The 111,870-nt window shown below is 65.4% G+C and carries 117 protein-coding genes and 2 pseudogenes (2 of these 119 only partly in view); 30 read left to right on the top strand and 89 right to left on the bottom strand.

What is annotated here, in order from left to right; genetic code table 11:
- On the bottom strand, positions 1 to 553 hold the 5' portion of the coding sequence (locus V5B60_RS09765; protein WP_332346816.1) for a hypothetical protein. 44 nt of this gene lie to the left of the window's left edge; 553 of the gene's 597 nt are visible here — the first part of the coding sequence; it begins with the start codon at positions 551 to 553; its stop codon lies off the left edge, out of view.
- Complete coding sequence (locus V5B60_RS09760; protein WP_332346815.1) at positions 537 to 683, bottom strand: hypothetical protein; 147 nt, start codon at positions 681 to 683, stop codon at positions 537 to 539. Before V5B60_RS09760 ends, V5B60_RS09765 begins: the two co-directional genes overlap by 17 nt.
- Before the next feature lie 441 nt (positions 684 to 1,124).
- Between V5B60_RS09760 and V5B60_RS09755 the strand changes: the two genes are divergently transcribed.
- The 5 genes from V5B60_RS09755 to V5B60_RS09735 all read left to right on the top strand — a co-directional run bounded on the left by V5B60_RS09755 (position 1,125) and on the right by V5B60_RS09735 (position 5,797).
- Positions 1,125 to 2,078, top strand: coding sequence for an IS1595 family transposase (locus V5B60_RS09755; protein ID WP_332350517.1), 954 nt, complete (start codon positions 1,125 to 1,127; stop codon positions 2,076 to 2,078).
- Positions 2,079 to 2,097: 19 nt separating this feature from the next.
- Positions 2,098 to 3,075, top strand: a complete 978-nt coding sequence (locus V5B60_RS09750) for a hypothetical protein (RefSeq protein ID WP_332346814.1) — start codon at positions 2,098 to 2,100, stop codon at positions 3,073 to 3,075.
- 119 nt (positions 3,076 to 3,194) lie between these two features.
- Positions 3,195 to 3,653 carry a hypothetical protein gene (locus V5B60_RS09745; protein ID WP_332346813.1) on the top strand — a complete coding sequence of 153 codons (459 nt, stop codon included), beginning with the start codon at positions 3,195 to 3,197 and terminating at the stop codon, positions 3,651 to 3,653.
- Between the two features lie 388 nt (positions 3,654 to 4,041).
- Complete coding sequence (locus tag V5B60_RS09740) at positions 4,042 to 4,725, top strand: hypothetical protein (protein ID WP_332346812.1); 684 nt, start codon at positions 4,042 to 4,044, stop codon at positions 4,723 to 4,725.
- 190 nt (positions 4,726 to 4,915) lie between these two features.
- Positions 4,916 to 5,797, top strand: coding sequence for a hypothetical protein (locus V5B60_RS09735; RefSeq protein WP_332346811.1), 882 nt, complete (start codon positions 4,916 to 4,918; stop codon positions 5,795 to 5,797).
- Between the two features lie 281 nt (positions 5,798 to 6,078).
- On the opposite strand, the gene V5B60_RS09730 is transcribed toward V5B60_RS09735, so the two are convergent.
- The 4 genes from V5B60_RS09730 to V5B60_RS09715 all read right to left on the bottom strand — a co-directional run bounded on the left by V5B60_RS09730 (position 6,079) and on the right by V5B60_RS09715 (position 11,967).
- Positions 6,079 to 7,299, bottom strand: a complete 1,221-nt coding sequence (locus tag V5B60_RS09730; protein ID WP_332346425.1) for an IS110 family transposase — start codon at positions 7,297 to 7,299, stop codon at positions 6,079 to 6,081.
- 315 nt (positions 7,300 to 7,614) lie between these two features.
- On the bottom strand, positions 7,615 to 8,271 hold the full coding sequence (locus tag V5B60_RS09725) for a hypothetical protein (RefSeq protein WP_332346810.1): 657 nt from the start codon (positions 8,269 to 8,271) through the stop codon (positions 7,615 to 7,617).
- Complete coding sequence (locus tag V5B60_RS09720) at positions 8,264 to 9,061, bottom strand: sigma-70 family RNA polymerase sigma factor (RefSeq protein WP_332346809.1); 798 nt, start codon at positions 9,059 to 9,061, stop codon at positions 8,264 to 8,266. The genes V5B60_RS09725 and V5B60_RS09720 overlap by 8 nt, the downstream gene beginning before the upstream one ends.
- 299 nt (positions 9,062 to 9,360) lie before the next feature.
- Entirely contained in the window at positions 9,361 to 11,967 is a 2,607-nt protein-coding gene (locus V5B60_RS09715) for a bifunctional aconitate hydratase 2/2-methylisocitrate dehydratase (protein ID WP_332350515.1), read from the bottom strand.
- A gap of 149 nt (positions 11,968 to 12,116) precedes the next feature.
- Here V5B60_RS09715 and V5B60_RS09710 point away from each other — a divergent pair, with 149 nt between their 5' ends.
- The 6 genes from V5B60_RS09710 (at position 12,117) to lnt (ending at position 17,752) form a co-directional block, all read left to right on the top strand.
- Positions 12,117 to 12,473 carry a hypothetical protein gene (locus tag V5B60_RS09710; protein ID WP_332346808.1) on the top strand — a complete coding sequence of 119 codons (357 nt, stop codon included), beginning with the start codon at positions 12,117 to 12,119 and terminating at the stop codon, positions 12,471 to 12,473.
- A 15-nt stretch (positions 12,474 to 12,488) separates the two neighbouring features.
- Positions 12,489 to 13,835, top strand: coding sequence for a tRNA (N6-isopentenyl adenosine(37)-C2)-methylthiotransferase MiaB (miaB, locus tag V5B60_RS09705; protein WP_332346807.1), 1,347 nt, complete (start codon positions 12,489 to 12,491; stop codon positions 13,833 to 13,835).
- Positions 13,826 to 14,857 (top strand): PhoH family protein, encoded by a 1,032-nt coding sequence (locus V5B60_RS09700; protein ID WP_332346806.1) that lies wholly within the window; start codon positions 13,826 to 13,828, stop codon positions 14,855 to 14,857. Before miaB ends, V5B60_RS09700 begins: the two co-directional genes overlap by 10 nt.
- Positions 14,838 to 15,308, top strand: a complete 471-nt coding sequence (gene ybeY, locus V5B60_RS09695) for an rRNA maturation RNase YbeY (RefSeq protein ID WP_332346805.1) — start codon at positions 14,838 to 14,840, stop codon at positions 15,306 to 15,308. The genes V5B60_RS09700 and ybeY overlap by 20 nt, the downstream gene beginning before the upstream one ends.
- 73 nt (positions 15,309 to 15,381) lie before the next feature.
- The gene (locus tag V5B60_RS09690; RefSeq protein WP_332346804.1) at positions 15,382 to 16,227 is read left to right on the top strand and encodes an HlyC/CorC family transporter; all 846 of its coding nucleotides are present in this window, start codon (positions 15,382 to 15,384) and stop codon (positions 16,225 to 16,227) included.
- On the top strand, positions 16,187 to 17,752 hold the full coding sequence (gene lnt / locus V5B60_RS09685) for an apolipoprotein N-acyltransferase (protein WP_332346803.1): 1,566 nt from the start codon (positions 16,187 to 16,189) through the stop codon (positions 17,750 to 17,752). Before V5B60_RS09690 ends, lnt begins: the two co-directional genes overlap by 41 nt.
- A 183-nt stretch (positions 17,753 to 17,935) precedes the next feature.
- On the opposite strand, the gene V5B60_RS09680 is transcribed toward lnt, so the two are convergent.
- The 12 genes and pseudogenes from V5B60_RS09680 to V5B60_RS09625 all read right to left on the bottom strand — a co-directional run.
- On the bottom strand, positions 17,936 to 19,759 hold the full coding sequence (locus tag V5B60_RS09680) for a CorA family divalent cation transporter (protein ID WP_332346802.1): 1,824 nt from the start codon (positions 19,757 to 19,759) through the stop codon (positions 17,936 to 17,938).
- A 479-nt stretch (positions 19,760 to 20,238) separates the two neighbouring features.
- The gene (locus tag V5B60_RS09675) at positions 20,239 to 20,625 is read right to left on the bottom strand and encodes a type II toxin-antitoxin system VapC family toxin (RefSeq protein WP_332346801.1); all 387 of its coding nucleotides are present in this window, start codon (positions 20,623 to 20,625) and stop codon (positions 20,239 to 20,241) included.
- Positions 20,622 to 20,867, bottom strand: coding sequence for a type II toxin-antitoxin system Phd/YefM family antitoxin (locus V5B60_RS09670; RefSeq protein ID WP_332346800.1), 246 nt, complete (start codon positions 20,865 to 20,867; stop codon positions 20,622 to 20,624). The genes V5B60_RS09675 and V5B60_RS09670 overlap by 4 nt, the downstream gene beginning before the upstream one ends.
- 251 nt (positions 20,868 to 21,118) lie before the next feature.
- Complete coding sequence (locus tag V5B60_RS09665; RefSeq protein WP_332346799.1) at positions 21,119 to 21,355, bottom strand: DUF1841 family protein; 237 nt, start codon at positions 21,353 to 21,355, stop codon at positions 21,119 to 21,121.
- Between the two features lie 175 nt (positions 21,356 to 21,530).
- Positions 21,531 to 21,917, bottom strand: coding sequence for a type II toxin-antitoxin system VapC family toxin (locus V5B60_RS09660; protein ID WP_332346798.1), 387 nt, complete (start codon positions 21,915 to 21,917; stop codon positions 21,531 to 21,533).
- Positions 21,914 to 22,120: an AbrB/MazE/SpoVT family DNA-binding domain-containing protein gene (locus V5B60_RS09655; RefSeq protein WP_034942961.1), complete on the bottom strand. Its 207-nt coding sequence runs from the start codon at positions 22,118 to 22,120 to the stop codon at positions 21,914 to 21,916. The genes V5B60_RS09660 and V5B60_RS09655 overlap by 4 nt, the downstream gene beginning before the upstream one ends.
- Positions 22,121 to 22,427: 307 nt before the next feature.
- Complete coding sequence (locus V5B60_RS09650; RefSeq protein ID WP_332346797.1) at positions 22,428 to 23,792, bottom strand: serine hydrolase domain-containing protein; 1,365 nt, start codon at positions 23,790 to 23,792, stop codon at positions 22,428 to 22,430.
- A 198-nt stretch (positions 23,793 to 23,990) separates the two neighbouring features.
- The gene (locus V5B60_RS09645; protein WP_332346796.1) at positions 23,991 to 25,295 is read right to left on the bottom strand and encodes a type II toxin-antitoxin system HipA family toxin; all 1,305 of its coding nucleotides are present in this window, start codon (positions 25,293 to 25,295) and stop codon (positions 23,991 to 23,993) included.
- Positions 25,295 to 25,645, bottom strand: coding sequence for a helix-turn-helix domain-containing protein (locus V5B60_RS09640; RefSeq protein WP_332346795.1), 351 nt, complete (start codon positions 25,643 to 25,645; stop codon positions 25,295 to 25,297). The genes V5B60_RS09645 and V5B60_RS09640 overlap by 1 nt, the downstream gene beginning before the upstream one ends.
- Before the next feature lie 375 nt (positions 25,646 to 26,020).
- A pseudogene (locus V5B60_RS09635) lies at positions 26,021 to 26,447 on the bottom strand (DUF1841 family protein).
- Positions 26,428 to 26,736 carry an FIST C-terminal domain-containing protein gene (locus V5B60_RS09630; protein ID WP_332350513.1) on the bottom strand — a complete coding sequence of 103 codons (309 nt, stop codon included), beginning with the start codon at positions 26,734 to 26,736 and terminating at the stop codon, positions 26,428 to 26,430. Before V5B60_RS09630 ends, V5B60_RS09635 begins: the two are co-directional and overlap by 20 nt.
- Before the next feature lie 52 nt (positions 26,737 to 26,788).
- Positions 26,789 to 26,974 (bottom strand): annotated as a pseudogene (locus V5B60_RS09625) (endonuclease III); the annotation flags it as partial.
- Positions 26,975 to 27,034: 60 nt separating this feature from the next.
- Here V5B60_RS09625 and V5B60_RS09620 point away from each other — a divergent pair.
- Complete coding sequence (locus V5B60_RS09620) at positions 27,035 to 27,649, top strand: Uma2 family endonuclease (RefSeq protein WP_332350511.1); 615 nt, start codon at positions 27,035 to 27,037, stop codon at positions 27,647 to 27,649.
- A gap of 189 nt (positions 27,650 to 27,838) precedes the next feature.
- On the opposite strand, the gene V5B60_RS09615 is transcribed toward V5B60_RS09620, so the two are convergent.
- The 13 genes from V5B60_RS09615 to V5B60_RS09555 all read right to left on the bottom strand — a co-directional run bounded on the left by V5B60_RS09615 (position 27,839) and on the right by V5B60_RS09555 (position 38,025).
- Positions 27,839 to 28,267 carry a DUF1841 family protein gene (locus tag V5B60_RS09615; protein WP_332346794.1) on the bottom strand — a complete coding sequence of 143 codons (429 nt, stop codon included), beginning with the start codon at positions 28,265 to 28,267 and terminating at the stop codon, positions 27,839 to 27,841.
- On the bottom strand, positions 28,248 to 29,384 hold the full coding sequence (locus tag V5B60_RS09610; RefSeq protein ID WP_332346793.1) for an FIST C-terminal domain-containing protein: 1,137 nt from the start codon (positions 29,382 to 29,384) through the stop codon (positions 28,248 to 28,250). The genes V5B60_RS09615 and V5B60_RS09610 overlap by 20 nt, the downstream gene beginning before the upstream one ends.
- Complete coding sequence (gene nth, locus V5B60_RS09605; protein WP_332346792.1) at positions 29,381 to 30,067, bottom strand: endonuclease III; 687 nt, start codon at positions 30,065 to 30,067, stop codon at positions 29,381 to 29,383. Before nth ends, V5B60_RS09610 begins: the two co-directional genes overlap by 4 nt.
- Positions 30,060 to 30,758, bottom strand: a complete 699-nt coding sequence (locus V5B60_RS09600; protein WP_332346791.1) for an electron transport complex subunit E — start codon at positions 30,756 to 30,758, stop codon at positions 30,060 to 30,062. Before V5B60_RS09600 ends, nth begins: the two co-directional genes overlap by 8 nt.
- A complete protein-coding gene (gene rsxG / locus V5B60_RS09595) occupies positions 30,755 to 31,423 on the bottom strand; it encodes an electron transport complex subunit RsxG (RefSeq protein WP_332346790.1) in 669 nt (222 codons plus the stop codon). Before rsxG ends, V5B60_RS09600 begins: the two co-directional genes overlap by 4 nt.
- Positions 31,420 to 32,439 carry an RnfABCDGE type electron transport complex subunit D gene (locus V5B60_RS09590; protein WP_332346789.1) on the bottom strand — a complete coding sequence of 340 codons (1,020 nt, stop codon included), beginning with the start codon at positions 32,437 to 32,439 and terminating at the stop codon, positions 31,420 to 31,422. The genes rsxG and V5B60_RS09590 overlap by 4 nt, the downstream gene beginning before the upstream one ends.
- Positions 32,439 to 34,202, bottom strand: coding sequence for an electron transport complex subunit RsxC (rsxC, locus tag V5B60_RS09585; protein WP_332350509.1), 1,764 nt, complete (start codon positions 34,200 to 34,202; stop codon positions 32,439 to 32,441). The genes V5B60_RS09590 and rsxC overlap by 1 nt, the downstream gene beginning before the upstream one ends.
- A 10-nt stretch (positions 34,203 to 34,212) precedes the next feature.
- Positions 34,213 to 34,755, bottom strand: a complete 543-nt coding sequence (rsxB, locus tag V5B60_RS09580; protein WP_332346788.1) for an electron transport complex subunit RsxB — start codon at positions 34,753 to 34,755, stop codon at positions 34,213 to 34,215.
- The gene (gene rsxA / locus V5B60_RS09575) at positions 34,752 to 35,336 is read right to left on the bottom strand and encodes an electron transport complex subunit RsxA (protein WP_332350507.1); all 585 of its coding nucleotides are present in this window, start codon (positions 35,334 to 35,336) and stop codon (positions 34,752 to 34,754) included. The genes rsxB and rsxA overlap by 4 nt, the downstream gene beginning before the upstream one ends.
- Before the next feature lie 97 nt (positions 35,337 to 35,433).
- Positions 35,434 to 36,480: a quinone-dependent dihydroorotate dehydrogenase gene (locus tag V5B60_RS09570; RefSeq protein WP_332350505.1), complete on the bottom strand. Its 1,047-nt coding sequence runs from the start codon at positions 36,478 to 36,480 to the stop codon at positions 35,434 to 35,436.
- Positions 36,481 to 36,570: 90 nt separating this feature from the next.
- Positions 36,571 to 37,041 (bottom strand): DUF2846 domain-containing protein, encoded by a 471-nt coding sequence (locus V5B60_RS09565; RefSeq protein ID WP_332346787.1) that lies wholly within the window; start codon positions 37,039 to 37,041, stop codon positions 36,571 to 36,573.
- The gene (locus tag V5B60_RS09560) at positions 37,038 to 37,430 is read right to left on the bottom strand and encodes a hypothetical protein (RefSeq protein ID WP_332346786.1); all 393 of its coding nucleotides are present in this window, start codon (positions 37,428 to 37,430) and stop codon (positions 37,038 to 37,040) included. Before V5B60_RS09560 ends, V5B60_RS09565 begins: the two co-directional genes overlap by 4 nt.
- Positions 37,431 to 37,599: 169 nt before the next feature.
- Positions 37,600 to 38,025, bottom strand: coding sequence for a c-type cytochrome (locus tag V5B60_RS09555; protein ID WP_332346785.1), 426 nt, complete (start codon positions 38,023 to 38,025; stop codon positions 37,600 to 37,602).
- Between the two features lie 294 nt (positions 38,026 to 38,319).
- On the opposite strand from V5B60_RS09555, the gene V5B60_RS09550 reads away from it, so the two are divergent.
- Genes V5B60_RS09550 through V5B60_RS09540 form a run of 3 tightly spaced genes read left to right on the top strand, consistent with a single transcriptional unit; the run spans position 38,320 to position 40,492 of the window.
- Positions 38,320 to 39,144, top strand: coding sequence for a substrate-binding domain-containing protein (locus V5B60_RS09550; protein WP_332346784.1), 825 nt, complete (start codon positions 38,320 to 38,322; stop codon positions 39,142 to 39,144).
- 11 nt (positions 39,145 to 39,155) lie between these two features.
- Entirely contained in the window at positions 39,156 to 39,848 is a 693-nt protein-coding gene (locus V5B60_RS09545) for an ABC transporter permease (RefSeq protein WP_332346783.1), read from the top strand.
- Positions 39,845 to 40,492 (top strand): energy-coupling factor ABC transporter ATP-binding protein, encoded by a 648-nt coding sequence (locus V5B60_RS09540; RefSeq protein WP_332346782.1) that lies wholly within the window; start codon positions 39,845 to 39,847, stop codon positions 40,490 to 40,492. Before V5B60_RS09545 ends, V5B60_RS09540 begins: the two co-directional genes overlap by 4 nt.
- Positions 40,493 to 40,619: 127 nt before the next feature.
- Here the strand turns inward: V5B60_RS09540 and truB are convergent, their stop codons facing one another.
- The 12 genes from truB to V5B60_RS09480 form a co-directional block, all read right to left on the bottom strand.
- On the bottom strand, positions 40,620 to 41,576 hold the full coding sequence (gene truB / locus V5B60_RS09535) for a tRNA pseudouridine(55) synthase TruB (RefSeq protein WP_332346781.1): 957 nt from the start codon (positions 41,574 to 41,576) through the stop codon (positions 40,620 to 40,622).
- Positions 41,545 to 41,940: a 30S ribosome-binding factor RbfA gene (rbfA, locus tag V5B60_RS09530; protein ID WP_324600243.1), complete on the bottom strand. Its 396-nt coding sequence runs from the start codon at positions 41,938 to 41,940 to the stop codon at positions 41,545 to 41,547. The genes truB and rbfA overlap by 32 nt, the downstream gene beginning before the upstream one ends.
- The gene (gene infB / locus V5B60_RS09525) at positions 41,941 to 44,736 is read right to left on the bottom strand and encodes a translation initiation factor IF-2 (protein ID WP_332346780.1); all 2,796 of its coding nucleotides are present in this window, start codon (positions 44,734 to 44,736) and stop codon (positions 41,941 to 41,943) included.
- Positions 44,737 to 44,738: 2 nt separating this feature from the next.
- A complete protein-coding gene (nusA, locus tag V5B60_RS09520; protein ID WP_332346779.1) occupies positions 44,739 to 46,229 on the bottom strand; it encodes a transcription termination factor NusA in 1,491 nt (496 codons plus the stop codon).
- Positions 46,226 to 46,711: a ribosome maturation factor RimP gene (gene rimP, locus V5B60_RS09515; protein WP_332346778.1), complete on the bottom strand. Its 486-nt coding sequence runs from the start codon at positions 46,709 to 46,711 to the stop codon at positions 46,226 to 46,228. Before rimP ends, nusA begins: the two co-directional genes overlap by 4 nt.
- A gap of 139 nt (positions 46,712 to 46,850) precedes the next feature.
- A complete protein-coding gene (locus V5B60_RS09510) occupies positions 46,851 to 47,738 on the bottom strand; it encodes a pseudouridine synthase (protein ID WP_434735318.1) in 888 nt (295 codons plus the stop codon).
- A gap of 55 nt (positions 47,739 to 47,793) precedes the next feature.
- On the bottom strand, positions 47,794 to 48,402 hold the full coding sequence (scpB, locus tag V5B60_RS09505; protein ID WP_332346777.1) for an SMC-Scp complex subunit ScpB: 609 nt from the start codon (positions 48,400 to 48,402) through the stop codon (positions 47,794 to 47,796).
- Positions 48,380 to 49,255, bottom strand: a complete 876-nt coding sequence (locus tag V5B60_RS09500) for a segregation and condensation protein A (protein WP_434735317.1) — start codon at positions 49,253 to 49,255, stop codon at positions 48,380 to 48,382. The genes scpB and V5B60_RS09500 overlap by 23 nt, the downstream gene beginning before the upstream one ends.
- Complete coding sequence (locus V5B60_RS09495; RefSeq protein ID WP_332346776.1) at positions 49,252 to 50,454, bottom strand: tryptophan--tRNA ligase; 1,203 nt, start codon at positions 50,452 to 50,454, stop codon at positions 49,252 to 49,254. Before V5B60_RS09495 ends, V5B60_RS09500 begins: the two co-directional genes overlap by 4 nt.
- A 15-nt stretch (positions 50,455 to 50,469) precedes the next feature.
- Entirely contained in the window at positions 50,470 to 51,123 is a 654-nt protein-coding gene (locus tag V5B60_RS09490) for a site-2 protease family protein (protein ID WP_332346775.1), read from the bottom strand.
- Positions 51,124 to 51,133: 10 nt separating this feature from the next.
- Positions 51,134 to 51,760: an L-threonylcarbamoyladenylate synthase gene (locus tag V5B60_RS09485; protein WP_332346774.1), complete on the bottom strand. Its 627-nt coding sequence runs from the start codon at positions 51,758 to 51,760 to the stop codon at positions 51,134 to 51,136.
- 17 nt (positions 51,761 to 51,777) lie between these two features.
- On the bottom strand, positions 51,778 to 52,608 hold the full coding sequence (locus V5B60_RS09480; RefSeq protein WP_332346773.1) for a 3',5'-nucleoside bisphosphate phosphatase: 831 nt from the start codon (positions 52,606 to 52,608) through the stop codon (positions 51,778 to 51,780).
- A gap of 192 nt (positions 52,609 to 52,800) precedes the next feature.
- Here V5B60_RS09480 and V5B60_RS09475 point away from each other — a divergent pair, with 192 nt between their 5' ends.
- Positions 52,801 to 54,279 (top strand): aminoacyl-histidine dipeptidase, encoded by a 1,479-nt coding sequence (locus tag V5B60_RS09475; RefSeq protein WP_332346772.1) that lies wholly within the window; start codon positions 52,801 to 52,803, stop codon positions 54,277 to 54,279.
- 216 nt (positions 54,280 to 54,495) lie between these two features.
- On the opposite strand, the gene pssA is transcribed toward V5B60_RS09475, so the two are convergent.
- The 5 genes from pssA to V5B60_RS09450 form a co-directional block, all read right to left on the bottom strand.
- Entirely contained in the window at positions 54,496 to 55,851 is a 1,356-nt protein-coding gene (pssA, locus tag V5B60_RS09470) for a CDP-diacylglycerol--serine O-phosphatidyltransferase (protein WP_332346771.1), read from the bottom strand.
- Between the two features lie 125 nt (positions 55,852 to 55,976).
- Positions 55,977 to 56,165: a LiaI-LiaF-like domain-containing protein gene (locus V5B60_RS09465; protein ID WP_332346770.1), complete on the bottom strand. Its 189-nt coding sequence runs from the start codon at positions 56,163 to 56,165 to the stop codon at positions 55,977 to 55,979.
- A gap of 84 nt (positions 56,166 to 56,249) precedes the next feature.
- The gene (locus V5B60_RS09460) at positions 56,250 to 57,692 is read right to left on the bottom strand and encodes a bifunctional 2-methylcitrate dehydratase/aconitate hydratase (protein WP_332346769.1); all 1,443 of its coding nucleotides are present in this window, start codon (positions 57,690 to 57,692) and stop codon (positions 56,250 to 56,252) included.
- A 33-nt stretch (positions 57,693 to 57,725) separates the two neighbouring features.
- Entirely contained in the window at positions 57,726 to 58,883 is a 1,158-nt protein-coding gene (gene prpC / locus V5B60_RS09455) for a bifunctional 2-methylcitrate synthase/citrate synthase (RefSeq protein ID WP_332350501.1), read from the bottom strand.
- Between the two features lie 164 nt (positions 58,884 to 59,047).
- Positions 59,048 to 59,536 carry a septal ring lytic transglycosylase RlpA family protein gene (locus tag V5B60_RS09450; protein ID WP_332346768.1) on the bottom strand — a complete coding sequence of 163 codons (489 nt, stop codon included), beginning with the start codon at positions 59,534 to 59,536 and terminating at the stop codon, positions 59,048 to 59,050.
- Positions 59,537 to 59,770: 234 nt separating this feature from the next.
- Between V5B60_RS09450 and V5B60_RS09445 the strand changes: the two genes are divergently transcribed.
- On the top strand, positions 59,771 to 60,289 hold the full coding sequence (locus V5B60_RS09445) for a YqaA family protein (protein ID WP_332346767.1): 519 nt from the start codon (positions 59,771 to 59,773) through the stop codon (positions 60,287 to 60,289).
- Between the two features lie 174 nt (positions 60,290 to 60,463).
- Here V5B60_RS09445 and lipA read toward each other — a convergent pair whose 3' ends face one another.
- The 4 genes from lipA to V5B60_RS09425 form a co-directional block, all read right to left on the bottom strand.
- The gene (gene lipA / locus V5B60_RS09440; protein ID WP_332346766.1) at positions 60,464 to 61,444 is read right to left on the bottom strand and encodes a lipoyl synthase; all 981 of its coding nucleotides are present in this window, start codon (positions 61,442 to 61,444) and stop codon (positions 60,464 to 60,466) included.
- Positions 61,441 to 61,998, bottom strand: a complete 558-nt coding sequence (gene lipB / locus V5B60_RS09435; protein ID WP_434735370.1) for a lipoyl(octanoyl) transferase LipB — start codon at positions 61,996 to 61,998, stop codon at positions 61,441 to 61,443. The genes lipA and lipB overlap by 4 nt, the downstream gene beginning before the upstream one ends.
- A 95-nt stretch (positions 61,999 to 62,093) precedes the next feature.
- The gene (locus V5B60_RS09430; protein WP_332346764.1) at positions 62,094 to 62,363 is read right to left on the bottom strand and encodes a YbeD family protein; all 270 of its coding nucleotides are present in this window, start codon (positions 62,361 to 62,363) and stop codon (positions 62,094 to 62,096) included.
- A 48-nt stretch (positions 62,364 to 62,411) separates the two neighbouring features.
- Entirely contained in the window at positions 62,412 to 63,545 is a 1,134-nt protein-coding gene (locus V5B60_RS09425; protein WP_332346763.1) for a D-alanyl-D-alanine carboxypeptidase family protein, read from the bottom strand.
- A 194-nt stretch (positions 63,546 to 63,739) separates the two neighbouring features.
- Here V5B60_RS09425 and V5B60_RS09420 point away from each other — a divergent pair, with 194 nt between their 5' ends.
- Complete coding sequence (locus V5B60_RS09420; RefSeq protein WP_332346762.1) at positions 63,740 to 64,663, top strand: GAF domain-containing protein; 924 nt, start codon at positions 63,740 to 63,742, stop codon at positions 64,661 to 64,663.
- A gap of 3 nt (positions 64,664 to 64,666) precedes the next feature.
- On the opposite strand, the gene V5B60_RS09415 is transcribed toward V5B60_RS09420, so the two are convergent.
- From V5B60_RS09415 to V5B60_RS09390, 6 genes are all read right to left on the bottom strand, one after another.
- Positions 64,667 to 65,731 carry a septal ring lytic transglycosylase RlpA family protein gene (locus V5B60_RS09415; protein WP_332346761.1) on the bottom strand — a complete coding sequence of 355 codons (1,065 nt, stop codon included), beginning with the start codon at positions 65,729 to 65,731 and terminating at the stop codon, positions 64,667 to 64,669.
- Positions 65,728 to 66,831, bottom strand: a complete 1,104-nt coding sequence (gene rodA, locus V5B60_RS09410) for a rod shape-determining protein RodA (RefSeq protein ID WP_332346760.1) — start codon at positions 66,829 to 66,831, stop codon at positions 65,728 to 65,730. Before rodA ends, V5B60_RS09415 begins: the two co-directional genes overlap by 4 nt.
- A 3-nt stretch (positions 66,832 to 66,834) precedes the next feature.
- Positions 66,835 to 68,730 carry a penicillin-binding protein 2 gene (gene mrdA, locus V5B60_RS09405; RefSeq protein ID WP_332346759.1) on the bottom strand — a complete coding sequence of 632 codons (1,896 nt, stop codon included), beginning with the start codon at positions 68,728 to 68,730 and terminating at the stop codon, positions 66,835 to 66,837.
- Positions 68,731 to 68,811: 81 nt separating this feature from the next.
- Entirely contained in the window at positions 68,812 to 69,336 is a 525-nt protein-coding gene (gene mreD / locus V5B60_RS09400; protein ID WP_332346758.1) for a rod shape-determining protein MreD, read from the bottom strand.
- 4 nt (positions 69,337 to 69,340) lie between these two features.
- Positions 69,341 to 70,264 carry a rod shape-determining protein MreC gene (mreC, locus tag V5B60_RS09395; RefSeq protein WP_332346757.1) on the bottom strand — a complete coding sequence of 308 codons (924 nt, stop codon included), beginning with the start codon at positions 70,262 to 70,264 and terminating at the stop codon, positions 69,341 to 69,343.
- 48 nt (positions 70,265 to 70,312) lie between these two features.
- Positions 70,313 to 71,356 (bottom strand): rod shape-determining protein, encoded by a 1,044-nt coding sequence (locus tag V5B60_RS09390; protein ID WP_034937949.1) that lies wholly within the window; start codon positions 71,354 to 71,356, stop codon positions 70,313 to 70,315.
- 103 nt (positions 71,357 to 71,459) lie between these two features.
- Between V5B60_RS09390 and gatC the strand changes: the two genes are divergently transcribed.
- The 3 genes from gatC to gatB all read left to right on the top strand — a co-directional run bounded on the left by gatC (position 71,460) and on the right by gatB (position 74,786).
- Positions 71,460 to 71,756 (top strand): Asp-tRNA(Asn)/Glu-tRNA(Gln) amidotransferase subunit GatC, encoded by a 297-nt coding sequence (gene gatC, locus V5B60_RS09385; RefSeq protein ID WP_332350499.1) that lies wholly within the window; start codon positions 71,460 to 71,462, stop codon positions 71,754 to 71,756.
- A complete protein-coding gene (gene gatA, locus V5B60_RS09380; RefSeq protein ID WP_332346756.1) occupies positions 71,753 to 73,222 on the top strand; it encodes an Asp-tRNA(Asn)/Glu-tRNA(Gln) amidotransferase subunit GatA in 1,470 nt (489 codons plus the stop codon). Before gatC ends, gatA begins: the two co-directional genes overlap by 4 nt.
- Positions 73,223 to 73,331: 109 nt before the next feature.
- Entirely contained in the window at positions 73,332 to 74,786 is a 1,455-nt protein-coding gene (gene gatB, locus V5B60_RS09375; RefSeq protein WP_332346755.1) for an Asp-tRNA(Asn)/Glu-tRNA(Gln) amidotransferase subunit GatB, read from the top strand.
- A gap of 45 nt (positions 74,787 to 74,831) precedes the next feature.
- On the opposite strand, the gene V5B60_RS09370 is transcribed toward gatB, so the two are convergent.
- Both V5B60_RS09370 and pyrE read right to left on the bottom strand, forming a co-directional pair.
- Positions 74,832 to 75,458, bottom strand: coding sequence for a hypothetical protein (locus V5B60_RS09370; RefSeq protein WP_332346754.1), 627 nt, complete (start codon positions 75,456 to 75,458; stop codon positions 74,832 to 74,834).
- Positions 75,448 to 76,095 (bottom strand): orotate phosphoribosyltransferase, encoded by a 648-nt coding sequence (gene pyrE, locus V5B60_RS09365; protein ID WP_332346753.1) that lies wholly within the window; start codon positions 76,093 to 76,095, stop codon positions 75,448 to 75,450. Before pyrE ends, V5B60_RS09370 begins: the two co-directional genes overlap by 11 nt.
- A gap of 42 nt (positions 76,096 to 76,137) precedes the next feature.
- Here pyrE and V5B60_RS09360 point away from each other — a divergent pair, with 42 nt between their 5' ends.
- From V5B60_RS09360 to V5B60_RS09345, 4 genes are all read left to right on the top strand, one after another.
- A complete protein-coding gene (locus V5B60_RS09360) occupies positions 76,138 to 76,938 on the top strand; it encodes an exodeoxyribonuclease III (protein ID WP_332346752.1) in 801 nt (266 codons plus the stop codon).
- 95 nt (positions 76,939 to 77,033) lie between these two features.
- Positions 77,034 to 77,354, top strand: a complete 321-nt coding sequence (locus tag V5B60_RS09355; RefSeq protein WP_034894649.1) for a DUF883 family protein — start codon at positions 77,034 to 77,036, stop codon at positions 77,352 to 77,354.
- Between the two features lie 14 nt (positions 77,355 to 77,368).
- The gene (locus tag V5B60_RS09350; protein WP_332346751.1) at positions 77,369 to 77,779 is read left to right on the top strand and encodes a phage holin family protein; all 411 of its coding nucleotides are present in this window, start codon (positions 77,369 to 77,371) and stop codon (positions 77,777 to 77,779) included.
- Positions 77,760 to 78,080: a YqjK family protein gene (locus V5B60_RS09345; protein ID WP_332346750.1), complete on the top strand. Its 321-nt coding sequence runs from the start codon at positions 77,760 to 77,762 to the stop codon at positions 78,078 to 78,080. Before V5B60_RS09350 ends, V5B60_RS09345 begins: the two co-directional genes overlap by 20 nt.
- 75 nt (positions 78,081 to 78,155) lie before the next feature.
- Here V5B60_RS09345 and V5B60_RS09340 read toward each other — a convergent pair whose 3' ends face one another.
- From V5B60_RS09340 to dksA, 15 genes are all read right to left on the bottom strand, one after another.
- Positions 78,156 to 78,887 carry a uracil-DNA glycosylase family protein gene (locus V5B60_RS09340; protein WP_332346749.1) on the bottom strand — a complete coding sequence of 244 codons (732 nt, stop codon included), beginning with the start codon at positions 78,885 to 78,887 and terminating at the stop codon, positions 78,156 to 78,158.
- Positions 78,854 to 80,113, bottom strand: coding sequence for an AmpG family muropeptide MFS transporter (locus V5B60_RS09335; RefSeq protein WP_332350496.1), 1,260 nt, complete (start codon positions 80,111 to 80,113; stop codon positions 78,854 to 78,856). The genes V5B60_RS09340 and V5B60_RS09335 overlap by 34 nt, the downstream gene beginning before the upstream one ends.
- A 2-nt stretch (positions 80,114 to 80,115) precedes the next feature.
- The gene (gene metW, locus V5B60_RS09330; RefSeq protein WP_332346748.1) at positions 80,116 to 80,739 is read right to left on the bottom strand and encodes a methionine biosynthesis protein MetW; all 624 of its coding nucleotides are present in this window, start codon (positions 80,737 to 80,739) and stop codon (positions 80,116 to 80,118) included.
- Positions 80,736 to 81,863: a homoserine O-succinyltransferase MetX gene (gene metX / locus V5B60_RS09325; RefSeq protein ID WP_332346747.1), complete on the bottom strand. Its 1,128-nt coding sequence runs from the start codon at positions 81,861 to 81,863 to the stop codon at positions 80,736 to 80,738. The genes metW and metX overlap by 4 nt, the downstream gene beginning before the upstream one ends.
- Before the next feature lie 13 nt (positions 81,864 to 81,876).
- Entirely contained in the window at positions 81,877 to 83,619 is a 1,743-nt protein-coding gene (gene ptsP, locus V5B60_RS09320) for a phosphoenolpyruvate--protein phosphotransferase (protein ID WP_332346746.1), read from the bottom strand.
- Positions 83,620 to 83,626: 7 nt separating this feature from the next.
- Entirely contained in the window at positions 83,627 to 83,896 is a 270-nt protein-coding gene (locus tag V5B60_RS09315; RefSeq protein WP_332346745.1) for an HPr family phosphocarrier protein, read from the bottom strand.
- Positions 83,897 to 84,310, bottom strand: coding sequence for a PTS sugar transporter subunit IIA (locus V5B60_RS09310; protein ID WP_332346744.1), 414 nt, complete (start codon positions 84,308 to 84,310; stop codon positions 83,897 to 83,899).
- A 75-nt stretch (positions 84,311 to 84,385) separates the two neighbouring features.
- Complete coding sequence (locus V5B60_RS09305; protein ID WP_332346743.1) at positions 84,386 to 85,429, bottom strand: FAD:protein FMN transferase; 1,044 nt, start codon at positions 85,427 to 85,429, stop codon at positions 84,386 to 84,388.
- Positions 85,411 to 86,364, bottom strand: a complete 954-nt coding sequence (gene gshB / locus V5B60_RS09300) for a glutathione synthase (protein ID WP_332346742.1) — start codon at positions 86,362 to 86,364, stop codon at positions 85,411 to 85,413. Before gshB ends, V5B60_RS09305 begins: the two co-directional genes overlap by 19 nt.
- On the bottom strand, positions 86,355 to 87,665 hold the full coding sequence (gene gshA / locus V5B60_RS09295; RefSeq protein WP_332346741.1) for a glutamate--cysteine ligase: 1,311 nt from the start codon (positions 87,663 to 87,665) through the stop codon (positions 86,355 to 86,357). Before gshA ends, gshB begins: the two co-directional genes overlap by 10 nt.
- 50 nt (positions 87,666 to 87,715) lie before the next feature.
- On the bottom strand, positions 87,716 to 88,948 hold the full coding sequence (locus V5B60_RS09290) for a class I SAM-dependent methyltransferase (protein ID WP_332346740.1): 1,233 nt from the start codon (positions 88,946 to 88,948) through the stop codon (positions 87,716 to 87,718).
- Between the two features lie 85 nt (positions 88,949 to 89,033).
- Positions 89,034 to 89,450 (bottom strand): CreA family protein, encoded by a 417-nt coding sequence (locus V5B60_RS09285; protein WP_332350495.1) that lies wholly within the window; start codon positions 89,448 to 89,450, stop codon positions 89,034 to 89,036.
- A 103-nt stretch (positions 89,451 to 89,553) separates the two neighbouring features.
- Positions 89,554 to 91,896, bottom strand: coding sequence for a DNA topoisomerase IV subunit A (gene parC / locus V5B60_RS09280; RefSeq protein WP_332346739.1), 2,343 nt, complete (start codon positions 91,894 to 91,896; stop codon positions 89,554 to 89,556).
- Positions 91,897 to 91,921: 25 nt separating this feature from the next.
- Complete coding sequence (locus tag V5B60_RS09275; protein ID WP_332346738.1) at positions 91,922 to 93,871, bottom strand: DNA topoisomerase IV subunit B; 1,950 nt, start codon at positions 93,869 to 93,871, stop codon at positions 91,922 to 91,924.
- 335 nt (positions 93,872 to 94,206) lie between these two features.
- Positions 94,207 to 94,632: an RNA polymerase-binding protein DksA gene (dksA, locus tag V5B60_RS09270; protein WP_332346737.1), complete on the bottom strand. Its 426-nt coding sequence runs from the start codon at positions 94,630 to 94,632 to the stop codon at positions 94,207 to 94,209.
- A gap of 314 nt (positions 94,633 to 94,946) precedes the next feature.
- Here dksA and V5B60_RS09265 point away from each other — a divergent pair, with 314 nt between their 5' ends.
- The gene (locus V5B60_RS09265; RefSeq protein WP_332346736.1) at positions 94,947 to 95,906 is read left to right on the top strand and encodes a pyridoxal-phosphate dependent enzyme; all 960 of its coding nucleotides are present in this window, start codon (positions 94,947 to 94,949) and stop codon (positions 95,904 to 95,906) included.
- A 160-nt stretch (positions 95,907 to 96,066) separates the two neighbouring features.
- Here the strand turns inward: V5B60_RS09265 and V5B60_RS09260 are convergent, their stop codons facing one another.
- From V5B60_RS09260 to V5B60_RS09220, 9 genes are all read right to left on the bottom strand, one after another.
- The gene (locus tag V5B60_RS09260; RefSeq protein WP_332346735.1) at positions 96,067 to 96,687 is read right to left on the bottom strand and encodes a phosphatase PAP2-related protein; all 621 of its coding nucleotides are present in this window, start codon (positions 96,685 to 96,687) and stop codon (positions 96,067 to 96,069) included.
- 3 nt (positions 96,688 to 96,690) lie between these two features.
- Positions 96,691 to 97,419: a hypothetical protein gene (locus V5B60_RS09255; RefSeq protein WP_332346734.1), complete on the bottom strand. Its 729-nt coding sequence runs from the start codon at positions 97,417 to 97,419 to the stop codon at positions 96,691 to 96,693.
- 37 nt (positions 97,420 to 97,456) lie between these two features.
- Positions 97,457 to 99,439: an acyl CoA:acetate/3-ketoacid CoA transferase gene (locus V5B60_RS09250; protein ID WP_434735369.1), complete on the bottom strand. Its 1,983-nt coding sequence runs from the start codon at positions 99,437 to 99,439 to the stop codon at positions 97,457 to 97,459.
- 244 nt (positions 99,440 to 99,683) lie between these two features.
- Complete coding sequence (locus V5B60_RS09245; protein WP_332346732.1) at positions 99,684 to 100,805, bottom strand: alkene reductase; 1,122 nt, start codon at positions 100,803 to 100,805, stop codon at positions 99,684 to 99,686.
- A gap of 525 nt (positions 100,806 to 101,330) precedes the next feature.
- Positions 101,331 to 101,765 carry an SH3 domain-containing protein gene (locus V5B60_RS09240; RefSeq protein WP_332346731.1) on the bottom strand — a complete coding sequence of 145 codons (435 nt, stop codon included), beginning with the start codon at positions 101,763 to 101,765 and terminating at the stop codon, positions 101,331 to 101,333.
- Positions 101,766 to 101,768: 3 nt separating this feature from the next.
- On the bottom strand, positions 101,769 to 102,236 hold the full coding sequence (gene secB, locus V5B60_RS09235) for a protein-export chaperone SecB (protein WP_332346730.1): 468 nt from the start codon (positions 102,234 to 102,236) through the stop codon (positions 101,769 to 101,771).
- 54 nt (positions 102,237 to 102,290) lie between these two features.
- A complete protein-coding gene (gene grxC / locus V5B60_RS09230; protein ID WP_034937880.1) occupies positions 102,291 to 102,566 on the bottom strand; it encodes a glutaredoxin 3 in 276 nt (91 codons plus the stop codon).
- Complete coding sequence (locus tag V5B60_RS09225; RefSeq protein WP_332346729.1) at positions 102,563 to 102,982, bottom strand: rhodanese-like domain-containing protein; 420 nt, start codon at positions 102,980 to 102,982, stop codon at positions 102,563 to 102,565. Before V5B60_RS09225 ends, grxC begins: the two co-directional genes overlap by 4 nt.
- An 85-nt stretch (positions 102,983 to 103,067) precedes the next feature.
- Entirely contained in the window at positions 103,068 to 103,376 is a 309-nt protein-coding gene (locus V5B60_RS09220) for an ArsR/SmtB family transcription factor (RefSeq protein WP_034937875.1), read from the bottom strand.
- A 150-nt stretch (positions 103,377 to 103,526) separates the two neighbouring features.
- Between V5B60_RS09220 and V5B60_RS09215 the strand changes: the two genes are divergently transcribed.
- From V5B60_RS09215 to V5B60_RS09200, 4 genes are all read left to right on the top strand, one after another.
- Positions 103,527 to 105,026, top strand: coding sequence for a murein hydrolase activator EnvC family protein (locus V5B60_RS09215; protein ID WP_332346728.1), 1,500 nt, complete (start codon positions 103,527 to 103,529; stop codon positions 105,024 to 105,026).
- A 146-nt stretch (positions 105,027 to 105,172) separates the two neighbouring features.
- The gene (locus V5B60_RS09210; RefSeq protein WP_332346727.1) at positions 105,173 to 106,585 is read left to right on the top strand and encodes a S41 family peptidase; all 1,413 of its coding nucleotides are present in this window, start codon (positions 105,173 to 105,175) and stop codon (positions 106,583 to 106,585) included.
- A gap of 22 nt (positions 106,586 to 106,607) precedes the next feature.
- Positions 106,608 to 107,027 (top strand): hypothetical protein, encoded by a 420-nt coding sequence (locus tag V5B60_RS09205; RefSeq protein WP_332346726.1) that lies wholly within the window; start codon positions 106,608 to 106,610, stop codon positions 107,025 to 107,027.
- 10 nt (positions 107,028 to 107,037) lie between these two features.
- The gene (locus V5B60_RS09200; protein WP_332346725.1) at positions 107,038 to 107,796 is read left to right on the top strand and encodes a HesA/MoeB/ThiF family protein; all 759 of its coding nucleotides are present in this window, start codon (positions 107,038 to 107,040) and stop codon (positions 107,794 to 107,796) included.
- On the opposite strand, the gene ribD is transcribed toward V5B60_RS09200, so the two are convergent.
- The 5 genes from ribD to V5B60_RS09175 all read right to left on the bottom strand — a co-directional run.
- The gene (ribD, locus tag V5B60_RS09195) at positions 107,789 to 108,862 is read right to left on the bottom strand and encodes a bifunctional diaminohydroxyphosphoribosylaminopyrimidine deaminase/5-amino-6-(5-phosphoribosylamino)uracil reductase RibD (protein ID WP_332346724.1); all 1,074 of its coding nucleotides are present in this window, start codon (positions 108,860 to 108,862) and stop codon (positions 107,789 to 107,791) included. The two genes, V5B60_RS09200 and ribD, sit on opposite strands and share 8 nt — an antisense overlap.
- 35 nt (positions 108,863 to 108,897) lie before the next feature.
- Positions 108,898 to 109,368 (bottom strand): transcriptional regulator NrdR, encoded by a 471-nt coding sequence (nrdR, locus tag V5B60_RS09190; protein WP_332346723.1) that lies wholly within the window; start codon positions 109,366 to 109,368, stop codon positions 108,898 to 108,900.
- A 5-nt stretch (positions 109,369 to 109,373) separates the two neighbouring features.
- Entirely contained in the window at positions 109,374 to 110,624 is a 1,251-nt protein-coding gene (gene glyA / locus V5B60_RS09185; RefSeq protein ID WP_332346722.1) for a serine hydroxymethyltransferase, read from the bottom strand.
- A gap of 158 nt (positions 110,625 to 110,782) precedes the next feature.
- On the bottom strand, positions 110,783 to 111,088 hold the full coding sequence (locus tag V5B60_RS09180) for a DUF4212 domain-containing protein (RefSeq protein WP_434735316.1): 306 nt from the start codon (positions 111,086 to 111,088) through the stop codon (positions 110,783 to 110,785).
- A 36-nt stretch (positions 111,089 to 111,124) separates the two neighbouring features.
- A protein-coding gene (locus V5B60_RS09175; RefSeq protein WP_332346721.1) for a sodium:solute symporter family protein crosses the window boundary here: on the bottom strand, positions 111,125 to 111,870 show its final stretch. Its footprint extends 1,291 nt past the window's final position; 746 of the gene's 2,037 nt are visible here — the last part of the coding sequence; its start codon lies off the right edge, out of view — the gene reads right to left on this strand; it ends in the stop codon at positions 111,125 to 111,127.

Genomic DNA, 111,870 nt, shown 5'->3' with positions numbered 1-111,870 from the left:
ACTCCTCGCGGAGCAGTGCCTGCTGCTTGTGCGCTACCTCGAGCCAACGCTCCTTGCCGCCCGCCAGCCTCGTCAGGAGATGTTCTCCGCGGCAGAACTCGGCAAGGGGCGATTGGTAGAAGGATAAGATGCGTTCGGGAGGCTGCGGCGTCTCGTAATGGTATGAGCCAAGCGGGACACCGTTCTTGTCGTGGCGGCGGATGCTGATCAGACGCGTCTCCCCACGCCAACAATCGATGTCCTCGGTCGTGATCTCAGTGGCTGCCAGGTCGTCGGCATCCGGCAGCCGATCGACTCGCAGGTGAATGCGCGGTAGCCCATCGTAGCCACGGCTACCGGTCAGCGCGACGTATACTCGCTTGTCTCTGTGCGCGTCGAGTTGGATCCAACGACCGGTTGCCTGCGCGTCCAGTGTTCGGCTATCAGGAACAGCCATCCGGTCTGCCGCGTCGGTGTGGGCTATCAAAAGCATCCCCGCGAGAAGCCCCGCAACTACCCTGCCTGGCGACGATCTGCCCAGGGCGCGTGGCTGGTGGTCAATATTCATCAGCAATCACTCTCCAATTCCGGAAATTCGGGTTGACGATAGCCACCCGCGCGATGCGGATGGCCTTCGCGACCGCGCCCGGCCCCATCTCCAGCACGCCCAGGGGTCGCCGAGACATGGTCATGGCGGCGACCATCGGTTGTGCCAGGCCGTGACGGAGCGCTCGCAAGTGGTAGACGGCTTGCCTCGACGGATGTCAGGTTCAGGCGTAAAGATGGCCGGGCGCACCACCCTCTCCAAGACGAGAATCCCTGGAGCAGGGAACCCAGGGCATGCGGCCATGATGCGGAAAGGGGTACAATGCCGTTCGGGCCGAGGGTCGCTCGCGCACGCTTCCATAGACACCGACGTCTCTCGCGAAGTTGCCGCCGATCGAGATCATCACCCTGCACCCTGACAAGAACAAGCTGCGCCCGTCCAAGAACTGCGTTGCCGCGAAATCGGTACCTTGGCCGATGACGCAGACCTTATCCCAATTCTTGGCCTGATTAGCAATAATCCTCAGCAATACGTACCCATGAGTTCCCGAGCGCGCTATACTGTACAGACATACAGTTCTAGGCGAAGGGATCCCGTCATGGCAATGAACCGAATTCAGTTTCAACCTGGTCTGTCGATGCCCGACTTTTTCGCACGGTACGGAACGGAAGCCCAATGCGACACGGCGCTTGTGGAGGCGCGCTGGCCGGACGGCTTTCGCTGCCCGTGCTGCGGTGGCTCGGCCCATTGCGTGCTGCGCGCAGGCAGCCGCAAGCTGTTCCAGTGCAACGCCTGCCGACATCAGACCTCGCTGATTGCCGGTACGGTCTTTCAGGGCACGAAGCTCAGCCTGACGATCTGGTTTCTGGCCATCTACCTGATCAGCCAGGCGAAGACTGGGTTGTCCGCGCTCGCCCTCAAGCGGCAGTTGGGCGTCAGTTACCCAACGGCGTGGCTGATTCAGCACAAGTTGATGAACGCCATGGCCAAGCGCGAAGAGCGCTACGTTCTCGAAGGGCAGGTCCAAGTCGATGATGCCTACCTTGGAGGCGAGCGCAGCGGCGGCAAGGCTGGTCGTGGCTCCGAGAACAAGATCCCTTTCGTCGCCGCGCTCTCGCTCACCGACGACGGGCATCCCTTGCGCGTCACGCTCTCGCCGGTGCCCGGCTTCACCCTCAAGGCCATCGCGGCCTGGGCCAAAACGCATCTGGCTCCGGGCAGCACCGTGTCTTCTGATGGTCTGGCCTGCTTCACTGCCGTCACCGAAGCCGGGTGCATCCATCAGCCAACCGTCGTCGCCGGACGAAAGCCGAAAGACTTGACGGAGTTCCAGTGGATCAACACCGTCCTGGGCAATCTCAAGACCAGCCTGACCGGTAGCTATCATGCATTCAACTTCCGGAAGTATTCCGCTCGATACCTCGCGGCATTCACCTACCGCTTCAACCGTCGATTCGACCTCAGCACTTTGCATCAGCGGCTCCTCATCGCCGCTGCTCGCTGTGACGCCCACCCCGAGCACACGATTCGCTTGGCTGAGACTCATTGCTAATCAGGATTCTTGGAGGCAGATGATGACGATGTTGAGCACAGGCATGGAACTGACAGGAACCCTACGCAAGGCGAGCACGGGGGTCGTGCTTTTCGCACTGATCGGCGCTAATTTTTCTGCCCTGGCGGTACCGCAGCACCCATGCCTTCAGGAACAGGTTGTCTGTCGAAGAGCCTGTCTGCAAATGGACTTGCGGCAACGTACCTCCTGTTCGGAAGCATGCGAAACAGCGGCGCACGCCTGTTGGCAGCCCTACCGCGACCAGAGGCTGTCGAACGGAAACACGGGGCAGCGCGTTCCTGGGACGGCCACTCCGGGACATCCGGATACCAACGTTTCCTACTGCACGAAGCGAATGCAGGATGAGCGCTCCGTCGCGAAAGGTGCCGCCAGCGATGGCCCGACCGAGGCAGAGCTTTGTCAGGCGGTGGAAACGGCCGGAAATCGCGCCTATGAGCTTGCCTTCAAGAAACAGGGAGAGGTCTGGCGCACCGTCTTACCTGGCGAGTTGGGGCGAAGTTTGGGTGCCATGGCCGATGGGTCGCGAGCATTGGCCGGCAACACCACCTTCCGTATCTCGTCCTTCAAGAAACGCGCCTGTCAGCCGGCCAAGCCGAAAGGGAGCTTCCATTGCTCGTATGAAATGTCGTTGCTTCACCAATCCCGTGGGGGAGCTCTCGTGCCATCGTTCACGATGCCGATGGCCGGCACGGCGAGTGCACACCTGGTCAGATCGGGGAACACCTGGGAAGCCGAGATCGATCCGCCCCATCGCGGGCAATCGAGCCGGGGTATCAATGAAGAAATGGAACAACGTCTCGCTGATGACTTCAAGCGGCACGAGAACGCGTCGGCCGATCACGCCGAAAGAAGAGCTCGGGAGGAGGAACGTCGAGAAGAAGAGCGTCGGCGGCAGCAGGATGAGCGCGACAGAATTGAGGTGCGGCGTAGTCGTTGTCCTGGCCAAAGCGAGTTTCAATATTGTGACGGCAATTGAGTGGCGGAGAAGCCCTGCCTGGTTGAGAGCTTCGAGCGATTGAGCCTGCAAAGACTTGGTATTGATAATGTACTGAAGAGTGCCGATCCGGCGTTCGGATTACAAGGAGGATGCTTTCTATGAAGTGGAGACAAGCGGGTCTAACTGGAGTGGCTGGGTGTTTGTGGATTATCGTTGGCCTGTATATTTGCGCTGTGGCGCTTCTAGCATATTACGATACGCCTTCATTTCAGCGGATGAGTCCGGGTCAGCAATGGTATGAAATTCTCTTCTACGGGTGTTTACATTTGGGCACGACTGCTATGTTTGTCTGGGTTGGTGGCACCCTTTGCGTGGAGGGTTTCGCTGCCATTCGCCTCAAGCTTGAAGTTTACGTATTTCCTTGTTTGACGGCGGGCATGGTGGGGACTCTTGTAATGCTTGTTGGCGAGGTCGGTCACGACCCAACTCAAATCGCAAAGCACTACTTTTACAAGACCACATTTCTCATATGTCTTGCTTCAATTGTTCTCGCGCTCATTGACCGGGATCGCTACGCTCGTGCCAGGAACGAGTATTTTTCTTCAAAGAAAGCGTGACGTTTCTTGACCAACTCCTGCGCTCATCCAACAGTAAGGACTTCGCCACCCTCAGAGCGTCTCACAGGCTGGCTGCGACAAGGGAGCAAATGGTCGTCGAGCCCAAATTCATCGCCCAAGAGACGGCTCTCTGCTGGGTCATCCCCGCATCAGACGTGAGAAAAAACGCTTAGAAGGAGTAGGAAATGAGTATCGCATGGAAACTCGTTGGTCCATTCAAGAGAGGCGCAGATCCTGCTGGAACAGGCTCGGCCAAGGCTATGAAACCTGCAGCTTCTACAAAACGGTTGGTATTTAGCCAACGACTAACTGGTGAGCGAGCCGACCAGCGGAACATGGGCAATCTACTGATCTGTTAATGCCAGGAAGATTTTACCATACGACGACAATGAAGGATGCCAAAATGCAAGTCTCAAGAATGATGGTTGCGCGAACTCTATCTCAGACCGGAAAACGTATCTTCTGGTTGCTCACGTTTTCTTTGAGCTGCTTTATGGTCTTGACTTTGCCTTTTGGGTGGATTAATGGTCCAACCATCGAACGACCAAGCAACAACCTAATGGAAGCTCTTTTCTGGAACCGGGGTGGTTATTCATCGAATTTTTTAACATACTGGAATGAAGGCCCCTCTTTCTCATCAAAAATCACAGTCGCCGAAGGCGAATTCGAATGTAAACTCGCACATGCTAGGGGCGACACGGGTGATCTGTGGAGCATTGATTACCGCAGACTGAACTTAAGGAAGAAAGACCAACCGGATGAGACCGTTTTTCTTCGGATCTTTAAGCCGGAGCTTGGGCAAGCGGGATTTCTCTTGAGCCGCGATCGCGAGTTCACCGCGAAGTATTTCCCAAATCAGCGCCTGGAGTCAAACTTTGCTGCCGGAAGCCCTGATTTCTACTGCATGCAGACCGTTGCGAAACAAGATGTTTCCGCCAATAGAACCTTCTTCTGGTGTCAAGCCTTCTATACACCTTATAGCAATACGCTGACAATTATGCATCCAATCGAGAAGGAAGATGATAAGTCTCCCGTATTTGATGTTGAGACAGGAGTTTGCAGGAAGCTCTAATCTGCTGGCGGACGGAGATAAAGTGGGATTGCGATCTGCTTCTTGCCGCTTCGAGTATGTCGGGGTTCGTTTGGTGTGGAAACGGTCCATACCTGCCTAGGCCACATGGAATCCGCCTCCGACCTAGAGAAGAGACATCGCCAGCGTTGAGGGCGCTGTCAAGGGCGGGTGAAACCTTAGGAGAGAAAAAATGGCATTGGTCCAAAGATGGGGTAAGGCAGCGATTTTAGTTGCTGGAACACTGGCGTTGGTTGCAAGATGTAGTTCTGTTGTTAATGACCCAACAGGGCATGACAACCCGTTCGATAAAATTTTTATGGCAGGATTTAATGCGGTAGAGTCTGCCCGCAATCCAGGGCTTGTCAATGGTCAGAGTGTAGTGACCAACTCTGTGTTTCAAGCAATGCATGTAAATTCAAAAGGCACGGATTTCGTCGTTTATGCACGAAACCTAGTTGGTAACCAATATAGCCTTCTTGATGGAAATAATAGCAAGCTAGTGCGGGAACAGTACTATGATATCGCAAAGATTCTGAAAGACAATCCTCGAGGGACACGCGCCAATACATACACGGATGACGAGCTCAAGGGGTTTTATTTGTATTTTTTTACGCAAGTATCGCGCGGCCCAAAATATAATGAGATGAGAGTTCCTTCTTTCTACAGTGTTGACCAACTTGCAAGCCTTGTTCATGATGCGGCAAGAGATGATTATATTTTTTGGATGACATGGCTTGGATTAGAGCCATTTCCTGGTTTACTTGAACATGAACGGCCAGCAGACACCAAATTATCGGCTCGCGAAAAGGAAAGCATAGCTAGAAGAGAGCAATTTTACCTTTCCTATCTGGGCAAAAAGGATCCAACATGGCACGAACTTATGTGTGCTTATGTAGCTAAGAATGTTCAAAGCCAGCAAGATCTTGATAACCATGAGATTGTTGGTAGAAAATTATCTGCACGTATATTTTTTGGATATGAGCCTAGGCATTACTATGCAATTGTAGATAAAGGTAGAATAGTAAGATATATGTCAGACGCCGAAGTGGTTTGCCCGCGCCCATACTATTAAACTAATTCTGTGCATTTCTTTTTCGCGCCGATGTGTTTCGTGTATTATGCCGCCATGAACTTTCCTTCACCGCCCCGAAGGCCAATCCTCGCAAGTTTGAGTATAGGAATAATCACTTATGGAGCCACTGATTTAATCGCCGTATCTCCATACGGTATAACCTAGACATCTCAGCTCACTCCGGGTAGCGCGATGAAGCAGGTCAGTTTAATGTGAAAGAAGCCAGTCTCCAAGCGTGCGCATACAGACCGCGCTGGGTCATGGTGATCGGTTGTCGTGAATCAGGCGGCTGCGGGGATGAAGCCGAAGCGAGTCAGAGCCTTGATCCAGCGAGAGGCGTTGCGCTGCACACAGAGCTGCTCATAGTTGGTGGCGGAATCCCGGTAATAGTCGCCGCGCTTGAGCATGAAGAAGATGGTGCGCAACATCTTGTGGGCGAGCGCGACGATGGCGCGCTTGTGGCCACGACGAACGATCAGCGATTGGAACTTGGCGTGGAACGCTGACTTGGTGCGGCTGGCGGCGTGAGCGAACTCACACAGGAGTCGTCGGACGTAGGGATTGCCCTTGCGAACGCGTCCGGACTTGCGCTTTCCGGCGGACTCGTTGTTGCCCGGACAGATGCCCACCCAGGAAGCCAGACGGTCGGGACTGCCGAAGACGCTCATGTCGCTGCCGATCTCGACGAGCAGCATGGCGGCACCGACGGTGTCGACACCCGGCAGGGTTTGCAACAGGGCCAGCGCGTTGTGCTCGCTCGCCAACTCGTCGAGTAGACGGGCGTCAAATCGGGCGATGCGCGCTTCGAGTTCCTCGATATGCCGCAACAGCTCGTCCAGAACGAACACGTGACTCGCGGTCAATTCGCCCTGCAGGGCATCGTGCAACTCCTCACGGCTGGCCTTGAGGCGCCGGCTGGCGAGTGCCAGGACCTCGTTCGGCGCCTGCCCCTTGAGAATCCCCTTGATCATCGCCCGTGCCGACTGACCATGCATGTCACTGACCACCACACCCAGCCGGATGCCGGCATCGGTCAGCACTTTGTGCAGGCGGTTCTTCTCCGACGACAGCAGCCCGACCAGCTTCTGCCGTTGCCGGGCGATCAAACGCAGTTCGCGCAGCTTGGCCGGCGGCACGAAAGACCCGCGCAGAAGACCGGCTCGCGCCAGCGTGGCCAGCCATTGCGCATCGCCGATATCCGTCTTGCGGCCCGGCACCTGCTTGACGTGCCGGGCATTGACCACCGTCGCCCGGATACCGACCGCCTCGAGCGCCGCATACGGACTCTTCCAGTAGATACCCGTGCTTTCCATGACGACTTCGTCCGGATCAAGCGCCGCCGCCCAGAACCCCAGCTCCCGCCGGTCCCGTTTGAACGCGCCAAACTGCCGCTGCTCGATTCGTGTCTCGCCGCTCGCTTCTTCGATGATCGCACAGGCCGTGATCTGTGCCTGGTGAACGTCCAGGCCAATCACTCGTTTGTGGATCGGAACCAGTTCCATTCTGTCTCCTTTCCTCATAAACTCGAACGTGGGAGGCGGCGGGTGCCAGAACCGAAGTTGCCTGAAGGCGACAGGTCGCCAGCGGCCCTTTTAATGTGTGCGCTCGATGGCAGCAATCCGGGGTACGAGTCGGTTCAGCGGGTCACGTTAGCTTGCGGGGTTGGACCGCCAAAATATTGCGCGACCTCTACACGGCGCCTCCCAACCCGCATCTTCTTTCATCATCCGGGGCGGCCGCAACTGCAATGACCGTTAGACGCAGTTAGACGCAGTTGCACCCGGATTGTCAGATTTTCCGCAGGAAGACAGCAGATCTCACTCGGTTTCCCTTATTGTCAGACCAGGGGAGAACAGCAGCGCTGTGGTCTTCGCGCGCGCCAGAGCGGATTTCTGGGCTGGTGTGGGAGACTTTGGTAGCTCAACAAGGATGATGACCTGCTGCTGTTCTTTTTCCAGCCGGGCCACGAAACCCTCCTGCTTGAGTTCGGCAACCAGCGCACTGGCAGCCCGCTGCGGATCTCCCGGAGCTTCAGCCGCCTGTATCTGGGCCCCGCGAGAGATGGGCATCGCGTCAGGTTCGACATGCGACGATTGCTGCACAACAAGGAAAACTCCCACGACGACGAGCGCGGCTGCGGTGACGGAGCGAACGGGCGCGCCTGTTAGCGTCGTCCAGAAGCCCGTGAGCCAGCTCGGAGTGGCTGCTTTCGGGTGAAGCGACAGTCGGGGTTTTTCCATGGAAAGCAGTCCTTCCTTGGCAGCGGCGTCACCTATCCGCTTTTCCATCTCGATCACCGAGATCTGCATCTCGCCAGCCGGTGGCGGGTTTGCCATGATGGCCTTTCGCAGGAGTTCGGCGAACGCTGCGTCCGGAACGGGAGACCCGCCGGGCCGTCGCCCCGCCAGCACATCAAACCAGGCGCGTGCCTGTTTCTCGTCGGCGTCGAGTTGTCGCGGGGTCAGCTCACCCACGTGACGTTCCCCGTGCCAAAAGGTAGCACTCAGCAAAGATTTTCCGGGCTTTTTTCATCAACTGACTCTTGTACTCACGTGTTGCTCCCTCAGTTCCCCCGCGATGCTTGTGGAGTTCTTCATTGCTGATACCGTCGATGACGATCCATACCAGATAAGTAACGTCCGTCGGGTAATCTCGGGAAAACACCTCCATGCGCCTGGCGAGGCAGTCCCGCACTTCGGCTCGTTCGAGACAAAGGTCGGGCCGATCAACCGAGTGGTGTGCGGCTTCCTGCAGCTTGCTTTCAGCATCGGGCATGATCATGCCATCTTCGTCCTCGAGCGCAGCTTCGTTGCGCCGAAGGCATCGCTCAGAAAAATCCCTCACAGTGTTTCGACGGATCGACTCGATCCATGTCAGGAGTTTTGATTCGCCGCGAAAGCTGCGGGCATTGCGCCAGACCTTGAGGAACGTTTCCTGCACGCAGTCTTCGACGTCGGAATCGGCGACATTCAGCCGATAGAGATCGCGGTTACAAAGTCGGTACGTGCGGCGAGACTCGTCCCGGATGAGAGTTCGCATGACAGCTTCGAGAGCGCTGCCGCCTGCCTGAGCTGCCTGCACGAAAGAGTGAGCATCCATACCGATTCGGGATTGAAGATTGGGTAGCTGAACGAAGGTGAAGCGGTGGCGTTGGCCGCGCGGCTCCGACAGACTGGCGACCATCAAGCGGGTAGTCAGCACTTTCTGCCGAATGATGCATGAGGAAACTCGCCACTCGGGAAGGATTGGAGTTCCAATCATCATTCTGCGAGTATCTCCGCCCAAGTCGCCCTTCGTCAACCGGGAATGCCGGCCCGGATTTCCCCAGCACCCCGCAGAACCAGCCTCCCGCTCATCCCAGCAGCCCGCAAGACGCCTGTCTCCTCGCGGTGTGCGGGCTGCTGGCATGTACGCCCGTGTCGAGTGACTGCGGAAGCGCTCGTGTACCACGCAATCCGTTGATCGAGCTCGAACTCCGGGGTTACTCTGGCCCTCGAGCACTGTGCCAAGCAAAACGGCGCCCCGCGAGGCGCCGTTTCCCTGATTGAAAAACCGCGTGCGGCCTACACCGCCACCGTATCCGCCACCTCGCTGAACTCCTTGATCTGGTCGAAGTTCATGTAGCGATAGACGTCGGCAGCCTTGGCATTGACCGCCTGCACTTGCTCGAGATACTCGGCCGGGGTCGGGATGCGGCCCATCAGCGCGCAGACGGCGGCGAGCTCGGCCGAACCGAGGTAGACGTTGGTGTCGATGCCGAGACGGTTGGGGAAGTTGCGCGTCGAGGTCGACATCGCCGTGCTGCCCTTGCGGATCTGTGCCTGGTTGCCCATGCACAGCGAGCAGCCGGGCATTTCCATGCGCGCGCCGGACTTGCCGAGGATCGCGTAGTAGCCTTCCTCGTTGAGGATCATCGCGTCCATCTTCGTCGGCGGCGCGATCCACAGGCGGGTCGGAATGTCGGTCTTGCCCTCGAGGACCTTGCCGGCGGCGCGGAAGTGGCCGATGTTGGTCATGCACGAGCCGATGAAGACCTCGTCGATCTTCTCGCCGGCGACGGTGGACAGGAGCTTGACGTCGTCCGGATCGTTCGGGCAGGCGACCAGCGGTTCGAGCACGTCGGCGAGGTCGATCTCGATCACCGCCGCGTACTGCGCGTCGGCATCGGCCCGGAGCAGCGCGGGGTTGGCGATCCAGGCTTCCATGGCCTTGATGCGGCGGCCGAGCGTACGCGCGTCCTGGTAGCCGTTGGCGATCATCCACTTCATCAGCGTGATGTTCGAGCGCATGTACTCGATGATTGGCTCCTTGTTCAGCGCCACCGCGCAGGCCGCTGCCGAACGTTCGGCCGCCGCATCGGAAAGCTCGAAGGCCTGCTCGACCTTGAGATCCGGCAGCCCTTCGATTTCGAGGATGCGGCCCGAGAAGATGTTCTTCTTGCCCTTCTTCTCGACGGTCAGCAGACCGGCCTGGATGGCGTAGTAGGGAATCGCATTGACCAGGTCACGCAGGGTGACGCCGCGCTTGCCGGCTTCGGCGAGCGATCCCTTGAAGCGCACCAGCACCGATTCCGGCATGTCGAGCGGCATGACGCCGGTGGCGGCGGCGAAGGCGACGAGGCCGGAACCCGCCGGGAACGAGATACCGATCGGGAAGCGCGTATGCGAGTCGCCGCCGGTGCCGACGGTATCGGGCAGCAGCAGGCGGTTGAGCCAGGAGTGGATGACGCCGTCGCCGGGGCGGAGCGCGACGCCGCCGCGGGTGCTGATGAAGCCGGGCAGTTCACGATGCATGCGCACGTCGACCAGCTTCGGATAGGCCGCGGTGTGGCAGAAGGACTGCATCACCATGTCGGCCGAGAAGCCGAGGCAGGCGAGGTCCTTCAGTTCGTCGCGCGTCATCGGGCCGGTGGTGTCCTGCGAGCCGACGGTCGTCATCCGCGGTTCGCAGTAGGTGCCGGGCAGGATGCCCTTGCCTTCCGGCAGACCGCAGGCGCGACCGACCATCTTCTGCGCCAGTGAGTAGCCCTTGCCCGGGTCGGCAGGGTTCTGCGGCAGGGTGAACAGGGTGGAAGGCGGCAGGCCGAGTGCCTCGCGTGCCCGGGTGGTGAGGCCGCGACCGATGATCAGCGGAATGCGGCCGCCGGCGCGCACTTCGTCGAGAATCACCGGCGTCTTCAGCTGCGACTCGGCGATGACGCCGCCGTTCTTCAGCGCCGTCACCTTGGAAGTGGCGGTATCGATGCGCAGTTCGATCTCGTCGCCCATTTCCATCTGTGCGACGTCGATCTCGACCGGCAGCGCACCGGCGTCTTCCATCGTGTTGAAGAAGATCGGCGCGATTTTCGACCCCAGGCAGACGCCGCCGAAGCGCTTGTTCGGCACGTAGGGGATGTCCTCGCCAGTGAACCAGAGCACCGAATTGGTCGCCGACTTGCGCGATGAACCGGTGCCAACGACGTCGCCGACGTAGGCGATCAGGTTGCCCTTCCTGCCGAGCGCCTCGAGCTGCTGGATCGGGCCGCGCTCGCCGGGCTTGTCGGGCTCGATTCCGGGCCGCGGATTCTTCAGCATCGCCAGCGCGTGCAGCGGGATGTCCGGGCGCGACCAAGCGTCGGGTGCCGGCGACAGGTCATCGGTGTTGGTCTCGCCGCTGACCTTGAAAACGGTCAGCTTCTGCGAAGCCGGCACCTCGGGACGCGAGGTGAACCACTCGCCGTCGGCCCAACTCTGCAGCACGGCGCGCGCATGGGCGTTGCCACCGTCGGCGAGTTCCTTGACATCGTGGAAGTAGTCGAAGACGAGCAGGGTCTTCTTCAGCCCAGCTGCAGCCGCCTCGCCCGTCGGGCCGGCGAGGAGATCGATCAGCGGCTTGACGTTGTAGCCACCGAGCATCGTGCCGAGCAGTTCGGTCGCCGTGAGTGGCGAGATCAGCGCGCACGCCTGTTCGCCCTTGGCCACGCGGGCGAGGAACTCGGCCTTGACCTTGGCCGCATCGTCGACGCCGGCCGGAACCCGGTAGGTGATCAGCTCGAGCAGTGTCTGCTCTTCACCCGGCGGCGGGTCGTTCAACAGAGCGACGAGTTCCTCGGTCTGTCTGGCGGTCAGCGGCAGAGGCGGAATTCCAAGCGCAGCGCGCTCGGCAACGTGGGCACGGTAGGCTTCCAGCACGGCGACGTCCTTTCTCGATGATGGTACGACAGCGAAAGCGACATTGTACTGCATGGGTGCCTTGGCGGCGGCGCGAGCCTTGGACAGCCGGGTGATCGGTCGCCACACAGGAGCTGACACCCAGGTGCTGCGTTGTCTATAATGCGCCGATGGACCTTACGACCAGCCTCTTGTTGTCGATCCTCAGCGCCGTTGCCGAAACTGCGCTGGAACCGGCAGCCGAGCAGCCGAACCTGCAGGAAGTGCAGGGCTTGCCGCGCGCACTGCCGGACGAGGCGAGAAAGGGAGTCATGCAGCCACCCGCGGGCGACGGCTACCTGACCATCAACGGCCAGCAGTGGCTGCTGGCACCGACGGCCCAGATCCGCAACCGGCAAAACCTCATCGTCCTGCCGATGCAAATCCAGGCGGCAAGCGAAGTCGCTTACCTCACCAACGACGATGGTGCGATCCATCGTGTCTGGATGCTGACGCCGACGGAAGCGGCAGTGGCCCGCCCACGCTAGAACAATCAGGGAACAATGGCCAGAAAGCTGTTCATCCGCACCTTCGGGTGCCAGATGAACGAGTACGATTCGGACAAGATGGCCGACGTGCTCGGGGCGTCCGAGGAGATCGTCAAGACCGACACACCCGAAGACGCCGACATCATCCTCTTCAATACCTGCTCGGTCAGGGAGAAGGCGCAGGAGCGCGTCTTCCACGACCTCGGCCGGGTACGGCAGCTGAAACTCGCCCGGCCCGACCTGGTGATCGGCGTCGGCGGCTGCGTCGCCAGCCAGGAAGGCGCCGCGATCGTCGCCCGCGCTCCGTACGTGGATGTCGTCTTCGGACCGCAGACGCTGCACCGGCTGCCACACTTGATCGCCGAACGGCGCCGCACGGAGCGCTCGCAGGTCGACATCTCGTTCCCGGAGATCGAGAAGTTCGACCACCTGCCGCCACCGCGCGTCGAGGGCGCGGCGGCCTTCGTCTCGATCATGGAGGGCTGCAGCAAGTTCTGCTCGTTCTGCATCGTTCCCTACACGCGCGGCGAGGAGGTCTCGCGGCCCTTCGACGACATCCTCACCGAAGTCGCCGATCTGGCGGCGCAGGGGGTCAGGGAGATCACCCTGCTGGGGCAGAACGTCAACGCCTACCGCGGTGCGCTGGCGGGTGAGACCGCCGCCGACCTGGCCTTGCTGATCGAGTACATCGCCGAGATGCCCGGGATCGAGCGCATCCGTTACACCACTTCACATCCGCGCGAGATGTCGCCGCGGCTGATCGAGGTCTATGGACGTGTCGGCAAACTCGTCTCGCATCTGCACCTGCCGGTACAGTCCGGCTCCGACCGCATTCTGGCAGCCATGAAGCGGGGCTACACGGCGCTCGAGTACAAGAGCCTGGTGCGCCGGCTGCGCGCCGCACGCCCCGATCTGGCGCTGTCCTCCGACTTCATCGTCGGCTTCCCGGGTGAAAGCGAGGCGGATTTCGAAAAGACGATGAAGCTGATCGACGATGTCGGTTTCGACGCCTCGTTCTCGTTCATCTACAGCGCACGGCCCGGCACACCCGCCGCCGAACTCGCCGACGACACGCCGCAGGAGGTCAAGCTGCAGCGGCTGCTGCGCCTGCAGAAGCGAATCGACGAACTGGCGCAGCAGGTGTCGCGGGCGATGGTCGGCAGCGTGCAGCGGGTTCTCGTCGAAGGCGTGGCGAAGAAGGACCACAGCGAACTGGCCGGGCGCACCGACAACAATCGCGTCGTCAACTTCGCCGGTAACGCCGAAGAACTGCTCGACCGCTTCGTCGATGTGCGCATCACCGCCGCGATGCCGCATTCGCTGCGCGGCGAGGTCATCGGCAGCCGGACCGAATGCCTGTGAACAGCAACGCCGCCCCGCGCAACCGCGTCACCGAACTCCTCCTCTCGCCGGTCAACAATCGGCAGCTCGCCAACCTCTGCGGGGCGCTGGACGAAAACCTGCGCCAGATCGAGACCGCACTGGACGTGTCGATCGCCCGTCGCGGTGAGCGCTTCACGCTGCGCGGCGAAGCCGCCCAGACCGAGCGCGCGTCGGCCGCGCTGCAGCGCTTCTATGCGCAGGCCAAGGAGACGCTGTCGGTGGACGAGATCCAGCTCGGGCTGATCGAACTGCTCAACCGCCCGGTGCGCCACATCGCGTCCGCCGGCGGCCCCTCGCCGGCACTGCTGACGCGCAAGAGCGAACTGCACGGCCGCACGCCGCGGCAGGTCGAATACCTGAAGAATATCCAGGAGCACGACATCACCTTCGGCACCGGGCCGGCGGGTACCGGCAAGACCTACCTCGCGGTCGCTTCGGCGGTCGATGCCTTCGAGCGCGAACTGGTGCAGCGGATCGTGCTGACGCGGCCGGCGGTCGAGGCCGGCGAGCGTCTCGGCTTCCTGCCGGGCGACCTGGCGCAGAAGGTCGATCCCTACCTGCGGCCGCTCTACGATGCGCTCTACGACCTGATGGGCTTCGAGCGCGTCGGCAAGCTGTTCGAACGCGGTGCGATCGAGATCGCGCCGCTCGCCTACATGCGCGGGCGGACGCTGAATCACGCCTTCATCATCCTCGACGAAGCGCAGAACACCACCCCCGAGCAGATGAAGATGTTCCTGACCCGCATCGGCATCGGCGCCAAGGCGGTGGTCACCGGCGACGTGACGCAGATCGACCTGCAGCGCGGCCAGAAGAGCGGCCTGATCGAAGCGCGGCTGATCCTGCGTGAGGTGCGCGGCATCGCCTTCACCGAGTTTCTCAAGGAGGATGTCGTCCGCCATCCGCTGGTGGCCCGCATCGTTTCGGCCTACGAAGCGCACACGGCGGCGCTCGCGGGCCCCACCGGCGCAGCGACCGGCCATGGCGAAGAGCGACGCTAGGGGCTGGCGTCTGACCGTGCAGTACGCCGGCAAACGGCGCCACCTGCCGCGGCGCAGGCAGGTCCGCCGCTGGCTGCGGGCGGCCCTGGCGGGCACGGGCAGGCGGGCCGGCGAGGTGACCGTGCGCTTCGTCGGCATGGGCGAGGGCCGCCGGCTCAATGCCGAGTATCGCGGTGGCGACCAGGCGACCAACGTCCTTTCCTTCGCCTACGACGACGAACCGCGACTGCGTGGCGACCTCGTCCTCTGCACACCGGTCCTCCGGCGCGAGGCGGATGAGCAGGGCAAGACGCTGCGCGCCCATTGCGCGCATCTGGTCGTGCATGGCATGCTGCACCTGCTCGGGTACGAGCACGAGCAGGACGCTGAACGGGCGGCACTGATGGAAGCCGAGGAGCGCCGCATCCTCGCCGCCCTCGGCCATGCCGACCCCTACGGCGAGCAGGACTGATACGCCAGCGGCGCTTGGCGCCGGCGGCATGGCGCCCGGCGCCGCTGACGCCTCAATCCTGACGAAGGTGATCATGGAAACAAGCAGTACCGGCGGCAAGGCCGGTCTTCTCGAGCGTCTCTCCTCGCTGCTGATGCGTGAGCCGGAGGACCGCGAACAGCTCATGCAGCTGCTGCATTCGGCGCATCAACGCAAACTGCTCGACGCCGACGCTTTCGGCATCATCGAGGGTGCCCTCGCGGCCTCGGAAATGCGCGTGCGCGAAGTGATGGTGCCGCGGCCGCTGATGGAAGTCGTCGACGTCGGCGATTCGCTGCCGACGGTCATCGAGCGCGTCAACAGCACCGCCCACTCACGCTTTCCGGTGATCTGCGACACCCCTGACAACGTCATCGGCATCCTGCTCGCCAAGGATCTGCTGCGCGTCGAGCGGGATGCGCCGTTCTCGCTGCGCGACTGGGTGCGACCGGCCGTATTCATCCCCGAATTCAAGCGCCTCGACGTCCTGCTGCGCGAATTCCGCGTCTCGCGCAACCACATGGCGATCGTCATCGACGAGTACGCCGGCATCGCCGGTCTGATCACGATCGAGGACGTGCTCGAGCAGATCGTCGGCGAGATCGAGGACGAGTACGACTTCGACGAGGCCGACCCCGACATCCAGCTCGACCAGAACGGAAGTTACCGGGTCAAGGCGCACACGCCGCTCGAGGACTTCGACGCTGCCTTCGGCACGCACTTCGCCGACGAGAGCTTCCAGACCATTGGCGGCCTGATCCTGCACCAGTTCGGGCGACTGCCGCAGTTCAACGAAGCGGTGAGCATCGCCGGACTCAGCTTCCAGGTCCTGCGCGCCGACAACCGGCGCATCTACACCCTTGTCGTCGGGCGCGCAGCAGAGGCTGAACAGTCTGGCTAGGACGCTGCGCCAGCGCTGCCTCGCTGCCTTCATCCTTGGCGCCATGATGGTGACGGCCTTCGCGCCGCTCGCCTGGTACGGCGTCGCTTGGTTGAGTCTCGGTGGCCTGTTCGTCCTGCTCGGCGGCGCGGTCGATGACAGCCGGCGCGCCCGCGACGGCGCCCTGATTGCCGCCAGCCATGGCTGCGGCCTGTTCCTCGCCGGCGTCTCGTGGATCTATGTCAGCCTCAGCGTCTTCGGCGGCATGCCGGCAGCAGTCGCCGTGCTCGCAACCGTCCTCTTCTGCCTCGCGATGTCCGTCTTCCCGGCGCTCGCCGGCGCACTGTACGTCCGTCTGGCGACGGCCGGCTGGCTGCACCGGGCGCTGCTCTTCGCCGCCCTGTGGACGCTCGCCGAATGGCTGCGCGGCTGGTTCCTGACCGGTTTTCCCTGGCTCACCGCAGGCTACGCGCAAACGCCGCCGAGCCCGCTCGCCGGCTATGCCCCGCTGCTCGGTGTCCTCGGCGTCTCGCTGTCGTCGGCACTGGTCGGTGCTCTGCTCAGCGAGGTGTTGCGCCGCTGGCTGGCGACAGACGACTGCCCGGCGCGCGGTTTGCTGCGCTGGTGTCCGGCATTGCCGATCGTCGGCCTCGCTCTCATCCTCGCCGCTGGCCACCTGCTGCGCGACGTGCGCTGGACGGAGCCGGTCGGCGAAGCGATCTCCGTCGCCCTCCTGCAGGGCAACGTGGCGCAGGAGATGAAGTGGCGGCCCGAACGCTTCGCCGAGTCCTTGCGGACCTATTACCAGCTGGCGCGCGACCACCCGGCGCAGCTGACCATACTGCCGGAGACCGCCCTGCCCGCCTTCCTCGACCAGGTCCCGGCCGAGTACCTCGACGCGCTGCAGGACCTTGCGCAGCGTCGACAGGGGGACCTGCTGTTCGGCGTCGCGGTCAGCGAGGGCCAGCACAGGTACTTCAACAGTGCGCTGAGCCTTGGCGCATCCGGCAGGCAGCGCTACGACAAGGTGCATCTGGTGCCCTTCGGCGAGTTCGTCCCGCCGGGTTTCGCCTGGTTCATGGCGATGGCCCGCATCCCGATGTCGGACTTCACTCCCGGCTCGCCACGGCAGACGCCGCTCTCCCTCGCAGGCCAGCGGGTGGCAGTGAACATCTGTTACGAGGACGTGTTCGGCGACGAGATCATCACCGCGCTGCCGGCAGCGACGCTGCTGGTGAACATCTCCAACGTCGCCTGGTTCGGCGATTCGCTGGCGCCGGCACAGCACCTGCAGATCGCCCGCATGCGCGCGCTCGAAAGCGGCCGCATGATGCTGCGTGCAACCAATACCGGCATGACCGCCATCGTCGATGTCGACGGCAACGTACGGGCGGTCCTGCCGCCGTTCACGCGCGGCGCGCTGCGGGGTGAAGTCAGCGGCTACACCGGTGCGACGCCCTATGTGCGCTGGGGCAACTGGCCGGTCGTCGGCCTGGCGCTGCTGGTGACCGTGACGCGCCGCCGCAGAAGCCGGGCTGAACCCTGACCGAGGCGCGCAGGCCAACGTGCCGCCACAACGGCGCACGCGCTCCCGGCCGGACCAAGCGACCCGGGGGCTTCGTGGCGCAACGTGCAGTGATCCCCGACGACGCGAGCACAGCAGCGGAGCCGCCCTTGGCGAACGCTGCGAACATCGGCCATCCGGAAAGCGGGGCCCCCGCCAGTTCGTCTAGCGGGCGCTGCCGCTGTCGCCGCGCCCGCCCAGACTGGCTTGACCGCTCAACGAGGCCGGTTTCGCGGCTCTCGGCGGTGGGTCACGCCAGATGCGGAGCAGTACCTGGGTTCTATCCCACCAGCTGAGCCGCTTGTCTGCCAAGGCTTCCAGGAAATCCGAGAGAACCTTGGAATTGGCCACCGCATAGTTGACCAGCAGTGTGCTCGGAATGAAGACGACCAGCAAGATCAACAGCTTGATCCACACAGGGTTATCCGCCTCGTCGAAGATGTTCATGCCGAGAAAGCCCGTCGACACCGTGGCGATCAATCCCAGCGTGGTGACCACGGTCAGGCGTACCACGGTGTTCGCCTGCCGCCGCAGGCTGTCACTATCCAGGTACTGATTCATGTCCTTGATCGACGCGCTGACGTCGAGATAGAGCTGGTCGGTATCGAGATGCCGGGAAAGCAGCCGAAACAGGTCGCGCGCCTGGACTTGGGCCGAAACGACGTGGAACCAGTAGCGCTCGGTAAAACGCAGGAAAGAGGCCAGCAGTTGCCGGATTTCGCGCTTGAAGGCCTTGATCGAATCGACGTCCTGCATCTCGAGCTGCGAGATGGCAGCAACCAGCCATTCCGAGAACAGCATCAGCGCCGCCTTCTGGAAGTGCGCCATCAGGTTCATCAGGAAGTACTGATGGCGAAACTGTCCCAGAACGCCCGTCTCCCGGTCGGCGAAGAAGTCGTCGGCGGCCTTGCCGACGACCACGAAAGCATGACCACAGCAGAGGTAGCGGCAGGACAGTTCCGGCTCGAGCGGATCCCAGAACCGGTCGTAGCAGTGCTGCTCTTCGAGAGTGGCAAGTTCCCGCGTGGAATACGGCAGGGAATCGGATGGTCCGGCTTTGGTGATCAATGCCAGGCGCGCGAAGTCCCCACGCGTCAGAACCTTTGGATCGTCGAAGCTCAGGTAGGCGAGCAATGGCATCCGATGATACTCGATCTGGCGGAAGCGAATCACGCCCCGGGAGTCAGACAGGTGGAGAGCCAGCGGTTCGAGCAGATACGCCCAATGAGCGGCGACGTTCGGTGAACGGTGTTGGCAAGTAAACTCGAGAAACTTCTGCTGGTCTTCGTAGTCCGAGACCGCCAGAACGCCACCGGTCGGGGACAGCCACTCGACGCGATACGGACATTGCGCAGCGCGGCCATCCGGCTTCCAGTATGCCGGATAGGCGCGGCCGGTCTTGAACAACAGGTCTTCGGCGACCAACAGCGGAACATCGTCGGCGAAGACCTCAACGACGGGAATGATGATGTCCGTGTCGTAAAAGAAGTAGAGATCGACGTGCGCGATCTGCAACACCCATGGGGCGTGGTGCCTGTCGAGCGTGACGCGCATCTGGGCGATGTCGCGGCGACGGAACACCCGCAAGGCGCTGTCCAACCCTCCTCGTGGGCTACTGGCCGATCCCTGGCCATAAAGGCAACGCTGCACGAACGGCAGAAAGGTGATGAATTCCTTGTAATGCCGCTGCTGAAAGCTCTTGGGATCATCGAATTCGTCCCGCAGCTCCTGCCACGGACAGGCGTCCGCTGCGGCTTCGATCGCCTCCCAATGCTTCGGGATACGGGTCCCTTCAAGCTGACCGGGCATGATGCGCAACGGCCACATCAAGATCTGGCGAAAGTGCCGCACCACCGTTTCGCTGGCCAGGGCCGATGTCGAGCCGGTCGCGGAGTCAGAATCTGTCATTGGGGCATTCTTTTCTTGTTCACCCATGGGACGCAATCCCGTGGAAATCCGCAGCGAGCGGGCTTGATCCAGGAGCGACACAGGCGCCGCAAGAAGAACCTGCCAAGGCGACGCGACGTGTCGGCAAGGCCTTCGATGAAGCACGTGTCACGACGCCACCCAGGGTCCGGCTTGCGACATCCCGGCAACCTTGGCGGTCACCGGGTTTATTCCTCGCGAGGTTATGGTTGATGGTACCACCGTCTGCTGATCATCACCGTTCCCCTCGTCCCCGGCCCTTCTCCCGAGCACCGGAGACGGGGAATTCGCGAGTCGCGGACGCGACTTTCACGTTGATCTGCACGGACGATGAGGCGCTGAAACGCCGTCGGCTGGTCCACCAGCGTGATGCGCTCAGCGTGCGCAGGCGGCCGCGGTCCGGGCCCCGACCGCATCCGTGTTGGCGAGGTGATTGTCCTCCGGTACCGTGCTGGCCATCCCGTGCACGAACCGTAGCCAGTCACCGCAGGGTGCCTCCTGCTACCGCACCGCAGCCTGCGGCCCGGTCTGCCGTACCGGGTTCACACTTTTCTCACGGGTCCGGGATAGTCCGCCACATTGACATCCGCAGTCAGCAGGGTGATTCCCTCAACAATTGCCTGGGCAACCAGCATCCGGTCAAAGGGATCCTTGTGGATTGGCGGCAGTGCGTCAACCGCCATGGCATGCCTGCCATCGACCGGCAACTCGCTGTAGTCATTGTCGAGCAGTCCCTGGCGCAAGGCCCGTACGTCCACCTGGAAGTCGCTGCGGCCCAATCCGCACTTGATGGCAATTTCCCACAAACTGGCCGCGCTGTAGCAAAGCGTGTTCCCCGCGTCCTCGATCAGTGCGCGTGCCCGGACCGGCAGCCGGTCCGGCATGCCGGCGGACCACAGCAACAAATGGGTATCCAGCAACAGCTTCATGGCGCGCTGGCAAAGAGCCGTTCGATTTCCGCGTCGCCCATCCGGTCGAAATCCTCGGGCACCTCGATCCGGCCCGCCATGAAACCCAGCCGCCTGACCTGCCCGGCAGCGGGCGCGTCCAGCGCCGTGACCTTGACCATGGGCTTGCCGGCCTTGGCGATCACGAACGACTCGCCTCGCGCCGCCTGTTCGACGAGGCGCGACAAATGCGTCTTGGCTTCATGGATGTTGACGGTCAGCATGGCCCCTCCTGTTGGGATTGCGACTAAGTCTTCTTAGTCTAGTCTGATCCGGAGGGGGATGGCAACCCCGCGGGCGCGGCGATGTGGCCGCGCTTGCGCAACATCTCGATCGAGCGCGAGGCATGTCGTGCACCAGACGGTGCCGACTGTTGCGACACCGCCGAATCACTGCAGGAACCGCAGCCGATTCGGCGGCACGGTCCAGCAGCACCGTCAAGCGCGGCGACAGCCGTGCGCTGCCTGGATGCCGCTCAGGTGGCAGCGGCGCGCCGCACGCACTCGAGATAGGCGTTCGCGTCCATCGCCCGGCCATGGCGCTCGGCACGCCAGATCGTCTCGCCGAGGCATTCGAGGATCGCGTGCGCAGCCTCGTGATCGCCGACCCGCGAGCGCAGCGTCTGGCAGGCCGAACGAATCCCCGGCGGCTGGTCGATGCTCAACTGGTCGGCAACGGCCAGGTGCAGCGAGAGATGCAGGAAAGGGTTCATCTGCCCGCTCGCGGGACCGAACTCCTGCTCATCGCCGTTGCCGGATCCTCGCGCAGCGCATGTTGGCGGCGCTCACCGGTGGCAGCCGCATCGCCCGCGGTACGCGACTTCCCGAAAGCGGGTGCCGCGCCGGCCACGCGGCCGGGATACCGGCCGTGCCAAGCGGCCTGTCCGTTCAACGCCTCGCGATGTAGCGGACATCGGCCGTGCCCTCGAAATGCGCGTCCTGCGTCCAGAGCGTCGCTTGGCGTTGGCGCGCACTGGCCAGAATGACGCTGTCCGCCATGGCCAGCTTCGCATCGACGGACGATCGTGCCGCGCTCAGCGCCAGGTGAGCGTCCAGGTCGACCAGTTGTCCCTGACGCATGATGCCGATGGCGCGCAACGCATCGCTCTCGTTGCGCTGTTGCAGGACACGCTTGAACACCTCGAACAGACAGAGGGCCGGCACGATCAGCCGGTCGGTGTCCTCGATCGCCGGCGCGAAAAAATCCGCATTCGCCCCGTTGGCGAAATACTCCAGCCAGCCGCAGGAATCCACCAGATTCGGGGCGGTGCTCATACCCGGTCCGCTTCGCGGACAACTGTCGTGTCAATGCCGGCAAGGAAGCCACGCGCAGCCTGGGCCGTCTCGATCGGCAGCAGCTCGATGCGGCGGTCAATCGTGAGCACCTGCATCTTTTGACCCGCAGTGATCTGCATCTGCTCACGCACCGCCTGCGGAATCACGACCTGGAATTTCGGCGAAACAGTCACTGACAACATACGACGCCCCTTATCGATGATGCATCGGTATTTCGATGATTATATCGATAACGTTCCCATAAGCACCATATCCAGAACGTCAAAGGTCGCCGTGGACGCGGTGACCAGCGTACCGCCGCAGGCGACGTCGTGAAGTCCTCCGCCCCCGCCCGCGGGAACCTGAACCCCGCATCAAGGAGGGTCGGTGGCACACCTGTGGCGTCGATCCGCACTGCCGACATGATCTGCAGGAAGATTCAGAGACCGGCGCGCCGCATTGGCCAGGGTTCCAGGTCGCACAGCGACCAAGAGAAACTCGCCCTCGATCTCAGGGCCAAGCCGTGATCGAATCGGCTGCGGCTTCGAGCATCCCGCCGATCTCGTCGCCTTCGGGCATCGGGCCCTCGGCGGTGGCTTTCCAGTGGCGTTTGTTGAATACCGCCGCGAAGACGATGCCGCCGCTGTGCCAGCGCAGTAGCGCAGTCGTACCCGGCAGAGAGCCGGTGTGCGAGACCGGCGCGGCGTCGCCCGTGTTGGGCCGGCCGTCGAACTTGAAGCGCAGCGCGAATCGCACCAGGTCAGGCGCCGAGAAGATCAGCCCGCCGTGCGAGTCCATCGCCTCGATGTGGAAGCCGCCGTCGCAGAGGGGCCCGGGCGGCTGCGAGCGGTCGACGACGTTGGCCACCGGCAGGCCGGGGCTCGAGTAGACCGGCTCGCGCGGGTGGCGGTCGCGCGGCAGGCTGCGCGCCAGGCGCACGCTGGTGTTGTTGCCGGGTCCGAGCAGGTCGTCGCGAACGAAGTCCAGATACGGCTTGTTCGCCACCTGCTCGATCACGCGGCCGAGCACGCAGTGGCCGAAGTTGGAGTAGACCGTGCGGGTGCCCGGATCGAAGTCGAGCCGCCGGCCGAGCATGAAGCGGATGATGTCCACCGCGTCGGCCGGCCAACGCCCGACCCGGGCCGAGATCAGCGCGGTCTGGAACATCGGGTCGAAAAGCGGCGCCTTGTCGCTCTCCCAGCCGCCGCGGTGATCCGCCAGGTGCTGCACCGTGACCTCCTGCAGCCGCGCGTCGAGCTTGGCGCGCGAACTGCGCAGCGGGGTGAGGCCGAGCAGCGGAAAGGCCAGCGTCGCGGGCGTCAGCCGGCCCTGTGCAATCAGCAACTGGACCGCCGCTCGCGTCACCGGTTTGACGACGCTCGCCACCCGCATCGGCGTGTCCGGCTGCAGGGCCTCGCTGCGCCGGGTGTTCAGCCAGCCGTAGCCACGCTCGAGCCGGATCACACCGGCGCGTGCGACCGCCAGCACGCCGGCCTCGATCCGGTGCCGCTCCATGTACTCGCGCATCGCGCGATCGAACGCTGCCAGCGCCGGTGGCAGCGAGCCGGTCGCGACCAGTTCGGGACGCGGCGCTTCGATCTCGATCGGCGGCGGGGTGACGGTCAGTGGAGGCGGGTCGATCGTCAGCGGCGGCGGGTCCACCGTCAGAGCCGGCGGCTGGACGACGAGCGCCGCCGGCGTGACGGTGATCGCCGGCGGAACGATGGTGATCCGGCCAGCGCGCACTGGCGGCGGCTGCACCGTGATCACCGGTGGCTGGACGGTGATCGGCGGTGGCGTCACCATCAGCGCGGGCGGATTGACCGTGACCGCCGGTGGGTCGACGCTGAGGGGCGGCGGCTGGATGCGGATCATCAAAGGACTGGCAACAGATACAGAAATAGTGCCATTTTAGTGCCACTCGTGGAAGTATCTGGTCCGTTGTGCGGCTCCTTCATTGCTGATGGCCAGCGCCGTGGCGCCTTGAACGCGCTGCTCCGCGTTGAGCAGGTCGAACCCCGTATGGCCACTCTCGTCGATGTGAAAGCATTCCAGTCCCGTCCCTCGCTTGCTTCACCGCCCGAGCAGCGCGGCCGCGGCATCCATCTGCTCGTGCTCGAAGGCAGGCGCGAAGTCATCCAGCTCGGCCGCGCGCAATCCGACCTCCGGGCTGAGTGCGACTTGGCGCCAACTCAATACCGCGGCATGCACCTCAGCCAGCACGGCCAGGGCCTGTGCCTCGTCCAGCGCGAAATACGATGCGCGGGCCAGCAGCATCTGAACGTCGGTGATCGGCCCGTCCTGCTCGCTCAGCCAGGTCTTGGACTCCCTGTCCTTGTCCGGGAAAGGATTGATGTCGAAGGCAGGCGCAAGGCGCCACAGCCCGTGTTGCACGTGCAGGAATCCGTGGTTCTGCAGATGATCGTCCACATTGGTGATCAGCAGGTTGAGCACCAGGCGGCGCCATAGCTGGCGCACATCCTCGGTGGGCGCGTGGCTGTGGGAGCGGATGGCGTCTGCGATCTCTGTGTAGCTCCGATCCTCTTCGCGTGAGGCCTGCAGCAGCGATGCGGCCGACTGGTAGGGAATGCGGCCGCCATCACTGTCGCGGTCGAACCGTCGGATGACCGCGACCGGCGCCTCGTCTCCCCGGTCACCGAGCAGGACGATGCGCGCGAGCGCGGCATCGATCCCCGCCTGCGCCGCCAGCTTCAGGGCCAGCACCTCGCCGCGCGTGACGCTGCGGGTGTCGCCCACGCTCGGAAACTTGCCAATGGCCAGCCAGCCGTCCTCGTCCAGCATCGTGCACTTGGGGCGCATGCCACCGAGCGAAGTGCCCTTGCCTTGCAGGTAGCGCAAGTCCTCGGCCGATTCCTGCCCGCGCTCGACGGCACGGCTGGCTTGGCAGATGTGCTCTAGCTCGATCAACGGCGGGGTGCTTCGCCGACCCTTGGCCACCGTCCTGTGCCAAGTACCATCTCCATCACGCAGGCGCAGGGCACCGACGCGGCTGAAGTCGTCGACCGCCAGCAGGTAGTCCAGCTCGGTGAGGGCTGGCAGTTGCGGATCGGCCCGGCGCCGCTTGGCGTGGTCGCGGGCGATGATGCGCCGGCCCCAGGCATCCGGCACGGTATCTGCAATCGCACCATGAAACACGGAATCGTGTGGCGATGCGGCCTTGTGCGGCTGGTGGCCCGGCATCAGTTGCAGGTCGGCCGACACATTGAAGCACGCCGGACTGTCCAGCCAGGCCGCGTCATAGGCGAAGGCGCAGTTCTCGCGCCGTCCCTGCCGGACATGGATGAGCGAGCCGACCGGCAGGCCCGCCTTGCCGATGCACAACTGGACCTGCCGGCGAATCGGGGCGACGGCGGCCATCAGAGCGCTCCCGAGGTGCCGCCTGGCTTGCTGCGCACGCGCTTGGGCAAGCGTTCGTCCATCAGTGTCAGGCCGATCTCGTCGCGAGCAGTGTCCAGCAGATGCTCCAGCGCCTGGATTTCGCCGAAGACATGCAGCGCACGGGCGAAGAAGTGGATGGGCACGCGCATGTCACCTTTCTCCATGCGGCGCACGGTAGACAAGGACGCGCCCATGCGCTCGGCCAGCGAAGCCTGCGAGATATGGCGACGCCGGCGTGCCAGCGAAATGTCGTTGCCGAGCTTTTGGATGGCGCGCTCGACAGGCAGGGGAATCGGGGATTCCACGCTATTCCCTCCCAAGGGAATCATAATGTCCGATACAGAGTTCTGTCAGGACTATAACATCATTCCGATCTGTTTGCAGCCAGCTCCCGAGCCCGTCCAGCGGCGAGGACTGGACCGGTAACCGTTCAGTGGATGCCAAGAGGCGAGGAGCGTTATCCACAGCCGGTGACAGGAAACCCCGTGGCGTTCGCCCGAGCTATGGAGCCTGCTGGTGCAAAGGAGAACGCAGTGGGTCGGCTGCGAGGAGCGCCTTCCAGCAGCGGGGCGCGAGTTCGTGGACGCGTTCCGCGGGCTGCTGTCCGCTGCCCGATTCACTGCAGCCACTGCCCACCAGAGTCGGCGGCACGGTGCGGCAGCACCGTGATGCGCGGCAGCAGCCGGGCGCTGCCAGGGTGCCGCTCAGGTGGCGGCGGCGCGCTGCACGCACTCGAGATACGCGTTCGCGTCCATCGCCCGGCCATGGCGCTCGGCACGCCAGATCGTCTCGCCGAGGCATTCGAGGATCGCGTGCGCAGCCGCGTGATCGCCGACCCGCGCGCGCAGCGTCTGGTAGGCAGAACGACCCCGGTGGCTGGTCGATGCTCACCTGCTCCGCAACTGCAAGGTGCAGCGAGAGATGCAGGAAAGGGTTCATCTGCCCGCTCTCGGGAATGAACTCCTGCCCGATCGCCGTTGCCGGATCCTCGAGCAGCGCATGGTACTCGGGGTGCTGCAGGACCAGGTCGGCGGCCGTCACCTCGGCGCCTTCGAGGATCGAGCGCTGGCGATGCTTCTGCCACGCCTGGCAGAAGAACTACCACACCTGCTCACGCGTCGGGTTGAACATCGGCTCTCCTTGCTGGTTGACTGATCAGGGCACTGACGACGGCGTTCTGCAGCAGCCGGTTGCCGCCGCGTGGCATGGGCGCCATCTGCCCGGTACCGTAGACGCCGATCAGCGGCAGATGCGGGAAGATCTCCCGCAGGCAGGCGAGATCCCGGTCGTCGCCGCCATAATGATACGGGCCGCGGCCGATGCACGAGAAGACGATGGCCGCCTGCGGTCGGCGGACGAGCGGGACGATTGCCGACAGGCTGCGGCGCATGTCGGCGGCGCTCGCCTGTGGCAGCCGCATCGCCCACAGCACGCGACTTCCCGCACGCAGATGCTGCGCCAGCGTCAGGCGTCTTCCCCGGCGCCAGGCCGGTGCCGTGGGCAACGCGGAAGATGAGCGTGTCGTCGGCGATCGTCGGCTCGCCGAAAGCCGTATCGAGCACGACGGCGACACTCCTGCGGCAGACACCGGGCAGCGCCGCGAGTTCGGCGCGCTGCCGCGGCAGATCGCCTCGGTAACGGTCGAGCAACTGGCGACATTGCCATCGGCACAGGCATCAAGGCACAATGATCGGGTCTGCCCTGCCGGAATCGACGTCATGGCCTTGCCGAAAGCCACCGATCACCGTCTTACCTATGCCGACTACCGGAAATGGCCCGCTGGCGAGCGTTGGGAACTGATCGATGGCGTGGCCTACGCAATGGCGCCGGCGCCGACGATCAGCCACCAAACGATCACCGGTCAGCTTTTCAGACAGATCGATCAAGCCCTGGATGGCGCCTCCTGCCGCGTCCTGATCGCTCCGGTCGACGTCCTGTTGTCGGCAGCGAGCGACGCTGATGATCAGGCGACGACCGTCGTCCAGCCCGATATTCTGGTCGTCTGCGACCAGGCCAAGGTCACCGAGAACAACATTCACGGCGCGCCGGACTGGATCATCGAGGTCCTCTCCCCTGCCACCGCCCGCCACGACCACCTGACCAAGCGCGCCCTCTACGAACGCGCCGGTGTCCGAGAATACTGGCTGGTTCACCCGGTCGACCGTGTCCTTACGCTGTACACGCTGAAGGACGGCATCTACGGCGGCCCGGAAATTGCCGAAATGGCCGGAGAACGTTCGCCGGCCATCTTCCCTGAAATCGTCATTCACTGGCAGGCGATTCTCGAGAAGCTACCGGATAGCTCGGCCGGATCAGCCGAGCAGCATGCTTGACGATGACTTCTCAAAAACGTGGTACATCCTCTCTTGTTCCCGCAACCCCTTCACCCCACGTCGCCAGGCGACGACTGCCCAGTTCTTCGTGGCACCCCTGAATCACTGCAACAACGCCCCTCCGAGTTGGCGGCACGATCCCGGAGCGCGGTGGCACGCGGCGGCAGCCGGGCGCTGCCGCGGTGCCGATCAGGTGGTGGCGGCGCGCTGCACGCACTCGAGATAGGCGTTCGCGTCCATCGCCCGGCCATGGCGCTCGGCACGCCAGATCGTCTCGCCGAGGCATTCGAGGATCGCGTGCGCAGCCGCGTGATCGCCGACCCGCGCGCGCAGCGTCTGGTAGACAGACCGAATCCCCGGCGGCTGGTCGATGCTCACCTGCTCCGCAACTGCCAGGTGCAGCGAGAGATGCAGGAAAGGGTTCATCTGCCCGCTCTCGGGACTGAACTCCTGCTCGATCGCCGTTGCCGGATCCTCGAGCAGCGCATGGTACTCGGGGTGCTGCAGGATCAGGTCGGCGGCCGTCACCTCGGCGCCTTCGAGGATCGAGCGCTGGCGATGCTTCTGCCACGCCTGGCAGAAGAACTGCCGCACCTGCTCACGCGTCGGGTTGAACATCGGCTCTCCTTGCTGGTTGACTGATCAGGGCGCTGACGACGGCGTTCTGCAGCAGCCGGTTGCCACCGCGTGCCACGGGCGCCATCTGCCCGGTACCGTAGACGCCGATCAGCGGCAGATGCGGGAAGATATCCCGCAGGCAGGCGAGATCCCGGTCGTCGCCGCCATAATGATACGGGCCGCGGCCGATGCACGAGAAGACGATGGCCGCCTGCGGTCGGCGGACGAACGGCACCAGTGCGGACAGGCTGTGGCGCATGTCGGCAGCGCTCGCCTGTGGCAGCCGCATCGCCCACAGCACGCGACTTCCCGGACGCAGATGCTGCGCCAGCGTCAGCGAGCCGTCGGCGTTGGCGGCAACGATCGGTACCGGCTGCAGCCGACCGTCGGAGAGTGCCTGCTGCCAGGCGCCGCCGCTGTCGCTGCCGGGATCGTCGAGCAGGACCGCGCACCGCGATGCCAGCGGCAACCGGTCGGCGGACTGCTGTTGCGGCGGCTGGTTGCGCCGCAGATGGTCGAGCGCCGGCTCGCCGTCCAGCGCCAGCAGATCCAGGGCCCGGCTGCCGGTCACCACCGCCGGGCAGCCAAACGGTTGCCAGCCCGGGGAAACGGCGAGATCGATGCGCGCGCCGCGCAGTTCGACCTCGCACTGCCGCGCCAGGCGGCCGTGCTGCCAGGCCGTCGCCTCGGACTGCCCCGGGCGGCCGGCAAAGCAGCCACCGAAGCGCTGCGGACCAGGCCCGGTCCAGGCATGCGGCAGGCTGCTGCCCGCATAAGCGAGGATGGCCCCGGCACTCGCGCCGGCATCCGGCCGGCGCCCCGACAGCGCCAGATCACCGGCAAACACCATCACCGCCACCGCCGGACGGTCGAGAACCCAGCCCTCGTCGGTGAAGACCCCGGCAGCGATGCCGCCAGCGACCTCGGTACAGCGCGCCGCACGCGCCACCGCGGTCACGGCCGCCTGCGCCTGCGCGCTGAACTCGGCCGAGAGAAACAACAGGACGCCGCGCGCCGGGCAACTGCCGATCTTTTCGAGGGCCATGCCGGCTGCCGTTGCCGCCAGTGACGGCACCGCGTCGTTGCCCGCCAGCAACACGCTGCCGACAACACTCATCGGCGGCCGCTGTCAGCCGCTGCATCGGCCTTATCGGGATGGGCGCAGAGGTCCTCGATGGCGCAGCGCCAGCACTCCGGCTGCCGTGCCTTGCAGACGTAGCGCCCGTGCAGCAGCAGCCAGTGGTGGGCGAACTGCCGGAACTCCGGCGGCACGACCCGCAGCAGTTCCTGCTCGACTGCCAGCACCGTCTTCCCCGGCGCCAGGCCGGTGCGGTTGGCGACGCGGAAGATGTGCGTGTCGACGGCGATCGTCGGCTCGCCGAAAGCCGTATTGAGAACGACGTTGGCGGTCTTGCGGCCGACACCCGGCAGCGCCTCGAGTTCGGCGCGCTGCCGCGGCAGTTCCCCGGCATGTCTTTCGAGGAGCTGGCGGCAGGTGGCGATGACGTTGCGCGCCTTGCCCTGCCAGAGGCCAATGCGGTTGATATGGGCCGCCAGGCCGCTTTCGCCGAGCGCCAGCATGGCCTGCGGTGTCGGCGCGTCGGCGAACAGCTTGCGGGTGGCGAGATTGACGCTGCGGTCGGTCGCCTGCGCCGAGAGGATGACGGCGACCAGCAACTGAAACGGCGTGGCGTACTCGAGCTCGGTCGTCGGCTGCGGATTGCCGGCGCGCAAGCGGGTGAAGATCGCCTCGGCTTGCCCGGCACGCGGCCGCGGCTGCTTGACTTGCGCCTCAGGCATGCTCAGCCATCGGCGCCGGCGGCGTCGGCAGCGATGGCCGGCGCGAATGGCGCGCTGCGGCACGGGCCTCGACCCAGTTTTTCCAGGCGATCAGGCAGCCGAGCAGGATGAAGGCGCCTGGCGGCAGTATGGCGAGCAGCAGCCCGGGGTAGTCAGCGGGCAGCAACTGCAGCGGCTGCAGTCCCGGAAAGACCATGTCGATGCCGGAGAACAGCGTGCCACCGCCGATCAGTTCGCGCAGCCCGCCGAGCAGCGCGAGGGTCCACAGCATGCCGACGCCCATGAACAAGCCATCACATAGCGACTGCAGCGGCGGATTCTTGTTGGCAAAGGCCTCGACCCGTGCAAGCACGATGCAGTTGGTGACGATCAGCGGAATGAAGATGCCAAGCACCAGATACAGCTCGTGCAACTGCGCATTGAAGAGCAGATCGACGACCGTCACCAGCGCGGCGACGATCAGGATGAACACCGGGATGCGAATCTCGTGCGGAATCAGGTTGCGCAGCGAGGCAACTGCAAGGTTGGCGACGGCCATGACGATGATCGTCGCCAACGACAGCATGACGCCATTGACGGCGTTGGTCGTCACCGCAAGCAGCGGACACAGGCCAAGGATCTGCACCAGGCTCGTATTCTGCTTCCAGAGACCGTTGTCCCTGATCTCGATGAGTTCGTCGCGACCGATCATTTGCCTGTCCCTTCGACCGTGAACAACTGCTGCCGATTTTCCGCCACGTACTGCAGCGCCCGGTGGACGGCCTTGATGACCGCCCGCGGCGTCACCGTCGCCCCGGCCAGAGAATCGAAGCGGCCACCATCCTTGCGCACGCGCCACTCGCGCTCGCCGACCGTCGCCAGCGAAAGGCCGTCAAACTGCCTGATCCATGGCCGCTCCTTGTTGCGGTCCTTGCGCGGCTCGATGTAATCGCCGAGGCCGGGCGTCTCCTTGTGTTGCGTCACCCGCACGCCGAGCAGGGTGCCGTCAGCGGCGACGGCGAGCAGCAGCCGGATACGGCCGGAATAGCCATCGGCGGCGACCGCCTCGAAGACGATCGCGCTCGCCTGGCCACCCTGGCGCGCCAGATAGACGGTCGACTCCTCGTCCAGCCCGAGGCCCGCCGCCGGCGCCAGGCGCCGGCTGTCGGCCAGCAGCTCATTGTCGTAGAGCTCGCGCGGCAGCACCTCGCTGATCAGCTTCATCTTCTCCGCCGCCGCAGCCTCCTCGATCGCTGGCCGGGTCCACAGGTAGGCGGCAGCGAGCAGGCTGGTGAAGGCAACGACGAAGATCAGCAGGATGAGCGCCGTGCGCAGCGCCATCGCCGTCGCCGTCGGGGTCCGCACCGGCGGTGTCATTCCGGCTTCTTCATGCCAAAGATCGGCGGCTGCGTGTACATGTCGATCAACGGCACACAGAGGTTCATCAGCAGCACGGCAAAGGCGACCCCGTCGGGATAGCCGCCGAAGACACGGATGACGTAGGCGATCGCGCCGGCGAGGAAACCGAAGATCAGCTTGCCACGAAAGGTGGTCGAGCCGGAAACCGGATCGGTGACGATGAAGAAGGCGCCGAGCAGCGAACCGCCGGAAAACAGGTGGAACAGCGGATCGGCGAACTGCTGCGGGTTCCATGCCCAGAGGACGGTGGCGGGAAGCGAGAGGCCGCAGACGAAGGCGAGCGGCGCCTGCCAGGTGATGATCCTGCGCTGCCACAGCCAGAGGCCGCCAAGCAGGTAGCCGGCGCTCACCCACTCCCAGCCACGCCCGGCGAAATTGCCGAACACCTCCTGCGTCGCCAGCAGCGTCGGCACATCGACGGCGCCATCGCCAAGTTTCAGCGCGGTCTTCAGCGCATCGAGCGGTGTCGCGCCGGTCATCGCATCGACTCGCGGCGCCAGCCCGGCAATGATCTCGAACTGCTCGGCGACGCTCAACCTGAGCCCCAGCGCCGGCCATTGCGACATCAGTGCAGGGAAGGAGACTATGCATGCGGCAAAGGCGATCATCGCCGGATTGAAGGGATTCTGGCCAAGCCCACCGTAGAGGTGCTTGGCGACGACGATGGCGAAGAGGGCACCGACCACGGTCAACCACCAGGGAGAGAGTGGCGGAAAAGCGAGGGCGACCAGCCAGGCGGTGACGATCGCGCTGCCGTCGGTGAGGAAGAGCAGCAGCGGCCGGCCGCGCAGCCGCAGCAGCAGCGCTTCGGCGAGCAGCGCCGCCAGCGTGGCGATCGCCAACTGGAGGATGATTGCCGGGCCGATCAGCCAGACGTAGGCGGCGATCCCCGGCAGCAGCGCGAGCAGAACCTGCAGCATCACGCGGCGCACGCTGACATCGGCCAGCAGGTAGGGCGGCGTCGACCAGGACATCACTCGTCCCGCTGCGACCCGGCGGGTGCCACGGCCGCGCCTCCCGGATCGGTCGTTGCTGCCGTCCCGGTCGTCGCGGTCGTGTCAGCCGTGGAGCGCGCCGCGCGCCGTGCCTCGACGGCGGCAATCTCGCGCTGCTGGCCCGCGCTGAGTCGATCCGTATTCCTCGGTTGCGCCGACTCGCGCTGCAGGCGCGCGCGCTCGATTGCCGCGGCAATGGCGGCTTTCTTCGCGGCTTCGGCCTCACTCGCCGTCGTCGCAGCCTCACCCGCCGCTGCCGGCGGGTGATCAGCCGCTGGCGCTGGTTCGGGCGGCGCCTTCTTCTCGCTCGTCCTGGCGCTGGCGGCCCGGGCCAGGCGCTCGGCCTTCTCGGCCTGCTCGCGCTCGGCACGCGCGTTGCGCAGCTCGAAGCGCTCCTTGGCGGCGTCGGCCGCCTGCTTCTCGCGCTCGCGCGCCCAGATTTCGCTCTTCGCGAAACGGAAATACTGCACCAGCGGAATGTGCGACGGGCAGACGTAACTGCAACAGCCGCACTCGATGCAGTCGAAGATGTAGTACTCCTGCGTCTTGCCGAAATTCCGCGCGCGCGAGAACCAGTAGAGTTCGAAAGGTTGCAACTCGTGCGGGCAGACCTCGGCACAGGCGCCGCAGCGAATGCACGGCATTTCCGGCGGCGGCGGCGGAAAGAGCCCGGGCGAACCGGCGATGATGCAATTGGTCGCCTTGACCACCGGCGCGTCGAGGTCGGGAATCTCGAAGCCCATCATCGGGCCGCCCATGAGGAAGCTGCTGCTGTCGGCCCTTGGTCGCGCCAGCGCCACCACTTCGCGCATCGGTGTACCCAGAGACACCTCCCAGTTGCGCGGCTGCTCGACGTTGCCGGTCAGCGTGACGATGCGCGAGAGGACAGGTTCGCCATGGGTGAGCGCCCGGTAAGCGGTGTATACCGTGGCGACGTTGAAGCACTGTACGCCGAGTTCGGTCGACCGGCGGCTGGCCGGGACTTCCTTGCCGGTGAGCACGCGGATCAGCTGCTTCGCGCCGCCAGCCGGGTAGCGCGTCGGCACGGCAACGACGCGATAATCCGGCGCCAGACGAAGGACTGCCTCCTGCATGGCAGCGATCGCTGCCGGCTTGTTGTCCTCGATGCCGATGAGTACCTCGCGCGCCGACAGCAGCTCACGGAAGATGGCGATGCCGCGCACGATCTCGTCGGCGCGCTCGCGCATCAGCATGTCGTCGCAGGTCATGAACGGTTCGCACTCGGCACCGTTGATCACCAGGTGCTCCATCGCCACGGCGCGTGCCGGAGTCAGCTTGGCGTGGCTGGGGAAGGCGGCACCGCCGAGACCGACGACGCCGGCATCGCGCAGCAGTTCGCGCACGCGCTCGGGAGCCAGGCTCCGGTGGTCGACCGGCCGCCGCTCGATCCACTCGTCGCGCCCATCCGGTTCGATGACCACGCAGAGCGTCGGCAGCCCCGACGGATGCGCGGCGACATGCGGTTCGACGGCCAGCACGCGGCCGGAGGTCGGCGCATGCACCGCCGCCGACACCCACGCGTCGGCACCGCCGATCAGTTGTCCCTTGAGCACCGTGTCGCCGGCCTGCACCAACGGACTCGGCGCACCGCCGATGCTCTGGTGCAGCGGCACGAACAGGCGTGCGGGCAGCGGCGCCTGACCGATCGGCTCGTGCACCGAGATCGCCTTGTTGGTCTGTGGTTTGACTCCGCCCTTGAAGCGGAACAGTTGCGCCAGCACCGCTGCTGCCTCAGGCGGCACGCTTGATCTCGAACACTGGATACTTCCACTTCCAGTTGTCGATGTTCTCGGCGATCGGCTGCATGCTGATGCACTCGACCGGGCACGGCTTGACGCAAAGCTCGCAGCCGGTGCACAAGGGCTCGATGATGGTGTGCATCTGCTTCGCGGCGCCCACGATCGCATCGACCGGACAGGCCTGGATGCACAGCGTGCAGCCGATGCACGTCTGCTCGTCGATGATCGCGATCTGCTTCGGCTTTTCCTCGGCTTCCAGCGGCTTGACCTCGCGACCCAGCAGGTCGGCAAGCTTGCGCACACCGTCCATCCCGCCAGGCGGGCACAGATTGATGTCCGCCTCGCCGGCCGAAATCGCCGCCGCATACGGCTTGCAGCCGGGGTAGCCGCACTGTCCGCATTGCGTCTGCGGCAGGATGGCCTCGATCTTCTCGACCAGCGGGTCGCCCTCGACCTTGAAGCGGATCGACGCATAGCCAAGTGCCGCGCCGAGGACGACGGCGCCCAGTGCCATGATCGCCAGTGCGGTGATCATTGGTACCGGTCCAGACCGGCGAAGCCCATGAAAGCGAGGCTCATCAGACCGGCAGTGACCATCGCGATCGCCGCGCCACGGAAGTGCTGTGGCACGTCGGCGCCCTCGATCCGCTCGCGGATGCCCGCGAACAGCACCAGCACGAACGAGAAACCGATGGCACTGCCGGCGCCGAAGAGCAGCGACTCGACGAAGTCGTGCCGATTGGCGATGTTCAGCAGCGGCACTCCGAGGACGGCGCAGTTCGTGGTGATCAACGGCAGGTAGATGCCGAGCACCTGATGCAGCAACGGGCTGGTCTTCTGGATCACCATCTCGGTCAACTGGACGATGGCGGCGATGGTGACGATGAACGAGAGCGTGCGCAGGTACTCGAGGCCGAAGGGCAGCAGCAGGTAGCGGTCGATGATGTAGCTGGCGCCGGTGGCGACGGTCAGCACGAAGGTCGTCGCCGCGCCCATGCCGAAAGCCGTCTCCAGCTTCCTGGAGACGCCCATGAAGGGGCACAGCCCGAGGATCTTGACGAGGACGACGTTATTGACGAGGACGGCGCCGACGAGCAGGAAGAGGTAGTGGGTCACGGTTGCTGGCGGTGAAGGGCTGCGCAATCGACAGCCGCCACATTATCACCCGCCGCCCGGGCACATTCAACCACAGGCGCGACGCCGGCATCGCTGCTCATGCCTGCCGCTGCCGGGCGATTGCCGCCGCCGCCTCGCCGACGAGATCCGGTCCGCGATAGATGAAACCGGTGTAGAACTGCACCAGCGAGGCACCGGCGGCGATCCGGGCGGCCGCGTCGGCGCCGCTCGTGATGCCGCCGACGCCGATGATCGGCAGTTCGCCGGCCAGCGCCACCGCCAGTTGCCTGACGATGGCGGTCGACAATGCGAGCAGCGGCGCGCCGGACAGGCCGCCGGCCTCGTCGGCGTGCGGCCTGCCCTCGACACCGATCCGTGTCACCGTCGTGTTGGTGGCGATGACGGCATCGATTCGGTGCCGGCGAAGCAGGTCGGCAATCGCCCGCACCTGGCCCTCGTCGAGGTCGGGGGCGATCTTCAGCGCCAGCGGAACGTAGCGCCCATGCCGGTCGGCGAGGCTCGCCTGCGCCGCCTTGAGGCTGCCGAGCAGGGCATCGAGCGCCGCGTCCTGCTGCAGTTCGCGCAGGTTGCGGGTATTCGGGCTCGAGATGTTCACCGCGACGTAACTCGCGGCACCATAGACGCGCTCGAGGCAGAACAGGTAATCGTCGGCCGCGCGCTCGATCGGCGTATCGAAGTTCTTGCCGATGTTGATGCCGAGAACCCCCCCCTGGCGCGGGAAACGCGCCGCGGCGACATTGGCCAGCAATCTCTCGACGCCGTCGTTGTTGAACCCCATGCGATTGATGATCGCCTGCCGATCGGGAATGCGGAACATCCGCGGCCGCGGATTTCCCGGCTGTGGTCGAGGAGTGACAGTGCCGATTTCGATGAAGCCGAAGCCCAGCGCCGCCAGCGCATCGATGTGTTCGCCGTTCTTGTCGAGCCCGGCGGCCAGACCGACGGGATTGGGAAAGTCGAGTCCCATGACCGACACGCGATCGGGCGGCACCGGACTCGCCAGCAGGCAGCTTGCGCCGGTGGCCCGCAGCAGCTCGACGCCGGTCATACCAATGCCGTGCGCGACTTCCGGATCGAGCGCGAAAAAGAACTGGCGGAGAAGCGGATAAATCATGACCACGATTCTACCGCATCGCAGCATCAAGCGCTGCGCGGCGCACGCCGGCCGGCGCCCTGGTCGCTGCCGCCGCAGCGCCAGGCCGGTCCGCCATTCCTATCGCGCTTTGGCCTCGACCTTCACTCCCTGCTGCAGTGGCGGCCCGATATAGCTCGCCTCTTCGATCTCCTTCTGCCCTGTTGCGTCGTCCACGAGTTCGGGGTAGACCCGTCCGACGAAGAAGCCGAGGCCAATGACGGTCCGGACGTATCTCGTCTGACCGGGATCAAGCGTGAAGGACAGCTTCTTCTCGACCTCGGTCGACGTGCTGACCTCCTTGTTGCCGGCAGCCTGGTCGACGAAGAAGAACCCCCCCGGCTTCGATTCACCGACCACGACCCCGTTCAACAGGATCGATGGCTGAACCGCCGCGCCGAACGCACTGCCACTGCGATAGAAATAGACTCGACCTTGCTCCGCACCAAGGGTCGGAATCGAAGACTGCATCTCCGTGTACTTTGGCCCCGTGGCACAGGCGGCCAGTGCGATCGGCAACAACCAACTGACACACAGACGATTGATGTTCACTTGCGCAACTCCTTGATTTCAAGTGGCAAGGCGACCGGGGCGGAGAGCGGTGAAAACGCCTTCTCGACAGGAAGATAGAACCCCACGAGACGGCCCGCGTGCACCACCAGCCAAGCCTCGTGCATATGCGCACCCTCGACGGTGAAATTGGCGTTCGTAGGTTTCAGTATGTCGCCTTGAGCAATTCCGCCGGCGTCGACAAACTCGGTGCCCGCTCTGATACTCCGGTCGTATCCGGAATCAAGGCGCACCGGGACGGTTTGCGAAGCGACAAAGAGCTTCTCAGGTGGTTGCCTCACTCTCGACAGATCAACCGGCTGACGAGTCACCTCGCTCGCACATCCGAAAACACCCAGCACCATTGGCAACAAGACACACACGGCCTTCATCTCATCTCCCCGTCAGCCGTTCGCGGCAGCAGTGCTCCTGCCGGATTGCACTCGGGCCGACTGCCTGGCAACACTTCGGCTGCCCCTGATTGGTGGACCGTCAGTCGCCGACTCTGCATGCGCCAGAGCGCCGCATGAGCCGGACGACCCCGTTCTTGACCAGCCACGATCACTTGACCTGCAGGCGATTAAGGTAGTCGACCAGAGCCAGCAGCCGTGCCCAGACGAAGAGCTTGGCGTTGTATCCGTAGTCATCGAACTGCGGCTGTGCCTGAACATCATAGATGTCGCCCCAGATCGGCATCTCGCGCGTCCCGTGACCTTTCACCAAGGAGCGACCGTCGATCGACTCGAGCACCCGATTCACCGGAAACAGCCCACTGTTGTTCTTGGTCAATACGGTCAGGTCTGTCGGCCTGACCGACAGGAACTCGACGAACGGGCCATCGCCCTTGCCCTTGGCGCCATGACAAACGACACAGTTGGCCTCGTACTCGCGCTTGCCGATATCCAGCCGTTCTGCCGCCACCGCGCTGCCGGCGAACACTCCGGCGGTCGCCGCCGCAACGCAGATGTGAAACCACTTCCCGCTCATCGTCGCTCTCCTTGATCAGTTCAGGACCACAGGAAAACCCCGGATCCCAGAATCAGTTTAGACCCTGACGCGCGCTGCGCAAGCGCTTTCTGCGCAGCGATATCGAGCCTTGGCCCGCGCCACAGACGGCGCCTGAACCACCTGCTCGCTCAAGGCCGGAACGCTCGGCTGCTGGCCAGCAGCGGCATCGCGCAGCAGCGCGCGCGGGGTTGGTCGCAGACCGATTTGCCGCTAGACTGCGCCTGGTTCGGCCGCCGCTGCGACGGGCCGAAAGCTTTCCTGGGGGTGACGGAAATGGATTGGACATCGTTGCGTCTGCTGCTTCTGCTGCTCGTCGGCTGCCTGCTCGCCGGCAGCTGGCAGCCGGTTCGCGCGGCCGACGTGCTGCGCCTCGCGACGACCACCAGCACGGACAACTCGGGGCTGCTGCGCGCCATCCTGCCGCAGTTCGAGCGCCAGCACGGCCAGCGCGTCCAGGTCATCGCGGTCGGCAGCGGCAAGGCGCTCAAGCTGGCGCAGAATGGTGACGTCGATGTCGTCCTGGTGCACGACCGGCGCGCCGAGGACGCCTTCGTTGCCGCCGGATACGGTGTCGAGCGCCGCGACGTGATGTACAACGATTTCGTTCTCCTCGGGCCGCGCAGCGATCCGGCGGGCGTGCGCCAGAGCGCCGACGTTGTCGACGCCTTCCGGCGCATCGCCGACCATCAGGCGCGTTTCGTCTCACGCGGCGACGACTCGGGGACCGATCGCATGGAGAAGAGCTATTGGCAACAACTCGCGCTGCGGGTCAGCGGCAGGCCCTGGTACGTCGCGGCCGGGCTTGGCATGGGCGAAGTGCTGATGATGGCGGGAGAGATGCAGGCCTACACGCTGTCGGATCGAGCGACCCATGCCACCTACAGCGCGCGCACCGGTCTCGAGATCCTCTTCCAGGGTGACCGCAGGATGTTCAATCCGTACGGCGTCATCGCCGTCAACCCGAGGCTCCATCCGCAGGTCAATCATGCCGGCGCACGGGCGCTGATCGACTGGTTGAGCGGCCCCGCTGGCCGTGCCGCGATCGGCGCCTTCCGGCCACACGGCGAGCAGTTGTTCTTCGTCGCGCCCGACGGCTGAGGAGTCGCCGCTTGGCACTCTGGGACGCCACCCTGGCGGCCTTGCTGCTCCTCGTCTCGGGCGATCGCGAACTGTGGGGCATCGTCGGCGTGTCGCTGTCGGTAACCCTGCGCGCCATGCTCGTGGCGGCGCCGCTCGGCATCGCCGCCGGCTACGTGCTGGCCACCGTCACCTTCCCCGGGCGGCGGCCGCTGATCGTCCTGACACAGGGCCTGCTGGCATCGCCCACCGTCGTCGTCGGACTGATCCTGTACCTGCTGCTGTCGCGCCAGGGCGTCCTCGGCCACCTGCAGCTGTTGTTCACCCAGACGGCGATGATCATCGGCCAGGTTCTGATCGCGCTGCCCGTCCTCGTCGTTTTCTCGCTGTCGGCAATCCAGGGCGCCGATCCGCGCGCCCGTGAGACGGCGCTGGCACTCGGCGCTTCTGCGCCACGCATCGCCTGGACGCTGCTGCGGGAGGTTCGCTTCGCACTGATGGCGGCCGTCTGCAGCGCCTTCGGCCGCATCGTCTCGGAAATCGGCTGCGCACTGATGGTCGGCGGCAACATCGCCGGCGTGACCCGCAACATGCCGACCGCCATCGCACTCGAGACCAGCAAGGGCGACTTCGCGCAAGGCATTGCCCTGGGCATGGTCCTGCTGCTCGTCGCCCTGGCAATCAATTCGGCACTCGAGTTCTTTCAGGGCGAAGCGCGGCGATGAGCCTGCTCGCCGTGCACGCGCTCACCCGGTCAATGGCCCAGCGGCGGTTGCTGGCGATCGACGAGTTCCGCCTGTCGGCCGGCGAAGGCTGCGTGCTGACCGGCGAGAACGGCAGCGGCAAGTCCACGCTGCTGCGCATTCTCGCCGGCATCGAAGCACCCGACGGCGGCAGCGGCTGCTTCACCGGCCGCCCCTTTGGCTGGTGTCCATACCCCGACTGGCTGCGCCGACAGGTCAGCTATGTGCATCAGCAACCCTACCTGTTCCACACCAGCGTCGTCGACAACATCAGCTACGGCCTGCGCGCCCGCGGCGTGCCCCGTGCCGAGCGCGAGCGACTGGTCGATGAGGCGCTGTCGTGGGCGCGCCTGCGCCACCTCCTCGCCACACCGCCCGCCCGGCTTTCCGGTGGCGAGAAGCAGCGCCTGGCACTGGCCCGCACCTGGGTGCTGCGACCGACGCTGCTGCTCCTCGACGAGCCGACCGCCAGCCTCGACGCCGATTCGCGGCGACAGACCCTCGAGCTGCTGCGCACTTTCGGCGACTCGGGGACGACGGCGGTCATCGCCTGTCACGACCGTGACGTCATCGAGCTGCCCAAGCTGCGGCGGCTCGATCTGGTCGACGGCCGCATCATCGGCTGACGCCTTGGGCATCGTCGTGCTGCTCGTCGCCCGCGCAAGCCATTCGGCACTCGCTTTCTTCGAGGGCGAAACGCGACGATGAGCCGGCTCACCGTACAAGCGCCCACCTGGCCCCGGACGCGACCCGTCAGCGACTGACTTCGGGCAGCGCGGGCCCCGGCAGCCCGCCGACGACACGCCGTGGCTGCAGGCTGCCGGCGGCGTCGACCTCTCCCAGACCGAGCAGGCGGCTGCCGGTGTAGACCCGGCAGCGGCCGAGCGCCGCCCTGACGCCGACACAGTTGCCGTGCAGGAAGCGCTCGCCACCGACCTCGTCGAGCTGGACGAGGGGCAGGCTCTGCAACAGGGCATCGGCAGGCAACAGGCACGCCAGGCGTTCGTCCGCGCTCATTGCCGACAGCACATCGAGGGAGACGGCATCGGCGATCAGCAGCGGGCCGACGGCGAACCGGCGCAGCGCGCCGAGATGCGCCCCGCAGCCGAGAACGGCGCCCAAGTCCATCGCCAGGCTGCGCACATAGGTGCCCTTGCTGCAGCGGACCAGCAGGCGACAACGATCGCCGCAGAAATCGCGCAGCCGCAGTTCATGGATGCTGACCTCGCGCGGCGTGCGCTCGACCTCGATCCCCTGCCGCGCCAGCTCATGCAGCGGCCGCCCCGCCCGCTTCAGGGCCGAGTACATCGGCGGCACCTGACGGATCGGGCCACGAAAACCCTGCAGGGCGAGCTCGAGTTCGCCGGCGGAAAAGCCCACCGGGGACCGCGTCAGGATGCGGCCATCGGCGTCTCCGGTGTCGGTCGTGACACCGAAGACGAACTCGCACTCGTAGCTCTTGTCGGCCGTCAACAGGTCCGCCGAGAACTTGGTCGCTTCACCGAAGCACAACGGCAACAGGCCGCTGGCAAGCGGGTCGAGGGTCCCGGTATGTCCGGCCTTGGCCGCCGAATAAAGGCGGCGCGCGGCCTGCAGCGCCGCATTCGAAGTCATGCCGCCCGGCTTGTCGAGCAGCAACACGCCGTCCACGCGACGCCAGCTCTTCCTTGCCGTCACTTCACGATTGCTCGGGATGCCCGGACTGGTCACCGTGATCGGAAATCGCCGCCGCCTCGCTGATCAGGCGCGACAGCTGCGCGCCGCGTTCGAGCGACTGATCGAAAACGAAATGCAGTTGCGGCGTCATGTGCAGGCTGATCCGCTTGCCCAGCTCGGTGCGCAGAAAGCCGGCCGCATGCTCCAGGCCGGCCATCACCGAAGCGAGATGGTCGCTGCCGCCAAGGCTGCTGAAGAAGACCTTGGCATGCGCGTAATCGGGGCTGACCGCGACCTCGGTCAGGCTGATCATGCCGACCCGCGGATCGCGCAGTTCGCTGTGGATCAGGTCGGCGAGCTCGCGCCGAATCTGCTCGGCAACCCGCTCGCGACGGGAAAAACTCCTGTTGCCCGCCACTCAGAGCGTCCTCGCGACTTCCGTCACGTCGTAGACTTCGACCTGGTCGCCCTCGACATAGCCGTTGAAGTTCTTCAACGACAGACCGCACTCGAAACCGCTGCGCACCTCCTTGACGTCCTCCTTGAAGCGCTTCAGGGACTCGATCTCGCCGTCCCAGAGGACGATGTGATTGCGCAGGAGGCGGGCACGCGAACTGCGCTTGACGACGCCCTCGAGAACATAGCAACCGGCGATGGTGCCGATCCGGGTGGCACGGAACACCTGCCTGATCTCGATCAGGCCGGTGATGTCCTCCCTCTTCTCCGGCGCCAGCATGCCCGACAGCGCCGCCTTCACCTCGTCCACCGCATCGTAGATGATGTTGTAGTAGCGGATGTCGACCCCGGCCGCTTCTGCCGCCTTGCGGGCACCGGCGTCGGCGCGCGTGTTGAAGCCGATGATCACCGCCTTCGAGGCCTGCGCCAAGTGGACGTCGGACTCGCTGATCGCACCGACCGCGGCGTGGATGACGTTGACCTTGACTTCGCCGGTCGACAGTTTCTGCAGCGACTGCACCAGCGCCTCCTGCGAACCCTGGACATCGGCCTTGATGATCAGCGCCAGAACCTTCGCTTCGGCCTCGGTCATCTGCTCCAGAATGCTCTCGAGGCTCGCTGCCTGCTTCGTCGCCAGCTTGACGTCGCGATACTTGCCCTGCCGGAAGAGAGCGATCTCGCGCGCCTTGCGCTCATCCGCCAGAACGACCGCTTCCTGCCCGGCAGCCGGGACGTCGGAGAGACCGAGGATCTCGACCGGGATCGACGGCCCCGCCTCCTTGATCACCTTGCCGTTCTCGTCGAGCATCGCCCGCACGCGTCCGAAGACCTGGCCCGCGAGCAGGACATCGCCTTGGTGCAGCGTTCCCGACAGCACCAGCATCGTCGCCACCGGACCACGACCACGATCCAGGCGGGCCTCGATGATCAGCCCCTTGGCCGGCGCCTGTCGGGGAGCCTTGAGTTCCAGAACTTCCGCCTGCAGCAACACGTTCTCGAGCAGTTCGTCGATGCCGGCACCGGTCTTCGCCGATACCGCGACGAAAGGCGCGTCACCGCCGTACTCCTCGGGCACCACCTGCTCGCCGACGAGTTCCTGTTTCACCCGCTCCGGCTGTGCAGCCGGCTTGTCGATCTTGTTCACCGCGACGACGATCGGCACGCCCGCAGCCTTGGCATGGTGGATGGCCTCGCGAGTCTGCGGCATCACGCCATCATCGGCCGCCACGACCAGGATCACCAGGTCGGTGGCCTTGGCGCCGCGCGCCCGCATGGCGGTGAAGGCTTCGTGACCCGGTGTATCGAGGAAGGTCACCATGCCGCGATCCGTCTGCACGTGGTAAGCGCCGATGTGCTGCGTGATGCCTCCTGCCTCGCCGCTGGCGACGCGGGTGCGACGGATGTGGTCGAGCAGCGACGTCTTGCCGTGGTCTACATGGCCCATGACCGTGACCACCGGCGCACGCGGCTCGAGCGCGACGTCCTTCTGATCGGCCGCACTCTCGTCGAGGAACGCGTCCGGGTCGTCGAGCTTGGCGGCAAGCGCCTTGTGCCCCATCTCCTCGACGATGATCATCGCCGTTTCCTGATCCAGGACCTGGTTGATGGTCACCATGGTGCCCATCTTCATCAGCGCCTTGATGACCTCCGTCGCCTTGATCGCCATCTTGTGGGCCAGATCGGCAACGGAAATCGTCTCGGGCACGTAGACCTGATGGATCACCGGCTCGACCGGCAACTGGAAGGAGGAATGCTGCTCGTCTTCGTCGCTGCCGCCACGCGGCCGTTTGCCGTGCTTGGTGTCGCGCCAACCGGTGGCGCCGGTGGCGCCGCGCGTCTTCAGCCCCGGCCGCTTGCTCGCGCCTTCGCTCTTCCACGGGCCCTTCTTTTCCGCGACCTTCTTGTCCGGAGTCTTCTTGTCGGCCGCCTTCTTGTCCGTGGTCGCCGTCTTGCCAGCGGGCTTGTGCAGGGTCTTGTCCTCGGGCGGCCGATCGCTCGCCGTCTGCGCCGCAGCGACCTTGGCCGCACCGGCGGCCTTCGCCGCCACCGCCTTTTCCTCGGCTTCCTGCTTCAGTCGCAGCAGGTCGGCGCTGCGTTGCTGCTTGCTCTTGAACTCGGCTTCCTGGCGCGCCCGCAACTCGGCATGCCGGCGCTCTTCCTCGGCGCGCAGTCGCTGCTGCTCCTCGCCAATGATCGAAGCGCGCGTGACGACCTTCTTCGCGCCCGGCTTGGCTTCGGCCGCCACGGGCTCGGCCTTCGGCTGCTCGGCGAGTGGCGCTGGCGCTTCCACCGGCGGCGGCACCTGCTCCGGCTCGGCAATGCGCACCGGCGGCGGGGGCTCGGCCACCACCTCGACGACGGGCTCCGGCGCCAGGACGACGACCGGCTCGAGCACCGGCACCGGCTCGACGGCCGCCTCGGCCACCGCTGGCGGGACCGGCCTCGCGGCCGTATCGGCAACATCACGCTTGACCAGTACACGCTTCTTGCGTACCTCGACCTGCACCGTGTGCGACTTGCCGTGCGAGTCCTGCTGCCGAATCTCGGAGGTCTCCCGGCGCGTCAGGGTGATCTTGGTCTTGGCCTCGACCGGCCCGTGCGAACGTCGCAAGTATTCGAGCAAGCGCGACTTGTCCTGCTCCGACAGCAGGTCATCGACCTGTTTCTTGGCAACACCCGCCTTCTGCAACTGCTCCAGCAGCGACCCAGCCGGCATTCGCAGCTGACTGGCAAATTGGGAAACACTTGTCTGCGCCATTCTTACCCCTCTTTTCCCACTTGCTCGAACCAGTGCGCACGCGCCGTGGTGATCAGTTGTGTGGCCTGTGGCACGTCGATGGCGGTGATCTCGACGAGCTCATCGACCGACAGGTCGGCCAAATCGTCGCGCGTCTTGATCCCAGCACCTGCCAGTTTGCCGGCCAGCGCCTTGTCCATCCCGTCAAGGCTGAGCAGATCATCGGCGACCTCGGCCAGCGTCTCCTCGGTGGCGATCGCCTCGGTCAACAGGACGTTGCGCGCCCGCTCGCGCAGTTCCTGCACGGTCGCCTCGTCGAAAGCCTCGATCTCGAGCATCTCGTGCAACGGCACATAGGCAACCTCCTCAAGCGTCGAGAAACCTTCCTCGATGAGGATGTTCGCCACCTCCTCATCGACATCGAGTTTCTCCATGAAGAGGACGCGAATCGCTGCCGCCTCGGCTTCGACGAGTGTCTTCGACTCTTCCTCGGTCATCAGGTTGATCGACCAGCCGGTCATCTCGGAGGCGAGGCGAACGTTCTGGCCGCCGCGACCGATCGCGATCGCCAGGTTCTGTTCGTCGACCACCACGTCCATGCTGTGTCGTTCCTCATCGACGACGATCGAGCTGACCTCGGCCGGCGCCAGCGCGCCGACCACGAACTGCGCCGGATCAGCCGACCAGAGGACGATGTCGACCCGCTCACCGGCCAGTTCGTTGGTCACCGCGGTCACCCGCGAGCCGCGCATCCCGACACAGGTACCGATCGGATCGATGCGCTGATCGTTGGACTTGACGGCGATCTTGGCACGCATGCCCGGGTCACGCGCCGCTGCCTTGATCTCCAGCAGTCCGTCATCGACTTCGGGAACCTCGAGCGCGAAGAGCTGGATGATGAACTCCGGTGCCGTGCGCGAGAGGATCAACTGCGGCCCGCGCGCCGAGCGGTCGATGCGCAGCAGATAGGCCTTGACGCGATCGCCGATGCGCAGGTTCTCGCGCGGAATCATCTGGTCGCGCGGCAGCAGCGCTTCCATCTTGCCGGTCTCGACGATCGCGTTGCCACGCTCCATGCGCTTGATCGTGCCGGAGACGAGGTGCTCCTTGCGCGCCAGGAAGTCGCTCAGGATCTGCTCCCGCTCGGCGTCGCGAATCTTCTGCAGGATCACCTGCTTCGCCGCCTGCGCTCCGATACGGCCGAAGTCGATCGGCTCCAGCGCCTCCTCGAGGTAGTCGCCGACCTCGACATCGGGATCCTGGGTCTGCGCTTCCGACAGGGGCACCTGCTGCTCTTCGTCGAGAAAATCGGCATCGGCCACCACTTCCCAGCGACGAAAGGTCTCGAAGTCGCCCGTCTCGCGGTCGACCGCCACCCGCACGTTGGCATCGTCGTGGATGCGTTTCTTGGTCGCCGACGCCAGCGCCAGTTCGAGCGCGCCGAAAACGATCTCCCGCGTCACGTTCTTTTCGCGCGCCAGCACATCGACCAGCAGCAAGATCTCGCGGCTCATTTCCTCATCACCTCCTGGACCGGCTTCCCGCCCGATTTCCCTGTTGCGAATCTGGGCACCAGACGTGCCCGGTCGATGTTGTCCAGCTCGACATCCATGTCACCCGCGTCCATCCGCAGGCGGACCTTGCCGTCGATGACGCCACCCAGCATGCCGCTGAAGTTGCGCCTGCCGGCCGCCGGCAGCCGGAGCTTGAGCGTGATCTCGCAGCCAGCGAAACGCGCGAAGTCGGACTCCTTCCGCAGCACCCGGTCGAGCCCCGGCGAGGAGACCTCCAGGCGATCGTAGTCCACGTCCTCGACCGCCAGCACGCGCGAGAGATGGTTGCTGACCAGTGCACAGTCGTCGACATCGATGCCGCGCGGCTTCTCCGGCTTGTCGATGAAGACGCGCAGGACGCGCCCGCGCGGGCTGCGCTCGAAATCGACCAACTCGTATCCGAGACCGGTCAGCGTCTTCTCAAGTAGTTCGTGTACATCCATGGCTGCAAACAAAAAATGGGCAAAAAGCCCATCCCCGGTTGGATGCCCCGCAAGGGGCGAGCGGAAAACCGTTGGATTATAACGAAAAAACCGGCGCGGGTAAATCGACCTGCGGCCGCAACGGAAGGGCGGCGGCCGATCAACCTGGCCGTGACCGCGGCGGCGGGCGCCTCAGCACCGACGGTGCCATGCCGAAATCGCTCAGCAATCGCCGCACCTCGGGCTCGGCCAGTTCCTGTACCCTGCCGCGCTTGAGTCCCGGCGGCAGCACGAAAGGGCCGTAGCGAATGCGGATCAGGCGACTGACCACCACGCCAACGGCCTCGAACATCCGCCTCACCTCGCGGTTGCGCCCCTCGAAGAGGGAGACGCGGTACCAGCGGTTGGCACCCTCACCGCCGGCTTCCTGGAAGCTGCCGAAGTTTGCCAGCCCATCCTCGAGTTCGATGCCGTCGAGCAGGCGTTGCCGTGCCTCGTCGGGCAGATCGCCGAGGATGCGGACGGCGTACTCGCGCAGCAACTGGTAACGGGGGTGCATCAGACGGTTGGCGAGATCGCCGGAAGTGGTCAACAACAGCAAGCCGCTGGTGTTGAAGTCGAGACGGCCGACGGCCACCCAGCGGCCAGCCGCCATTCGCGGCAGCGAGGTGAAGACGCTCGGGCGGTGCTGCGGGTCGTTGCGCGAAACGATCTCGCCTTCCGGCTTGTGATACAGGAGCACCCGCGGCAGGCGGTCGGCAGAACGCAGTCGCACCAGCTTGCCGTTGATCTTGACGCGGTCGTCCGGGCTGACCGACTGCCCGATCTGCGCTGCTTCGCCATTGACCGTGACGCGACCGGCAGCGATCAGTTCCTCCATCTCGCGCCGCGATCCAAGGCCGCTGTTGGCGAGCAGCTTGTGCAGGCGCTCGGGCTTGTCGGCAGCCTCGGAGCTGGGACGGCGGGGCGGCGCGTCGGTCGAGCGCGCGCTTCGCGCCGGCGGACGGCTGCCGGCAGCCGCCACGACCGGTGCATCCGGGCTCGCCACGGGCCGCTGCCGCACTGCAGCCACGCCGTGGGATGAGCGCGATGGGCGAGCGGAATCAGCCGGCGGACGGCGCTTGTGGTTGGGCATCGGAGAGGTCCAGAGTCGGGTTGATGTGTTCGAGCGTCGGCAACTCGGCGAGGCTGCGCAGACCGAGGTCGTCAAGGAACTTCTTCGTCGTCGCCAGCAGCGCCGGCCGCCCCGGGGTGTCGCGATGGCCGATGACGTCGACCCAGCCACGTTCCTCGAGGACCCGGACCACCTGCGTGGCGACCGTGACGCCGCGGATGTCCTCGATGTCGCCACGGGTCACCGGCTGCCGGTAGGCAATGATCGCCAGCGTTTCGAGGACGGCACGCGAGTAGCGCGGCGGCTTGTCGGGGTGAAGACGTTCGAGATAGGGCATGTACTCGGCGCGCGTGCGGAAACGCCAGCCACTCGCCACGGGCAGCAACTCGAGCGGGCGCCCCTGCCACTCGCTGCGCAGCTCTTCGAGCAGCGGCCGCAGCACGTCGGCGGTGATTTCATCATTGAAGACCTTGCGCAATTCGGGCAGAGAGAGCGGCTCCCTGGCACTCAGCAGCACCGCTTCGAGCACCCGCTTGAGTTCATCCGGGGCGGCCGGCAGCTCGGCACTGGCGGAATTAGCGGACGGCACCGTGTTCATCGACCAACCTCAGGTAGATCGGCGCAAAGGCCTCGGCCTGCGTCATCTCGAGGAGGCGTTCACGCGCCAGTTCGAGCAGGGCGAGAAAATGGACGACCACCACCGGCGCGCCAAGACTCGCGTCGAAAAGGTCGACGAAATCGACAAACCCTCCGGCGGCCCGCAGGCGGCGCAGGATGACGCCCATGTGCTCACGCACCGACAGTTCCTCGCGCTGCACGAGGTGGTGTGTGTGCAGTCTCGCCTGTTGCAGGATGCCGCGCCAGGCGTTCTGCAGGTCCGCCACGCTGACCTCCGGCAGACGCCGCAACAGGGTCTTCTCGACCCAGACCTCGACCCAGTCGAAATCGCGCTCGGCCTGCGGCAGCTCGTTGATGGCATGCGCGGCGCGCTTCATCTGCTCGTACTCGATCAGGCGCCGCACCAGTTCGGCGCGCGGATCCTCGACCTCCTCGCCCGCTGGCGCCTTTGGCCGCGGCAGCAGCATGCGTGACTTGATCTCGATCAGCATCGCCGCCATGACCAGATAGTCGGCGGCCAGTTCGAGATTTCGTGAGCGCATCGCCTCGACGTAGAGCAGGTACTGGTCGGTCAAGGGCGCCATCGGGATGTCGAGGACGTTCACGTTGGCCTTGCGGATCAGGTACAGCAGAAGGTCGAGCGGCCCCTCGAAGGCGTCGAGCATGACCGCCATCGCATCCGGCGGGATGTAGAGGTCGCGCGGCAACTCCGCCAGCGGCTCGCCGTAGATCCTTGCCAGTGGTCCGGCCGCATCCTCCGCCAGAGCAGACCCTTCCTCGAGGACGGCAGCAACGTCGCCCATCGCTGCGCCGGCACCGTTGGCACCGCTCAAGCGTAATCCAGTCCGATCGCCTGGCGGACCTCGCGCATCGTCTCGCGGGCCAGATGCCGCGCGCGACCGCTGCCGTCGGCAATGATGTCGTCGACCAGGCGCGGATCGTCGAGGTAGGGTTGCGCCCGCTCGCGCATCGGTTCCTGCTCGCGCAGGATCCCGTCGATCACCGGCTGCTTGCACTCGAGGCAACCAATGCCGGCGCTGCGACAGCCCTGCTGCACCCAGGCACGGCAGTCCTCATCCGAATACACCTGATGCAACTGCCAGACCGGGCAGTTGCCCGGTTCGCCGGGATCGCTGCGCCGGACACGGGCGGGATCGGTCGGCATGCGGCGCAGCTTGTTCGTCACCGACGCCGCATCCTCGCGCAGCGTGATGGTGTTGCCGTAGGACTTGGACATCTTCTGGCCGTCCAGGCCGGGCATGCGGGCGGCCGCCGTCAGCAGGGCGCCGGGCTCGACGAGTATCATCTTGCCAGTCCCTTCGAGATGGCCGCACAGCCGCTCGCGATCGGCATGCGAGAGATCATGCACCTCGTCGAGCAGGCGCTGCGCCGCTTCGATCGCCGCCTGCTCGCCGCGCTCCTGATAGTGCGTGCGCAACTCCTCGTAGCGGCGCGCGCGTTTCGCGCCGAGCCGACGCAGCGCCTCGCTCACCTGCTCCGCGAAACCGGGCTCGCGACCGTACAGGTGGTTGAACCGGCGCGCGATCTCGCGCGAGAACTCGATGTGCGGCACCTGGTCCTCACCCACCGGCACCTTGCCGGCACGGTAGATGAGGATGTCTGCGGCCTGCAGAAGCGGGTAGCCGAGAAAGCCGTAGGTCGAGAGATCCTTGTGCTCGAGCTTTTCCTGCTGGTCCTTGTAGGTCGGCACGCGCTCGAGCCAGCCCAGCGGCGTCATCATCGACAGCAGCAGATGCAGTTCGGCGTGCTCGGGTACCTTCGACTGCACGAAGAGGGTCGCCCGCCGCGGGTCGACGCCTGCCGCCAGCCAGTCGATGACCATGTCGCGGGCGGCGCCGACGATGCCGTGCGGATCATCATACTGGGTCGTCAGGGCGTGCCAGTCAGCGACGAAGAAGAGGCAGGGATACTCGTACTGCAGCCGGACCCAGTTCTTCAACACGCCGTGATAATGACCGAGGTGCAGGCTGCCTGTCGGGCGCATCCCGGAGAGGACTCTTTCTGCGTACATTCTGTCTGCGATCGCTCAGGAAGGGAGTTGGAAAAGCAAGCCGACAAGCCCGCCGACGAGCTGCATCACCGGCGTCAGCAGCGAGCCGAGGATGCCGGTGAACAGCAGCAACAAGAGGATCGGGAAACCGAAGCGCTCGATCTGGGCAAAGCGCCAAGCCGCCGCCGGCGGCAGCAGGCTGATGGCGATGCGACCACCGTCCAGAGGCGGCAGCGGAAACAGGTTGAGCACCATCAGCACGAGATTGATCGTCATGCCGACCTCCGCCATGCGCGACATCGGCAGGCTGAAGAAGTTGAGCGGCAGCAGCCAGGCGAGCTTGAGCAGCGCCGCCCAGAAGAGCAGCATGGCGAGATTGGCCGCGGGCCCGGCTGCCGCCACCCACAGCATGTCGCGCTTCGGGTGCCGCAGGCGCCCGAAGTTGACCGGCACCGGCTTCGCCCAGCCGAACAGGATGCCGCCGGTAGACAGCAGGAGGATGATCGCCGGCACCAGGATCGTTCCCACCGGATCGATGTGTTTCAGGGGATTGGCCGTGATGCGGCCCTCCTGCCACGCCGTCGGATCGCCGAAATGCAGCGCGGCGTAACCGTGTGCCGCCTCGTGCAGCGTGATCGCCAGGATCACCGGCAAGGCAGCAATGGCGATGGTCTGGATCAGGGAATCCATGCGGTTTCTCTCAGTCGAGGCCAAAGGGCGCCAGCTCGCCGCGGCCTGCGCGAACCAGCAGCGGCAGCGCCGCGGTCAGATCGATGACGCTCGTCGGCTCGACGCCACAGCGGCCGCCATCGAGGATCAGGTCGATCTGCGCATCGAGCCGATCCTGGATCTCCCAGCCCTCGGTCAGCGGATCCTCGTCACCGGCGATGATCAGCGTCGAGGTGAGCAGCGGCTCGCCGAGTTCCTCGAGCAGCGCCAGCGTCACCGTGTGCGCCGGCACGCGCAGGCCGATCGTCTTGCGCTTCGGGTGCAGGACACGCCGTGGCAGCTCGCGCGTCCCTTCGAGAATGAAGGTGTAGCTGCCCGGTGTCGTTGCCTTGAGCAGGCGGTAACGGGCATTGTCGACCCGTGCGAACTGGCCGATCTGTGACAGGTCGCGGCACATCAGGGTCAGGTGGTGGCGTTCGTCGACGCCGCGCAGACTTCGGATGCGCTCGACTGCCGCCTTGTCGCCGAGATGGCAGCCGAGCGCATAGCTCGAGTCGGTCGGCAACGCGATGACGCCGCCACGACGGACGACCTCGGCCGCCATGTGCAGCAGGCGCTGCTGCGGGTTGTCGGGATGAATCGTGAGGTACTGCGCCATCGCCGCATCCTGCCCGTTCAGAACAGCTGCCAGACGGGCTGCAATCCGTCGGGCAGCGGCGGCAGCCGCCCGAGATCGACGTAGCTCTCACCCGGGCCATGGAAATCCGATCCCCGCGATGCGGCGAAGCCGTATTCCTTCGCCAGCCGCGAATAGAGATCGACGTGCTCCGGCGTGTGACTGCCCGACATGACCTCGATCGCCTGTCCGCCGAGTTCCCGGAACTCGTCCAGGAAGCGTCGCATGTCGCCGCGCGACAGCTTGTAGCGCCCCGGATGCGCCACCGCCGCGACGCCGCCGGCGCCATGAATCCAGCCCAGCGCGTCGGCGAGCGTCGCCCAGCGATGATCGACATAACCCGGCCGGCCGGGAACCAGATACGACTCGAAGACGCTGCGCAGATCCTTGCAAACCCCGCGCTCGACCAGATAGCGGCCAAAATGCGCCCGACTGACGAGGCTCGGGTTGGCGGCCAGACGCATCGCGCCATCAAAGGATCCGTCGATGCCGACCTTCGCCAGCTCGGCCGCCATCCGCCGGGCGCGCGCGATGCGCCCCGAGCGGACCGACTGCAGACCGGCGTTGAGCACGGCATCGGCAGCATCGAAGGCGAAGCCAAGCACATGGATCTGCAGACCCTCCCACTCGATCGAGATCTCGACGCCATTGACCAGGCTCAAGCCGGCCTCGACTGCCGCCGACCGCGCCAGCGACAGGCCGGCGATGTCATCGTGATCGGTCAGCGCCAGCATGTCGACACCGTTCTCAGCCGCCCGACGAACCAGCTCCGCCGGCGCCAGAAGTCCGTCCGAACAGGTGGAATGGCAATGCAGATCGCAGTTGGGCACGACGGGAAAGGTCCTTGGGATGCGGCAGAACTGCGCATCATAGCACAGCAGCCTCGCCGGACCGCCCGACCCGCCGGACGCACGCGCGCCGCGCGACCGCAAGGCTGGCAGAACAGCATCCTCTTGGGTATCCTTGCCGCCGCCCCGGGGCAGCCGGCCGCTGCCGCCTCCTTTGCGTGGAGACCGCGCACGATGCCTGCAGCAATCGACCCCAACCTCACCGGTCTGCAACCGGCAGCCGTCTGGCAGCACTTCGCCACGCTTTGCCGAACCCCGCGCCACTCCAAGGGAGAGGGACCGCTGCGTGAGAACCTTCGGCAATGGGCCAGCAGCCGGGGGCTGACGACGATCGTCGATGCCGCCGGCAACCTCCTCGTGCGCAAGGCGGCGAGTCGCGGCGCCGAGCGGGCGCCTGGCGTCATCCTGCAAGCGCACCTCGACATGGTCTGCCAGAAGACGCCGCCGAGCCAGCACGATTTCTCACGCGACCCGATCCGGCCGCGGTGCCGTGACGGCTGGCTGGTGGCCGACGAAACGACCCTCGGTGCTGACAACGGCATCGGCGTCGCGCTGATCCTTGCCGCGCTGGCGGATGGCTCGGTGCACCATGGGCCGATCGAGGCGCTGCTGACGGTCGATGAGGAAGACGGAATGGGTGGCGCGCACGGACTCGCGCCAAGTCTCCTGCGCGGGCACCTGCTGCTCAACCTCGACACCGAGGAGTGGGGCGAGTTCTTCGTCGGTTGCGCCGGTGGCCTCGACGTGAACGTACACCGGCCGGCAAAGGCAGAAGGGCTTCCAGCCGCGTGCGAAGTCTGGCGAATCGAACTTCAGGGCCTGCGCGGCGGGCACTCGGGAATCGACATCCATGCCCAGCGCGGCAACGCCATCAAACTGCTTGTGCGGGTGCTGCGCGACATCGAGGAGCGCTGGCCGCTACGCCTGGTTGATTTCGTCGGCGGCTCGGCGCGCAATGCGCTGCCGCACGAAGCGACGGCGACGGTGGCGCTGCCAGCCGGCCTCGGAACGGCGCTGGCGACCTGCCTGAGTCATTGGCAGGCACGGCTGCGGCAGGAACTGTCCGGCATCGATGACCGCCTGCGCATCGACTGTAAAGCCGCCACCGCCGACCGCGTGCTGGCGGCCGCCGAGCAAGCGATCTGGCTCCGCTCGCTGCACGCCGCGCCGCACGGCGTCCGGCGCTACAGCCTGCAGCTGCCGGGGGTCGTAGAGACGTCGAACAACCTCGGCATGGTGCGCATCACGGCTGACGAGGGTTCGTGCAACTTCATGGTGCGTTCTCTGCTCGACAGCGGCAGTGCCGCGCTGGCCGAAGAGATCGTCAGTCTCTTTGCCCTCTCGGGGACGATTGCCGAGCAGGCCGGCCACTATCCGGGCTGGGCGCCGAATCGCGAGTCGCCACTGCTCGCCCTCTGCAGAGCGGTCTTCGCGCGGGAGTTCGGCCACGAAGCGAAGGTGCAGGTGATCCATGCCGGCCTCGAGTGCGGCCTGATCGCCGCCCGTTACCCAGACCTCGACATGATTTCCTTCGGACCAACGATCCGCGGTGCGCACGCACCGGGCGAGTGCGTCGACATCGCCTCCGTCGGCAATGCCTGGCGGCTGCTGACAGCGATTCTCGCCGCCACCGCAGCGCTGCCGCAGCAATGAAGCGTGACGACCTGCCGGTGCCGCTCAGCCGGCACATGCCCTGCGGCAAGCATCCGGAAACCGGTCTGCCACGGTCGGAACGGCGGCTTGATGACTGCGCCGGTGCCGACCGCGTTCAAGAGAAATGGTCTGCCTGGGGGCTGCCGGCTCGCGGCGAGCTGCGGGCGTTCCGGTTCGGCATGGGACTGCTGCGGCAAGTCCCCGGCCGCTGGCGGCTCAGAGCACCTGGTTGAGCAGCCGGTCGGCGCGCGTGCGCGCCAGGCGTGCGAGAATGCGTTGCACCGGCTCCGGGTAGCTGGCGATCGAGTCGAGCGAACGGTGATTATCGAGGCGGCGGCAATGCTGCAGGATGCGCTCGATCTCCTGCCGGTGCTGGCCGACCAGGCTGCCCCGCGGATCATGGATCAATAGCCCGTTTTCGAGGTCGAGGCGCCAGGCGCGCGGATTGAGATTGCTGCCGGTGAGCAATGCGTAGTCCTCGTCGACGAGCAGCCCCTTGAGGTGATAACTGTGATTCCCGTGCCGCCAGAGACGGAGATCAAGGACACCGCGGTCGACGGCTTGCTGGTGCTGCTTGCAGAAACGACGCAGGTTGGCCTCATAGAGGTAGGGCAGCGCGCCGATCGTCGTGAAGGGTTCGTCGGGGGGGATGTAGAAATCGTTGGCCGTCTTGTCGCCGACGATGATCGTCACCCGGCAACCCTGTTCGATCTTGGCCTCGATCGCCCGGCGCAGCGGGCCCGGGAGATTGAAATAGGGAGTGAACAGCAGGAGGTCCCGCCGCGCCCGCTGGACGAGTTGCAGGATCATGCGATTGAGTTCGTTGTCGCGGGCGCCGAAGCCGAGCAGCGGCGTGATGCGCAGCTCGTCATCGGCCGCCGCCGGAGCGCCGATGCTGTAGCGGGCTTTCGCCAGCACGCGACGAAAGCGGCCGATCGCCGGACGCAGCGCAGCAGTTTTCTGCCGCGGCTCGCAATCGAGCGGCGACACCGCCGCGCTGCTGCCGAGGACGCGCGTCATCAGCGCCGCCATGCTGTCGGCCAGCGCGCGGCTGCTGATCAGGTGGTAGCGATCGAGCCGGTAGCGCTCGCCCCGCTGCAGGTAGACGTCGTTGAGGCTGGCGCCGCTGTAGAGCACGCAGTCGTCGATGACGAAGCCCTTCAAGTGCATGACGCCCATCCACTCGCGCGTCTGGACCGGAACGCCATGGATCGGCACCCCCGGTCCATGGCGGCGTGCCATTTCGGCATACAGGGCGGCGTTGCCGGCACTGGCAACCTTGCCGATCAGTCCGCGCTGGGCCCGATGCCAATCGACGAAGACGGCGATCTGCAGCTCGGGATGCGCCGCCCTGGCGGCGTGGAGCGCCGCGAGCACCTCGCGCCCGGCTGCATCATCCTGCAGGTAGAGGGCTGCCAGGATGATCCGCCGCCGCGCCAGTGCGATGTGCTCGAGCAGCGCGGTCCGGAACTCGGCCGGACCCGCGAGGGTGCGCACGTCTGCCGCCGCCACCGCGACACCCGGCAGACCGGCGAGCGCGAGCTGGCGGTGTCTGCCGCGCAGGCGCTGCATGGCGGACGCGAGAGTCGATCGCACGGCCAGCTGCATGGCGACGGCTCAGCCCGGCGACAGCGGCAAGGGCAACGACTCCGGTGCACCGCTGGCGGTGCCGCAGCCGCCCTGCCCCCGTCGCGCCACTAGCGCTGCCCCCTGCCGCGATCGCCGGTACCCGGGGCGAGAAACATGCCGATCCCCAACAGGATCAGCAGCAGGGGCCACCAGGTGCTCAGCAGGCGAGCGAAATCGACCTGCAACAAACCGAGATTGATCGCCAGAGCGACTACGCCGATCAGGATCAGTGCGATGGCGCCAAGGTTTCCTCTCATCTTCGATTCTCCGGTAGCAATCAGACGGCCTCTGCCGCGTGCACGACCACGCCGCTCACTCGCCAGCGACGCGGCAGCCGCCGCTCAGCGCACATACTGGTCAAGGTAAGCGTTGACCGCCATCTCCCCAAGTTGCCGAACATCCTGCGAGGACTCCTCGATGCGCGCCTGCTGCGCAGCCGGGAACCGGCGGGCGAGATTGGTCCTGAACTTCTCGACGAGCACCGGAATGCCTTCGGTGCGCCGGCGGCAGTGGCCGAGCGGGTATTCTATGGTCACTTCCGGCGTCCGGCTGCCGTCGGTGAAGAAAACCTGCAGCGCGTTGGCAATCGAACGTTTGCCCGGGTCGAGATAGTCGGCTGAAAACCTCGGCTCCTCGCTCACGACCATTCGGGCGCGCAATGGGTCGATGCGTGGATCCGCGGCCGCGTCGTCCTCGTAATCGGCGGCCGTCAGGCGGCCCCTGAGCAGGGCGACGGCGACCATGTACTGCAGGCAGTGGTCGCGGTCGGCGGGATTGTGCAACGGGCCCTGCTTGTCGATGATGCGCAGCGCCGACTCGTGCGTGCGGATGAACACGCGCTCGATCGTCTGCCAACGCCCGGCGACCTGCGGGTGCAGCTCGAGCGCACATTCGACCGCCGTCTGCGCATGGAACTCGGCCGGGAAGCTGATCTTGAAGAGGATGTTCTCGATGACGTAACTGCCGTAGGGTCGCAGCAGGCGGAACGCCTGGCCGCGGAAGAGCACGTCATAGAAGCCCCATTTCGGCGCCGTCAGGACCGCCGGGTAACCCATCTCGCCCTGACACGACAGCAGGGCCAGGAAGACGCCGCGGGCAGTCGCGTCGCCCGCCGCCCAGGACTTGCGTGAGCCGGTATTCGGCGCGTGGCGGTAGCTGCGCAGCGGCTGGCCATCGACGAAGGCCTGCGAGAGCGCGTTGATGATCTGCCCACGATCGCCACCGAGCAGCCAGCAACAAACCGCCGCCGTCGCCACCTTGACGAGCACCACATGATCGAGCCCGACGCGATTGAAGCTGTTCTCGAGTGCCAGGATGCCCTGGATCTCGTAGGCCTTGACCGTCGCCTCGAGCACCTGCCGCATCCGCAACGGCGCCTCGCCCTGCGCGACGCGGCTGCGCGACAGCCAGTCGGCGACGGCGAGGATGCCACCGAGATTGTCGGAAGGGTGCCCCCATTCTGCGGCCAGCCAGGTGTCGTTGAAATCGAGCCAGCGGATCATGGTACCGATGTTGAACGCCGCCCGCACTGGATCGAGCCGATAGTCCGTACCGGGAACGCAGGCGCCGTTCGGCACCACGGTGCCGGGAACCACCGGTCCGAGCAGCCGGCTGCAGGCTGCATAGTCGAGCGCTTCGAGCGCGCAGCCGAGGGCATCGATCAGGCAGTAGCGCGCCGTCTCGAGGGCAGCGCGCGAGTCGACCGGGTAGTCGAGGACGTAGTCGGCGATGTCCACCAGGACGCGATCGGGATCGGGTCGGCTGGCGCAAATTCGCGTGCTCATCGCGCTGCCTCGTCGGGTCCGGGCCGCTGGCGCTCAGCCACGCCGGGCGAGGGGGACGAATTCCTGCGCCTCCGGCCCGACGTAATTGGCCGACGGCCGGATGAGCTTGCCGTCGATCCGCTGCTCGATGACGTGCGCCGCCCAGCCGCTGGTGCGGGCAATGACGAAGAGCGGCGTGAACATCGGCGTCGGCACGGCGAGCATGTGGTAGGCCACCGCAGAAAACCAGTCGACATTCGGAAAGATCCGCTTCTGCTCCCACATCACCGCTTCGATGCGGCCGGCGATGTCGAACAGGACGAGGTTGTCACCATCGGTGCACAGCTGCTGCGCCACCGAACGGATGACCTTGCTGCGCGGGTCGGCGATGGTATAGAGCGGATGCCCGAAGCCAGTGATGATCTCCCGGTTGTCGAGACGGCGGCGAATATCCTGTTCGGCCTGTGCGGCGTCGTCGTAACGACTCTGGATCTCGAACGCCACCTCGTTGGCACCACCGTGCCGGCGGCCGCTGAGCGCGCCGATGGCGCCGCAGATCGCCGCATACAGGTCGGCGCCGGTACCGGTGATCGTACGCGCGGTGAAGGTCGAGGCGTTGAACTCGTGTTCGGCGTACAGGACCAGCGACGTGTCGAGGCTGCGCGCATGCAGCGGTGGTGGCGCCTTGCCACGCAGCAGGTGGAGAAAATGGGCGGCAATCGAGTCGTCGTCGGTCTCGGTATCGATGCGCCGGCCGTTGTGCGACCAGTGATACCAGTAGAGCAGCATCGATGCGAAGCTGGCGATCAGCCGGTTGGCGATCTCCCGTGCCGCTCCCGGATTGTGGTCCTGCGCCTCGGGCAGGATGGTTCCCAAGGCCGAACAACCACTGCGCAGGACATCCATCGGATGCGCGGAAGCGGGCAGACTCTCGAGCATCGGCCGCAACATCACCGGTAGACCACGCAGGGTCTTCAGTTTCTTGCGGTACTGGTTGAGCTGCGTCGGACTCGGCAGGCGCCCGTAGAGCAGAAGATAGGCGACTTCCTCGAAACCCGCGTCTTCGGCAAGGGCAATGACGTCGTAACCGCGGTAGTGGAGGTCGTTGCCCGTGCGCCCGACCGAACAGACGGCGGTATTGCCGGCAACGACACCCGACAGCGCGACCGACTTCTTGGCTTTGGGAAGGTCCACCTGCCGCGCCTGGTCCATCGTCTTCGCCCCCATCATCGACCGCGGCACCCCGGAGTGCCGACCATCCGCGCGAGTATTCCCGACTTTGCCAAGTCAGGTCAACTGCACGGCTGCCCGCGCCACGCTGCCGCGACCTCGCCGGCTCCGGGCTTCGCAGACCCGCATCACCGGCAGCGCTCGTTTCACTTCCCGGGAGCCCGCAGGCCCGCGCCGTCCACCGCCTGCAGGTGTGCCGGCGGCTGGAATGCCAGCATGCAGGCGCGCTCGTGACCGACGAGGTACTTCGGCAGGGGAGTCACCTCGACGTCGACGACGCCGGCATCGATCATCCCGAGCGCGACGGCCGCCTCGCGCGAGAGGTCGATCACCCGCTTGCGGTGCCCCATCCGGTCGTTGATCCGCACGACGACGCAGCGCGCCGACGGCACCCGACGAACGGCCACCAGCGTTCCCATGGGAAAACGGTTGCTCGCCGCCGAGATGACGTGATGCTCGTAGGTCTCTCCCGACGCCGTGCGTCGGCCATGGAAGGAGGTGGAATAGAAGCTCGCGCGGCCGGAGACGACTGGCGCCGCCTCGGCGATGCGGCTGTGTGGCCCGAGCGAAGGAAAGTCCTCTGCCGTGACGACAGCCGGAAGCAGCAGAAGCAGCGCAGCGAACGGCAGCCTCACGGCCGCCAGCCTCGTGCCACTGCCGACTTCGGCGCCAACCTGCGGCGGTGCACGGGAAGCGTCGCAAGACACCGCATTCGGCCTACAATTCCCGTCGTCAGTGACTCGGTATGCATGATCGATGAAGATGGACTCTGCGGACAGTCGGCGAGGCGTCGCGCCTGATTGGCGCAAGCATAGCCTGCCTGCGGCCGCGCGCACAAGCCAGCGGCAAAAATGCCGGTTGAACCCCGGATGAAGACGCATGTCCTGCCGGACTGGCTGCGCCGGCTGCTGCTGCGCAGCGTGAGCCATCGCTACTACACGGCGGTGGTGGCGGCGATCGCCTTCGGCGCGACCGTGAGCTTCGCTTTTCCCTTCGTCGCCGTGCTGATCCCCGCCGTCATGCTCTCACCCCGCCGCTGGCGGACCCTCGGCCTCAGCTGTGGCGTTGCCAGCGGCTTTGGCGCAGCGCTACTCGTCGAGATCTTCAGCTTTCTCGGCTCGGAACTCGTTCTCTCGCGCTACCCCGACCTGGTGGCGAGCGCCGCCTGGCAGACGGCGAGCGAATGGATACAGCAATGGGGCCTGTTGGCGATGATCGTGATTTCCGGTGGACCACTCCCGCAGACACCGGCATTGCTTTTCTGTGCCCTTGCGCAGGTGCCGACACTCGGCATCCTGGTCGCCGTCGCCATCGGCAAGACGACGAAATACCTCTTCCTGGCCTGGGCGACTGCCCTCTACCCGGCGCGTTTCGTGCGCTACAACTGAGAGGTTGTGAAGAAATCGTCGCGAGCAGGCCGAGATGCCAGGCGCGAGCGAGCGAACGACGAGACATATCAGATGGATAGGCGAAGAGTGAGCGAGTGAGCAACGCCGCAGATCGGTCGCGCAGTAGATTTATTCACAACCTCTGAGGCCTCGCCGACCTCGCTGCGGCAGCGCTCAGGCGACCCCGGCGGAGTGCGCCTGCTGGTCTGCCCAGTAACTCGAGCGCACCATCGGCCCACAGGCTGCGCCGCTGAACCCCATGGCCAGCGCCGCCTCCTCGTAACTCCTGAAGACCTCCGGATGAACGTAGCGCTGCACCGGCAGGTGGTGGGGCGATGGCGCCAGATACTGGCCGATGGTCAGCATCTCGACATCGTGGGCACGCAGGTCGCGCAGGACCTCGATGATCTCCTCGTCGGTCTCGCCGAGGCCAACCATCAGTCCCGACTTGGTCGGCACCTGCGGATGGCGCGCCTTGAACGCCTTGAGGAAGGCCAAAGAGTGCGCATAGTCGGCGCCGGGCCTGGCTTGCCGGTAGAGCCGCGGGACCGTCTCCAGGTTGTGGTTGAGGACATCGGGCAGCGACTCGCCGAGAATCGCCAGCGCGATCTCCATGCGGCCGCGGAAATCGGGCACCAGGGTTTCGATGACGGTGGCCGGCGAGCGCTGACGGACGGCGGCAATGACCTCGACGAAGTGCCGTGCGCCGCCGTCGCGCAGGTCGTCACGGTCAACGCTGGTGATCACGACGTAGCGCAGCTGCAGCCGCGCGACGCTGTCGGCGAGACTGTCCGGCTCGCCGGCATCGGGCGGCAACGGCTTGCCATGACCGACGTCACAGAACGGGCAGCGGCGCGTGCAGATGTCGCCGAGGATCATGAAGGTCGCGGTACCACGACCGAAACACTCGCCGATGTTCGGACAGGCTGCTTCCTCGCAGACGGTATGCAGCTTCTGCTCGCGCAGCATCCGCTTGATCTCGCCAAAGCGACCGCTGTCGTTTCCGGCCTTGACCCGGATCCAGGCGGGCTTGCGCTGTGGTTCCTGGGAAACGATCTTGATCGGGATGCGGGCGGTTTTCAGTTCACCCTTTTCCTTGACGCCGGCGACCACCGTCGATCCGTTGCCGGCCTGTCCGGCGTTGCGGGTGCTCATTGCTTGTGCTCCAGTTGTCTCGCGAGGTGTCCGGCCAACGCCGTCGCCGCCTGCGCGGGGGTCAGCGCGATGCCGAGATCGCTGGTCTGCGTCACCGACAGGCCGGGGAAGCCACAGGGGTTGATCGCCGCAAAGGGCGACAGATCCATGTCGACGTTGAGGCTGACGCCATGGTAGCAGCAGTTCCGCCGCACGCGCAGACCGAGGGCGGCGACCTTGGCCGCGCCGACGTAGACTCCGGGCGCGCCGGCATGACGTGCGGCGGCGACGCCATTCTCCGCCAGCAGTTCGATCACCGCCTGCTCGATCATGACCACCAGCTCACGCACCTTCAGCCGGCGCCGTGCAAGGTCGATCAGGAGGTAGATCACGACCTGGCCCGGACCATGATAGGTGATCTGCCCGCCGCGATCGGTTCGCAGCAGCGGGATTCCAGAGTCGAACAGGAGGTGCTCGGGCCGGCCGGCCTGGCCCAGAGTAAAAACCGGCGGGTGTTCGCAGGACCAGAGCTCGTCGCCGGTCGCCGCGTCGCGCGCGGCCGTGAACGCCACCATCTCCTGCCATGTCTCCGGGTAGCTGCGGCACCCGAGGTGACGCAGCAGCAGCGGCCTCTGACCGATCGGCGACAGCTGCCGCGCTTCGCCGTCGCTCACAACACCAGCTTTACCAACCGATGCGCACTCAGTTCGCGATACAGCAAGTCCAGCTGTTCGCGGCTGACGGCGTTGATCGTGCACGTCAGGCCCAGGTACCTGCCGGCGCTCGAGGCGCGCATCTCCATTGTCGCCGCGTCGAAATCCGGCGCATGCCGCAACACCATCTCCAACACTGCCTGGGCGAATCCGTCCTCGGAGCGGCCCATGATCTTGATCGGAAAGGCACAGGGAAATTCGAGCAGGCTCTGGCGCTCCTCAGGCATCGGCACCTACCTTGCGCCGACGGCGCGAGAGCTGACGAACGATGCCCATCAGTTGAACCACAGGCGGACCGTATCGACCATTCGCCCGACGATACCCGCCGCCGGGACGGCTTCGAGCGCCAGCACCGGGTACTCGCCCAACGGCTTGTCGTCGAGGCTGAGCTTGAGCGTGCCAAGTGCCTGCCCGGCGGCGATCGGTGCGATCAGCGTCTGCGGCGAGACGAGCTCGCTGCGAATCCTCGGCCCGAAACCCTTCGCGACGGTCAGCACGAGATCGCTGGTGAAACCGACCTTGACCGTGCTCTGCTGACCCTTCCAGACCTTCAACGTGGCGACGGCCTCGTTCCTGGCATAAAGCTGCACCGCATCGTAGAACTGGAAGCCGTAGTTGAGCAGCTTCAGCGACTCCTGGATGCGTGTGCTGTCGGATGCGGCACCAAGAACGACCGCCAACAGCCGCCGGGGGCCACGTTTGGCCGACGACACGAGGCAATAGCCAGCGGCCTCGGTATGGCCGGTCTTCAGGCCGTCGACGCTCGGATCGATATGCAGCAGCCGGTTGCGATTCGGTTGCGTGATGCTGTTGTAGCGAAACTCCTTGAGCGAGTAATACCTGGCGTAATCCTCGGGAAAGTCGCGAATCAGTGCCGCCGCCAGGAGTGCCAGGTCGCGCGCAGTAGTGAAGTGTTGCGGGTCGGGCAGACCACTGGCGTTGCGAAAACTCGAATCCTTCATGCCGAGCCGCTGCGCCTCGCGATTCATCATCTGGGCGAAGTTCTCCTCGTCACCGGCAATCGCCTCGGCGAGTGCGACACAGGCGTCATTGCCCGACTGGACGATCATGCCCTTGAGCAGGTCGTCGACCTTCACCTGCGTCCCGACCTGGATGAACATCTTCGAACCACCGGTTTTCCAGGCCTTCTGTGATACCGGAACGGTCTGCTCCAGCTTCAGCGTACCCTGCCTGATGGCAGCGAAAGCCAGGTAGGCAGTCATCAGCTTGGTCAGCGAAGCCGGTTCCAGGCGCAGGTCGGGTGCCTGTGCGGCGAGCGTCTGACCGGAGGCGACGTCGACCAGCAACCAGGACCTGGCAGCGAGCGAAGGCGGCGTCGGCAGTTGCTCGGCAACCGCCAGCAGCGGCAGAAAGAGGATCAGCAGAAGCAACGAGCGAAGCTTGGACATGGCATGGTCCGGGAAAAAGCCGCGATTATAGCAACGCCCTCGCAGCCGCCTGTACGCCTTTTGTAAGCACCAGTCGTCACTCGATGCGGGCTGCCGTGACTTACTCCACAGGCCGCGTGGTTGCCCGGGACGTACGATGGCGGCACGTTTCCAGCCGCGCCCGGAAGGACCGGACCGCCACCAGCTCGACATCGATGCAGCCCCCCTTTCAACCGCTCGCCAACCCACTTGACCTACAGGGCGTCTTCGCACAATTGGCACGGCGCGGGTTTCATGACAAACGTCTCGACGAGGTGCTGCGCCAGCTCACCGCCACCACCGCCCAGACCCTGAACATCGAGCGCGTCAGCCTCTGGGGGCTGTGCGAGCAGCGCCAGCAGCTCGAGTGCATCGACCTCTACGAGCTGTCACACGACCGTCACAGCAACGGCTTCAAGCTGCACGCCAGACACTATCCCGAGTATTTCCGGGCGCTCAGCCGTGGGGAACCGATCGTCGCTGACGACGCACTGAAGCATCCGTCGACGCAGGAATTCCTGCGCGATCATCTGCTGATGCATGGCATCAGTGCCCTCATCAACTCGCCGATCCACGCCGATGGCGAGTTGCAGGGCGTCCTCTCGATCGAGCGCGTCGGCGAGCATTCGGCCTGGACTTCCGTGCAGAGGCTGTTCGTGCACGCCGTCGCCAGCCTCGTCAGCCTCGCCCTGCTGCAACACGAGCTGCTTTCGCGCGAAGAGGAACTTCGTGATGCGCTGAACCTGCGAGAGGCCCTGTTCAACGGCGCCCGCGACGCGATCCTGATTGCCGACGCGCGCACCGGCGAGATCATCGACGCCAACCCGCAGGCGGAGAGGCTGTTCGGGCGGCGCTACCAGGAGCTCCTCGGAGCCCTGCACGGCGAGCTCTGCAGGCGTCACGAGGCTGTCGAGCTGCGCGACCTCTGCCGCCAACTCGGTGGCAAGGGCGAGATCGAGGTGCTGCGCAGTGCGGTGGTCGCCGACGACGGCACGCTGGTACCGGTGGAGATCAGCAGCCGGCTCGTCCAGCTCGGACGGGGCCAGGAGCTCGTACAGGGAATGTTCCGGCCGCTCGGTCGCGGAAGCGACGGAAGCTGATGCTCAGCGAACGACGAAGGTGGGTTTGTAGCCCAGGGCGAGACGAATTCTTTCGGCGACCTTGTCGGCGTCTACCCGACTGGGATATGGCCCGAGATGGACACGGTGCAGGCCACCCGCGGACCTGACCTGAACACTCTCGGTGAGCCAGTCGAGTTCGCGCAGCAGGTGCAGGCGCAGGCTGTCGGCATTGTCGGCGCTGGCGAAGGCGCCGAGCTGGAGAAAGATGCCACCGCCCGGGGGGGCTGCATCCGGAGGCACCGCCGCTGCCGTCGGCGCCACCGGCCGCTGCATCTCGCGCGCCGGCGGCCGGGTTGTATCGAGGCCGAGGCGAACCGCGAGCAACTCGATCTCGTCGCGCTCGGCGGCACCACCCTTGGCAGCGGCCGGCGCTGGCGCTGCCATCACCTGCGCATAACTCATCGTCGTCGCGCCCTCGGGCAGGATGGCCTCGACCTGCACCAGGGTGCTGCCATCATCGACATAACCGAGACGGTGCGCGGCGGCGTAGGAAAGATCGATCACCCGGTCGGCGTGGAAGGGTCCGCGGTCGGTGACGCGCACGACCACCGACTTGCCGTTGCCGATCCTTGTCACCCGGACATAGGAGGGGATCGCCAGCGTCGGATGGGCCGCGGTCATCGCGAACATGTCGTACGGCTCGCCAATCGACGTCTTCAGGCCATGGAACTTCTTGCCATACCAGCTGGCAACGCCGCGCTCCTGGTGCGGTCGCAGGCTGGCATGCGGCTCATAGGCCTTGCCGAGAACCACGTACGGCCGGTTGGCGAAACGGTGCAGTGGCTCGAGGCGCGGCTCGGCATCGGGAATGTCGTCGAGATTGTCCGGAATCTCGTCACCCGGTCCGTCGTCCTTGTAGTAGGCCCCGCCACGCTTATGGACGACGCTCGACTTGCGCGGCATCTTCGCCGGCGGCCTCGTCTGCTCCGGGCTGCGGGCGACCTGCTCGGGCGCCCGGGCCGGTTGCCCGCCACAGGCAGCCAGCAGCAGCGCCAGCGAGCAGCCAATGCCCGGCCAGCTGAGCGAACGGAAGGCGCCACGCTTCACGGCCGCACCAGCATCCGGTGCGTGTGGATGCTCATCAGTATGCCGACCCCCACCGACAGGGTGACGAGCGCCGTCCCGCCGTAGCTCATGTACGGCAGCGGCACGCCGACCACCGGCAGGATGCCGCTGACCATGCCGACGTTCACGAAGACGTAGGTAAACAGGCTGAGCGTGATCGAGCCGGCGAGAACGCGTGCAAAGAGCGTCGAGGCATTGGCGGCGATCATCAGCCCGCGCCCGATCAGCAACAGGTAGAGCAGCAGGAGGACGACGTTGCCGAGCAAACCACGCTCCTCGGCATAGACGGCGAAAATGAAATCAGTGTGGCGTTCCGGAATGAACTCGAGGTGGGTCTGGGTCCCCTCCAGCCAGCCCTTGCCGAAGCTGCCACCGGAACCGATGGCGATCGTCGACTGGATGATGTGATAGCCGGCGCCGAGCGGGTCGCTGCTCGGATCGATCAGCGTCAGGATGCGCTTGCGCTGATAGTCGTGCAGCATCGTCCAGGCGAAGGGCGCGGCGGCCGCGGCGGCCGCCAGCAGGCCGATGATCACTTTCCACGGCAGACCGGCGAAGAAGATGACGTAGAAGCCGGCAGCACCGACCAGGATCGCCGTTCCCAGATCGGGCTGCTTGGCGATCAGCGCGAAGGGAAGCAGCAGCAGCAGGCAGGCGACTGCGTAGTGACGCGCCTTCAGTGCCGCCTCGTGCTTGTGGAAGTACCAGGCGAGCATCAGCGGCACGGCGATCTTCAGCACCTCCGCCGGCTGGATGCGCGTGAAACCAAGCGACAGCCAGCGCCTGGCGCCGTTCACCTTGATGCCGAAGAAGAAGACGAGGATCAGCAGGACGACGCCAGCAAGGTAGAGCGGAACACCGAAGCGCATCAGCTTCTGCGGTGGCAACTGTGCCACCGTCCACATCACGGCCACGCCAACGGCCATGTTCAACGCTTGCGCGAGAAGGCGGCTGCTGCTGTCGGCGGTGGCACTGTAGACCGTCGCCAGACCGGTTGCCATCAGCGCCAGCGTCAGCAGCAGGAGCGGTCCGTCGACGCGCGCGACGAGGCGTACCCACGCGCGCTGCAGCAGCTGCGGCATCAGTCAGTCTCCCTCGACATCGTCTTCCTTCGCAGCCCCCTTCGGCAGCTTGCCGAGCAGGTAGTAATCGAAAACCATGCGCGCGATCGGTGCCGCCGACTGGGCGCCAAAGCCACCGTTCTCGACCAGCACGGCGACGGCGATCTTCGGTTGCTCGGCGGGCGCGTAGGCGATGAACAGGGCATGGTCACGCAGTTCCTGCTTCAGCCGCGAGGCCTTGTACTCGGCACCCCTGAGGCTGAAAACCTGCGCCGTTCCGGTCTTGCCGGCCGAGGTGTAGCCAGCGCCGGCGAAGGCGCGCGCGCTGGTGCCGCCGATATTGACCCCGACCAGCGCCCGCTTGATCACCTCGACGTTCTGCCGCTTCCAGGGCAGGACGCGCAGTGGCTCGGGCTCGATCATCGTCTTCTCGCCTGTGCGGCTGTCGGTGATGTACTTGACCAGATGCGGGCGGTACATGATGCCGTTGTTGGCGATCGTCGCGGTGGCCTGCGCCAGCTGGATCGGCGTATAGGAATTGTAACCCTGGCCGATGCCGATCGAGATCGTTTCGCCGGCAAACCACTTTTGTTGCTCGGGCCGCCGGAAACGGCGCTTCTTCCACTCGGGTGAAGGCAGCACTCCCGGCGACTCACCCTCGATGTCGACGCCGGTGCGCTGCCCGAAACCGAGTTGGCCCATGAAACGGGCGATCGCGTCGATCCCCATGTCATTGGCCAGGACATAGTAGTAGGTATCGCAGGAGACGACGATCGACTTGTGCATGTCGACCATGCCGTGTCCGCCCTTCTTGTCGTCACGGAACTGATGCCCGCCAAAATTGAAGACGCCCGGATCGGAGATGGCCTGCCCGGGCGTCCGCTTGCCGGTCTCCAGCGCCGCCAGCGCCATGAAGGGCTTGAAGGTCGACCCTGGCGGATAGGCACCATTCAGTGCGCGATTGAGCAAGGGCTTGTCGGGTGAGTTGTTGAGCTGATCCCAGTCGTCGCTGCGGATGCCGTCGATGAACAGGTTGGGGTCGAAGGTCGGCACCGACACCAGCGCGAGGATGCCGCCGGTCGCCGGCTCGATCGCCACCAGCGCGCCACGGCGGTCGCCGAAAGCCTTCTCGGCCATCTCCTGCAACTTGATGTCCAGCGTCAGGGTCAGGTTGTTGCCCTGCACCGGAGCGCTGCGCGACAGGCTGCGCACGGCGCGACCGCCGGCGTCGATCTCGACCTGTTCGTAACCGGTCTCGCCGTGCAGCTGGAACTCGTACTTCTGCTCCACCCCCGACTTGCCGATATGGTCGGTTCCCTTGTAATTGTTCGTCTGTTCGTTGTCCTCGATGATCTCGAGGTCGCGCCTGTTGATCCGGCTGATGTAGCCGATGGCATGGGCACCGACCGAACCCTCGGGATAGTGGCGGAAAAGACGCGCCTTGACCTCGACGCCGGGAAAGAGGTAGCGGTTGGCTGCAAAGCGCGCCACTTCCTCCTCGCTCAGCCGCGAGCGGATCGGCAGACTCTCGAAGGTCTTGCTCTCCTCGAGCAGCCGGCGGAAGCGCTTCCGGTCCTTCGGCAGGATTTCGATCAGCTTGCCCAGACCTTCGATGGTGGCGTCGAGGTCGTCGACGCGCGACGGCGTGATCTCGAGGGTGAAGGCCGAGTAGTTGCGCGCCAGCACGGTCCCGTGGCGATCGACGATGACCCCGCGGTTGGGAACGATCGGCACCAGCGAGATGCGGTTGTCCTCGGCGCGGGTGGAGTAGTAATCGTGCTGTACGACCTGCAGGTGGAAGAGACGGGTAGCGAGGACGACGAAAGCGGCAAAGACGGCAAAACCTGCGAGGCTGACGCGAAAACGGAAGCGCTCGAGTTCGCGATCGGGAGCAACGAGCTGCGACTGACGAGCGAGCACGCGTACCCCCTTCAGTGAAGCGGCAGCGCCGGTACTGCGGAGGTTCCCCGTGGAGACCGCAGCAGAACTTCGGGCCGTTGCTCAGAGCGGACGATTGGCATCATGGTCGACGGACTGATGTTGTGGCAACAGGAGAACGAAGGTCAGCACAGGCCAGAGCAGGGTCGCCAGCAGAGGCCCCAGAAGGTAGCCGATGCCCGGGAATTCCCCACCAGCGACGGTGCGTACGGCGACCTGCACCAACGGCACCAGCAGCAACAGTGGAAGGACATGCAGCGCCTGCTGCGCGAGCGGGAACCAGAGGATCCGCCGCGACAGTGAGCCGCCCCCATAGACCGCCAGGACATAGGCCAGTGCATGCTGCCCCAGCAGTCCGGCATCGGCCACGTCCATCGCAATGCCGCAGAGAAAGGCGAGCCCCATCCCGACACGGCGCGGCTCGCGGACGCTCCAGAAGACCAGAACGAGCGCCAGCCAGTCCGGCAGGCCGGGCCAGGGAGCAGTTGGCAGCAGGTTCAACAGCAGCGCCGCAGCCAGACTGCAGGCGATGAACCACGGGCGAACCGGCAGCAGGATGCGGGCGGAAGAACGATAGCTGGTCTGCATGCGCCTACTCCCTCCTGAGTCGCTTCTTGCGTGCCGACGGTGACTTGAGCGCCTTCGCCTCGCGGCCTGGTTGCGCAATTTCCGCGGGCAGGGCAACCGGCGGCCGCTGCTCGAGAACCATCACCTCGCTGAAGTTCTCGACGCCCGCCAGCGGCATGCAGAAGATGCGGGCGAAGGAGTACGAGGTGTCACGCTCGACATGCACTACCCGGGCAACGGGAAAGCCGGGCAGAAAGATGCCGTCGAGACCGGAAGTCACGAGCTCGTCGCCGTTCTGCACGTCGGCGTTGGCCGGCAGGAAACGCAGCTCGAGCTGCCCGTTGCCAAGCCCGAAGACGACCGAGCGCTGACCGGTACGAACGATCTGTACCGGTACCGCCTGCTCCTTGTCGGTGATCAGGGTGACCTCGGCGACGAAGGGGAAGACCCGTGTCACCTGGCCAACGACGCCGGCGTCGTCGATCACCGGCAGGCCGGCGACAACCTGATCCTGTTGCCCCCTGTCGATGACGATGCGTCGTGTGTAGGGATCACGCGCCGTGTACAGGATCTGTGCCACCTGACCCCTGGCATGCTGCCGCTCCTTGACGCCAAGCAGCTTGCGCAGACGTTCGTTTTCGGCTTCCAGCTGCTGCGTGCGCAGCACGGTCGTCGCCTTTTCCATGCGAGCCTGCTGCAGACGGGCATTCTCCTCGCGCAGGTGGGTCAGGCTGACGAAGTAATCGCCGGCGCTGGCGACTGAATGCGCCGGCAGGTGCGCCAGTTGCTGCAGCGGCTGCGTGAACAGCGACAACGCCTGGCGCACGACCTCCAGCGCCTGCAGGCGCGCATCGACGACCAGAAGAGCAACCGAAAGCGCGACGTAGAACGAAAGCAGCGCCAACGGCGCCGGGCCGCGCTTGAAGAAGGGTGGCGGCTGGTTTTCCATCGCTCAGGCCTGGCAACTGGCAGCGCACGGCAGTGCCGCCGCCACGGATCAGTCGGAAGCGAAGATGCTGCCGAGATTGTCCATCTTCTCGAGCGCCAGACCGCAGCCGCGCGCGACGCAGGTCAGTGGCTCCTCGGCGACGATCACCGGCAGACCGGTTTCTTCCATCAGCAGCCGGTCGATGTCGCGCAGCAGCGCGCCACCTCCGGTCAGGACCATGCCCTTCTCGGCAATGTCGGCACCGAGCTCGGGCGGGGTCTTCTCGAGCGCCGACTTGACCGCCGAGACGACGCTGTTCAACGGTTCGGTCAGTGCCTCGAGGATCTCGTTCGAGGAGATGGTGAACTTGCGCGGAATGCCTTCAGCCTTGTTGATTCCCGACACTTCCATCTCGCGCACCTCGGCACCGGGAAACGCCGACCCGATCCGCTTCTTGATGTTCTCGGCGGTGTTCTCGCCGATGAGCATGCCGTAGTTGCGACTGATGTAGTTCATGATCGCCTCGTCGAGCTTGTCGCCGCCGACCCGCACCGAACCCGCATAGACCATGCCACCGAGCGAGATGACGCCGACCTCGGTCGTCCCGCCGCCGATGTCGACGACCATCGATCCGGTCGGCTCGGAGACCGGCAGACCAGCACCGATGGCTGCCGCCATCGGCTCCTCGATGAGGAAGACCTGGCTGGCACCGGCACCGATTGCCGACTCGCGGATCGCCCGCCGTTCGACCTGGGTCGACCCCGACGGCACGCAGATGATGATCCGTGGCGACGGTGACAAAAGGCGCGAGTCATGCACCTTCTTGATGAACTGCTTCAGCATCTGCTCGGTGACCGTGAAGTCGGCGATCACGCCGTCCTTCATCGGCCGGATGACGGTCAGCGCCCCCGGCGCCTTGCCGAGCATTTCCTTGGCCGACTTGCCGACCGCCTGGATGGTCTTCTTCGAGCTTGGACCGCCCTCGGTCCGGATGGCGACGACCGACGGTTCATCGAGAACGATCCCTTTCGAGCGCACGTAGATCAGCGTGTTGGCGGTACCGAGATCGATCGCCAGATCATTCGAGAAGTAACTGCGCAGAAAACTGAACATGCTTGCGAAATCCGTGATGGCCCCAAGCCGGGGCTGCGGTGGGAAAAACTTTTATGATACCTTATATGGCTCGCCCGTTTACCACCTTAGTGATTTCGTAACCATGTCGCTCACCCTCGACCAAGTCCACCGCATTGCCCACCTGGCCCGCATCGAAGTCGACGACACCGAGGCGCGCAGCACCCTTGGCCAGCTCAACGAGATCTTCGGCCTGATCGAGACGATGCAGGCCATCGACACGCAAGGCGTCGAACCGATGGCGCACGCGCAGGACCTGGCGCAGCGCCTGCGGCCCGACGGCGTGACCGAGAGCGATCAGCTGGCCTGGCGATCTGCCTTCCAGGCAATCGCGCCGGAGGCCGACGCAGGACTTTACCTCGTGCCAAGGGTCATCGAATGATCGAACACAGTCTCGCCGACATTGCGCAGGCCCTCGCCAGCCGACGAATCTCGAGCGTCGAGCTGACGACGCTCTACCTCGATCGCATCGCCCGTCACAACCCGCAGCTGAACGCCTTCATCACCGTCGCCCCGGAGCGCAGCCTGGCACAGGCGCGAGCCGCCGACGCGCGGCTGGCGCGAGGCGACACGCAGCCGCTGACCGGGATTCCGATCGCGCACAAGGATATCTTCTGCGCCAAGGACTGGCTGACGACCTGCGGCTCGAAGATGCTGGGCAACTTCGTCAGCCCCTATGATGCAACGGTGATCAGCCGCTTCCAGCAGGCCGGCGCGGTGCTGCTCGGCAAGACCAACATGGACGAGTTCGCCATGGGTTCCTCGACCGAAACCTCGTTCCATGGCCCGACAGCCAATCCCTGGGCACTCGATCGCGTTCCCGGCGGCTCGTCCGGTGGCTCGGCAGCGGCGGTGGCGGCCCGTCTGGCGCCAGCGGCAACCGGCACCGACACCGGCGGATCGATTCGTCAGCCTGCTGCCTTGTGCAACCTTTCCGGGATGAAGCCAACCTATGGCGTCGTCTCACGCTACGGCATGATCGCCTTCGCCTCGTCGCTCGACCAGGCGGGCCCACTCGCCCGTTCCGCAGCCGACTGCGCCTTGCTGCTCAACTGCATGGCCGGCTTCGACGAACTCGACTCGACGAGTCTCGACCGTCCGCGCGAGGATTTCACCCGCGAACTCACGGCTGCCACGGGCAGCAGGCCGCTGGCCGGACTGCGCATCGGCCTGCCGGAGCAGTTCTTTGGCGGCGGCTGCAGCCCGGACGTCATGCAGTTGATCGAAGCCGCCATTGCCGAATACCGCCAGCTCGGCGCCGAGACCGTGCCTGTCAGCCTGCCGAGCATGAGTCTCTCGGTCGCCGCGTACTATGTGATCGCACCGGCAGAGGCGAGCTCGAATCTGGCACGCTTCGACGGCGTCCGCTACGGCTACCGCGCCCCCGCCTACGACGACCTCACCGACATGTACTGCAAGACCCGCGCGCAGGGCTTCGGCGCCGAGGTCAAGCGCCGCATCCTGATCGGCACCTATGTCCTCTCGCACGGCTACTACGACGCGTATTACCTGCAGGCCCAGCGCATCCGCCGGCTGATCGCCGACGACTTTGCCGAGGCTTTCCGACAATGCGACGTCGTCCTCGGGCCGACCAGCCCGAGCACCGCTTTCCGGCTTGGCGAGAAGGCTGCCGATCCGGTGCAGATGTATCTCTCCGACATCTACACCATCGCCGTCAATCTGGCGGGACTGCCGGCGATGTCGATTCCCTGCGGCTTTGCCGGCGGCCTGCCGGCAGGCCTGCAATTGATCGGCAACTACTTCACCGAGGCTCGGCTGCTCGACGTCGCCCACCGCTATCAGCAGGTGACCGACTGGCACCGGCAGTGCCCGGCCGGTCATGCCTGAGAGGCCAAAGCTTCCGGTCGGGCAGGCCGCCGACCCGGCGACCCCGTTCCGCCCCGTCGCGACCATCGCCGCCCGGCGGCTGCGGCCCTTGTAGAGTGAGCAAGCAAAGATGAAACACTGGGAAGTCGTCATCGGCATTGAAACGCATGTCCAGCTGTCGACCGCGTCGAAGATCTTTTCCGGCAGTTCGACCGCCTTCGGTGCTGCCCCCAACCTGCAGGCCAATGCCGTGGATATCGCTCTGCCCGGGGTGCTGCCGGTACTCAACAAGGCGGCCGTCGAATGCGCCATCCGCTTCGGTCTCGCGGTGGGCGGCGAGGTCGCCGCGAAATCGGTCTTTGCGCGCAAGAACTACTTCTATCCAGACCTGCCCAAGGGCTATCAAATCAGCCAGTACGAGCTACCCGTGGTACGCGGCGGCGGTCTGCCAATCCAGTTCGGCGAGAAGGAGAAGCTCATCTCCCTGACGCGGGCCCACCTCGAGGAGGATGCCGGCAAGTCGCTGCACGAAGGACTCGGGCCAACCGCCCAGGGCAGATCGGGAATCGACCTCAACCGCGCTGGCACGCCGCTGCTCGAAATCGTCAGCGAGCCCGACATGCGCTCCGCCGTGGAAGCTGTCGCCTATGCCCGGGCGCTGCACGCCCTGGTTCGCTGGATCGGTATCTGCGACGGCAACATGCAGGAAGGCTCGTTCCGCTGCGATGCCAACGTTTCGGTCAGGCCGGCCGGCGAAGTGCGTCTGGGTACCCGGCGCGAGATCAAGAACCTCAATTCCTTCCGCTTCCTGCAACAGGCGATCGACTACGAGGTGCAGTGGCAGATCGCCACCATCGAGGACGGCGGCATCATCGAGCAGTCGACGGTGCTGTTCGACCCCGCTGGCGGCGAGACGCGGGCCATGCGTTCGAAGGAGGACGCGCACGATTACCGCTATTTTCCCGACCCGGACCTGCTGCCCCTGATCATCGACCCGCAATGGGTCGAGCAGGTACGCGCCGAACTGCCCGAACTGCCGGCCGCCAAGCGCGAGCGGCTGATCGCCGACTGCGGGCTGTCCGCTTACGACGCGCGCGTGCTGACCGCTTCACTCGATCTGGCGAACTACTACGAAGCGACGGTGGTCGCGGCGGGCAGGGAAAACGCCAAGATCTGCGCCAACTGGGTCATGGTCGACCTGGCGGCACGACTGAACCGGGAAGACCGAGAGATTGGCCAATCACCGGTCTCGGCGACGCAACTCGGCCGACTGATTGCCCGCATCGCCGACGGCACGATCTCGACCAGCATGGCCCGCAAGGTCTTCGATGAACTCTGCAACAGCGGGCACACCAGCTCTGCCGACGAGATCATCGCCCGCGAAGGGTTGCAGCAGATCAGTGACGACAGCGCCCTGACGGCGCTGATCGACGACTTGCTGGCTGCCAATCCGGGAATGGTTGCCGAGTTCAGGTCGGGCAAGGAAAAGGCGTTCAACGCCCTGGTTGGCCAGGTGATGAAGGCAACGCGTGGGCAGGCCAACCCGCAACGGGTCAGCGAACTGTTGCGTCACAGGCTCGGCTGACCCGGCAGCCGGCAGCCGCCTCGCGGAGCGATTGTCGCGGGACCGTCACGGCCGTCCCGAAGGCGGCCGCTTCGACAGCTCGACGAAGCGCCGCAGATCGTCGTCGTACTTCAGACGGATCGCTTCGCGATCCTTCTTCTTCGATTCGATCACCGACTCCTGCGCCCTGATCTCCTGGTCTGCATCGCGCAATCCCTTGGCCACGTCGACCGGCAACTGCCGGTTCTTGTAGAACTCGGCCTCGTCCTCGAAGCGCTTGCGCTGACGCCGTATCTCGGCAATCCGCTCCTCGGCCGCCTTGATCGCGGCGGCGACGTCCCTTTCGGCGCGCGCCCGCATGAGCTCGATGTCCTTCTCGCTGCCGTAGGTGTTGAGCAAGGCCTGGTCCTTGCGTCTTTGCTCATTGAGAAGCCGCTCCTGTTCGCGGCGGCGCTGCTCCTCGGCCGCCCTCTGGACACGCTGCTCGGGCGTCAGTGGCGCCTCGACCGTGCGCACCGGCCGGCCGGAGACGCCGATCTCGCGGTACGCGCGGCCAACGCAAACCGACGGCAGGATATCGCCACACACCTGCTTGCCCGATTCATCGTGACAACAGAAGATCGTCACGCCGGCCAGTACCGGTTGGCCAACGGCCAGCGCCGCCAGCAAGAGGAGACTGCTTCTAGGCAGCACGCGCAATGCCATACTGGCGCCGATAGGCAGCGACCGCCGCTTCGTTCTGTTGCAGTTGCGGACTGTTGCGGAGGAAACCCATCAGGTCATCGAGCGTCGCGACGGCGACCACCGGCATTCCGTAATCGCGCTCGACCTCCTGCACGGCGGACAACTCGCTCTGGCCCCGCTCCATCCGGTCAAGTGCGATGACGACACCGCACGGCGAAGCACCCGCGGCGCGGATCAGTTCGACCGACTCGCGAATCGAGGTGCCGGCGGTGATCACATCGTCGATGATCAGGACGCGACCGACGAGGGGCGCGCCGACGATGCTGCCGCCCTCGCCATGATCCTTGACCTCCTTGCGATTGAAGGAGAATGGCAGGTTGCGCCCACCCCGCGCCAGCGCCACCGCAGTCACCGCGACCAGCGGAATACCCTTGTAGGCCGGGCCGAACAGGCCGTCGGCAACGATCGCGCTGGCAATGATCGCCTTGGCGTAGAATTCGCCCAATTGGTCGAGGGCAGCGCCATCGTTGAACAGGCCGGCATTGAAAAAGTAGGGCGACAGCCGGCCCCCTTTGGTCCTGAACTCGCCGAAGCCGAGCACATTCTGCGCCACCGCGAATTCCATGAACTGCTGTCGGAAATCCATTTGCGTTGCTTCACTGAAAGCCGGTCCCGGCGCCGGACAGCTATGTTACGCATCATTACGCTGAACCTCAACGGCATTCGATCGGCCTGGCGGCGGGGTCTCCTGCCCTGGCTCGAGCGGCAGGACGCCGATGTCGTCTGCGTCCAGGAACTGCGAGCGGACGCGGCGGACCTCGACGAGCAGATGCGGTCACCCGCTGACCTGCATGCTTTCTACCGCCATGCGGGGAGGAAGGGTTACAGCGGCGTCGGCCTGTGGTGCCGGAGGAAACCCGACCGGGTGGTCGATCACCTCGGCAGTACCGAGTTCGATGCGGAAGGCCGCTACCTGCGCGCCGATTTTGGCCGGCTATCGGTGGTATGCCTCTACCAGCCATCCGGGTCGAGCTCGGCTGAACGGCAGCAAGCCAAGTACCGATTCATGGCGCTGATCGGTCCACATCTGAAAGGCCTCGCCGGCAGCGACCGCGAGATCATCGTCTGCGGCGACTGGAACATCGCACACCAGGAAATCGATCTCAGGAACTGGCGCAGCAACCGTGGCAACTCGGGCTTTCTCCCCGAGGAGCGAGCCTGGGTCAGCGGCCTCCTGAACGAGGACGGTTGGTGCGACGTCTACCGACGACTGCACCCGCAGGCCACTGGCGACTCATACACCTGGTGGTCGAATCGCGGACAGGCGTGGGCAAGAAACGTTGGCTGGCGACTGGACTACCAACTGGCAACGGCAAACATCGCCGCGACCGCGCGACGCGCCGCGATCTACAAGGAGGAACGCTTCAGCGATCATGCTCCGCTGACCATCGATTACGACTACACGCTGGCAACTGCCGACAATGATTGATCTTCGCCAGCGTTTTCTATAATGTGAAGGTCTCGTCGAGAGGTCCCGTAGCAGTTGTGTCCTTCCTGTCACCACCTTCCACTGTGAGGCCCGCAATGTCCGAAGTCACCGATCTTTCCACCGCCAACAAACAGAAACTCGTCTCCGACATGAAGGTCGTGGTCGCAGACGCAGAGGAGATCCTGCGCGCCACCGCCGGCGTTGCGGGCGACAAGATGGGCGATCTGCGCGAGCGCTTCGGCGAACGGCTGCGCGACGCCCGCATCCGCTTGGCCGACGCCGAAGCTGCCCTGGTCGACCGTACCAAGGCGGCCGCACGCGCCACCGACGACTACGTCCATGAGAACCCCTGGCGCGCGGTCGGCCTGGCTGCAGCCGTCGGCCTGCTGCTCGGCGTGATCATCGGCCGTCGCTGACCAGCGCGGACGCGATGAGCGACCGCTCCAGCGGTGTCAGCGGCGGCATCCTGGCGGCGACGAAGAACGGCGCCGCGACACTGCTGGCAACTGGCCGCACGCGCCTCGAACTGCTTGCCAACGAGTTCGCCGAGGAGAAGCTGCGCGCCCTCCGTCTGCTGTTGCTGGCGCAAATGGCCAGCTTCTGCCTGATCGTCGGCACCATTCTCGTGCTCGCCGTGTTGACCGTTCTCTTCTGGGAGCAAAGGCTGCTGCTGCTGAGTATCCTCAGCGCCGGCTTCCTGCTCGCCGGTGGCGTGGCACTGATGGCACTGCGCCGCGGCGCGCTTGCTCGCCGGCACCTGTTCACTACCAGCATCGCTGAGCTCGAACACGACATCCGTCTGCTGCAGGGCACTGCGCGCGGTGAAACAAGAGCAGATTGACCTCGCTGTCGAGCGTGGCCGGTTGCTTGAGCGCATCAGCAGCCAGCGCCAGTTGCTCACACAGCAGTTGCAGCCACTGGGCGAGGCGATGGGGACGGCCGACCGCGTCGTCGCCGGCGCACGCCAGTGCGGCGCCTACCTCAAGGGGCATCCGGAGTTGGTCGCGACGGGCGTCGCCGTGCTCGTCATCCTGCGGCCGAGCCGCGTCTGGCGGTGGAGCAGCCGCGCCTTCCTTGCCTGGCGTACGTGGCGTATGCTGCGCCGAGAGCTGTCGGACCTGGGCCTCGTCGACCGCAAGTGAGCGGCGCGGCACCAGCCTCGACACACCCCCGGCAAGTTGCCGCGACAGCCAGAGCGAAGGGCGAATCGCGCAGAGTCAGCTCCACGCTCCGAGTGCCTGCATCTGCCGCGTCGCCGCTGTCGCCCAGCCACGATTGGCGGCCGGACTCGCGGGGCTCGGATGCAATATGCGACCGCTTCGCAGCGGCACCCCGGCCAGAGCCGCGGCTGCCCGCTGCTCGGCGAAGGCGCCGATACCGATCACCCAGGCAGGCTGCAGGACCGAGACCAGCCGCCGGAGGTGATCGTCACAGGCAGCATGCAGCGGCGCGGTCTCAGCTGCCGGCAGCTTGTCGGGCGTCAGATTGCGGCCACGATCGAAAAAGGCGAGTGGGCAGTAGTTGGCGACGAAATGCTCGGCGAAGAAAGCCTCCGGGCTACCGAAGCGCTCGCGGAACAAGCCCCACAACCTTCGCCCGCTGACCTCCGAACGGGCACAGGCGAAGCCTTCGATCGGTCGCCACGGGTTCTCCCGCACGGGTTTCGCGACAGGCACGCTGATGCCTAGCCAGTCCCGAACCGCCGCCACCTCGCCGAAAGGAACGCCAGTCTGCACCATCCCGAAGGGGCCCGGGTTCATGCCGAGGAAGAGAATCCTGCGGGCGCTTGCGGCATAGCGGCGCAGGTAACACTCGTAGCCGGCCCAGGCATAGCCCAGCGGGTCGTAGACGTGGCTGACCGGCGGCCTGAAGCTGAGCCGCGACAGCCGCAGGGACAACTCCCGCGCGGCTGCGATCAGGGCCGCGGCGACGGCGGCGTCTCGTTCCACGGCGCGACCTTGAGCAGCAGGGCCATGCCTGGCGCGGCAAGCACGAAGCAGATGATGAAGAAGCTGAACCACCCCACTGCCTCGACCAGTGCCCCGGCACCGGCATTGATGAAGGTGCGCGGCACCGCGGCCAGACTGGTGAACAGCGCGAACTGGGTGGCGGTGAAGGCCGGGTTGGTGGCACGCGCGATGAAAGCGGTGAAGGCTGCGGTACCGAGCCCGACGCCGAGGTACTCGGCAGCGATGACGCCCGCCAGCGCCGCCCGGTCGACGCCGTCGATGCTCGTCTGAACGCCACGCCAGGCGAGCCAGGCGAAGCCCAGAATGGTGACCCATTGCACCACGCCAAACAGCCAGAGGGCGCGGTTGATGCCCAGTCGCACCATCCACAGTCCGCCGAGCAGGCCGCCAAAGACTGCCGGCCAGAGGCCGGCATGTTTGGCGATGACGCCGATGTCGGTCTTGCTGTATCCCAGATCAAGGTAGAAGGGCGTCGACAGCGCCGTCGCCAGCGAATCGCCGAGTTTGTAGAGGAAGATGAAGCCAAGCACCAGCAGCGCACCCGACCAGCCCTTGCGGCCGATGAACTCGTGGAAGGGTTCGACCACCGCCTGGCGCAGGGTCTTCGGCGCGCCGGAGACCGCCGGTTCGGCAACCAGCAGTGCCATGATCATTCCCGGCAACATGAAGGCGGCAGTGATCCAGAAGACCTGCGCCCAGGGCAGCAGGTCGGCAAGAATGAGTGACAGGGACCCCGGCACCAGACCGGCGACCCGATAGGCGTTGACATGCACCGAGTTGCCAAGACCGAGTTCCTCGTCACTCAGAATCTCGCGGCGAAACGCATCGAGGGCGATGTCCTGGGTTGCCGACAGGAAGGCCAGCGCCACCGACAGCCAGACGATCGCGGTCAGCTCAGCCGCCGGGGACAACCCGCCAAGCAGCCCGATCGACAACAGGAGGCCGATCTGCGACAGCAGCATCCAGCCGCGGCGGCGGCCGAGTGGCAGACGGTAGCGGTCGAGCAGCGGCGCCCAGACGAACTTCCAGGTGTACGGAAACTGAATCAGCGCAAACAGGCCGATGGTCTTCAGGTCGACGCTCTCGCTGCGCAACCATGCCGGCAGCAGGTTGAGGAGCAGGTAGAGCGGCATCCCGGAACTGAAGCCAGTCAGCACACAGATCAGCATCCGCCTCGTCAACAGCAGGCGCAGCCAACCAGGCATCATCAAGCGCCGCGTCCGAGACGATAGAAAGCCAGGCTGCCGTTGAGGTTGGGATCGTCGCTGACCTCGCGACCTGCTTCATCGAAGGCCAGCCGCTCGCGAATCTGGATACCCAGCCGAGCACACAGATCCTCGAAATCGGCGATGGTGAAGAAGCGTACGTTCGGTGTATCGAACCAGTCGTATGGCAAGTCCTCGGAAACAGGCATGCGCCCGGCAGCGATCGCCGCGCGATTGCTTCGGTAGGCGAAGTTGGGGAAGCTGACCACCGCTTCGTCGGCGACACGCAGCATCTCGTTGAGGGTGCCTTCCGTGGCAAGCATCGTCTGCAGCGCCTGCGAGATGATGACGTGATCGAAGGACCTGTCCTCGAAACCGGACAGCCCGCACTCGATGTCCATCTGGATGACGTCGACGCCGTTGCGGATGCAACCGAGCACGCTGTCGCCATCGATCTCGACCCCGTAACCGCTGACGTCGCGCGTCTCGCTGAGGTAGCGCAACAGCCTGCCGTCACCACAACCGAGATCGAGCACACGCTCGCCCGGCGGAATCCAGCCGGCAATGACGGCAAAGTCGAACCGCTCCCGCTGTTCCGCCTTGACCCTTCTCTCGTGCTCGGTCATACGCTGATGTTCTCCAGGTAGGCGCGCAGCAGGGAATGATAATGCGGATCGTCGAGCAGGAACGAGTCGTGTCCGGCGTCGCATTCAATCTCGGCATACGCCACACGCAATCGATTGTGCAGCAGGGCGAAGACGATCTCCCGCGAACGCGCCGGCGCGAAGCGCCAATCGGTCGAAAAACTGGCCACGAAAAAGCTGGCTTGCGCGCGCGCCAAGGCAGCCGCCAGATTCCCGTCGTACTCATAAGCGGGGTCGAAATAATCGAGCGCCTTGGTCATCATCAGGTAGGTGTTGGCGTCGAAGAAGCGTGCGAACTTGTCGCCCTGGTAACGCAGGTAGGACTCGATCTCGAAGTCGACGTCGTAGCTGAAGTTGTGCGCTCCATGCCGCAACTGGCGCCCGAATTTCTCGCCCATCTGGCTGTCCGAGAGATAGGTGATGTGGCCCACCATGCGCGCCAGGCGCAGTCCACGCGTCGGAATGACGCCGTTCTCGGCGTAGTGGCCGGCGTGAAAGTCGGGGTCGGAGACGATTGCCTGCCGCGCCACCTCGTTGAAAGCGATGTTTTGTGCCGACAGCTTCGGCGCCGAGGCGATCACCAGAGCATGCCGGATGCGTTGCGGAAGCTGCATCGACCACGCCAGTGCCTGCATCCCTCCCAGGCTGCCGCCGACGACGGCGGCCCAGGTTGCAATGCCCAGGTGGTCGGCAAGGCGTGCCTGTGCCGCAACCCAGTCCTCGACCGTCACCATCGGAAAGTCGGCGCCGTAACGCCGGCCCGTTGCGGGATTGACCGACAGCGGTCCGGTGGAGCCGTAGCAACCGCCGAGATTGTTGACGCCAACGACGAAGAATTTCCGTGTGTCGAGCGGCTTCCCCGGACCGACCAGATTGTCCCACCAGCCGACGTTTTCCGGATCGTCGGCATAGTGGCCGGCGATGTGGTGACTGCCGGAAAGCGCATGGCAGACCAGGACCGCGTTCGACTGCTCGGCGTTGAGCGTGCCATAGGTCTCGAAGACGAGCTCGAAGCCGGGCAGTTCGGCACCGCTCTTGAGCAGCAAGGGCGAGGCGAAGCGTACTCGTTGCGCGGCGACGACGCCGACGGAATTCTCTGATGACATCACTGTTCGATCGCTACCCGTTGAGCTTCGCCAGCTGTTCCCGGATCTTGGCCGGCTCCTCATGACGCAGCAGGCGGCGGACGATCGGTGCCAGCTCGGCGCAGTTGCTCTGCATGATCGTCTGCTTGACTGCGACAATCTGCGCCGGATGCATCGAGAACTGCCGCAGCCCCATGCCCAGCAGCAGGCGTGTCAGCGACGGGTCACCCGCCAGCTCACCACAGATCGAAACCGGGACGTTGACCTTCTCCGCGCTGGCGATGGTGTGCGCGAGCAGCATCAGCACGGCCGGATGCAGCGGATCGTAAAGCGGCGCGACCTGTTCGTCACTGCGATCGATGGCCAGCGTGTATTGGATCAGGTCGTTGGTACCGATCGACAGGAAGTGCATGCGGCGCAGAAACAGACCAACGGCCAGAGCTGCGGCCGGAATCTCGATCATCGCGCCGACCTCGATCGCCTCGTCAAAAGCGGCCGCTTCGCCGCGCAGGCTCGCCTTCGCGCGCTCGATCGCCGCCAGCGTCTGGTCGATCTCGTGTGCCTGTGAGAGCATCGGAATCAACAGCCTGATCTTGCCATACCGCGACGCGCGCAGGATGGCGCGCAACTGTGTCTGGAACATCTTTGGCTCGGCCAGCGACAGGCGGATCGCGCGCAGTCCGAGCGCCGGGTTGCTCTGCATGCGTTCGCCGAAAACCTTCTCCGGATGCAGGTCCTTGTCGTAACCCAGATCGAAGGTACGAATGGTCACCGGCCGTCCACCCATCCCCTTGACGACCGCGCTGTAGGCCTCGAACTGCTCTTCCTCCGTCGGCATGTCGCCCCGGTCGAGGAAGAGGAATTCGGTGCGGAACAGGCCGATGCCCTCGGCGCCACCATCGAGTGCGTTCGCCACGTCGCCGGGCAGCTCGATGTTGGCGTGCAGACCGATGTCGACCCCGTCGAGCGTCACCGAGCGCGCCGTCTTCAGACGCCGGAGCTTCGAGCGCTCGAGCTCGATCTGCGTCTTGCGCAGCCGGTATTCGTCGAGTATGCGCGGATCGGGATTGACGATCAGCACGCCACGCGTGCCGTCCACGATCAAGACTTCCTTGTCGCGGATCAGCTGCCTGGCGTTGTGCAGACCGAGAACTGCGGGGATGCGCAGGCTGCGGGCAAGAATCGCTGTGTGCGAGGTCGAGCCGCCGACGTCGGTGACGAAGGCGGCAAAGTGATGTTCCTTGTAGGCGATGACGTCGGCCGGCGAGAGATCATGCGCGACGACGATCAGGTTCTCCTCCTTCAATCCCTTGCTCGACTTCAGCGCCATGCGACCAGGTTGACCGACGAGTTCCTTGATCACCCTTTCGACCACCTGGCGGACGTCGTAGCTGCGCTCGCGCAGGTACTGATCGTCGAACTTCTCGAACTGGTCGACAAGCACCTCCATCTGCTGCACCAGCGCCCACTCGGCGTTGCAGCGACGCTCGCGGATCAGATCCTTCGGGACCTCGGCCAGTTCGGGGTCGGACAGGATCATCGAGTGCAGGTCGATGAAGGCGCCGAACTCCGCCGAGCTGTGCTGCGTGCGGCCCTTGAGCGCCGCGAACTCATCGCGCACGCGCGCCAGCGCCGCTTCGAAGCGGGCAACCTCCTTGTCCACCATGCGTGGCGAGATCACCAGATGCGACACCTCGAGCGTCGCGTGCGACATGAGGTGCGCCTGGCCGATCGCGATACCGGCCGAAACCGGCAGACCATGCAGGGTAAAACTCATGCCAGGTTCACTCCGCCTCTCCGAAGCGGCTGGCGATCAGTTCGAGAATCGCCTCATTCGCCGCCTGTTCATCCGCACCATCGGTCTCGACGACCACCGTGGAGCCCTTGCCAGCCGCCAGCATCATCACGCCCATGATGCTTTTGGCGTTGATCCGGCGACTCCCCTTTTCCATCCAGACCTCGCTGGCAAACCCGCCCGCAAGCTGCGTCAGCTTGGCTGAAGCGCGCGCGTGCAACCCGAGCTTGTTGCGGATTTCGGCTTCGGCACGTACCATTCAATCCTCCCCCTCGCCACTGCCCAGCGCCGGCGGCAACCTGACCACGCCGTCACGGGCACCGCTGATCGCCTTCTGGACCATGGTGTCCATCCCGCGCTCGCGATAGGTCAGTGCCCGCAGCAACATCGGCAGGCTGACCCCGGAGACCCCTTCCACACGACCCGGCGCGAGCAGCTTGAGGGCCAAGTTGCCGGGCGTGGCGCCGAAGACATCGGTCATCACCAGAACGCCCTCGCCGCCGTCGACCTCCTGCAGCAACAGGCGCGCGAGTGGCAGGATGTCGAGCGGGTCGTCCTGCGCCGCAACACCGAGCTGCGCGATCAGCGGCGGCCGCTTGTTGAGCACGTGACAGACGTTCTGGATGAGGCTCTCGCCGAGGGTCCCGTGCGTCACCAGAAATATACCGATCATTGCAGCATCCTTTGCGACAGGTCGCCATTCTAAGCCATTCCGCCGCGCTCTCGACGGCGATCGCAGCGAGGTGCCTCAGGGCACGACTTCGAGCGCCCGCGGCCGCCCACCGACGAACTCCAGGCGACCCAGCATTGCCTCGCTGAGCTGCCAGCGCCCGTCGCCATCGACACGCAGGACATGCGCCACCTGCAACCGACGGGCGAGGGCCGGCCAGTCGCTGCCGGCGATGAACAAGGGCTTCGAAGCAGCGTCCGACAGCGCTCCAGCCGCCGAGCGTGCCGTGATCAACACCGTCAGGGACTGCGTACCGGACGCCGGCCGGCCGCTGCGCGGATCGAGGAGATGCGCGTAACGGCTGCCCGCGACCTCGAAGTAGCGCTGGTAATCGCCCGAGGTGCCGACCGCCTCGCCATCGTCGAGTTCGATCGTCGCCATCGGCCCGGGCTGCCGCGGGTGCTGGATTCCCACCCGCCAGCGCTGGCCATTGCGGCTACCGAGCACCATGACGTTGCCGCCGATGTTCACCAGCGCGTTGCCAACCCCCTGCGCCCGCAGGATGCTCGTCGCGCGGTCGAGCGCAACGCCCTTGAGATAACCGCCGAAATCGATCGCCAGTTGGCGCTGTCGGCTGCTCGCCTGCAGCCCGGTCAGGCGCAGATCGGCAATGCCCGGCTGCGCGCTGCGCCAGGCAGCCAGCGCCGCCTCATCCGGCAGTCCACTCGGTAGTTCGTCGGAGTGAAACCCCCAGAGTTCGATCAGACGACCGATGCCGGGGTCGAACAGCCCCTCGCCAAGCCGCGCCAGACGTTGTGCGTCGACCAGCAGTTCTGCCATTTCCTCGCTCACCGTCTGGACTTTGCCAGCCGCCAGCGCGGCGTTGAGCGCACTCAGCTCGGATGGTCTCCAGGCGTGGTAGGTGCGATGCAGGCGATCGAACTCCCGCAGCACCGCGGCCGCTGCCGGCCGCGCCCGTCCTTCGGGCAGACCGGCGATCAGCACTTCGACGCGGGTACCGAAGACGAAGGATTCCTGCTGGTACACCGCCGGCACCCTGCTGCAGGCGGCAACGAGAACCCAGAGCAGAACGCCGGCGAAGCCTAGGCAGCGGCCACGCACCGGCGCTCCAGCGCGGCGACGAACAGGGCAGCGGCGTCGAAACCCGTCTGCTCGGCGATCTCCACCATGCACGTCGGGCTGGTGACGTTGATCTCGGTCAACCAGTCGCCGATGACGTCGAGACCGACCAGCAGCAGACCCCGAGCGGCGAGTACCGGCGCCAGTGTGCCAGCGATCTCGCGGTCACGCGGACTCAATGGCCGCGCCACGCCCTTGCCGCCGGCAGCCAGGTTGCCACGGGTCTCTCCGGCCTTCGGGATGCGCGCCAGGCAGTAGGGAACCACCTCGCCGGCGACAAGCAGGATGCGCTTGTCGCCGTCGGCGATCTCGGGAATGTAGCGCTGCGCCATGATCGTGCGCGCACCAGTGTGCGTCAGCGCCTCGACGATCACGTTGCGGTTGGGGTCGTCGTGGCGCACGTGGAAGACCTCGCTACCGCCCATGCCCCCGAGCGGCTTCAGGATCACGTCGCGCTCGGTATCGATGAAGGAGTGGATGATGCCACTGTCCCGGGCGACCGTCGTCGGTACCGCGAAGTGGGCGAACTCGGTGATCGACAGCTTTTCCGGGTGATCGCGCAGGGCACGTGGCCGGTTGAAGATGCGCGCGCCCTCGGCTTCAGCCCGCTCGAGCAACCAGGTGGTGGTGACGTACTCGATGTCGAAGGGCGGATCCTTGCGCATCAGCACGGCGCGAAAATCACGCAGGGCGACGACGTGCCGATCGACCTCGACGAACCAGTCGCTGTCGTCGGCGAGCATTTCGAGGTGCACCGCTTCGGCACACACGCCGTGCAGCGGCGACCAGTGGATCGCCTCCTGCTGGATCGTCCACACGGCGTGTCCCGCCGCCTGGGCGGCACGCATGATGGCGATGCTCGTGTCCTTGTAGGCCCGCAGCGACTGCAGGCGATCGACGATGAATGCTAGGCGCACGGTAGCGGCTCCTTGACGGGGGCAGTACGTTCGAGTTCGACTGAGGCAGCCAGCTGTGCCAGGCGGGCGACGACGCCATAGGCATAGAAACGGTTCGGCGCCGCATCCGGGTTCTGGCAATGATCGGGCAAGGAGCAACTGGTCGCGAAGGCGAGAGGCTGGAAATGCATTCCCGGCGCATTCAGGTTCTCGTCCGGGCCCCGCCCGCTGTGCACCCGGTAGAAGCCGCCGACGACGAAGCGATCGATCATGTAGACCACCGGCTCCGCGACTCCCTCCTCGCTGCCGCTGCCGACCCGTTCGAAGCTGTGTACGCCTTCCTGGATGATCACCTGGGATACCGCCAAACCCTCCTTGATCACCGACATCTTGTTGCGCTGCCGGCGGCTGAGGCCCGTCACCTGCGCCGCATCCTTGACCGTCATCACCCCCATGCCATAGGTTCCGGCGTCGGCCTTGACCACCACGTAGGGCGTTTCCGCGATCTCGTACTGGCGGTACTTCTCGCGAATCAGTTCGAGCACCGCGTCGACATTCGCAGCAAGACACTCTTCCCCCTGCCGCTGATGAAAGTTGACACTGCTGCAGACCGAAAAGTAGGGATTGATCCGCCACACGTCGATGCCCGTCAGCCGCGCGAAGTCGCTCGCCACCGTGTCGTAGGCGGCAAAGTGGTTCGACTTCCGCCGCAGCGCCCAACCGGCGTGCAGCGGCGGCAGGACGAACTGCTCGTCGAGGTCGCGCAGCACCTCCGGAATCCCCGCCGAAAGGTCGTTGTTGAGCAGAATGGCGCAGGGCTCGAAGCCGCCCAACCCAAGCCGCGACCCGTTGCGCTGCAGCGGCTCGAGGAGGAGCGTCGTGCCATCGGCAAGTTCCACCGGCGTCGGCCGCTCGATCCCGGGCAGCAAAGATCCAAGGCGAACCTCGAGTCCGGTCAGGCGCAGGAACTTCGCGATCTGGGCGACATTCTGCAAGTAGAAGAGGTTGCGCGTGTGGTTTTCCGGGATCAGCAGCAGGCGCTTGGCGTCCGGGCAGATGCGGTCCACCGCCGTCATTGCTGCCTGGACGCAGAGCGGCAGAAAGGTCGCGTCGAGGTTGTTGAAGCCGCCGGGAAACAGGTTCATGTCGACCGGCGCCAGTTTGAAACCTGCATTGCGCAGGTCGACCGAGCCATAGAACGGCGGCGTGTGTTCCTGCCATTGGGCGCGGAACCAGCGCTCGATCTCGGGCATCAGGTCGAGGAAACGCCTTTCGATCTCGAGCAGCGGACCATCCAGTGCGGTTTTCAGATGTGGGACCATGGGCTCCAGTTGTCCTCGCCGATGTGCTCATCCGGCTGCACGGCAATCCTTCATTCTACACCGCGAGCCGGCAGCAGGGCTCGCAGCGGGCTGGGAAGCGGAGTCTGCTCGAGGCTGCGTTGGGTGAACAGGAAACGACCATCGCAGACGAAACCGAGATCCAACCAGTCGACGGTGTTCAGCGCATCCGCCAATTGCTGCGCGGCAAGCAGCGGATCGTGCGGGAAGATTGCCAGCACAGCCCCATCATAATGCGTACAGGAATGGCAGAAGAAGGGTCGCGGGCTGCGCGTCTTGCCGTTGACATAGACCCGTGGCAACACCGACTGATGATAGCCGCGCCCCCAGTGCCACCAGTTGGACTCGTCGAAGGATCGAATGCGGCGCGTGATCAGGCGTTCCTTGTGCGGCAGCAGGGCGGCTGGCGGCGGTTCGCCTGCTTCACACCACAGCATGCGCCGCGTCCTGCCGCTGCGCACCGTCGACGAGCAGACGAAGTCGCGATTGCCGTACACCTCGCTGGCGTAAATCTCGTCGGCGCCCGAGACCGCGCCAACCTTGACGAAAGCGATGTCGGCCAGGCGCAGGTCGTAATCGCCGCGCGCGAACAGAAGGTGCCCGCCGCTCTCGACGAAATGGCGCTCGTCCCACTGCAGCCGCGCCAGGCCTGCCCGCCCATCGGCAACGCCCTGCGCCGCGTAGCGCGTCCGCCGCGAAAAATTGCCGCGCTCGAAACGCCAGATGGCGCAATTCGGCGTGGCATCGTCGAACAGCCGGGAATCGCCGAGTTCGACGAAATCGGTGATCGTCCCCGCCGCGTACAGCAGGCGGTTGAGTGGCACCGCCGACGTTGCCTTGAGGAAATCGCGCGGGGTGATGAAGACGAGTTCACCACCGGGAGCGAGATGCCGCAAGCACTGCTCGATGAAGAACAGATAGAGGTTCGCACGTCCATCGAGCACGCTGCGCCGAATGAGGCGACGGGTCGCGACGGCGATGTCCTGGTAACGCACGTAGGGCGGATTGCCGATCACCGTGGCGAACGACTGTTCGGCCGGCAGGGCAAAGAAATCCATGACGCGAGCGCCAGGTGGCGCGTGGCGCGGATCGATCTCGATGCCGACGGCGAACGGGAAATGCTGCAGGAAGGCGCCATCGCCGCAGGCGGGCTCGAGGACGCGACCGCGTTTGCGCACCAGCGAGAGCATCAGTTCGACGATCGCTGGCGGCGTGAACACCTGGCCGAGACGGCTGACGTCCAGTTCCGGCTGCGTGGCCACCATCACGGCCTCCGGTGCTGCGTCACCGGCACACTGGGCAACCGTTCGCCAAGGCGTCGCCGACCGCTGGCGGGCCACCGGCGCAGCATCAGCGCCCGCCCCAGGGCATCAACGGCACGGTTGAAATACTGTTCGCCGGCGCGCCGTCGATCAGCTTGCGACTGATCGCGAGATAGATCAGCGTCCGGTTCGCTTCGTCCCACATGCGGACGACGCGCGTTTCCTTGAACAGCACCGACGTATCGCCCGAGAACACCGTCGCCTCCTTCGGCAGCTTGTCCGGCAGGCTGATCGGACCGGTCTGCCGGCAGGCAAGCGAAAACTGCGACGGATCCTCCGCCAGGCCGAGCGAACCGCTGACACCACCGGTTCGCGCCTGGCTGACGTGACAGGTGACACCGGGCACCTTCGGGTCGGGGAAACTCTCCACGCAGACGCGGTGGTTCGCACCGACCAGCTTCCACTCGGTCGTCACGCATCCCACCTGCTCCGCTTGGACGGCCATGGCCGCGACCAGGCAGGCGGTACCGGCGGCAACGACGCGAAAAGGGTTGTTCCTGCTGCGCATTCCTTGCTCTCCTTCATTGCAGGCCGCGGCTGGCCGCAGCTCAACCGGGCCAATGGTCCAGCGTGATGTTCCCCAGTGGCCCGACCGGTGCACCACGACGGGCACGTTGACCGAGGTGCCGGTCCTCCGACGGGAGCGTCTTCGGCCGATTGCGCACGCTTCCCCTGATGGCCAGCCGCGGCCCACGGGTGGCAATCACCGCACGCAGCGATTCTCCTTCACGCAGGCCGATGATCAGGACCCCCTTGCCGCTGGCAAGGCGCTTCATCTGCTCGAGCGGAAAGATCAACAGGCGACCGTCGCCGGACAACGCGCCGAGATGGTCTGCGGCGGCAAGCCGGAGCGGTGGCAGGATGCTGGCACCCTCCTCGACGCTGACGACGGCCTTGCCGGCCTTCTGCCGTGACAGCAGGTCGCCGTAGGTGCAGATGAAACCATAGCCCGAGGTCTTGGCGATCAGGATCGCTTCTTCTGCCTGGCCGGTGAGGACATGCGCAATCCGGCCGCTGCCGAGGTCGACGAACGAAGAGAGCGGCGCGCCCATGCCGCGACCGTCGGGCAGGGCGGCAATCGCCACGGTAAATGCCCGTCCCTCGCTCGAAACGATCACCAGGGAGTCGACCGAGCGGCACTCCAGCGCCGACCCAGCCCGGTCGCCGTCCTTGTAGGCAACACCGGAAAGATCGAGTCCGTGCCCCTGCCGCACACGCGCCCAGCCCTTCTCCGAAATGATCACGGTCACCGCTTCGTCGCTGACTGCAGCCACCTCGGAACGCGACGCCGTCGCTGCCACTTCGATGACCGTCCGCCGCGCGTCACCGTACTTCTCCGTGTCTGCCCTGATCTCGCGCACCACCTGCCGCCGCAGCAGCGCATCGCTGCCCAGAAGTTTCAGCAGGCCCTCGCGCTCACTGCGCAGCCGCTCGAGTTCCTGTTCGATGCGGATCCCCTCGAGGCGGGCGAGCTGCCGCAGGCGGATCTCGAGGATGTCTTCCGCCTGCCGGTCGGAGAGCGCGAAGCGGGCGATCAGCGCCGCCTTCGGATCCTCGGCTTGGCGAATGATCCGGATCACTTCGTCGATGTTGAGGAAGACGATGTGCCGGCCTTCGAGAATGTGGATCCGGTCATCGGCCTTCTGCAGGCGATGACCAGTCCGCCGGCGCACGGTCCGGATACGGAAGGTGCACCATTCGCCGAGCAGCTCGGGCAGCGATTTCTGGCACGGCCGGCCATCGATGCCGACGGCGACGAGGTTGATCGATGCCGAAGTTTCGAGACTGGTATGCGCGAGGAGCAGCGCGACGAACTCGTTGCGGTCGATGCGCGAGCTGCTCGGCTCGAAGACCAGCCGCACGTCGTCGTCCTTGCCCGACTCGTCGCGCGCACGGTCGAGCTGGGATGCCATCAGCGTCTTCAGCTGTGCCGCTGACTGGTCGATGGTCTTCTTGCCCGGCTTCACCTGCGGGTTGATCAATGCGCCGATCTCGGCCAGGACCTTCGCCGACGAGACGCCGGGCGGCAGCTCGCGAACCACCAGTTGCCAGGCCCCGCGTGCCATTTCCTCGAACTCGTAGCGCGCCCGCACGCGCAACGTGCCGCGGCCGCTGCCGTAGGCGGCAGCGATGTCGGCCGGCGAGGAAATGATCTGCCCGCCGCCCGGGTAATCCGGCCCGGGAACGTGCTGCAGCAGTTGCTCGAGCCCGGCCTGCGGCTGTTCGATCAGGTGGATCGCTGCTGCGGCGACCTCGCGCAGGTTGTGCGGCGAAATCTCGGTCGCCATGCCGACGGCGATGCCCGAGGATCCGTTGAGCAGGACGAAGGGTAGCCGGGCCGGCAGACAGGTCGGTTCGTCAAACGAGCCGTCATAGTTCGGCTGGAAATCGACCGTCCCCTCGCCGAGTTCCGCCAGCAGCAACTCGGCGATCGGCGTCAGGCGTGCCTCGGTATAGCGCATCGCTGCCGCATTGTCGCCATCGCGCGAACCGAAGTTGCCCTGCCCGTCGACCAGCGGGTAGCGCAGCATGAAGGGCTGTGCGACACGCACCATGGCATCGTAGGCGGAGGTGTCGCCGTGCGGATGGTACTTGCCGATGACGTCGCCAACGACCCGTGCCGACTTGACCGGCTTCGCCGTCGCCGACAGCCCGAGTTCGCGCATGGCGAAGAGGACACGCCGCTGTACCGGCTTCAGGCCGTCCTTGACATCCGGCAGCGCGCGTCCCTTGACGACCGCCACCGCGTACTCGAGGTAGTCGCGGGCCGCCGATTCGTGCAGCAGGATGCTGTCGTCGTCCGCCGCGGGCGACGCGGGCAGTTGCGGCGGCACTGCCGGCGGCGCCGGTGGCAGGTCGGCGAAGAGGTCGGGGGTCTGGTCTTTCCTCACTTGCGGTTCACTTTCGCTTGTCCGGTCACAGCTCGGCACCGATCAGGGCACCGTTTTCTTCCATCCAGGCGCGCCGGCCCGCCGATTCACCCTTCGCCATCAACATCGTCATCACCGGCCGCGCCGCCTCGCTGCCCGGCATGCCGATGCGCATCAGGCGGCGCGTGTCGGGCGACATCGTCGTCTCCCACAGCTGCTCCGGGTTCATCTCGCCCAACCCCTTGAAACGCGAGATCGCCACCGCTTCACGCTTGACACCCTCGAGGCGCAGACGATCGAGTGACGCTTCGAGCTCCGCATTGTCGAGCGCGTAGATTTTGCGTGGTGGCCGCGCCTTGCCCTGCGCGGGCACATCGAGACGGTACAGCGGTGGCTGCGCGAAGAACAGGTGTCCCAGCGCGACCAGCCGCGGGAAATGGCGATAGAAGAGGGTGCACAGCAGAACGCGGATGTGCGACCCATCGACATCGGCATCGGTCATGATCACGACCTTGCCGTAGCGCAGGTTGAGCAGCACCGAGTCGGGAGCGTTCGCCGGATGCGGGTCGATGCCCAGCGCGACGGCGATGTCGTGCACCTCGCGATTGGCAAACAGGCTGCCCGCCTCGACCTCCCAGGTATTCAGCACCTTGCCGCGCAATGGCAGGATCGCCTGCACCTCCTTGTCGCGCCCCGATTTGGCCGAACCGCCGGCCGAGTCTCCTTCGACGAGAAAGATCTCGTTGCGACTGAGGTCCTCGCTCTGGCAATCCGACAGCTTGCCCGGCAGGATCGCCACCCCCGACTGCTTGCGCTTCTCGACCTTCTGGCCGGCACGCGTGCGTGCCTGCGCCGCCCGGATGGCCAACTCGGTGATCCGTTTGGCCGCCTCGGGGTGCTCGTTCAGCCACAGTTCGAGGCTGTCGCGCACCATGCGCGCCACCAGCGCCACGGCATCGCGCGAGTTCAGTCGTTCCTTCGTCTGCCCCTGGAACGAAGGATCGAGCATGCGTACCGCGAGCACGAAACTGGCACGCGAGAAGACATCCTCGGCGGCGAGCTTGACGCCCTTGGGCAGCAGCGCATGGTGCTCGGCGAAACTGCGGATGGCATCGAGCGTCGCCTGCCGCAGGCCGGCTTCATGCGTGCCGCCGGCAGGGGTCGGAATCAGATTGACGTAGGATTCGCGCGCCAGGCCACCCTCGGCCGTCCAGCAGACGGCCCAGGCGGCACCCGCGCCGACAGGGAAGTTCTCGTCGCCGCGGACAGCATACTTCTCGCTGCTGAACACCGGGGCCACGGGCTCGCCGTCCAGTTGCTCGGCGAGGTACTGCACCATGCCGTTGGCGAAACACCACTCGCTGGTCGCGCCATCCTCGACCGTCAGCACCACCTGCAGGCCCGGCAGCAACAGCGCCTTGCTGCGCAGCAGACGTTCGAGCTGTGGCGGCGGGATGACCGGTGAATCGAAGAAGGCGGGGTCCGGCCACGCGCGCACGCGCGTGCCGCTCATCCTTTTCGGTGCGTCGCCAACCCGGTGCAGCGGCTCGATCACAGCCCCGCCGGAAAAAGCCATCTGATGCCGTGCCCCGTCACGCACGACCTCGACCTCGAGGCGGGTCGAAAGCGCATTGGTCACCGACACGCCAACTCCGTGCAAACCGCCGGAGAAACGGTAGGCAGAAGCCCCGTCGTCCTTGTTGAACTTGCCGCCGGCATGCAGCCGGGTAAACACGACCTCGACGGTCGGCACCTTCTCGAGCGGATGCATCTCGATCGGAATGCCGCGGCCATCGTCCTGCACGCTCACCGAGTGGTCGCGGTGCAGCGTGACGCCGATTCGCCGGCAATGGCCGCCGAGTGCCTCGTCGGCGGCGTTGTCGATCACTTCCTGGATGATGTGCAACGGGCAATCGGTCCGCGTGTACATTCCCGGCCGATGGCGTACGGGCTCAAGGCCCTTGAGGACGGCAATCGATTCTGCAGTGTAGGTCATGATGCTGAAGTGTCCGGAGGTACTGGCCATCGCGCCGCCAGGATGCGGTGCTCCTGGCGGGACTCCGGCAAGCGGTCTGTCAGCGCCAGCGGCGGCCGGGTTCCGGCCGTGTCGGGGGCATCGACCGTTGCTGCGGCCGGCGAGGCTCACTGCAACCCGCCTTGCCCGCGACACGCCGCCCGCTGGCTCTGTTCCCGGCGTCGGACGGCATCCCGCAGCGCAAACCCTGCGGCAACCCACGGCGTCTGCTCGACCGCCGGGACTGCCGCAGGCCCCGCTCCGCGGGCACCCGCGCGAAGCCGTTTCGCCGACTGGCGCTCTCTGTCTTGCGGAGGCTACTTGGCGATCTGCTTCTCGCGCACTTCCTCCAGTGTCTTGCAGTCGATGCAGAGCGTCGCCGTCGGGCGTGCCTCGAGCCGCTTGATGCCGATCTCGACGCCACAGGCGGCGCAATAACCGTAATCCCCACTGTCAATGCGCTGGATGGTCTCCTCGATCTTCTTGATCAGCTTGCGCTCGCGGTCGCGGTTGCGCAGTTCGATCGCGATGTCGGTTTCCTGGCTGGCTCGGTCGTTCGGATCGGCAAACACCGTCGCCTCATCCTGCATGGTATGCACCGTCCGCTCGATGTCATCCATCAATTGCAGCTTGACGGCCTCCAGGATGTCACGAAAGTGCGCCAGCTGATCGCTGTTCATGTACTCCTCGCCAGCGTGCTGTACGTAGGGAGTGAAATGCCTCTGGAGCAATTCTTCAGCCATGTTCGAAGACCCCGTTCCCCGGTTGAAAAAAAGACGACTTGATATCAGAAAGCGAGTGCGCTTGCAAGCCGGCGTCGCTCGCTCGCTCACTCGCCCCACACACCCCCTGGCCCTCGCCGCCCCCGGCGACGCAGCTGCGTCGTTCCGAGCGTGCCGCCGGAGCGTACTCCAGGCCCATTCCTCGGCGATAATCGGTCGCATCGGCAGCCGCGCGGAAGCTCACCAGACGGCTGTCAAGCGCCCACAGCGACTTGGCTGCGGCGCCACACGTGTCGCCACCGGCCGCCGGCGGGCGCACCCTGCGAGCGAAGACGATGCCCTTGCACATCGAAACGCCATTGATCGAATCGCGCTCCCTCGGACTGGCGAGCCAACGTTCGGTGTGGCTCAAGCTGGAAGCCCTGCAGCCGCCGGGCTCGTTCAAGATTCGCGGCATTGGTGCCGCCTGTGAGGAGCACCGGCGCGCCGGTGCACGCCGCTTTGTGTCCTCTTCGGGCGGCAATGCCGGTCTCGCGGTGGCCTACGCCGGTCGGAAGCTCTCGCTGCCGGTCACCGTCGTCGTCCCGCAGAGCACTTCCCCCCGGGCGCGCGAGCTGCTGCGACGGGAAGGGGCCGAGGTCATCGTGCATGGTCCCTCCTGGCAAGAGGCGAACAGCCTGGCGCTGTCCTTGCTGGCGGCGGGTGACGCCTTCATCCACCCGTTTGACGACCCGCTGCTCTGGCAAGGCCATGCCACCCTGGTCGACGAGATTGCCCGCTCCGGGCTGCTGCCGGACGCCATCGTGCTGGCGGTCGGCGGTGGCGGCCTGCTCGCCGGCGTGATCGAAGGGCTGCGCCGAAACGGTCTCGGCGACATTCCGGTGATTGCCGTCGAAACGGCCGGTGCCGACTCCCTGCATCGCTCGCTGCGCGCCGGCAGAATCGTCGCGCTCGCGGAAATCAGCAGTGTCGCCACCTCGCTCGGGGCCAAACGCGTCTGCGAACAGGCGTTCACGTGCTCGCTGGCGCACCCGGTAGACAGCGTCGTCGTCTCCGATGCTGCGGCGCTCAACGCCTGCGAGCGCTTCCTTGGCGACCATCGACTGCTCGTGGAGCCCGCCTGCGGTGCCACTCTGGCCTTGGCCTACGAGCGATCGCCGGCGCTCACCGGCCATTCGCGCGTGCTCTTCATCGTCTGTGGCGGTGCGACGGCAAGCCTCGCCGACATCCGTGCCTGGTCACGCCGGCTTCGCCGGAGCGGCGGCGAACCGCGGCGACAAACCGACCTGCCCTAGCAGCCTGTCGGACTTGATGGGTCGAAGCGAAAAAAGTGGGAGACGAGCGCAGTTTTTCACGGATTTCAAGCGAATAGTGGTTCTATTCGTGCAGAAATACGGGGAGAAATGAGCCGTCTTCCCACTTCTTGCAGCCGACTTGGTCAAGTCCGACAGGCTGCTAGGCAGGCCAGAAGGCGACGCCGATCAGCAGCGCGGCAAACAGCCCGCCCAGCACGTCGAGGGTCCAGTGCGCCCGCAGGAGGATGACGAGCACCATCTGCAGGATGGCGAGCAGAGCCGCGAGGACGGTCAGCGCGGAGATACCGAGAGTCGCGACCTGCATGGCGCCGTACACGGCGAGCGCGGTGTGTCCCGAGAAGAAGAAATCGTTGCCTACGGAATAGGTCACGAAGAGCGAGGGAAAGCCCGGGTCACGCCAGATGATGCCAGCCGGCGCCGGCAGGGCGACCAGCGCCTGGCTCAACTGGCGCAGGGCAAACAGGCTGAGCAGACCAAGGAACGGGCTGAAGCTCGGCCCGATCAGGGCGTAGGCGAGCACGAACAGGGTGACGACATCGATCGCAAGCGAGCTGCCGATCAGCACTGCCCGCGCAGCGCCCGGATGCTCATGCAGCCAGGCGTTGCCACTGGCCGTCAGCCGGTGCAGATGATCGTACATCACGCCGTCGGCGAGACGGCGTTCACCGATCAGGCGCTGCGTCACGAACCAGCCGACAAGACCGCCGACGACGGCGAGCAGCCGCCAGGCAACGACATCCCAGGCCGCCAGCTGCGGCATCGCTCAGGCGGCTCCACTCGGGGCGTCGAGGCGCTCGGGTTCAACCCGCCGCGCCGGTATCCCGGCCCAGGTTTCGCCAGCCGGAATGAGTGTGTTGGGGAGGACGAACGAACCGGCAAGAACCTTGGCCCTCTCGCCGACCTCGACACCGCCCATGACGATCGCACGCAGGCCGATGGTCGCACCGGCCGCGATCCGGACTGGAGCAATCACCAAATAGCCGCCCTGTGCATAGTGCGCCATGATGCTGGCCGAACCGCCGATCGTCACCCCGTCCCCCATCTCGAGCAGCGATGGATCGGCGAGGGCAGTCGAATTGATCGTCACGTTGCGCCCGATGCGCATCCCCATCAGCCGATAATAGAGTTGGGCAAAGGGTGACGGCGTCACGAATTCGAGAAAGGAATAGCGGACCACGAGCGTCAGCGTGCAGTGTACATACCAGCGCAGGGCGGTCAGCGACACCGCCGAGCCACGGTACGGCCGCAGGCGCCCACCGAGCACGAGGTTCAACAGCGGCGCGACGCAGAGCAGGGTCAGGCCGTAAACAAAGTAGCAGACAGCCAGCAGCAAACCGGTCAGAGCGTAACGCCAGACCGCGTTGCTGACCGCGAGCAGGCCCACGGATAGCGTGTCGAACAGCCAGACGGCCACCGCCAGAGACAGACCTGCGGCGACGATCGCCAGGCCGATGAAGGGCAACGGGCCGATGAGCGCGAGCAGTCTTTGCATGCTTCTCCTCCGGACGGCGGCTGGCAGGCCTGGTCGTTCAGCGACGCCCGAGCTCTGCCTCTGCTTCGGCAGCAGTGCCGAAGCTGCGCGCAGCGATCTGCCGCTTCTCGAGGGCCTCGCGCAACCGGGCACGCAGGAAGGTGTTCGAGGTGAAGCGCGTCACATCGTGATAGCAGGTCTCCATGAGGCCCTTGACCATCTCGATGTACTCGTCGACCAGTTCGGGCAGGATCGAGAATCGGTCGTAGTTGACCACGGCATTCACGCGCCGGCCGACCGGCGCCAGCCGCTCGATGACCGCCCGGCGCACCGCCTCGATGTCGGCCGGGCTACGGATGTCGAGCCCCTCGAAGTTTATGAACAGGATGTTCTTCGCCGCATCGTAGGAAAGGCGCTCGGCGAGCGGCAGCGCCAGCAGCTGCGAACGCAGCTTCATCGGTTCGTCGCGGAAGATCCGCGGGTCCATCAGAAGCGGCGCCGAGTGCATCACCGGAACGAAGTCCATCCGGTCGAGAACGTCGCGTTGCAGGTCGACACCCGGCGCGATCTCGACCAGCTCGAGTCCCTCCGAACAGAGGCGGAAGACGCACCGTTCGGTGATGTAGAGCACCGTCAGGCCTCGTCGCTGCGCTTCGCGGCCGCTGAAGGTCCTGTGCTCGACCTCGTTGACGAACTTCCTGGCCTGGCCATCGCGCAGGATGCGCAGGCGGCCCTCCTCGACCGTCACCTCGAGCTGGCCGGCAGTGAAGGTGCCGACGAAGACCACCTTCCTGGCGTTCTGCGAGATGTTGATGAAACCACCGGCGCCAGCCAGACGCGGGCCGAAGCGGGAGACATTCAGATTGCCCTGGCGATCCGCCTGGGCGAGACCGAGAAAGGCCAGGTCAAGACCGCCGCCGTCATAGAAATCGAACTGACTCGGCTGATCGATGATCGCCTGCGCGTTGGTCGCCGCACCGAAGTTGAGCCCGCCCGCAGGGATTCCGCCAATCACTCCGGGTTCGGCGGTCATCGTCACCAGGTCGGAGATCTTCTCCTCTGCGGCAACGCTCGCGATACCTTCGGGCATGCCGATCCCGAGGTTGACCACCGCGTTGGCCTGCAGCTCGAACGCCGCGCGGCGGACGATGATCTTGCGTTCGCTCATCGGCATCGGCTGGATCGCCGACAGCGGTACGCGGATCTCACCGGCAAATGCCGCGCTGTACTGTTCGCCGAAGGTCTGCATGTGGTATTCCGGCTTCTCGGCAACCACGACACAGTCCACCAGTACCCCCGGGATCTTCACTTGCCGCGGATTGAGCGTGCCACGCTCGGCGATGCGCTCGACCTGGACGATGACCACACCACCCGAGTTTCGCGCCGCCATCGCGATCGCCTGTGCTTCCAGCGTCAGCGCTTCCCGCTCCATCGTCACGTTGCCGTCCGCGTCGGCAGTGGTGCCGCGGATGATTCCGACATGAATCGGAAAGGCCTTGTAGAACAGGTACTCCTCGCCGTCGATCGGCAGCACGCGGACGAGTTCCTCCCTGGTCGAAGCGTTCAACCTGCCACCGCCAAACCGTGGATCGACGAAGGTGCCGAGCCCGACACGGGTGATCGTCCCCGGCTTGCCTGCCGCGATGTCGCGAAACAGGTGCGCGATCACCCCCTGCGGCAGGTTGTAGGCCTGGACGCGGTCGGCCACCGCCAGCGCCTGCAGCTTCGGCACGAGTCCCCAGTGACCACCGATCACTCGTGCGAGCATCCCGTCGTGGCCGAAATGGTTGAGCCCGCGCGCCCTGCCGTCGCCCTGCCCTGCGGCATACACCAGGGTCAGGTTGCGCGGTCTGCCAAGGCCCTCGGGGTCGCTGCGCTGACTGGCGAGAAAACGCTCCTCGAGCGCGATGGCGATGTTCTCGGCAAAGCCGATGCCGACGAAGCCGCTGGTGGCGATCGTATCGCCGTCACGAATCAGGCGCACCGCTTCGCCGGCCGAGACGATCTTGCCGGTATCCGATGCACGCAACGAAGAGGCCATGGGATGGGAGGATAGGGGCAAGGTCTGTCTCCTGAGGTGATCGGCTACCGGGTCAGGGCGGGGACTGGCGTCCGCTAGCCCACGCCCGGTAGTATAAGGCGATCCACGCGGCCATCGTCGGACCGGGAGGTCATCGCGACCGCGCACCCGCATCGTCGACTCAAGCGCCCGTGCTCAGCCACGACAACGACCGATTCAACGCTACCTGAAGAGCGCCGGCCAGTGAACCAGCGGGCGTCGGGTCTCAGGCTTCGGCAACCGCCTCCTCAGCGAGTGAGGGATAGTCGATGTAGCCGCTTTCGCCCCCCTTGTAGATCGTCTTCGCATTGTAGGCGGCAAGGGGCGCGCCGATCCGCAGACGGTCGACGAGATCCGGGTTGGCGATGAAGTGCTTGCCGAAGGCGACCAGATCGGCGTTGTCCGAGGACAATGCAGCTTCGGCGCGCTGGCGGTCGAATCCGCCGCAGAGGATGATGCTACCCCCGTAACATGCTCGCAGGTGCTGCAGCAATTCGCTGGCGGGATCGTGAATCCAGCTCGCGGACTGGTCATACACGTGCAGGTAGCCGACCCGCATGCGAGCGAGCTGGTACGCCAGTTGGCCATAGGTGAACAGCGGCGCCGGATCGGGCTGCATCTCGTGTGCGACCCCCAGCGGCGAGATGCGGACGCCGACGCGCTCGCTGCCGACCACCGAGGCAACCGCCGCCACCGTCTCGAGCAGGAAGCGCCAGCGTCTTCCTGTCGTACCGCCATATTCGTCGCTGCGATCGTTGATGTAGGGACAACGGAACTGATCGAAGAGATAACCATTGGCGGCATGGATCTCGACCCCGTCGAAGCCGGCTGCCAGGCTGTTCGCTGCGGCCCGTGAAAAGTCGGCGACCACCTCGCGGACTTCGTGGGTGCGCAACGCACGCGGCGGATGGCAAGGAACCAGAACCGGCTCGTGGCCGCCTGCGAGGACCGGCACCCGGTCGGCGCTCAAGCCGATGGTGCTCGGTCCGACGGGTGGCGAACCATCAGCCCGCAGGCTGCAGTGGCCGACACGCCCGACATGCCACAACTGCAGGTAGATGCGCCCAGCCGCTCGGTGCACCGCGCGCGTGACGTTGCGCCAGGCGACAATCTGTGCCGGCGTGTAGATCCCCGGAGTGCGCGCGCAACCGCGGGCCTGCGGCGAGACCGGAGTCCCCTCGGCAACGATCAGCCCCGCCGACGCCCGCTGGGCGTAATACAGGGCGCTCATCGCGGTCGGCGCGAGTTGTGTGTCACTGGCACGGTTGCGGTTCATCGGTGCCATGACGATACGATTGGCCAGGCGCAGCCCGGCGAGCGTATGGCAAGAAAATAGACTGTTGTGCATGTTCGTGCATACCTCCGTTGAAACAAAAAGCGCACGGATTGGGCAAGCACGTTTCATGCCCGCTTGCCGCAGACACCTGTGCGCGCTGGTCGATCGACACCGAGCAGACGGTCGGCACAGCATCGCAGGCCCACATTGCGGTTCGATGGCGCAACCGGGCCTCGACCGGCCCGTACCGAGGATGACCCAGGGTGTGGCCGCGCGGTCAACGGGAAACGGGTGAATAGTGGCGCGTGGCAGGCGCAGCACCGAAGACCGCCCTTGTCCCGCGAATCGGGCACCGTTGGTGCCGCCGGGTGCGGCGCACGCGCAGGAAATGGACCGTCGGTGAAGACAGACGCGACCGCAGGAACGGCATGTTCCTCGGCGGGCAATGCGTTTCGTCAAACTGGGATCGCAGGCCGCGCGAGGCCGAGACGCAGACTCGGCGCGCGAGCACCAACGGCCAGCGGCAGGGAACAAAGCGCGGCAATCGCGACCAGCCGACCATCGGCTCGACCAGCCACAATGCGACGGACCGTCAGCTCACAGGCCCCACACCTGGTTGGCGCGCACGAAGCCCGTTTCGCCGTCGCGATGACGCACCTTGACCCAACCACCCGGGGCGGTCTCGAGAAAGTTCAGCGACACATTTCTGGCCGCCTCAAAGGCGATGGGTGCCGACTCCTCGGGACTCAGCCGGATCTGGGCGCGCGGCGTGGTGACGATGACAGTCCGCCGCTTGACGAGGTGCTTTGCCTCGATCCAGGCCAGCCCGCCATCGGCATCACGGACCTTCGACCATCCTTCAAGGTTGACCACGAGTTCGACCGGGGTCCCGCGCCGGATGACGAACGACTTGCCCCCCCTCTGCGACGGCGCGTCATAAAGGACGGTCGGCACGTCGACGGTGCGATACTCGATGGCCAACGATGGGGCCGCCAGACCAACCGCAAGCAACGCGCCGAGCAAACGCGGCATCGCTCAGGCCGTTGCCTCGCCGGCCGCACTGCCGGCTGCTGCCTGCTGCTGTTGCAGGCGAGACATGTAGAGCGCTTCGAAGTTCACCGGCTGCAGCATCACGGGCGCGAAGCCCGCACGAGTGACGGCATCGGACACCGCCTCGCGCGCGTACGGGAAGAGGATGTTGGGACAGGCGATCGACAGCAGCGGATCCATGTTCTCGCTTGGCACGTTCTGCACGCGAAAGATGCCCGCCTGCCCGACCTCGACGAGGAATACGGTTTTCTCCCCGATCTTGGAGGTCACGGTGGTGGTCAGCGTGACCTCGAAGATTCCTTCGCCGATACCCTGCGCATTGCTCTGCAACTGGATGCTGACTTGGGGTGACTCGCGCTCGAGAAAAATCTGGGGCGCATTGGGCACCTCCAGCGAAAAATCCTTGATATAGATCTTCTCGATTGCAAATACGGGGTTTTCTTGTTCGCTCATGGTAGCTTTCGGCCAAGGGTGGGAAAAGGATCAACGAAACCCGGCAAGCAGGGCTCAGGCACTCTCGCCGGCGAGGAGTGGCAGCAGCTTGCCGGAACGATCGAGTGCAACCAAGTCGTCGGCACCGCCAACGTGGGTCGCTCCAATGAAGATCTGCGGCACCGTGCGTCGGCCAGTCCGTACCTGCATTTCGCTGCGCCGTTCGGGATCGAGATCGATCCGCACCTTTTCGATCTCGGCGACGCCCCGGGCGCGGAGGAGTTGTTCGGCGCGGATGCAGTAGGGGCAGACCGCCGTCGAGTACATCAGCACCGGCACCCGAACGCTCATCGACGCGCCCCCTTCTTCAGCGGCAGCCCGGCCTCGCCCCACGCGGCGATACCCCCTTCCAGATTGTGCACGCGTACGAAGCCCAGTTTGGCAAGCGTCCCGCAGGCCACCTGCGACCGCGCTCCGGACTGGCAGACGAGAATCAGCGGCTTCTCCTTGAACTGCTCGAGTTCGCCAGCACGCTCCGCCAACGAAGCCGCCGGAATGTTGCGCGAGTCGACGAGATGCCCCGCGATGTACTCATTTTGGTCGCGGATGTCGATCACTTGGGCGCTCTCACGGTTGATCAGCATCGTCGCCTCACTCGCCGTGACCGCTTTCGCTCCGCCCGGGCGGCGGAAGGTCAGCACCAGCAACATGCCGCCGCTGACTATCGCGATGGCAATGAGAAAGATGTTTTGTTGTACGAATTCCAACACAGGCTCCAGATACCGATGGCGACCACCAGACGCGACTGGCGCTGGCAGGAGAGTGGCTTGAAGCGGGGGACCAAGCTGCCGCCTAGCCGCCGCAGAACACCTCGCGCATCATGCCGATGAGCTGCAATGTCCGCTCATCGCCGACCCGATAAAAGACACGGTGTGCCTCCTTGCGGGCAAGCAAAATACCTTTTTCGCGCAAAATCGCGAGATGCTGCGAGATGTTGCTCTGCGAGGTGCCAACCGCCTCGACGATCTCCTGCACGCATGCCTCCTGGTCCCCGATCACGCACAGGATCTTCAGACGCAACGGGTGCGAGATCGATTTCAGCGCGCGTGCCGCTTGCTCGATGTGCTCCTGCTTGTCGATCAGACTGGTCTTGATGGGCACGTCTCGCCAGCATCGCCGTTTATCATATAATCGCGCATTATAAAAGAAAAGCCTGATCTACGGAGTGCTCCGCTTTTCAGCGGCTTGCGGCTCCTCGCGCCGGCGCTCGGGCACAGCCTTCTCACGCTCCTGCAGGACCGTCTTCGTTCATTGGCGAGCATCAGACAGACCCACGAGCGCTTCTCGCGCACCACCGACGAAGCTTTCGGGCGCGAACACGGCGGCGCGATCGTCACCTCGAGCGGCAGTCGGCAAGCGAGAGCGGAGCGGAACAGCCCAGCGACGACGGCGAGGACCGAAGCGCCCACCGCCTTCGCAGCCTCGAACTGGCGCTGCCTGGGCCTTCTCGCCCTGCTGCTCGGCGCTCTGCAGCCGGCAGCGATGGCCGGCAGCCGTCAGACGGCGGCCAGCGTGGACACGGCGTCCGCTGGCGAGGTGGCCGAAAAGCAAGGCAATCTGAAGTCGCTGCGCAGCCAGATCGAAGCGCTTCGCCGGCAGATGAGCGCCGCCGAAGGCTCGCGCAGGGACGCCGTCGATCAGTTGCAGGAAGCGGAGCGCGCCATCTCGGCTACCCAACGCCAACTGCACGAAACGGGGACCGAGACCGAGAGACTGCGGACTCGCCTCAACGAACTGGAAAGGCAGGCGGGTGATCTCGGCCGGGTCCTCAACGCCCAGCAGGAGCAACTGGCACGCCTCCTGCACCGACAGTACCTGCGGGGCAATCCCGATCCAGTGCGCATGTTCCTCAACGGCGATGACCCGAACCAGCTGGCACGCGACCTCTACTATCTGGAGATGATCGGCCGCGCACGGCGCGAGATCCTGCGCGAAATCGAGGCGAACTTGCAGCGCCAGCAGGCGCTCGCCCGCGACACCCGCCAACAGGCCGAGCTGCTCGCCACCAGCGAGGCCCGGCAGCGCGAGGAGCATGCCCGGCTGATTGCCCAGCGACAGCAGCGACAACTGGCTCTTTCCAAGGTTTCGGAGCAGATCGCCGCGCAGCGGCGTGAGATCGGCACCCTGCAGCGCGATGAGAGGCGCTTGGCTGAACTCGTCGACCGGCTGGCGCGAATCCTTGCCGCGCAGGCGAGCGACGCCCGCCGTGAAACGCAGCGGCGCGAGCCGGCAAGACCTCCCGAAGCCCGCGAACCGGCATCGCCGGCGGAAGCCGCTGCCGGCGACGCGCGCGCGGTGTCGCCACCGGCGGCAAGTCGTGCTGACGAAGCGGCGTCGACGACTGGCGCCGCTGGCCTGGCACGGTTGAAGGGACAGCTGCGCCTGCCGACGCGAGGATCCGTCAGCAATCGCTTTGGCACCACGCGACAGGAGGGAAGCAACTGGAAGGGCCTTTTCATCCTGGCCAGCACTGGCAGTGAGGTCCGCAGCATCGCCGCCGGCAAGGTCGTCTTCGCAGAATGGATGCGCGGCTTCGGCAACCTGATCATCGTCGATCATGGCGGCGGCTACCTGTCGATCTATGCCAACAACGAGTCGCTGTTGAAGAACGTCGGCGAGGAAGCGCGCTTGGGCGAGGTGATCGCGACCGTCGGCAACAGCGGTGGCAATCCGGAATCCGGTTTATACTTCGAGCTGCGCCATCAGGGCAGACCGCTCGATCCGATGGCCTGGGTCGGCGCCAGGCACTGAAGGCCTGTTGACAACCCGTCGCCAGCGGGCCCGGACGACGGGCATGAGCGAGCAGGAGCCCCTGTGCATCAGCCAGCGCGCTTGAGCACCGTTTCTGCTCACCCATCGGCGACGCACACGAAATGATGCGCACTGGAGTGAGACGAATGGGCAAGTTGAGACAGGCCGGATTGGTCGGCGCAGGGTTGCTGGGCGGCGTGCTGATCAGCCTGCAGTTTTCGGCGATCGCTGACAAGGAAACGCGCGCCAGCCTGCCCATCGAGGAACTGCGCACCTTCGCTGAAGTCTTCAACGCCATCAAGAGCGGCTACGTCGAACCGGTCGAGGACAAGAAGCTGATCACGCACGCCATCAGCGGCATGCTCTCCAACCTCGATCCCCACTCGAGCTACCTTGACGCCGACGCGTTCAAGGATCTGCAGGTCGGAACGCAGGGCGAGTTTGGCGGCATCGGCATCGAGGTGGGCATGGAAGACGGCCTCGTCAAGGTCGTCTCGCCGATCGAAGACACGCCAGCGTACCGGGCGGGTATCAAGACCGGCGACCTGATCTTCAAGATCGACGACACCCTCGTCAAGGGACTGACGCTGACGGAAGCCGTCAAACGCATGCGTGGCAAACCGAAGTCGCAGATCAGGCTGTCCATCGTCCGCAAGGGGGAGGCAAAACCGATCAATGTCACCCTGACCCGTGAAGTGATCAAGGTGCAGAGCGTCAAGTCGAAACTGGTCGAGGACGGTTACGGCTACCTGCGCATCACTTCGTTCCAGGAGAACACGGGCGCGGCGGTGGTCAAGCACCTCAACGACCTCTTCCGGAATGGGCCACTGAAGGGTCTGGTACTCGACCTGCGCAACGACCCCGGCGGCCTGCTCAACAGTGCCGTCGGAGTTTCCGCGGCCTTCCTGCCGCCGGAAACTCTGGTCACCTCGACCGACGGCCGCGCACCCGATGCCAAGCACCGGTACGCGACCTCGCCGAGCGACTACCTGCGTGGCAGCCGGGACGATTACATCCGGAACCTGCCGCCGGAGGCACGTAGCGTGCCGATGGTGGTACTGGTCAATGGCGGCTCGGCATCGGCATCCGAGATCGTTGCCGGCGCATTGCAGGACCACAAGCGCGCCGTCATCCTGGGCACCACCACCTTCGGCAAGGGATCCGTACAGACCGTCCTGCCGCTGCCGGGAAACACGGCGATCAAGCTGACGACCGCGCGCTATTACACGCCCTCCGGTCGCTCGATCCAGGCCAAGGGAATCGTTCCGGACATCGTCGTCGAGGAAAGCGCCAACGGCACCTCGGCCGAGCGCTTGCGCGAAGCCAACCTCGAGCATCATCTCGACAACGACAAGGAAGGCGGTACGCCGGCCAAGGAAGCTCCGGCCAAGCCCGCCAAGCCGGCACCGGCGAAGCCGAAGAGCAGCGCGCCGAAGGAGGATGCGGACGAGGCTGTCGAGATGCCGCCGAGCCGGGAACTGGCGTCGAAGAAGGACTACCAGCTCAACCAGGCACTCAATCTGCTCAAGGGTATGCAGATCATGAAGACGGCGCGCTGAATCGTGCCTGTGGATGGCGAAGGTGAAACGACCGGCTGCGCCAGCCCCACCACCGATCCGCAAGCAGCGGACCATCGTGTTCGCGCGGCTACCCCCCGGGCAGATCCCCGAGGCTGCCGCCTACCTCGGCAGCCTCGAACAGTTGCTCGTCGAGCCGCACGAGCAGCAGCGCGAGATCGCCGTCGCCTATGACCTGCGGCAACACTCGCTGCAGGAACTCGAGACGTCTTTGGAAGAGCGCGGCCACCACCTCGACAACACCCTGCTGAGCAAGATGGTGCGGGCACTGATCCACTACGTCGAGGAAACCCAGTTGCACAATCTGCAGACCCCGGCACGGCCGCTGAAGCGCTCGCAGTCCCAGGCCTATACCCATGCCTGGGAGCGCCACCCACACGGTGACCACGACGATACGCCGCCGGAGTGGCGAGAGTACAAGTAGCTCCCGCGCGATGAACGACCGGCAGTTGCTGCGCTACAGCCGACACATCCTGCTCGACGAGATCGGCATCGCCGGGCAGCAGCGCCTGGTTGACGCGAGCGCGCTGATCATCGGTGCCGGCGGACTCGGCTCGCCGGCAGCGATCTATCTGGCCTCCGCCGGCGTTGGCCGGATCACCCTGGCCGACGGCGACACCGTCGACCTGACCAACCTGCAGCGCCAGATTCTGCACAGCGAAGAGCGCCTCGGCCAGAGCAAGGTTGCCTCCGGCCAGACGGCACTGCACGGGATCAACCCCGAAGTCCTGGTCGAAGCGGTACCCCACCGCGTCAGCGGCGAGTCACTGGCAGCACTGGTCGCCGACGCCGACGTCGTGCTCGACTGCAGCGACAACTTTGCCACGCGACACGCCGTCAATCGGGCCTGTGTCAGTCATCGCAAACCACTGGTGTCGGGTGCTGCGATCCGCTTCGCCGGCCAGTTCGCCGCCTTTGACAGCCGTCGTGGCGACGGCCCCTGCTACAACTGCCTGTTCCCGGAAACAGGCGAAGCCGACGAGCCGCGCTGCGCCGTGATGGGCGTCTTTGCACCGCTCACCGGCATCATTGGCACGATGCAGGCAGCCGAAGCGCTCAAGCTGATTGCCGGCGCCGGCGAGGTCACGCTCGGGCGGTTGTGGTTGCTTGATGGCCTGACGCTCGAGTGGCGCAGCGTCCGCTTCGGGCGTGATCCCCGGTGCGCGGTCTGCGCACCGTCGACGCTCAGCTGAAGCGCGCCAGCAGCCGCAGATCCTGAGACAGCAGGCGAACGTCGCGAATGAGCAGCTGCTTCCTGCCGGCCAGCGACTCGAGCTGCGGCAGAGCGAACATTCCGCGCGCCGCATCGCCGACGAGACAAGGCGCCAGATAGAGCAGCAGTTCATCGACCAGGCCCGCCTGCAGCAGGGCGCCGCTGAGTACGAAGCCGGCTTCGACGTGGAGTTCGTTGATGCCGCGCCGGGCCAGTTCGGCAAGCAGTGCCCGCAGATCGACCCGGCCGTCCGAAGCGGGCAGCAGCAGGACTTCGACGCCCAACTCGGCGAGCGCCGCGCTGCGGGCGCGGTCAGTCACGGCAGCAACGACCAGGGTGCCACCACCCTGCAGCACCCGCGCGTCCGGCGAGACCTCGAGGCGACTGTCGACGACGATCCGCAGCGGCTGCCGGACAATATCGGTGGGCAGTTCCGCGATCCCGCGGACGCTGAGCTGCGGATCGTCCGCCCGCACGCTGCCGCTACCGGTCAGGATCGCGCAGGCGCGTGCCCGCCAGCGATGACCGTCCTGCCGCGCGGCCGGTCCGGTCAGCCATTGGCTGGCGCCGTTGCACAGCGCAGTCTTGCCGTCCAGGCTGGCGGCGAGCTTCAGCCGCAGCCACGGTCGGCCACGTGTCATGCGGCTCACGAAGCCGATGTTGAGTTCCCGCGCCGCGTCAGCGAGCAAGCCACATTCGGCGCGCACGCCCGCCTGTCGCAGGGCCGCCAGCCCGCGACCGGCAACCAGCGGATTCGGATCCTCGATGGCGGCGACGACCCGGTGCACGCCGGCCGCCAACAGCGTCTCGGCGCAGGGGGGCGTACGGCCGTGATGGCTGCAGGGCTCCAGGGTAACGAAGGCGGTGGCGCCGCGGGCCTTGTCGCCAGCCACCCGCAGCGCATGCACTTCGGCATGCGGGCCGCCGGCCCGCACATGCCAGCCCTCGCCGACGACCTGCCGATCGCGAACGATGACACAACCAACGCGCGGATTCGGCGTGGTTGTCAGCAGGCCGCGCTCGGCAAGGCGCAGCGCTCGCGCCATGAACTCATGATCCGCCGCGCTGAACGCGGGCTGCATCAGCGACCGAGCGGCTGGGCCGACCGCGAGACCTCACGGATGACCTTGGAGAACTCGTCCACGTCCTCGAAATTCCGATAGACCGAGGCAAAGCGGACGTACGCCACCTTGTCGAGCTTCTTCAACTCACGCATCACCATCTCGCCGAGCTTCTCTGACGCCACCTCACGCTCGCCGAGTGCGAGCAGCTTTTCCTCGATGCGGCTGATCGCCGCCTCGACCGCCTGGCTGCTCACTGGCCGCTTGCGCAATGCCAGATCGAGACTTGCGGCCAGCTTCTCGCGGTCGAACTCGACCCTCGAGCCGTTCTTCTTGATCACCTGCGGCATCCGCAACTCGGCCCGTTCGTGGGTCGTGAAGCGTTTGTCGCACTTCAGACACCGCCGGCGCCGGCGGACGATGTCGCCATCGTCACTGATCCGCGTGTCGGCGACAGTCGTCTCGGCAGCACCGCAGAACGGGCATTTCATCGCTGCTACCCGCCATAAACGGGGAACTTCCTGCACAGTGTGGCGACGTCGGCCCGCACCCGGAGCCGCACTGCCTCGTCAGCCGGAGCATCGAGGACATCGGCGATCAGGTGCGCGACCTGCTCCGACTCGATCTCGGTAAAGCCGCGTGTCGTCATCGCCGGCGAGCCGATGCGGACACCCGACGTGACGAAAGGTTTCTGCGGGTCGTTCGGAATTGCGTTCTTGTTGACCGTGATGTGCGCCGCGCCGAGAGCGGCTTCAGCGTCCTTGCCGGTGATCTCCTTGGCGCGCAGGTCGACGAGAAAGACGTGCGATTCGGTGCGACCCGAGACGATGCGCAGCCCGCGCTCCTCCGCCAGGACACGTGCCAGGACACGCGCGTTGGCGAGAACCTGTTCCTGGTAATCGCGGAAGGCCGGCATCAGGGCCTCCTTGAAAGCCACCGCCTTGGCCGCGATGACGTGCATCAGGGGACCGCCCTGCAACCCCGGGAAGACCGCTGAATTGATCGCCTTCTCGTGTTCCGCCTTCATCAGGATGACACCACCGCGAGGACCACGCAGCGTCTTGTGCGTCGTCGACGTGACGACGTCGGCACAGGGCACCGGGTTGGGATAGCAGCCGGCAGCGATGAGACCCGCATAGTGCGCCATGTCGACCATGAAGATCGCCCCGATTTCCTTCGCCACTGCGGCGAAGCGTTCGAAATCGATACACAGGGAATAGGCCGAGGCACCGGCAATCAGGATGCGTGGGCGGTGCTCGCGCGCCAGCGCTTCCATCCGGTCGTAATCGATCGCCTCATGCCTGTCGAGGCCGTAGGCGACGACATTGAACCACTTGCCGGACATGTTGAGCGGCATGCCATGCGTCAGGTGGCCTCCTTCGGCCAGACTCATTCCCATGATCGTGTCACCCGGTTTGGCAAAGGCCATCAGCACGGCCTGATTCGCCTGCGAACCGGAATTGGGCTGCACGTTCGCTGCCTCGGCGCCAAACAGCTTCTTCAATCGCTCGATCGCCAGTTGCTCCGCAGCATCGACGTGCTCGCAGCCGCCGTAATAGCGCTTGCCGGGATAACCCTCGGCGTACTTGTTGGTCAGTTGCGAACCCTGCGCCGCCATCACCGCATGGCTGACGTAGTTCTCCGAGGCAATCAGTTCGATGTGCTCTTCCTGGCGGCGGTTCTCGTCCTGGATGGCCTGCCAGATCTTCGGGTCTACCTGCGCCAGGGTGTCTTTGACTGAAAACATCGCATACGCCTCACGAGCCTTGAAGGGAGCAGGATTGTACCATGCGCCGCGGCAGGGAAAATCGCGCCGGATCCTCCCGGCACGAGCACCGGCAGCGCCTCGCCGGGGGCAGCACGCGCGACCGGCAGTCCTGCCCGCGGCTGGCGCGGGGGCAGTTCCTAATCCTCGCCTTCGGCGTCCTCGACACCATAGTCGCGGTCAAGCGCGTTCATCCGCCGCGCGTACCACCAGATGATCAGCAGGTAGGTCAGCGGTGCTCCCTGGGCTCCCATGTAGAAACCAAGCGGCATACCCAGGACCAGGATGTGCTCGACCTCACGCGCAAAATAGCTGACGACGAAGGAGACGAAGAACCACAAGCCGAGAAGCCCCGCCGTCAGGCGAAGGTTGCGCCGCCAGTAAGCGCGCTGCCGCTCATCGAGCCGCATCGTCGCCCACCAGGCACCAGCCGCCCTGCCGACCACAGGCAGAGGTTCTCCCAGCCCTCGGCCACCGCCCCATCAGCGGTCGAACTCCGGGTAGCGAACGCTCTCGACGAAGTCCTGCGTCTCCTTGCTTGGTGGCTTGTCCAGCAGGCTGACGACGACGATCGTCGCGAAGCCGGCAGCGACGCCCCAGACGCCAGCCGATGTGGACTGGATCCCGAGCCATGGCTCCATGCCGATGCCCTGGATGTGCAGCCAGGGGATCGAGTCGAACTGCACGCGGACCATGTAGTAGAGCGTCACCAGCAGACCGACCAGCATGCCGCTGACGGCCCCGGCACGCGTCGCCCGTTTCCAGAACACGCCGACGATCAGCGCCGGGAACAGCGCTGAGCCGGCAAGAGAGAAAGCCCAGGCCACCATGAACAGGATCGTCGCCGGCTTCTGTGACGCGACCGTGGCTGCCAGCACCGCGACGACGAGCAGCAACGACTTGGAGACGACCAACCGCCACTGCGTCGTCGCCTGCGGGCGAAAGACCTTGTAGTACAGGTCATGCGACAGCGCGCTGGCGATGGTCAGCAACAAGCCGTCCGCGGTTGACAGCGCGGCCGCCAGCGCACCGGCCGCCACGAGACCGGAAATGACGTAGGGCAGGCCGGCGATCTCCGGCATCGCCAACAGGATCACATCCGGGTTGAGCACCAGTTCCGCCAGCTGCACGATACCGTCGCCGTTGATGTCCTCGATCGACACCATGCCGATCTTGCCCCACGAGCTCACCCAGAGCGGCAGTTGCGCGATCGGCGACCCCACCAGGT

This window comes from Accumulibacter sp. (assembly GCF_036625195.1).
Lineage (GTDB): Bacteria > Pseudomonadota > Gammaproteobacteria > Burkholderiales > Rhodocyclaceae > Accumulibacter.
This window is presented reverse-complemented; position numbering and strand designations above follow the sequence as displayed.

Bases quoted from the DNA above. Each gene is read 5' to 3' on its own strand.
- V5B60_RS09265 (WP_332346736.1), top strand. From the start codon at position 94,947: ATGCCCTTGCACATCGAAACGCCATTGATCGAATCGCGCTCCCTCGGA.
- V5B60_RS09390 (WP_034937949.1), bottom strand. From the start codon at position 71,356: ATGTTCAGTTTTCTGCGCAGTTACTTCTCGAATGATCTGGCGATCGAT.
- prpC (WP_332350501.1), bottom strand. From the start codon at position 58,883: ATGGACCAGGCGCGGCAGGTGGACCTTCCCAAAGCCAAGAAGTCGGTC.
- V5B60_RS09465 (WP_332346770.1), bottom strand. From the start codon at position 56,165: ATGAGAGGAAACCTTGGCGCCATCGCACTGATCCTGATCGGCGTAGTC.
- nusA (WP_332346779.1), bottom strand. From the start codon at position 46,229: ATGAGCCGCGAGATCTTGCTGCTGGTCGATGTGCTGGCGCGCGAAAAG.
- metX (WP_332346747.1), bottom strand. From the start codon at position 81,863: ATGTCATCAGAGAATTCCGTCGGCGTCGTCGCCGCGCAACGAGTACGC.
- V5B60_RS09730 (WP_332346425.1), bottom strand. From the start codon at position 7,299: ATGGAACTGGTTCCGATCCACAAACGAGTGATTGGCCTGGACGTTCAC.
- V5B60_RS09710 (WP_332346808.1), top strand. From the start codon at position 12,117: ATGGACCTTACGACCAGCCTCTTGTTGTCGATCCTCAGCGCCGTTGCC.
- V5B60_RS09240 (WP_332346731.1), bottom strand. From the start codon at position 101,765: ATGCCGCGTTTGCTCGGCGCGTTGCTTGCGGTTGGTCTGGCGGCCCCA.
- gatA (WP_332346756.1), top strand. From the start codon at position 71,753: ATGATCGAACACAGTCTCGCCGACATTGCGCAGGCCCTCGCCAGCCGA.
- V5B60_RS09745 (WP_332346813.1), top strand. From the start codon at position 3,195: ATGAAGTGGAGACAAGCGGGTCTAACTGGAGTGGCTGGGTGTTTGTGG.
- dksA (WP_332346737.1), bottom strand. From the start codon at position 94,632: ATGGCTGAAGAATTGCTCCAGAGGCATTTCACTCCCTACGTACAGCAC.
- lipB (WP_434735370.1), bottom strand. From the start codon at position 61,998: ATGGTGGCGTTCACGGCCGCGCGCGACGCGGCGACCGGCGACGAGCTC.
- V5B60_RS09290 (WP_332346740.1), bottom strand. From the start codon at position 88,948: ATGGTGGCCACGCAGCCGGAACTGGACGTCAGCCGTCTCGGCCAGGTG.
- V5B60_RS09360 (WP_332346752.1), top strand. From the start codon at position 76,138: ATGTTACGCATCATTACGCTGAACCTCAACGGCATTCGATCGGCCTGG.
- V5B60_RS09755 (WP_332350517.1), top strand. From the start codon at position 1,125: ATGGCAATGAACCGAATTCAGTTTCAACCTGGTCTGTCGATGCCCGAC.
- V5B60_RS09630 (WP_332350513.1), bottom strand. From the start codon at position 26,736: ATGCGGCTGCCACAGGCGAGCGCCGCCGACATGCGCCGCAGCCTGTCG.
- V5B60_RS09740 (WP_332346812.1), top strand. From the start codon at position 4,042: ATGAAGGATGCCAAAATGCAAGTCTCAAGAATGATGGTTGCGCGAACT.
- V5B60_RS09660 (WP_332346798.1), bottom strand. From the start codon at position 21,917: ATGAGCACCGCCCCGAATCTGGTGGATTCCTGCGGCTGGCTGGAGTAT.
- nrdR (WP_332346723.1), bottom strand. From the start codon at position 109,368: ATGAAATGCCCGTTCTGCGGTGCTGCCGAGACGACTGTCGCCGACACG.
- V5B60_RS09645 (WP_332346796.1), bottom strand. From the start codon at position 25,295: ATGGCCGCCGTCGCCCCGATTCGCCGGCAGGTCCAGTTGTGCATCGGC.
- mreD (WP_332346758.1), bottom strand. From the start codon at position 69,336: ATGCAGACCAGCTATCGTTCTTCCGCCCGCATCCTGCTGCCGGTTCGC.
- V5B60_RS09720 (WP_332346809.1), bottom strand. From the start codon at position 9,061: ATGATGATTGGAACTCCAATCCTTCCCGAGTGGCGAGTTTCCTCATGC.
- scpB (WP_332346777.1), bottom strand. From the start codon at position 48,402: ATGAACACGGTGCCGTCCGCTAATTCCGCCAGTGCCGAGCTGCCGGCC.
- V5B60_RS09640 (WP_332346795.1), bottom strand. From the start codon at position 25,645: ATGATTCCCTTGGGAGGGAATAGCGTGGAATCCCCGATTCCCCTGCCT.
- V5B60_RS09460 (WP_332346769.1), bottom strand. From the start codon at position 57,692: ATGAGCACGCGAATTTGCGCCAGCCGACCCGATCCCGATCGCGTCCTG.
- ptsP (WP_332346746.1), bottom strand. From the start codon at position 83,619: ATGAGTTTTACCCTGCATGGTCTGCCGGTTTCGGCCGGTATCGCGATC.
- metW (WP_332346748.1), bottom strand. From the start codon at position 80,739: ATGACCGAGCACGAGAGAAGGGTCAAGGCGGAACAGCGGGAGCGGTTC.
- glyA (WP_332346722.1), bottom strand. From the start codon at position 110,624: ATGTTTTCAGTCAAAGACACCCTGGCGCAGGTAGACCCGAAGATCTGG.
- V5B60_RS09430 (WP_332346764.1), bottom strand. From the start codon at position 62,363: ATGCCTGAGGAGCGCCAGAGCCTGCTCGAATTTCCCTGTGCCTTTCCG.
- V5B60_RS09610 (WP_332346793.1), bottom strand. From the start codon at position 29,384: ATGAGTGTTGTCGGCAGCGTGTTGCTGGCGGGCAACGACGCGGTGCCG.
- rodA (WP_332346760.1), bottom strand. From the start codon at position 66,831: ATGCCGCAGCTGCTGCAGCGCGCGTGGGTACGCCTCGTCGCGCGCGTC.
- V5B60_RS09700 (WP_332346806.1), top strand. From the start codon at position 13,826: ATGCCTGTGAACAGCAACGCCGCCCCGCGCAACCGCGTCACCGAACTC.
- gatC (WP_332350499.1), top strand. From the start codon at position 71,460: ATGTCGCTCACCCTCGACCAAGTCCACCGCATTGCCCACCTGGCCCGC.
- V5B60_RS09335 (WP_332350496.1), bottom strand. From the start codon at position 80,113: ATGCCTGGTTGGCTGCGCCTGCTGTTGACGAGGCGGATGCTGATCTGT.
- pyrE (WP_332346753.1), bottom strand. From the start codon at position 76,095: ATGGATTTCCGACAGCAGTTCATGGAATTCGCGGTGGCGCAGAATGTG.
- V5B60_RS09600 (WP_332346791.1), bottom strand. From the start codon at position 30,758: ATGATCGGTCGCGACGAACTCATCGAGATCAGGGACAACGGTCTCTGG.
- V5B60_RS09275 (WP_332346738.1), bottom strand. From the start codon at position 93,871: ATGACCTACACTGCAGAATCGATTGCCGTCCTCAAGGGCCTTGAGCCC.
- V5B60_RS09315 (WP_332346745.1), bottom strand. From the start codon at position 83,896: ATGGTACGTGCCGAAGCCGAAATCCGCAACAAGCTCGGGTTGCACGCG.
- V5B60_RS09210 (WP_332346727.1), top strand. From the start codon at position 105,173: ATGGGCAAGTTGAGACAGGCCGGATTGGTCGGCGCAGGGTTGCTGGGC.
- pssA (WP_332346771.1), bottom strand. From the start codon at position 55,851: ATGCAGCGCCTGCGCGGCAGACACCGCCAGCTCGCGCTCGCCGGTCTG.
- V5B60_RS09310 (WP_332346744.1), bottom strand. From the start codon at position 84,310: ATGATCGGTATATTTCTGGTGACGCACGGGACCCTCGGCGAGAGCCTC.
- grxC (WP_034937880.1), bottom strand. From the start codon at position 102,566: ATGAGCGTTCGGGTGCCGGTGCTGATGTACTCGACGGCGGTCTGCCCC.
- V5B60_RS09655 (WP_034942961.1), bottom strand. From the start codon at position 22,120: ATGTTGTCAGTGACTGTTTCGCCGAAATTCCAGGTCGTGATTCCGCAG.
- V5B60_RS09615 (WP_332346794.1), bottom strand. From the start codon at position 28,267: ATGTTCAACCCGACGCGTGAGCAGGTGCGGCAGTTCTTCTGCCAGGCG.
- infB (WP_332346780.1), bottom strand. From the start codon at position 44,736: ATGGCGCAGACAAGTGTTTCCCAATTTGCCAGTCAGCTGCGAATGCCG.
- V5B60_RS09650 (WP_332346797.1), bottom strand. From the start codon at position 23,792: ATGATCCGCATCCAGCCGCCGCCCCTCAGCGTCGACCCACCGGCGGTC.
- V5B60_RS09665 (WP_332346799.1), bottom strand. From the start codon at position 21,355: ATGAACCCTTTCCTGCATCTCTCGCTGCACCTGGCCGTTGCCGACCAG.
- V5B60_RS09555 (WP_332346785.1), bottom strand. From the start codon at position 38,025: ATGAGCGGGAAGTGGTTTCACATCTGCGTTGCGGCGGCGACCGCCGGA.
- V5B60_RS09760 (WP_332346815.1), bottom strand. From the start codon at position 683: ATGGTCGCCGCCATGACCATGTCTCGGCGACCCCTGGGCGTGCTGGAG.
- V5B60_RS09485 (WP_332346774.1), bottom strand. From the start codon at position 51,760: ATGGCGCAGTACCTCACGATTCATCCCGACAACCCGCAGCAGCGCCTG.
- V5B60_RS09490 (WP_332346775.1), bottom strand. From the start codon at position 51,123: ATGGATTCCCTGATCCAGACCATCGCCATTGCTGCCTTGCCGGTGATC.
- V5B60_RS09445 (WP_332346767.1), top strand. From the start codon at position 59,771: ATGAAGACGCATGTCCTGCCGGACTGGCTGCGCCGGCTGCTGCTGCGC.
- ribD (WP_332346724.1), bottom strand. From the start codon at position 108,862: ATGGCGCGAGCGCTGCGCCTTGCCGAGCGCGGCCTGCTGACAACCACG.
- gatB (WP_332346755.1), top strand. From the start codon at position 73,332: ATGAAACACTGGGAAGTCGTCATCGGCATTGAAACGCATGTCCAGCTG.
- miaB (WP_332346807.1), top strand. From the start codon at position 12,489: ATGGCCAGAAAGCTGTTCATCCGCACCTTCGGGTGCCAGATGAACGAG.
- V5B60_RS09550 (WP_332346784.1), top strand. From the start codon at position 38,320: ATGGATTGGACATCGTTGCGTCTGCTGCTTCTGCTGCTCGTCGGCTGC.
- ybeY (WP_332346805.1), top strand. From the start codon at position 14,838: ATGGCGAAGAGCGACGCTAGGGGCTGGCGTCTGACCGTGCAGTACGCC.
- V5B60_RS09255 (WP_332346734.1), bottom strand. From the start codon at position 97,419: ATGCAAAGACTGCTCGCGCTCATCGGCCCGTTGCCCTTCATCGGCCTG.
- V5B60_RS09260 (WP_332346735.1), bottom strand. From the start codon at position 96,687: ATGCCGCAGCTGGCGGCCTGGGATGTCGTTGCCTGGCGGCTGCTCGCC.
- V5B60_RS09675 (WP_332346801.1), bottom strand. From the start codon at position 20,625: ATGAAGCTGTTGCTGGATACCCATTTGTTGCTGTGGTCCGCCGGCATG.
- nth (WP_332346792.1), bottom strand. From the start codon at position 30,067: ATGCCTGAGGCGCAAGTCAAGCAGCCGCGGCCGCGTGCCGGGCAAGCC.
- V5B60_RS09590 (WP_332346789.1), bottom strand. From the start codon at position 32,439: ATGTCCTGGTCGACGCCGCCCTACCTGCTGGCCGATGTCAGCGTGCGC.
- V5B60_RS09425 (WP_332346763.1), bottom strand. From the start codon at position 63,545: ATGTCCAAGCTTCGCTCGTTGCTTCTGCTGATCCTCTTTCTGCCGCTG.
- V5B60_RS09750 (WP_332346814.1), top strand. From the start codon at position 2,098: ATGATGACGATGTTGAGCACAGGCATGGAACTGACAGGAACCCTACGC.
- mreC (WP_332346757.1), bottom strand. From the start codon at position 70,264: ATGGAAAACCAGCCGCCACCCTTCTTCAAGCGCGGCCCGGCGCCGTTG.
- V5B60_RS09200 (WP_332346725.1), top strand. From the start codon at position 107,038: ATGAACGACCGGCAGTTGCTGCGCTACAGCCGACACATCCTGCTCGAC.
- V5B60_RS09475 (WP_332346772.1), top strand. From the start codon at position 52,801: ATGCCTGCAGCAATCGACCCCAACCTCACCGGTCTGCAACCGGCAGCC.
- V5B60_RS09420 (WP_332346762.1), top strand. From the start codon at position 63,740: ATGCAGCCCCCCTTTCAACCGCTCGCCAACCCACTTGACCTACAGGGC.
- rsxB (WP_332346788.1), bottom strand. From the start codon at position 34,755: ATGATCACCGCACTGGCGATCATGGCACTGGGCGCCGTCGTCCTCGGC.
- rsxG (WP_332346790.1), bottom strand. From the start codon at position 31,423: ATGACACCGCCGGTGCGGACCCCGACGGCGACGGCGATGGCGCTGCGC.
- V5B60_RS09735 (WP_332346811.1), top strand. From the start codon at position 4,916: ATGGCATTGGTCCAAAGATGGGGTAAGGCAGCGATTTTAGTTGCTGGA.
- V5B60_RS09250 (WP_434735369.1), bottom strand. From the start codon at position 99,439: ATGGCCTCTTCGTTGCGTGCATCGGATACCGGCAAGATCGTCTCGGCC.
- V5B60_RS09670 (WP_332346800.1), bottom strand. From the start codon at position 20,867: ATGCTGACCGTCAACATCCATGAAGCCAAGACGCATTTGTCGCGCCTC.
- V5B60_RS09540 (WP_332346782.1), top strand. From the start codon at position 39,845: ATGAGCCTGCTCGCCGTGCACGCGCTCACCCGGTCAATGGCCCAGCGG.
- rimP (WP_332346778.1), bottom strand. From the start codon at position 46,711: ATGGATGTACACGAACTACTTGAGAAGACGCTGACCGGTCTCGGATAC.
- V5B60_RS09245 (WP_332346732.1), bottom strand. From the start codon at position 100,805: ATGCACAACAGTCTATTTTCTTGCCATACGCTCGCCGGGCTGCGCCTG.
- V5B60_RS09355 (WP_034894649.1), top strand. From the start codon at position 77,034: ATGTCCGAAGTCACCGATCTTTCCACCGCCAACAAACAGAAACTCGTC.
- V5B60_RS09350 (WP_332346751.1), top strand. From the start codon at position 77,369: ATGAGCGACCGCTCCAGCGGTGTCAGCGGCGGCATCCTGGCGGCGACG.
- V5B60_RS09620 (WP_332350511.1), top strand. From the start codon at position 27,035: ATGGCCTTGCCGAAAGCCACCGATCACCGTCTTACCTATGCCGACTAC.
- lipA (WP_332346766.1), bottom strand. From the start codon at position 61,444: ATGAGCACCCGCAACGCCGGACAGGCCGGCAACGGATCGACGGTGGTC.
- gshA (WP_332346741.1), bottom strand. From the start codon at position 87,665: ATGGTCCCACATCTGAAAACCGCACTGGATGGTCCGCTGCTCGAGATC.
- V5B60_RS09495 (WP_332346776.1), bottom strand. From the start codon at position 50,454: ATGTACGCAGAAAGAGTCCTCTCCGGGATGCGCCCGACAGGCAGCCTG.
- V5B60_RS09285 (WP_332350495.1), bottom strand. From the start codon at position 89,450: ATGGCCGTCCAAGCGGAGCAGGTGGGATGCGTGACGACCGAGTGGAAG.
- V5B60_RS09560 (WP_332346786.1), bottom strand. From the start codon at position 37,430: ATGAAGGCCGTGTGTGTCTTGTTGCCAATGGTGCTGGGTGTTTTCGGA.
- V5B60_RS09690 (WP_332346804.1), top strand. From the start codon at position 15,382: ATGGAAACAAGCAGTACCGGCGGCAAGGCCGGTCTTCTCGAGCGTCTC.
- secB (WP_332346730.1), bottom strand. From the start codon at position 102,236: ATGAGCGAACAAGAAAACCCCGTATTTGCAATCGAGAAGATCTATATC.